At 65.1% G+C, this 110,935-nt stretch carries 114 protein-coding genes, 1 tRNA gene and 2 pseudogenes (2 of these 117 only partly in view); 43 read left to right on the top strand and 74 right to left on the bottom strand.

Annotation, left to right across the window (positions count from 1 at the left end; translation table 11 throughout):
- Nucleotides 1-344, bottom strand: partial view of a metallophosphoesterase gene (locus I1E95_RS02305; RefSeq protein ID WP_197165094.1) — the 5' portion only. The gene continues 337 nt to the left of window position 1, outside the view; 344 of the gene's 681 nt are visible here — the first part of the coding sequence; the start codon lies at nt 342-344; its stop codon lies beyond the left edge, outside the window.
- 160 nt (nt 345-504) lie between these two features.
- Here I1E95_RS02305 and I1E95_RS02300 point away from each other — a divergent pair, with 160 nt between their 5' ends.
- Together I1E95_RS02300 and I1E95_RS02295 are read left to right on the top strand one after the other, a co-directional pair.
- The gene (locus tag I1E95_RS02300) at nt 505-846 is read left to right on the top strand and encodes a hypothetical protein (RefSeq protein ID WP_197165092.1); all 342 of its coding nucleotides are present in this window, start codon (nt 505-507) and stop codon (nt 844-846) included.
- Between the two features lie 112 nt (nt 847-958).
- Entirely contained in the window at nt 959-1,150 is a 192-nt protein-coding gene (locus I1E95_RS02295; RefSeq protein ID WP_197165090.1) for a hypothetical protein, read from the top strand.
- Between the two features lie 5 nt (nt 1,151-1,155).
- Here I1E95_RS02295 and I1E95_RS02290 read toward each other — a convergent pair whose 3' ends face one another.
- Both I1E95_RS02290 and I1E95_RS02285 read right to left on the bottom strand, forming a co-directional pair.
- On the bottom strand, nt 1,156-1,494 hold the full coding sequence (locus tag I1E95_RS02290; protein WP_197165088.1) for an MgPME-cyclase complex family protein: 339 nt from the start codon (nt 1,492-1,494) through the stop codon (nt 1,156-1,158).
- Nucleotides 1,491-2,240: a pyridoxine 5'-phosphate synthase gene (locus I1E95_RS02285; protein WP_197165073.1), complete on the bottom strand. Its 750-nt coding sequence runs from the start codon at nt 2,238-2,240 to the stop codon at nt 1,491-1,493. Before I1E95_RS02285 ends, I1E95_RS02290 begins: the two co-directional genes overlap by 4 nt.
- 161 nt (nt 2,241-2,401) lie before the next feature.
- Between I1E95_RS02285 and I1E95_RS02280 the strand changes: the two genes are divergently transcribed.
- Genes I1E95_RS02280 through grxD form a run of 4 tightly spaced genes read left to right on the top strand, consistent with a single transcriptional unit; the run spans nt 2,402 to nt 4,392 of the window.
- Nucleotides 2,402-3,157, top strand: a complete 756-nt coding sequence (locus tag I1E95_RS02280) for a 1-acyl-sn-glycerol-3-phosphate acyltransferase (RefSeq protein WP_197166997.1) — start codon at nt 2,402-2,404, stop codon at nt 3,155-3,157.
- Nucleotides 3,158-3,186: 29 nt separating this feature from the next.
- Nucleotides 3,187-3,723, top strand: a complete 537-nt coding sequence (locus I1E95_RS02275; protein ID WP_370594604.1) for a hypothetical protein — start codon at nt 3,187-3,189, stop codon at nt 3,721-3,723.
- Nucleotides 3,724-3,778: 55 nt separating this feature from the next.
- Nucleotides 3,779-4,021 (top strand): BolA family protein, encoded by a 243-nt coding sequence (locus tag I1E95_RS02270; protein ID WP_006170541.1) that lies wholly within the window; start codon nt 3,779-3,781, stop codon nt 4,019-4,021.
- A 47-nt stretch (nt 4,022-4,068) separates the two neighbouring features.
- On the top strand, nt 4,069-4,392 hold the full coding sequence (gene grxD / locus I1E95_RS02265) for a Grx4 family monothiol glutaredoxin (protein WP_197165069.1): 324 nt from the start codon (nt 4,069-4,071) through the stop codon (nt 4,390-4,392).
- Nucleotides 4,393-4,455: 63 nt separating this feature from the next.
- Here the strand turns inward: grxD and I1E95_RS02260 are convergent, their stop codons facing one another.
- Nucleotides 4,456-4,722: a DUF6761 family protein gene (locus I1E95_RS02260; protein ID WP_197165067.1), complete on the bottom strand. Its 267-nt coding sequence runs from the start codon at nt 4,720-4,722 to the stop codon at nt 4,456-4,458.
- 175 nt (nt 4,723-4,897) lie between these two features.
- Between I1E95_RS02260 and I1E95_RS02255 the strand changes: the two genes are divergently transcribed.
- Nucleotides 4,898-5,635: a response regulator transcription factor gene (locus I1E95_RS02255; RefSeq protein ID WP_197166996.1), complete on the top strand. Its 738-nt coding sequence runs from the start codon at nt 4,898-4,900 to the stop codon at nt 5,633-5,635.
- Between the two features lie 13 nt (nt 5,636-5,648).
- Here the strand turns inward: I1E95_RS02255 and I1E95_RS02250 are convergent, their stop codons facing one another.
- The 6 genes from I1E95_RS02250 to I1E95_RS02225 all read right to left on the bottom strand — a co-directional run bounded on the left by I1E95_RS02250 (nt 5,649) and on the right by I1E95_RS02225 (nt 10,237).
- Nucleotides 5,649-6,218, bottom strand: a complete 570-nt coding sequence (locus I1E95_RS02250) for a hypothetical protein (protein ID WP_197165065.1) — start codon at nt 6,216-6,218, stop codon at nt 5,649-5,651.
- A gap of 7 nt (nt 6,219-6,225) precedes the next feature.
- Nucleotides 6,226-6,486 (bottom strand): hypothetical protein, encoded by a 261-nt coding sequence (locus I1E95_RS02245; RefSeq protein WP_322781408.1) that lies wholly within the window; start codon nt 6,484-6,486, stop codon nt 6,226-6,228.
- Between the two features lie 83 nt (nt 6,487-6,569).
- Nucleotides 6,570-8,135, bottom strand: a complete 1,566-nt coding sequence (crtH, locus tag I1E95_RS02240; RefSeq protein ID WP_197165063.1) for a carotenoid isomerase — start codon at nt 8,133-8,135, stop codon at nt 6,570-6,572.
- A gap of 28 nt (nt 8,136-8,163) precedes the next feature.
- Nucleotides 8,164-9,525, bottom strand: coding sequence for an FADH(2)-oxidizing methylenetetrahydrofolate--tRNA-(uracil(54)-C(5))-methyltransferase TrmFO (trmFO, locus tag I1E95_RS02235; protein ID WP_197165061.1), 1,362 nt, complete (start codon nt 9,523-9,525; stop codon nt 8,164-8,166).
- Nucleotides 9,525-9,647, bottom strand: coding sequence for a photosystem II protein Y (locus tag I1E95_RS02230; RefSeq protein ID WP_094555684.1), 123 nt, complete (start codon nt 9,645-9,647; stop codon nt 9,525-9,527). Before I1E95_RS02230 ends, trmFO begins: the two co-directional genes overlap by 1 nt.
- An 86-nt stretch (nt 9,648-9,733) precedes the next feature.
- Nucleotides 9,734-10,237 (bottom strand): gamma carbonic anhydrase family protein, encoded by a 504-nt coding sequence (locus I1E95_RS02225; protein ID WP_197165059.1) that lies wholly within the window; start codon nt 10,235-10,237, stop codon nt 9,734-9,736.
- A 119-nt stretch (nt 10,238-10,356) separates the two neighbouring features.
- Here I1E95_RS02225 and I1E95_RS02220 point away from each other — a divergent pair.
- The 4 genes from I1E95_RS02220 to I1E95_RS02205 all read left to right on the top strand — a co-directional run bounded on the left by I1E95_RS02220 (nt 10,357) and on the right by I1E95_RS02205 (nt 14,562).
- Nucleotides 10,357-10,428 (top strand) — tRNA-Lys (locus I1E95_RS02220).
- 195 nt (nt 10,429-10,623) lie between these two features.
- The gene (locus I1E95_RS02215; protein ID WP_197165057.1) at nt 10,624-12,033 is read left to right on the top strand and encodes a hypothetical protein; all 1,410 of its coding nucleotides are present in this window, start codon (nt 10,624-10,626) and stop codon (nt 12,031-12,033) included.
- A gap of 331 nt (nt 12,034-12,364) precedes the next feature.
- Entirely contained in the window at nt 12,365-12,634 is a 270-nt protein-coding gene (locus I1E95_RS02210) for a hypothetical protein (RefSeq protein WP_197165055.1), read from the top strand.
- Nucleotides 12,631-14,562: a hypothetical protein gene (locus I1E95_RS02205; RefSeq protein ID WP_197165053.1), complete on the top strand. Its 1,932-nt coding sequence runs from the start codon at nt 12,631-12,633 to the stop codon at nt 14,560-14,562. The genes I1E95_RS02210 and I1E95_RS02205 overlap by 4 nt, the downstream gene beginning before the upstream one ends.
- A 388-nt stretch (nt 14,563-14,950) precedes the next feature.
- On the opposite strand, the gene I1E95_RS02200 is transcribed toward I1E95_RS02205, so the two are convergent.
- From I1E95_RS02200 to I1E95_RS02185, 4 genes are all read right to left on the bottom strand, one after another.
- Nucleotides 14,951-15,517: a sigma-70 family RNA polymerase sigma factor gene (locus I1E95_RS02200; protein WP_197165051.1), complete on the bottom strand. Its 567-nt coding sequence runs from the start codon at nt 15,515-15,517 to the stop codon at nt 14,951-14,953.
- A 358-nt stretch (nt 15,518-15,875) separates the two neighbouring features.
- Nucleotides 15,876-16,040, bottom strand: a complete 165-nt coding sequence (locus I1E95_RS02195; protein WP_197165049.1) for a hypothetical protein — start codon at nt 16,038-16,040, stop codon at nt 15,876-15,878.
- 560 nt (nt 16,041-16,600) lie between these two features.
- On the bottom strand, nt 16,601-17,827 hold the full coding sequence (locus tag I1E95_RS02190; protein ID WP_197164154.1) for an IS256 family transposase: 1,227 nt from the start codon (nt 17,825-17,827) through the stop codon (nt 16,601-16,603).
- Between the two features lie 468 nt (nt 17,828-18,295).
- The gene (locus I1E95_RS02185; RefSeq protein ID WP_197165047.1) at nt 18,296-19,210 is read right to left on the bottom strand and encodes an ArdC family protein; all 915 of its coding nucleotides are present in this window, start codon (nt 19,208-19,210) and stop codon (nt 18,296-18,298) included.
- Between the two features lie 1,112 nt (nt 19,211-20,322).
- Here I1E95_RS02185 and I1E95_RS02180 point away from each other — a divergent pair.
- Both I1E95_RS02180 and I1E95_RS02175 read left to right on the top strand, forming a co-directional pair.
- The gene (locus tag I1E95_RS02180) at nt 20,323-21,000 is read left to right on the top strand and encodes a hypothetical protein (RefSeq protein ID WP_197165045.1); all 678 of its coding nucleotides are present in this window, start codon (nt 20,323-20,325) and stop codon (nt 20,998-21,000) included.
- A gap of 424 nt (nt 21,001-21,424) precedes the next feature.
- Entirely contained in the window at nt 21,425-22,204 is a 780-nt protein-coding gene (locus tag I1E95_RS02175; RefSeq protein ID WP_197165043.1) for a hypothetical protein, read from the top strand.
- Between the two features lie 384 nt (nt 22,205-22,588).
- On the opposite strand, the gene I1E95_RS02170 is transcribed toward I1E95_RS02175, so the two are convergent.
- The 5 genes and pseudogenes from I1E95_RS02170 to I1E95_RS17220 all read right to left on the bottom strand — a co-directional run bounded on the left by I1E95_RS02170 (nt 22,589) and on the right by I1E95_RS17220 (nt 29,036).
- Nucleotides 22,589-22,987: a hypothetical protein gene (locus I1E95_RS02170; protein ID WP_197165041.1), complete on the bottom strand. Its 399-nt coding sequence runs from the start codon at nt 22,985-22,987 to the stop codon at nt 22,589-22,591.
- Nucleotides 22,988-23,496: 509 nt separating this feature from the next.
- On the bottom strand, nt 23,497-24,420 hold the full coding sequence (locus I1E95_RS02165) for an IS5 family transposase (RefSeq protein WP_231594801.1): 924 nt from the start codon (nt 24,418-24,420) through the stop codon (nt 23,497-23,499).
- A 192-nt stretch (nt 24,421-24,612) separates the two neighbouring features.
- The gene (locus tag I1E95_RS02160) at nt 24,613-26,103 is read right to left on the bottom strand and encodes an IS66 family transposase (RefSeq protein WP_197161742.1); all 1,491 of its coding nucleotides are present in this window, start codon (nt 26,101-26,103) and stop codon (nt 24,613-24,615) included.
- A 251-nt stretch (nt 26,104-26,354) separates the two neighbouring features.
- Nucleotides 26,355-27,365, bottom strand: coding sequence for a putative oxygenase MesX (locus I1E95_RS02155; RefSeq protein WP_197165039.1), 1,011 nt, complete (start codon nt 27,363-27,365; stop codon nt 26,355-26,357).
- Nucleotides 27,366-27,443: 78 nt separating this feature from the next.
- Nucleotides 27,444-29,036 (bottom strand): annotated as a pseudogene (locus I1E95_RS17220) (IS3 family transposase).
- Nucleotides 29,037-29,321: 285 nt separating this feature from the next.
- Here I1E95_RS17220 and I1E95_RS02145 point away from each other — a divergent pair.
- Nucleotides 29,322-30,578, top strand: coding sequence for an IS256 family transposase (locus I1E95_RS02145; protein WP_197161565.1), 1,257 nt, complete (start codon nt 29,322-29,324; stop codon nt 30,576-30,578).
- 352 nt (nt 30,579-30,930) lie between these two features.
- On the opposite strand, the gene I1E95_RS02140 is transcribed toward I1E95_RS02145, so the two are convergent.
- Genes I1E95_RS02140 through I1E95_RS02130 form a run of 3 tightly spaced genes read right to left on the bottom strand, consistent with a single transcriptional unit; the run spans nt 30,931 to nt 34,825 of the window.
- A complete protein-coding gene (locus tag I1E95_RS02140; protein ID WP_231594798.1) occupies nt 30,931-33,123 on the bottom strand; it encodes a WD40 repeat domain-containing protein in 2,193 nt (730 codons plus the stop codon).
- Nucleotides 33,123-33,740, bottom strand: coding sequence for a nucleotide exchange factor GrpE (gene grpE / locus I1E95_RS02135; protein ID WP_197165035.1), 618 nt, complete (start codon nt 33,738-33,740; stop codon nt 33,123-33,125). The genes I1E95_RS02140 and grpE overlap by 1 nt, the downstream gene beginning before the upstream one ends.
- Before the next feature lie 41 nt (nt 33,741-33,781).
- Complete coding sequence (locus I1E95_RS02130; RefSeq protein ID WP_197165033.1) at nt 33,782-34,825, bottom strand: AAA family ATPase; 1,044 nt, start codon at nt 34,823-34,825, stop codon at nt 33,782-33,784.
- Nucleotides 34,826-34,974: 149 nt separating this feature from the next.
- Between I1E95_RS02130 and I1E95_RS16705 the strand changes: the two are divergent.
- The 4 genes and pseudogenes from I1E95_RS16705 to I1E95_RS02115 all read left to right on the top strand — a co-directional run.
- Nucleotides 34,975-35,448, top strand: a pseudogene (locus I1E95_RS16705) (transposase); the annotation flags it as partial.
- Between the two features lie 182 nt (nt 35,449-35,630).
- Nucleotides 35,631-36,926 (top strand): IS21 family transposase, encoded by a 1,296-nt coding sequence (gene istA / locus I1E95_RS02125; RefSeq protein WP_370594568.1) that lies wholly within the window; start codon nt 35,631-35,633, stop codon nt 36,924-36,926.
- The gene (istB, locus tag I1E95_RS02120; protein ID WP_197163513.1) at nt 36,923-37,789 is read left to right on the top strand and encodes an IS21-like element helper ATPase IstB; all 867 of its coding nucleotides are present in this window, start codon (nt 36,923-36,925) and stop codon (nt 37,787-37,789) included. Before istA ends, istB begins: the two co-directional genes overlap by 4 nt.
- Before the next feature lie 164 nt (nt 37,790-37,953).
- A complete protein-coding gene (locus I1E95_RS02115; protein WP_231595019.1) occupies nt 37,954-38,670 on the top strand; it encodes an IS256 family transposase in 717 nt (238 codons plus the stop codon).
- Between the two features lie 151 nt (nt 38,671-38,821).
- Here I1E95_RS02115 and I1E95_RS02110 read toward each other — a convergent pair whose 3' ends face one another.
- The 7 genes from I1E95_RS02110 to I1E95_RS02080 form a co-directional block, all read right to left on the bottom strand.
- Complete coding sequence (locus I1E95_RS02110; protein WP_197165017.1) at nt 38,822-39,352, bottom strand: hypothetical protein; 531 nt, start codon at nt 39,350-39,352, stop codon at nt 38,822-38,824.
- 2 nt (nt 39,353-39,354) lie between these two features.
- Nucleotides 39,355-39,576 carry a DUF2997 domain-containing protein gene (locus tag I1E95_RS02105; RefSeq protein ID WP_197165015.1) on the bottom strand — a complete coding sequence of 74 codons (222 nt, stop codon included), beginning with the start codon at nt 39,574-39,576 and terminating at the stop codon, nt 39,355-39,357.
- Nucleotides 39,577-39,624: 48 nt separating this feature from the next.
- Complete coding sequence (locus tag I1E95_RS02100; protein WP_197165013.1) at nt 39,625-40,014, bottom strand: DUF1257 domain-containing protein; 390 nt, start codon at nt 40,012-40,014, stop codon at nt 39,625-39,627.
- Nucleotides 40,015-40,042: 28 nt separating this feature from the next.
- The gene (locus tag I1E95_RS02095) at nt 40,043-41,641 is read right to left on the bottom strand and encodes an Hsp70 family protein (RefSeq protein ID WP_197165011.1); all 1,599 of its coding nucleotides are present in this window, start codon (nt 41,639-41,641) and stop codon (nt 40,043-40,045) included.
- A gap of 17 nt (nt 41,642-41,658) precedes the next feature.
- Complete coding sequence (locus I1E95_RS02090) at nt 41,659-43,242, bottom strand: WD40 repeat domain-containing protein (RefSeq protein ID WP_197165010.1); 1,584 nt, start codon at nt 43,240-43,242, stop codon at nt 41,659-41,661.
- A 485-nt stretch (nt 43,243-43,727) separates the two neighbouring features.
- Nucleotides 43,728-44,015: a hypothetical protein gene (locus I1E95_RS02085; RefSeq protein WP_197165008.1), complete on the bottom strand. Its 288-nt coding sequence runs from the start codon at nt 44,013-44,015 to the stop codon at nt 43,728-43,730.
- Between the two features lie 875 nt (nt 44,016-44,890).
- A complete protein-coding gene (locus tag I1E95_RS02080) occupies nt 44,891-46,954 on the bottom strand; it encodes a UvrD-helicase domain-containing protein (protein ID WP_197165006.1) in 2,064 nt (687 codons plus the stop codon).
- A 1,298-nt stretch (nt 46,955-48,252) separates the two neighbouring features.
- Here I1E95_RS02080 and I1E95_RS02075 point away from each other — a divergent pair.
- From I1E95_RS02075 to I1E95_RS02060, 4 genes are all read left to right on the top strand, one after another.
- Nucleotides 48,253-48,672, top strand: coding sequence for a hypothetical protein (locus tag I1E95_RS02075; RefSeq protein WP_197165004.1), 420 nt, complete (start codon nt 48,253-48,255; stop codon nt 48,670-48,672).
- 241 nt (nt 48,673-48,913) lie between these two features.
- Nucleotides 48,914-49,504 (top strand): hypothetical protein, encoded by a 591-nt coding sequence (locus I1E95_RS02070; protein WP_197165002.1) that lies wholly within the window; start codon nt 48,914-48,916, stop codon nt 49,502-49,504.
- Nucleotides 49,505-49,890: 386 nt separating this feature from the next.
- Complete coding sequence (locus tag I1E95_RS02065) at nt 49,891-50,163, top strand: DUF1778 domain-containing protein (RefSeq protein WP_197165000.1); 273 nt, start codon at nt 49,891-49,893, stop codon at nt 50,161-50,163.
- Entirely contained in the window at nt 50,156-50,656 is a 501-nt protein-coding gene (locus I1E95_RS02060) for a GNAT family N-acetyltransferase (protein WP_197164998.1), read from the top strand. Before I1E95_RS02065 ends, I1E95_RS02060 begins: the two co-directional genes overlap by 8 nt.
- Nucleotides 50,657-50,968: 312 nt before the next feature.
- On the opposite strand, the gene I1E95_RS02055 is transcribed toward I1E95_RS02060, so the two are convergent.
- Nucleotides 50,969-51,400 carry a hypothetical protein gene (locus I1E95_RS02055; RefSeq protein WP_197164996.1) on the bottom strand — a complete coding sequence of 144 codons (432 nt, stop codon included), beginning with the start codon at nt 51,398-51,400 and terminating at the stop codon, nt 50,969-50,971.
- 60 nt (nt 51,401-51,460) lie between these two features.
- Here I1E95_RS02055 and I1E95_RS02050 point away from each other — a divergent pair, with 60 nt between their 5' ends.
- Both I1E95_RS02050 and I1E95_RS02045 read left to right on the top strand, forming a co-directional pair.
- Nucleotides 51,461-51,697, top strand: coding sequence for a hypothetical protein (locus I1E95_RS02050; RefSeq protein ID WP_197164994.1), 237 nt, complete (start codon nt 51,461-51,463; stop codon nt 51,695-51,697).
- 282 nt (nt 51,698-51,979) lie between these two features.
- Nucleotides 51,980-52,138 carry a hypothetical protein gene (locus I1E95_RS02045; RefSeq protein WP_197164992.1) on the top strand — a complete coding sequence of 53 codons (159 nt, stop codon included), beginning with the start codon at nt 51,980-51,982 and terminating at the stop codon, nt 52,136-52,138.
- Nucleotides 52,139-52,197: 59 nt separating this feature from the next.
- On the opposite strand, the gene I1E95_RS02040 is transcribed toward I1E95_RS02045, so the two are convergent.
- Both I1E95_RS02040 and I1E95_RS02035 read right to left on the bottom strand, forming a co-directional pair.
- Nucleotides 52,198-52,482 (bottom strand): hypothetical protein, encoded by a 285-nt coding sequence (locus I1E95_RS02040; RefSeq protein ID WP_197164990.1) that lies wholly within the window; start codon nt 52,480-52,482, stop codon nt 52,198-52,200.
- Nucleotides 52,483-53,165: 683 nt separating this feature from the next.
- Complete coding sequence (locus I1E95_RS02035; protein WP_197164988.1) at nt 53,166-53,672, bottom strand: hypothetical protein; 507 nt, start codon at nt 53,670-53,672, stop codon at nt 53,166-53,168.
- Between the two features lie 285 nt (nt 53,673-53,957).
- Between I1E95_RS02035 and I1E95_RS02030 the strand changes: the two genes are divergently transcribed.
- Nucleotides 53,958-54,113 carry a hypothetical protein gene (locus I1E95_RS02030; protein WP_197164986.1) on the top strand — a complete coding sequence of 52 codons (156 nt, stop codon included), beginning with the start codon at nt 53,958-53,960 and terminating at the stop codon, nt 54,111-54,113.
- Between the two features lie 20 nt (nt 54,114-54,133).
- Here the strand turns inward: I1E95_RS02030 and I1E95_RS17105 are convergent, their stop codons facing one another.
- Nucleotides 54,134-54,265, bottom strand: coding sequence for a hypothetical protein (locus I1E95_RS17105; protein ID WP_255518524.1), 132 nt, complete (start codon nt 54,263-54,265; stop codon nt 54,134-54,136).
- A gap of 61 nt (nt 54,266-54,326) precedes the next feature.
- Here I1E95_RS17105 and I1E95_RS02025 point away from each other — a divergent pair, with 61 nt between their 5' ends.
- Nucleotides 54,327-55,253 carry a PfkB family carbohydrate kinase gene (locus I1E95_RS02025; RefSeq protein WP_197164984.1) on the top strand — a complete coding sequence of 309 codons (927 nt, stop codon included), beginning with the start codon at nt 54,327-54,329 and terminating at the stop codon, nt 55,251-55,253.
- Here the strand turns inward: I1E95_RS02025 and I1E95_RS02020 are convergent.
- A complete protein-coding gene (locus I1E95_RS02020) occupies nt 55,195-55,707 on the bottom strand; it encodes a L,D-transpeptidase (protein ID WP_231594797.1) in 513 nt (170 codons plus the stop codon). The two genes, I1E95_RS02025 and I1E95_RS02020, sit on opposite strands and share 59 nt — an antisense overlap.
- A gap of 192 nt (nt 55,708-55,899) precedes the next feature.
- Between I1E95_RS02020 and I1E95_RS02015 the strand changes: the two genes are divergently transcribed.
- The 4 genes from I1E95_RS02015 to I1E95_RS02000 all read left to right on the top strand — a co-directional run bounded on the left by I1E95_RS02015 (nt 55,900) and on the right by I1E95_RS02000 (nt 59,054).
- Nucleotides 55,900-56,439, top strand: coding sequence for a hypothetical protein (locus tag I1E95_RS02015; RefSeq protein WP_197164982.1), 540 nt, complete (start codon nt 55,900-55,902; stop codon nt 56,437-56,439).
- 285 nt (nt 56,440-56,724) lie between these two features.
- Nucleotides 56,725-56,916, top strand: a complete 192-nt coding sequence (locus tag I1E95_RS02010) for a hypothetical protein (protein ID WP_231594796.1) — start codon at nt 56,725-56,727, stop codon at nt 56,914-56,916.
- Nucleotides 56,917-56,923: 7 nt separating this feature from the next.
- Nucleotides 56,924-57,322, top strand: a complete 399-nt coding sequence (locus tag I1E95_RS02005) for an MAPEG family protein (protein WP_197164980.1) — start codon at nt 56,924-56,926, stop codon at nt 57,320-57,322.
- A gap of 34 nt (nt 57,323-57,356) precedes the next feature.
- Entirely contained in the window at nt 57,357-59,054 is a 1,698-nt protein-coding gene (locus tag I1E95_RS02000) for an NAD-dependent malic enzyme (protein WP_370594603.1), read from the top strand.
- 30 nt (nt 59,055-59,084) lie between these two features.
- Here the strand turns inward: I1E95_RS02000 and I1E95_RS01995 are convergent, their stop codons facing one another.
- Nucleotides 59,085-59,366: a 2Fe-2S iron-sulfur cluster-binding protein gene (locus I1E95_RS01995; RefSeq protein WP_185465493.1), complete on the bottom strand. Its 282-nt coding sequence runs from the start codon at nt 59,364-59,366 to the stop codon at nt 59,085-59,087.
- A gap of 221 nt (nt 59,367-59,587) precedes the next feature.
- Between I1E95_RS01995 and I1E95_RS01990 the strand changes: the two genes are divergently transcribed.
- From I1E95_RS01990 to I1E95_RS01980, 3 genes are read left to right on the top strand one after another with little or no spacing between them, the layout of a single operon-like run.
- Nucleotides 59,588-60,739, top strand: a complete 1,152-nt coding sequence (locus tag I1E95_RS01990; protein WP_231594795.1) for an NAD(P) transhydrogenase subunit alpha — start codon at nt 59,588-59,590, stop codon at nt 60,737-60,739.
- A complete protein-coding gene (locus I1E95_RS01985; protein WP_197164976.1) occupies nt 60,736-61,032 on the top strand; it encodes an NAD(P) transhydrogenase subunit alpha in 297 nt (98 codons plus the stop codon). The genes I1E95_RS01990 and I1E95_RS01985 overlap by 4 nt, the downstream gene beginning before the upstream one ends.
- Nucleotides 61,032-62,444 carry an NAD(P)(+) transhydrogenase (Re/Si-specific) subunit beta gene (locus I1E95_RS01980; protein ID WP_197164974.1) on the top strand — a complete coding sequence of 471 codons (1,413 nt, stop codon included), beginning with the start codon at nt 61,032-61,034 and terminating at the stop codon, nt 62,442-62,444. Before I1E95_RS01985 ends, I1E95_RS01980 begins: the two co-directional genes overlap by 1 nt.
- A 24-nt stretch (nt 62,445-62,468) precedes the next feature.
- Here I1E95_RS01980 and I1E95_RS01975 read toward each other — a convergent pair whose 3' ends face one another.
- Complete coding sequence (locus tag I1E95_RS01975; protein WP_197164972.1) at nt 62,469-62,954, bottom strand: hypothetical protein; 486 nt, start codon at nt 62,952-62,954, stop codon at nt 62,469-62,471.
- Nucleotides 62,955-63,159: 205 nt separating this feature from the next.
- On the opposite strand from I1E95_RS01975, the gene I1E95_RS01970 reads away from it, so the two are divergent.
- Nucleotides 63,160-64,446: a DEAD/DEAH box helicase gene (locus I1E95_RS01970; RefSeq protein WP_197164970.1), complete on the top strand. Its 1,287-nt coding sequence runs from the start codon at nt 63,160-63,162 to the stop codon at nt 64,444-64,446.
- A gap of 47 nt (nt 64,447-64,493) precedes the next feature.
- On the opposite strand, the gene I1E95_RS01965 is transcribed toward I1E95_RS01970, so the two are convergent.
- The 7 genes from I1E95_RS01965 to I1E95_RS01935 are packed head-to-tail and all read right to left on the bottom strand — an operon-like array spanning nt 64,494 to nt 72,074.
- A complete protein-coding gene (locus tag I1E95_RS01965; protein WP_197164959.1) occupies nt 64,494-66,326 on the bottom strand; it encodes a V-type ATP synthase subunit A in 1,833 nt (610 codons plus the stop codon).
- Nucleotides 66,323-67,105 (bottom strand): DUF2764 family protein, encoded by a 783-nt coding sequence (locus I1E95_RS01960; RefSeq protein ID WP_197164957.1) that lies wholly within the window; start codon nt 67,103-67,105, stop codon nt 66,323-66,325. The genes I1E95_RS01965 and I1E95_RS01960 overlap by 4 nt, the downstream gene beginning before the upstream one ends.
- Complete coding sequence (locus I1E95_RS01955) at nt 67,102-67,803, bottom strand: hypothetical protein (protein WP_231594794.1); 702 nt, start codon at nt 67,801-67,803, stop codon at nt 67,102-67,104. Before I1E95_RS01955 ends, I1E95_RS01960 begins: the two co-directional genes overlap by 4 nt.
- A 59-nt stretch (nt 67,804-67,862) precedes the next feature.
- Complete coding sequence (locus I1E95_RS01950; RefSeq protein ID WP_231594793.1) at nt 67,863-68,264, bottom strand: ATP synthase subunit C; 402 nt, start codon at nt 68,262-68,264, stop codon at nt 67,863-67,865.
- Nucleotides 68,265-68,314: 50 nt separating this feature from the next.
- Entirely contained in the window at nt 68,315-70,123 is a 1,809-nt protein-coding gene (locus I1E95_RS01945; RefSeq protein ID WP_197164953.1) for a V-type ATP synthase subunit I, read from the bottom strand.
- Nucleotides 70,120-70,731, bottom strand: coding sequence for a V-type ATP synthase subunit D (locus I1E95_RS01940; RefSeq protein WP_197164951.1), 612 nt, complete (start codon nt 70,729-70,731; stop codon nt 70,120-70,122). The genes I1E95_RS01945 and I1E95_RS01940 overlap by 4 nt, the downstream gene beginning before the upstream one ends.
- The gene (locus tag I1E95_RS01935; RefSeq protein WP_197164949.1) at nt 70,728-72,074 is read right to left on the bottom strand and encodes a V-type ATP synthase subunit B; all 1,347 of its coding nucleotides are present in this window, start codon (nt 72,072-72,074) and stop codon (nt 70,728-70,730) included. Before I1E95_RS01935 ends, I1E95_RS01940 begins: the two co-directional genes overlap by 4 nt.
- A 399-nt stretch (nt 72,075-72,473) precedes the next feature.
- On the opposite strand from I1E95_RS01935, the gene I1E95_RS01930 reads away from it, so the two are divergent.
- The 3 genes from I1E95_RS01930 (at nt 72,474) to I1E95_RS01920 (ending at nt 75,924) form a co-directional block, all read left to right on the top strand.
- Nucleotides 72,474-73,145 (top strand): potassium channel family protein, encoded by a 672-nt coding sequence (locus I1E95_RS01930; RefSeq protein WP_231594792.1) that lies wholly within the window; start codon nt 72,474-72,476, stop codon nt 73,143-73,145.
- Nucleotides 73,142-74,845 (top strand): SulP family inorganic anion transporter, encoded by a 1,704-nt coding sequence (locus I1E95_RS01925; protein WP_231594791.1) that lies wholly within the window; start codon nt 73,142-73,144, stop codon nt 74,843-74,845. Before I1E95_RS01930 ends, I1E95_RS01925 begins: the two co-directional genes overlap by 4 nt.
- A gap of 164 nt (nt 74,846-75,009) precedes the next feature.
- Complete coding sequence (locus I1E95_RS01920) at nt 75,010-75,924, top strand: polyphosphate kinase 2 family protein (protein WP_197164945.1); 915 nt, start codon at nt 75,010-75,012, stop codon at nt 75,922-75,924.
- 109 nt (nt 75,925-76,033) lie between these two features.
- Here I1E95_RS01920 and fmt read toward each other — a convergent pair whose 3' ends face one another.
- The 11 genes from fmt to I1E95_RS01865 form a co-directional block, all read right to left on the bottom strand.
- Nucleotides 76,034-77,062, bottom strand: a complete 1,029-nt coding sequence (gene fmt / locus I1E95_RS01915; RefSeq protein ID WP_197164943.1) for a methionyl-tRNA formyltransferase — start codon at nt 77,060-77,062, stop codon at nt 76,034-76,036.
- Nucleotides 77,063-77,086: 24 nt separating this feature from the next.
- Entirely contained in the window at nt 77,087-78,460 is a 1,374-nt protein-coding gene (locus tag I1E95_RS01910; RefSeq protein WP_197164941.1) for a TldD/PmbA family protein, read from the bottom strand.
- Between the two features lie 2 nt (nt 78,461-78,462).
- The gene (locus tag I1E95_RS01905; RefSeq protein ID WP_370594602.1) at nt 78,463-79,902 is read right to left on the bottom strand and encodes a TldD/PmbA family protein; all 1,440 of its coding nucleotides are present in this window, start codon (nt 79,900-79,902) and stop codon (nt 78,463-78,465) included.
- Nucleotides 79,903-79,936: 34 nt separating this feature from the next.
- Complete coding sequence (gene acsF / locus I1E95_RS01900; RefSeq protein WP_197164937.1) at nt 79,937-81,028, bottom strand: magnesium-protoporphyrin IX monomethyl ester (oxidative) cyclase; 1,092 nt, start codon at nt 81,026-81,028, stop codon at nt 79,937-79,939.
- Between the two features lie 123 nt (nt 81,029-81,151).
- Complete coding sequence (locus tag I1E95_RS01895) at nt 81,152-81,562, bottom strand: DUF2996 domain-containing protein (protein WP_197164929.1); 411 nt, start codon at nt 81,560-81,562, stop codon at nt 81,152-81,154.
- A gap of 75 nt (nt 81,563-81,637) precedes the next feature.
- Nucleotides 81,638-82,150 (bottom strand): hypothetical protein, encoded by a 513-nt coding sequence (locus I1E95_RS01890; RefSeq protein WP_197164927.1) that lies wholly within the window; start codon nt 82,148-82,150, stop codon nt 81,638-81,640.
- Between the two features lie 37 nt (nt 82,151-82,187).
- Nucleotides 82,188-82,811, bottom strand: a complete 624-nt coding sequence (locus I1E95_RS01885) for a flavin prenyltransferase UbiX (RefSeq protein WP_197164925.1) — start codon at nt 82,809-82,811, stop codon at nt 82,188-82,190.
- A gap of 3 nt (nt 82,812-82,814) precedes the next feature.
- Nucleotides 82,815-85,073 (bottom strand): ribonuclease R family protein, encoded by a 2,259-nt coding sequence (locus I1E95_RS01880; protein ID WP_197164923.1) that lies wholly within the window; start codon nt 85,071-85,073, stop codon nt 82,815-82,817.
- A gap of 97 nt (nt 85,074-85,170) precedes the next feature.
- Nucleotides 85,171-85,455 (bottom strand): TMEM165/GDT1 family protein, encoded by a 285-nt coding sequence (locus I1E95_RS01875; protein ID WP_006170625.1) that lies wholly within the window; start codon nt 85,453-85,455, stop codon nt 85,171-85,173.
- Between the two features lie 15 nt (nt 85,456-85,470).
- Nucleotides 85,471-85,905 carry a TMEM165/GDT1 family protein gene (locus I1E95_RS01870; protein ID WP_197164921.1) on the bottom strand — a complete coding sequence of 145 codons (435 nt, stop codon included), beginning with the start codon at nt 85,903-85,905 and terminating at the stop codon, nt 85,471-85,473.
- Complete coding sequence (locus I1E95_RS01865) at nt 85,902-86,306, bottom strand: YkgJ family cysteine cluster protein (protein ID WP_197164919.1); 405 nt, start codon at nt 86,304-86,306, stop codon at nt 85,902-85,904. The genes I1E95_RS01870 and I1E95_RS01865 overlap by 4 nt, the downstream gene beginning before the upstream one ends.
- Before the next feature lie 115 nt (nt 86,307-86,421).
- Here I1E95_RS01865 and psb30 point away from each other — a divergent pair, with 115 nt between their 5' ends.
- Nucleotides 86,422-86,529, top strand: coding sequence for a photosystem II reaction center protein Ycf12/Psb30 (gene psb30 / locus I1E95_RS01860; protein WP_197164917.1), 108 nt, complete (start codon nt 86,422-86,424; stop codon nt 86,527-86,529).
- A gap of 6 nt (nt 86,530-86,535) precedes the next feature.
- Here the strand turns inward: psb30 and recJ are convergent, their stop codons facing one another.
- A complete protein-coding gene (gene recJ / locus I1E95_RS01855; RefSeq protein WP_197164909.1) occupies nt 86,536-88,464 on the bottom strand; it encodes a single-stranded-DNA-specific exonuclease RecJ in 1,929 nt (642 codons plus the stop codon).
- Between the two features lie 22 nt (nt 88,465-88,486).
- Here recJ and I1E95_RS01850 point away from each other — a divergent pair, with 22 nt between their 5' ends.
- Genes I1E95_RS01850 through I1E95_RS01840 form a run of 3 tightly spaced genes read left to right on the top strand, consistent with a single transcriptional unit; the run spans nt 88,487 to nt 90,602 of the window.
- The gene (locus I1E95_RS01850; protein WP_197164907.1) at nt 88,487-89,263 is read left to right on the top strand and encodes an HAD-IA family hydrolase; all 777 of its coding nucleotides are present in this window, start codon (nt 88,487-88,489) and stop codon (nt 89,261-89,263) included.
- A gap of 11 nt (nt 89,264-89,274) precedes the next feature.
- Complete coding sequence (locus I1E95_RS01845) at nt 89,275-89,604, top strand: DUF565 domain-containing protein (protein WP_231594790.1); 330 nt, start codon at nt 89,275-89,277, stop codon at nt 89,602-89,604.
- Nucleotides 89,601-90,602, top strand: coding sequence for a phosphoribulokinase (locus I1E95_RS01840; RefSeq protein WP_197164903.1), 1,002 nt, complete (start codon nt 89,601-89,603; stop codon nt 90,600-90,602). Before I1E95_RS01845 ends, I1E95_RS01840 begins: the two co-directional genes overlap by 4 nt.
- A 51-nt stretch (nt 90,603-90,653) precedes the next feature.
- On the opposite strand, the gene rpmF is transcribed toward I1E95_RS01840, so the two are convergent.
- Nucleotides 90,654-90,833 (bottom strand): 50S ribosomal protein L32, encoded by a 180-nt coding sequence (gene rpmF / locus I1E95_RS01835; RefSeq protein ID WP_197164901.1) that lies wholly within the window; start codon nt 90,831-90,833, stop codon nt 90,654-90,656.
- Between the two features lie 204 nt (nt 90,834-91,037).
- On the opposite strand from rpmF, the gene ftsH reads away from it, so the two are divergent.
- Complete coding sequence (gene ftsH / locus I1E95_RS01830) at nt 91,038-92,846, top strand: ATP-dependent zinc metalloprotease FtsH (RefSeq protein WP_197166963.1); 1,809 nt, start codon at nt 91,038-91,040, stop codon at nt 92,844-92,846.
- A gap of 38 nt (nt 92,847-92,884) precedes the next feature.
- Here the strand turns inward: ftsH and I1E95_RS01825 are convergent, their stop codons facing one another.
- From I1E95_RS01825 to thrC, 3 genes are all read right to left on the bottom strand, one after another.
- Nucleotides 92,885-93,865 (bottom strand): cupin, encoded by a 981-nt coding sequence (locus I1E95_RS01825; RefSeq protein ID WP_197164899.1) that lies wholly within the window; start codon nt 93,863-93,865, stop codon nt 92,885-92,887.
- 108 nt (nt 93,866-93,973) lie between these two features.
- Nucleotides 93,974-94,249, bottom strand: coding sequence for a MoaD/ThiS family protein (locus tag I1E95_RS01820; RefSeq protein WP_197164898.1), 276 nt, complete (start codon nt 94,247-94,249; stop codon nt 93,974-93,976).
- A 67-nt stretch (nt 94,250-94,316) separates the two neighbouring features.
- Nucleotides 94,317-95,603, bottom strand: a complete 1,287-nt coding sequence (gene thrC, locus I1E95_RS01815; RefSeq protein ID WP_231594789.1) for a threonine synthase — start codon at nt 95,601-95,603, stop codon at nt 94,317-94,319.
- A 152-nt stretch (nt 95,604-95,755) separates the two neighbouring features.
- On the opposite strand from thrC, the gene I1E95_RS01810 reads away from it, so the two are divergent.
- A complete protein-coding gene (locus tag I1E95_RS01810; protein ID WP_197164894.1) occupies nt 95,756-98,605 on the top strand; it encodes a UPF0182 family protein in 2,850 nt (949 codons plus the stop codon).
- Nucleotides 98,606-98,726: 121 nt separating this feature from the next.
- Here the strand turns inward: I1E95_RS01810 and fba are convergent, their stop codons facing one another.
- The 15 genes from fba to I1E95_RS01735 all read right to left on the bottom strand — a co-directional run.
- Nucleotides 98,727-99,800 carry a class II fructose-bisphosphate aldolase gene (fba, locus tag I1E95_RS01805; protein WP_197164892.1) on the bottom strand — a complete coding sequence of 358 codons (1,074 nt, stop codon included), beginning with the start codon at nt 99,798-99,800 and terminating at the stop codon, nt 98,727-98,729.
- Nucleotides 99,801-99,924: 124 nt separating this feature from the next.
- Nucleotides 99,925-101,022, bottom strand: coding sequence for a Gfo/Idh/MocA family protein (locus I1E95_RS01800; protein ID WP_197164890.1), 1,098 nt, complete (start codon nt 101,020-101,022; stop codon nt 99,925-99,927).
- A gap of 26 nt (nt 101,023-101,048) precedes the next feature.
- Nucleotides 101,049-101,447, bottom strand: a complete 399-nt coding sequence (locus tag I1E95_RS01795) for a hypothetical protein (RefSeq protein ID WP_197164888.1) — start codon at nt 101,445-101,447, stop codon at nt 101,049-101,051.
- Nucleotides 101,444-102,331, bottom strand: coding sequence for an acetyl-CoA carboxylase, carboxyltransferase subunit beta (gene accD, locus I1E95_RS01790; RefSeq protein ID WP_197164886.1), 888 nt, complete (start codon nt 102,329-102,331; stop codon nt 101,444-101,446). The genes I1E95_RS01795 and accD overlap by 4 nt, the downstream gene beginning before the upstream one ends.
- 33 nt (nt 102,332-102,364) lie before the next feature.
- Nucleotides 102,365-103,213, bottom strand: a complete 849-nt coding sequence (locus I1E95_RS01785) for an A24 family peptidase (protein ID WP_197164884.1) — start codon at nt 103,211-103,213, stop codon at nt 102,365-102,367.
- Nucleotides 103,214-103,239: 26 nt separating this feature from the next.
- On the bottom strand, nt 103,240-103,536 hold the full coding sequence (locus I1E95_RS01780) for a hypothetical protein (protein ID WP_197164882.1): 297 nt from the start codon (nt 103,534-103,536) through the stop codon (nt 103,240-103,242).
- 112 nt (nt 103,537-103,648) lie between these two features.
- Nucleotides 103,649-104,551: a phosphoribulokinase gene (locus I1E95_RS01775; RefSeq protein ID WP_197164880.1), complete on the bottom strand. Its 903-nt coding sequence runs from the start codon at nt 104,549-104,551 to the stop codon at nt 103,649-103,651.
- Between the two features lie 82 nt (nt 104,552-104,633).
- Nucleotides 104,634-105,707: a 3-isopropylmalate dehydrogenase gene (leuB, locus tag I1E95_RS01770; protein WP_197164878.1), complete on the bottom strand. Its 1,074-nt coding sequence runs from the start codon at nt 105,705-105,707 to the stop codon at nt 104,634-104,636.
- A gap of 25 nt (nt 105,708-105,732) precedes the next feature.
- Nucleotides 105,733-106,761 (bottom strand): UDP-3-O-(3-hydroxymyristoyl)glucosamine N-acyltransferase, encoded by a 1,029-nt coding sequence (gene lpxD / locus I1E95_RS01765; protein WP_197164876.1) that lies wholly within the window; start codon nt 106,759-106,761, stop codon nt 105,733-105,735.
- A 40-nt stretch (nt 106,762-106,801) separates the two neighbouring features.
- The gene (gene proB, locus I1E95_RS01760; protein ID WP_197164874.1) at nt 106,802-107,941 is read right to left on the bottom strand and encodes a glutamate 5-kinase; all 1,140 of its coding nucleotides are present in this window, start codon (nt 107,939-107,941) and stop codon (nt 106,802-106,804) included.
- Entirely contained in the window at nt 107,938-108,453 is a 516-nt protein-coding gene (locus tag I1E95_RS01755; RefSeq protein ID WP_197164872.1) for a YqeG family HAD IIIA-type phosphatase, read from the bottom strand. The genes proB and I1E95_RS01755 overlap by 4 nt, the downstream gene beginning before the upstream one ends.
- On the bottom strand, nt 108,450-109,019 hold the full coding sequence (locus I1E95_RS01750) for a DUF3727 domain-containing protein (protein ID WP_197164870.1): 570 nt from the start codon (nt 109,017-109,019) through the stop codon (nt 108,450-108,452). The genes I1E95_RS01755 and I1E95_RS01750 overlap by 4 nt, the downstream gene beginning before the upstream one ends.
- A gap of 19 nt (nt 109,020-109,038) precedes the next feature.
- Complete coding sequence (gene ruvX / locus I1E95_RS01745; protein ID WP_197164868.1) at nt 109,039-109,524, bottom strand: Holliday junction resolvase RuvX; 486 nt, start codon at nt 109,522-109,524, stop codon at nt 109,039-109,041.
- Nucleotides 109,521-110,648 carry a hypothetical protein gene (locus I1E95_RS01740; protein WP_231594788.1) on the bottom strand — a complete coding sequence of 376 codons (1,128 nt, stop codon included), beginning with the start codon at nt 110,646-110,648 and terminating at the stop codon, nt 109,521-109,523. The genes ruvX and I1E95_RS01740 overlap by 4 nt, the downstream gene beginning before the upstream one ends.
- Before the next feature lie 32 nt (nt 110,649-110,680).
- Nucleotides 110,681-110,935, bottom strand: the final stretch of a protein-coding gene (locus I1E95_RS01735; RefSeq protein ID WP_197164865.1) for a F420-0:Gamma-glutamyl ligase. It continues 966 nt past the right edge of the window; 255 of the gene's 1,221 nt are visible here — the last part of the coding sequence; its start codon lies beyond the right edge, outside the window — the gene reads right to left on this strand; the stop codon is at nt 110,681-110,683.

Raw genomic sequence — 110,935 nt, 5'->3', positions numbered from 1 at the left:
AGGCTCTCCAGCCTTTCGCGCCAGAGGCGGCACTGACGGCTGCCCAGCTGCCGGTAGGTGTCGGAGCCCGCCAGGGCCGGATCGCTGATATCCCGTTGCCTGCGGAGGGCCATGAGCAGGTTCTGCTCGTGGTTGCCCCGCAACCAGACCGCCCGTCCCTGCTCCACCAGGTCCCAGGCCAGGAGCATGGTTCGCTCGATCTGGGGCCCTCGATTGATCAGATCACCGCAGAAGATCAGTCGGCCGCTGACGGGCAGTCGGCTGATCAGGTCCTGGAGAGCGGAGGCGCAGCCATGGACGTCACCGATCACCCAGTGATGAAGGGACTGCGGTGGGGACGCCATGCAACAGGTGCGCCGAAGAGGAACTGCGCTGGATCCAGTGTGACCTCTGATCTCCACTTCTGTCAGCCCGTTCTCTCAGCCGGAGGGCGATCGGCGCCGGCAACGAGCCTTCGTTGGCCATCTGCAGCTGGTACGGTCCGGATCATGCCGCTGGGGTCCGATGAATCCTGCTTCCTTGCCGGTGTCCCAGAGAGTGCAGGCGCTGGTGAAGGCCCTGAACGGGGCGAAACGCACCAATGAAGCGCTGGCCCGCTGCCGTGACGGTGAGGCGATGGTCGAGGTGCTGGTGGACGCCTCGCGCAAGCTCGGTCTGGGGCTCAGCCGCGAGGATCTGCTGGCGACGCCACCGATTCGCGACTGGATCTGGTGGAAGAACAAGGAAGCCCTGCTCACCATCGGCGACAACCTTCCCCGTTACCAGCAGGACGGGGGGCAGGGGCGCGCGCCCAGGGCAGGCGAGGGGGAACCGGAACCACGGCGCCGTTTCCTCGGTCTGTTCTGAGCCGCCGATGATCCGCGCGACAGGAGGGGGACGCGATCGGGGACACATCCAGCGGATCTCTCTAGAAAATCCTTGGATTTCATGTCGCTCAGGTCACCTTCAAGCTGAGAGCATGAACCGATCCCGACGTCAGCACGTCAACACCTTGATCACCACGGATCTCCACTGGCAGACGAATGGAGAGCTGCATCCCGATGATGTCGCACGTCTGAGGGAGCGGCTGCTCGCTGATGCCGCCCTCAATCCGGTCCAGCTGCAGTTGCTGGATGGCTGGATGGTCACCAAGCAGAAGCAGCCGGCCTGAGCGGCTCAGCCGGCCTGCTGGGCCAGGGGGTCCGCAATCGTGGAGCTGGGGGCTTCAAAGCTGCCTTTGGCCACGAATTCCAGACGCAGCTTGAGGAAATCGATGAATTTGGGGTCGGTGGAGACCACCGCGGCCGCGGGATCGGGAACCGTGGCGGCCACGGCCGACAATTCGGGGGCGCGCAGAAAGGCCGGGCGCCTGAGCAGCCAGAAATCGATCGGCTTGCCCACTTCGCCATAATTGCGCACCCGCTCTCGCAGCACCTCCTCCAGGGGTTCCTCGTCCGTCAGGAATCGCTCACTGGCGGCGATGAAGTGATAGGTGGTGGTCGGGGAGGCGCTCATGGGGTGCTGCCGCTGAACAGGGGATCGCGGCGTGGATTCTGAATCAGGGCGCGCATCTCCCTCACCGCGTTCTGCAATCCCACCGCCAGGGCCCTGGCCACGATCGTGTGGCCGATGTTCAGCTCCTCCATCCCCTCGATCGCGGCGATCGGCTCCACGTTCTGATAGGTGAGCCCGTGGCCGGCATTGACCCGCAACCCGAGGGAGCGGGCCACGAAGCAGCCTTCTTCGAGCCGCGCCAGTTCCCGCGGCTGCTCAGCCCAGTCGGCTTCGGCGTAGGCGCCGGTGTGCAGCTCCACCCAGCGGGCGCCGCTGGCACGGCTGGCCTCCAGCTGGGTGACCTCCGGATCCACGAACAGGCTCACGGGAATGCCGGAGCCCTGCAGCCGGCCCACCAGGGCCTGGAGCGTGCCGAGCTGGCTCTCCACGTCGAGTCCGCCTTCGGTGGTGACCTCCCGGCGATGTTCCGGCACCAGGGTCACCATGTCCGGGCGGATCCGCAGGGCGATCGCCTCCATCTCAGGTGTGGCCGCCATCTCCAGGTTGAGTCGGCTGCGCACCGTGGCCCGCAGCAACTCCACGTCGCGCTCCTGGATGTGGCGCCTGTCTTCGCGCAGATGCACCGTGATTCCATCGGCGCCTCCCAGCTCCGCCAGCAGCGCCAGGGTGACCGGATCCGGTTCCCGGGCCCGGCGCGCCTGGCGCACGTTGGCGATGTGATCGATGTTCACGCCAAGGCTGGCCATGGTCGGCGGATGCGCTCGATGGAGCCTGATCCTATGGATCGGCTCCGGCCCTCCAGGGGGCGTCATCGGGCCGCTCGCAACCGCAGAGGCAACTGCCCGCGCTCGGAAACGAAGCCCGGCGGCCCCCTCTAGTTTGCTGCGATTGGCGGATGCGGCTTCTGGTGACAGCCGAGACGACGGACGTGATCGAGGGACCACCGAGGACCGGGCCGAAGCTCCGCTCCAGCCTGGCGGCCCGGGAGAGCCGCGTCTGCAGCGGCATCAGTCCCGTGTTGTCCCCGCTGGCGATGCTGGTGACCCAGGACCTGGCCCTGCCGGGGTTCTTCAGCTCGATCGAGGTGCTGGGATCCGAGCACCTGCCCCTGGCGGGTCCGGTGCTGCTGGCCCCCACCCATCGGGCCCGCTGGGACGCCCTGCTCCTGCCTTACGCCGCCGGCCGCCGGATCAGTGGCCGCGATTGCCGCTTCATGGTCACCGTCACGGAGATGAGGGGGATCCAGGGCTGGTTTCTCGACCGTCTGGGGTGCTTCCCGATCGACCAGGGACGGCCGGGCACCAGCTCTCTTCGGTACGCCGTCGACCTGCTGGCCGCTTCGGAGCAGTTGGTGGTGTTCCCCGAGGGACGGATCCGCCGCCAGGATGAACCGATCCGCTTGCAGCAGGGTCTGGGACGACTGGCGGTCCTGGCCGCCAGTCAGGGGGTGGCTGTGCAGGTGGTCCCGGTGGGGATCGGCTACAGCCAGGCGTCCCCGGGCTGCAGGAGCCGGGCTGCCCTGGCCTTTGCCCCTGCCCTGGCGGTGGAGGGGGATGGCGGACGCGCCGCGGTCCATGCCCTGAACGATCGGCTGGCGGCGGCGATGCAATCAGCTGAAGAAGCGGCCCGCAGCGCTGTGGGGCGTCCCTTCGCTTCCCCGTAGAGTCCGACGAACTTTCGGTGTTGTCTTCCGTGCGCCGGCCCTCCGTTGCCCTCGGGCTTGCCCTGGCGGCAACCCTGTTCCCCCTAGCCCCGATCCTGCCCATTCAGGCCCAGGGTGAGCCCCCAAAGGTGCTCGAGGGTTCGGCGGGCACTTTCAACCTCCAGGCCGTCAGGGATCTCCTCAGCCGGGGTGATGCAGCCGTGGCCCGTGGCGATCTGGCCTCCGCCCGCAAGGACTACGACCAGGCCAGGGATGCCAGCCTGAAGCTGCTCGGCTTCTATCGCGATCTGAGCGGCTCCTTCCGTGGCCTCGATGCGCGCATTCCCCGCGAGATGGACCAGAAGGGCCGTGAGTCGCTTGAGCTGCTGGCCCAGTCCAACCTGCGTCTGGCGGCCCTGCTGCGCCGCCAGAACCAGCCGGAGGTGGCCGTGCCCCTTCTGGTGGAGGTGGTGAAGGTGATGACTCCGACCCGCGAGGAAGGGCGTCGCGCCTACCAGACCCTGGTGGAACTCGGCTTCGCCACGATCCCTTACACCGCCGTGAGCGACGCTCCGGCCACTCCGTAAGGCAGCTGGGCGCTCCGGCTTCTAGATTCCATTTCGTGTGGATGGATTCCCGGTCATGGTGCAATCGGAGCAGGTGAAGGAAGCGATCTGCGCCAGCCTCCCTGATGCCGAGGTGGAGGTCGAGGATCTCACCGGTGGTGGCGACCATCTCCAGGTGAAAGTGGTGTCCTCCGCCTTCGCCGGTCTTTCGAGGATCAAGCAGCACCAGCTCGTTTACGCCGCCCTGCGCCGGGAACTGGCCAGCGAGGCCATCCACGCTCTGGCGCTGCAGACCACAACACCCGTCGGGGTGGGTTGATCCTTCCGCTCCTCCTCACTCTTCCCATCTTTTCATCCCTGGCATCCATGGACAGCTCCGTCAAGCAACGCATCGACAGCCTCCTGAGCAGCAGCCCGATCGTGGTGTTCATGAAGGGCTCGAAGCTGATGCCCCAATGCGGGTTCTCCAACAACGTGGTTCAGATCCTCAACTCCCTGGGCCTGCCGTTCGAAACCTTCGATGTGCTCTCCGATCAGGAGATCCGCCAGGGCATCAAGGAGTATTCGGACTGGCCCACCATTCCTCAGGTGTATGTCAACGGTGAGTTCATCGGCGGGTCCGACATCCTGATCGAGATGTACAACTCCGGAGAGCTTCGCGAAACGCTCACCGTGGCCCTGGCCAGCTAGGAATTCTCCCCGGGCACCCGGCATCGATCCGCTGTCGCCGGCCCAGAGAGCAGCTGCGACCGTTCAGTTGCGGCTGTTCTCGAACAGGGTGCTGAGGTTGCCGTCGGGGCCGATGAAGCTGGAAGGGTCCATGATCCAGCGGTCGATCAGGTCTTCGAGGCGGCGCTGATCCAGAGGTTGCAGCACGGAACTGCGGCGCAGGGCGTGCAGATAGCCATCGGCGTAGAGCCTGAGTTCGGACGGGCTGTGGTAGCGGCTGGCCAGGTCCTGGCAGGCGTCACAGATCGACTGAAAGTGACGAATGGCGTCCGGATTCTGCAGCGCGGTCATGGGGGCACAGGCTGTCTGGGCGGGGGTGGCATCGATAGATACCGACTGCTCCCGGGGTGTATCGGGTAGCCTAGGGACTCAACCGTGGCCGCGTGTGGAGCTCACACCAAAGCCGGATTCCAGTGATCCCACTCCCGTCAAGCTGACGCTGGAGCCGCGTACCGGTGGGTCAGCGATGCTCAAGCGTGTCCTGGTTGTCGACCCCCATCCAACCCTGCGCACGGTTCTCGCCCAGAGGCTGCGTCAGGACGGTTACCTGGCTGCCGCTGTCGCCACCGCTTCCGAAGCCCTTCAGCTCTGCGACGACCAGACCCCCGATCTGCTGGTGAGCGCCGAACTGCTTGAAGAGAGCACCGCCCTGCGCCTGGCGGCCCATCTGCGCTGCCCGGTGATGGTGCTCACGGCCCGCAGCGGCGCTGATCCTGTGGTGTCTCTTCTCGATGCCGGTGCCGACGATGTGCTGCGCAAGCCCTTCGGTCTGGAGGAGCTGGCGGCCCGCTGCCGCAGCCTGCTGCGCCGCAGCGGCAGCGGCCTGCAGGAGCGCGTCTGCGTCGGTCCGCTGGAAGTGCACCTGCTGCTGCGCCAGGTGACCCTGCGCGATCAACCCGTGGAGCTCAGTCCAAGGGAATTCGCTTTGCTCTGTGCCCTGCTGATGCCTCCGGGCATGGTGCGCAGCCGCCAGGAGCTGCTGCGCATGGCCTGGCCCCCGTTCAGCGGCGGACCCCGCTCCGTCGACACCCAGGTGCTCACCCTGCGCCGCAAGCTCGAGCTGGCCGGTCTTGGCGAAGGAGGTGGCATCGAAACCGTGCGCCAGCAGGGCTACCGCTTCAGCCTCGAAACCCTCCCGGAAGCCTCTGAACCCTCGCTCAGCCCGGCCGGTGGGGTGCGAACCCAGGCTGCCGGAGCCAGCTGACGTCCTGCTCGCTTCAGACCGGACTGGGGACAGAGGTCATGGTCAGGGTGGTGATCACCACCAGCTCCCCCACCAGCATGGCCAGTGAGAGACCGGCCAGAGCCCAGTAGGTCCAGGCTGGGGAGATCCTGCCCACGGCCGAGAGATCCAGACCGCTGGTGCGTTGCACCTGCAGCAGGAAGGCGGGGAAGCGGTCCACCCGCTGGGGCAGCAGCAGGCGGCGGCCATCGCGGCAGCGCAGGTAATGGACCCGCCCTCCCTGGCTCGTGGCCAGGCTGGTCAAAGACTCCAGCTGACTCCAGGGCAGCTGCCACCCCCGGCGCAGCAGCCAGGCGCACCAGGGAGGATGGCCGACCGTGATGCCGTCGCGATCAAGCCTGACCCGCTCGCTGAGCAGAGCGACCATCAGCATGAAGCCCAGCGGCAGGGCGGCCGTGACCAACGGCCGCAACGGTGGTGTGGCCAGCAGCGGCAGGGGCAGCACCAGGGCGAGATACAGCCCCAGCAGGGTGAAGCGAATCAGCGGAGCCACCGGGTAGGTCTGGGGCTGATGCGGGGGCTCTCCTGGCGGGTTGGAGACCATGGAGGGATCAGCTGTGGCCGAACAGTTCGGCTTCGCGGCCCCGCCAGAAGGTTCCCAGACGCATCAGGTCGTTGTGGGCGTCCTGCACCCGGCGCAGGTATTCATCGGCACCGAGGGACTCCTTCTCTTCCCTGAGCCGGCTCATGCGCAGCTGCAGCATCAGCCAGGGCTTGCTGAGAGCGTCGTTCTGCTCCAGGTAGCGGGCCAGATCCTCGTGGTTGGGGGTGGGGACGGGGCCCATGACGACATCGACATCAATGGCGCTCACCCTATGGAGCGGGCCTGAGGGGGCGCGAGCGTGGCGGGGTCGGGTTTCCGGCTCAGCCGGCGTTACGGGCCCTTCAGGACGGCTCACGCCGGCAGGGCCCAGGGGTTGAGGCCCAGATCGGCACCCACCCGGTGGGCGCAGGCGAAGCCACTGAACGCCACTGCGTTCAGCCCCTGGCCGGGAAAGCAGGAATCACCCACCAGATAGAGCCCGGGGATCCCGCTGCGGTTGAAGGGCATCGGCAGCAGCCCCGGCAGGCGCAGGGCCGGCACCGGTCCATAGCTGCCCTGGTGACGCCCGAGGAAGCGCCGGTGGCTGCGGGGAGTGCCCACTTCCCGATGGCTGATCGCTGCCCCCAGGCCGGGCAGGATCTGCTCGAGCCGGAGGATCAGGCGATCGGCTGCCGCCTGTTTCTGCGTCCGGTAGTCGCTGGGGGAGAGCCCCTGCCAGGCCTCCAGGTTCGAGGGAGTGAAGGCATGGACGATGTGCTTCCCCTGCGGTGCCAGCGCCGGATCGAGCAGGGTTGGAATCGAGACGAAGATCGTGCCCTGCTCCGCCTCCATCGCGCTCCAGTCCTCCAGCAGCAGGTGGTGGCAGTGGCTGCCTGCGGGGATCACCTCAGCGTTCACTCCCAGATGCAGGGACAGGAACGAGGGCGAGGCCTTGTAACGCCGCCGCCAGGTGTGCTCGGCGGCCGGCACCTGGGCCTCCTCCACCAGCCCGCCGAAGGTGTCCCAGCGGGTGGCGTTGGAGATCACCCGTCGGGCCCGGATCGTTTCACCACCCGCCAGCTCCACCCCCACGGCTTTGCCGCCCTCGATCAGCACACGGGTGACCCGGGAGCGGTAGCGGATCGCGCCGCCGTGTCGCTCCAGACCCCTCACCAGATGGCGCGCAATCGAGCCCACCCCGCCGCGGGGGTAGTTGATCCCGCCGGCATGACGGTCGGAGAAGACCATGCCGGCATTGATCATCGGCGTTCGGTCCGCTGGCATCACCGACCAGCAGAAGCACTCCATGTCGATGAATTTCAGCAGCGCCGGATCCCTGATGTGCCGGCGGGCCACATCGCCCACATTCACCGGCAGCCAGCGGGCCAGGCCGAGGCAGGCCAGCGGTGCGCGCACAAACACCTTCGCCAGGTAGGCCGGATCCTCGAGTGAGAGCAGCGGCATCGCGTCGAGACAGCGGAAGACGCTCCAGCAGGTGTCGTAGAAGCGGCGGATGCCGGCCGCTTCATGGGGGAAGCAGGCCGAGAGCCGCTCGATGAAGGTGTCGTAGTCGCGATCCACCGCCACGGTCAGACCGCCGGGGAGGTGGTACTCGAGCTGGGCCGGGTCGGGGATGGTTTCCTGTCGTTCGCCCACGTCGGCCAGGGCGCGGGTGAGCAGGTTGGTGTGACCCTTCTCGCCGAAGCCGAAGATCATCGAGGCGCCCACGTCGAAGGTGTAGCCCTGGCGCTCGAAACTGCCGCCACTGCCGCCGGGGATCAGGTAGCGCTCCAGCACCAGCACCTTCGCCCCCTTGGCGGCCAGCTGGGTGGCCGTCACCAGGCCGCCGATTCCGGAGCCGATCACGAGCGCGTCCCAGCCATGGGGATCGGCTCCGCTGGTGGTGGCCGAGCTGTCGGGGCTGGAGAGGACGCTCACGGGGGTGGGCCGGCTGGCAGGCTCGACCCTAGGCAAAGGTCAGCTCAGCACTGCGAACTGAGGGCCTGAACGGGTCCAGATCGGCCAGGGAGCGATCGCGGTAGGCGCCGTAGCGGGCCCGCTTCTCCCGCACCCGCACGTTCAGCTCGGGCATTAGACCGAAGTTGGGGGGCATCGGCTGGAACCTTGCGCTGGGAGCTTCGGCGATGAAGTGGGTGAGGGCTCCGATCATGGTGGTGGGCGGCAGGTCAATCGGACTCTGGCCATGGGCGAGGCGGGCGGCGTTGGTGCCCGCCAGCCAGCCGCCGGCCACAGCGGCGGCATACCCCTCGGTGCCGGTGATCTGCCCTGCTGCCAGCAGACTGGGCCGCTGCCTGAACTGCAGGGTGGGATCCAGCAGCTGCGGGGCCTCGAGGAAGGTGTTGCGATGCATCACCCCGAAGCGCACGAACTCGGCGTTCTCCAGGCCTGGGATCAGCCGCAGCACACGTTGCTGCTCCCCCCATTTCAGGTTGGTCTGGAAGCCCACCAGGTTCCAAAGGCGTCCGTCGCGGTCTTCCTGGCGCAGCTGCACCACGGCATGGGCCCGTCTGGCGCGGCGCACGTCGCGGTCGTGGAGGTCGCCCCAGCGCGGATCCCAGAGGCCGATGGGTTTGAGCGGTCCGTAGCGCATGGTGTCGTCGCCGCGACGGGCCAGCTCCTCGATCGGCAGGCAGCCCTCGAAGAAGCTGGCGCGTTCCTGATCGAAATCCTTGAGTTCGGCCTGCTCGGCTGTCAGCAGGGCCTGCCGGAAGCGGTCGTACTGCTCCCGGTTCATGGGGCAGTTGATGTAGTCGGCGTCGCCCTTGTCGTAGCGGCTGGCGCGGAAGGCCACCTCCATGTCGATGCTCTCGCCCGCCACGATCGGGCTGGCCGCGTCGAAGAAATGGCAGTCGTCGCGGCCGGTGAAACGGCGCAGATCCTCGGCCAGGGAGTCACTGGTGAGGGGGCCGGTGGCCAGCACGGTGATCTCCCCTGGTTCGGGCAGCCGCAGCTGCTCGGTCCGTTCCACCTGGATCAGGGGATGGGTTTCAAGGGTGCGGGTGAGATCAGCGCTGAAGCGGCCGCGATCCACCGCCAGGGCGCCGCCGGCCGGAACCGCATGGCCGTCGGCTGTGCTGATCACGAGTGAACCCAGCCGACGGAGCTCCTCCTGCAGCAGCCCGGCGGCCCGATCACTGGAGAGGGCACCGAAACTGTTGCTGCAGACAAGTTCAGCAAATTCGGCGCTGTGGTGAGCGGGAGAGCGCCGCACGGGCCGCATCTCCACCAGCCTCACCGGCAGGCCTGCCTGGGCGATCTGCCAGGCCGCTTCGGTGCCGGCGAGCCCGGCACCGATCACCAGAACCATCAGGCGCGGGACCGCTTGAGCATCAGTTGAAGCTGACCGACAGCCGCACGGCCGATGTTGAACACGGCCCAGGCCACGGCGAGCAGGATCGGGGCGGTAACCAGCAGCAGCCGAGCGTCCATCGAGGGAGAATCATCGTGGAGCGATCTTACGGACATCCGCTGCCGCCCCAGAAGCGCTCCCAGGCGGTTGATCCAAATCGCAGCATTCAGGTCCCGCGGCCGGCATGGGCGGCGGCCAGCTGGCTGTAACGCATGGCGTGCTGGAGCTGTTCGGCGGCCTCGAGCTCGCTCAGGCTGCGCCTGGCCTGCGCCGGGATGCCCGCCACCAGGGTGCGGGCCGGAACGTCTCTGGTCACCACAGCCCCTGCGGCCACCAGGGCCCCTTCCCCGACCCGCACCCCATTGAGAACGATGGCGCCGATGCCGATCAGACAGCCGTCTCCCAGGGTGGCGCCATGGACAACAGCCCGGTGGCCGACGGTGACCCCTGCTCCGATCAGCACCGGTTGGCCTGGATCCCCGTGCAGCACGGCCCCGTCCTGGACGTTGCTGTTGGCTCCGATCTGAATGCTGCAGAGGTCACCCCGGGCCACAGCCATCGGCCAGAGGCTCGCCCCGGCGTCGAGGCTCACATCCCCGATCAGCACCGCTGAGGGGGCCACCCAGGCTTCCGGGTGAACGCTGGGTTCGGGCCAGCTGAAGGAGGACATGGCGGTCTGGGGGAAACCGGGGGATCAGCGCCCCCTGATGACCCGTCCATGCTCCCTTGGAGGAGGTGCCCCCTGGGTGATACGTTCCAGGGGTGCCCGCGAGGGCAGCCCTCCAGGGCGGGTCGCTAGCTCAGCGGTAGAGCACTCGGCTTTTAACCGATTGGTCCTGAGTTCGAATCTCAGGCGACCCATTCAGTTGTCACCTTGTTTTTTGGCTCAAATCCCCTGTGCGGCAAGGGATTTGAGCCGGACCAGTGCTCTCGGAAGTTGAGGTAAGTTGCCGGACGTTGGGGCTTGTTGACGGGATTTTCTGTCAGTACTGACAAACGCTGACAGCCCGACCCGGGCAGACTGAAGGGGTCCAGTTCGGTCCTCTGTCCACCACGATGCGAGCGCGCAGCGTCCTGGTTCAATCGCTCGAGCGGCTGCGTCTCGCGGGATGCCCCTACCGGTTCCGGGTGCGCAGCGAGAGCCCCCACCTCACTGTTTATGAGACCCAGCGCGGAGGGAGGACCCAGACCGCGAAGGGCTTCAGCGCTGACGATGACGAGTCGGTGTTCGCGCTGACCCAGCTCCTGCTGGATGCCCAGACAAACCTGAAGGCAGGAGGCGATGGCCTCGACTGGACGCGGCTCTCGGGCTCATCCGGCACGCCATCGGGGACCTCCGGGCAGACCTGGGGGGAAATTCGCCGGCTGATCCTGGCGGACATTGCCCCTGGCGGCCCAAAAGCCAGGGATCGCAACCCCTTCGTCTGCTTCTCGAACAAGGGATATTTCGGCCGGTCCTTCCCTGACGAACAGATCGCGCGGACCGAGCATCTCGAGCTGTTCTGCCTGAATACCCCCGCCTCGATCCAGGCCAACCGGGCGGACCCCAGGGCCCTGCTGATCCAAAGGAACTACAACACCAGCGGTTTTTACGGTGTCATCCAGATGGTCAGGTACCTGGCCAAGAAAGGAGTGGCCATCGCCACCCCAGCCCTGTGCAGCAAGCTCGAGGGCCTGAAGTCGGCAGCAGGCCGCACGAAAGCCCCTGCACCGCGCTTCATCCCTCGCACCAGCGATATCCAGTCCTGGTTGGATCAACTGCAGTCGGTGGACCCCCTCCGGGGATGGGTGATGGCGATGATCGCCACCTATGGGTTACGCCCCCATGAGGTCTGGCACATTGAGCGGTTGCCAGGTCAGGGCGTGGAAAACCCCACCTTTATAGAAATCAGTGTGTTCGAGGAATCGGGTGGCTCCTCCACCAAGACCGGGCACCGTTTCGCGTTGCCCTTGCCGGTGGAGTGGCTGGATCGTTACCGGTTGATGGACTTGCCCCGCTCGAAGGCCATGTTGGCTGCGCTCCGGCGGCGCCACCCGATCAAGACGGCCGATTCCGCTGACGGGGGCCTCCAGTTCTGGAACAACACCGAGCTCGGTCGTGTCGTCGTCCACTGGCTGCGCAACAGGGGCCGAGAGGACAGGGAGCTGCCCATCAAGCTGTTCGGGTATCACCAGCCCCGTCACGTCCCCGGTCAGCCCCAGCCCCGAGCGATCAGGGGCCGCTGCAAGTGCTACGACCTTCGCCATGCCTGGGCGATCAGGGCCCGGGAGACCACCACCTGGTCGACGACCCTGAAGGCGGCCAGCATGGGCCACAGCGAATCCATACATGCCAAGCGCTACCTCGCGGAACTGACCGCGGTCCAGCGAGAGCGGGGGATGGCACGCCAGAAGGCCCATGACGAAGCCACCCCCGTCATGGCGCCGCTGGCTGCCCAATCGTCAGTGAGGAAGCCAGTGGAGTGAGCCCGCGACGGGTTGCTCTGAGCGAGGTTCCTAGGTTGTAGGGGTAAGCCATGGAGGACAGACAGAGGGCGGAGAAAAATTTCACGCACTAGCGCTTCCCATCCCTCCTGAACGGCTTGCGAGCCGAATTTTGCAGGAGGCGGCGAAGACGGGATTTGGTTAAATCCCCATTAACAATGGCAGCCAAGGTCAGTAATACGCGTTTTTGCTCCTTACCCCTACCTGCTGAAGCTCAACTTCGAGGGTTGCGACGGGCACGGACTTCGGTCCGCCCAAGCCCCCCCCCGAGAACATCGGCCATGAAGTCTCATTCCTTTACAACAATTTTTTTATGACCACCAAGATCACCAAGAAATGGGTCTCCACCCAGGAGGCCTGCTGCCACACGGGCCTCTCCCGAGACACGCTGCAGTCTTACCGAGACAAAGAAATTCTCAAACCTGGCACGGACTGGGTGTCGCTCGGCATCTACCGCAATTCCCCAATCCGGTACAAGCCTGAGGCCCTGGAACGTGTCTTGAGAGAGAACGCCAAAACACGGCAAATGACCGTTCGGGTCCGCACCAGTGCCTCTGGAAAGGCAAAAGGAGGTGCGGCATGACCTTCGAAATCAACGGGTTCAACCCGGACAACCTCGAAGACTGGCGACTGACAGGCGTCTCGGCTTCCTGCTCCGCCGAGGTCCGCAACTCGGAATCCCTTGAGGGGGGCCTTCGGGCCCCAACCAAGGCCGGCAGGCCCTACCCGGACCACCGACTGCCAGCCGCCACGGAATCCAACGAGGAGGAGGAAGTCATCGAGGCCGACTACCGCGTCCTCGATCACCAGGGTGCGGAGAGCAGCAAGGACGAAGACCAGCCATTACCCCCGCGAATACCCGCCTACCAGGTGCTCGGCTGGGACAGCGACGGGAAGCAGGTCCATTTCCGTTCGGGTGCCACGGGACTGATCTGGAAAGCGAAACCCTCTGCCACGCCGACCTTTTTCCTCGGGCTGGACCCAGATCGAACGTACTGGTCAGAGGCCTACAAGCCTGTGGGGAAGTCGAGAGCGGCCTTCGACAGCACTGCTGCTTACGCAGATCTGATCGCTCAGGCCAACACTGCCGGAGTGTTTCAACCATCAACCCTTCGGGGTCGAGGCGTCTACTGGGACCAGGGCCGCACGATCTGGCATCTCGGCGATCGCCTCGAGGTTGACGGGATGCTCTGCCCGATCATCGACGTGGAATCGGCGTTCACCTATGAGCTACGCCCGGCACTAGGGATCGATCCCCTGGTCCAGCCCAGCACCGATGAGGACGGTCGCTTGCTGATCGACATCAGCAAGCGCACGGGCTGGGCCGGCCCGGCCGACCATCTCTATGTGGCTGGGTTCGCGGTGATCAGCAACGTGGCTGCTGCCATTCCCTGTCGACCGGGGCTTCAAGTCACCTCCCGGTTCTCCTCAGGCAAAAGCGATCAGAAGAACAACTTCATCAAGCCCCTCCAGGCCGGATCTGGGCTGGACCTCAGCGCCCCGACCATGGCTGGTGTTCGTCAACTCCTCGGGTGCGACACCGTGCCGATCTGCATCGATGAATCCGAGGCCGAGAATCCCCAGCTGCGGAAGAATCACCTGATGCTGGTCCGCCAGAGCTTTGATGGCACGCCCACGGCCCTGGGTTCTGGCAACGGCGCTGGGACCACTTACCCGTGCCGTTCATCGGTGGCGTTGTTCTGCATCAATGGCCCCCTCGTCAACGCGGCTGACGCGTCGCGGATGGTCACGGTTCGCCGGCGGCAAATCCCCCAGGAGGAGTGGGTTCAGCTGGAGCAGGAGCGCCAGAAGTTGGTGACACCAGAGCTGGGGAACCGGATCATGCGCCGCACGGTGTCGAATCTCCACGCCTTGCTCCACAACATCGAGGTGTTCACAGAGGCCGTCCGCGCCAAGGTGGGGGACACCCAGTCCTCCCGCTTCGCGCAGACCCACGGCACCTTGCTGGCCGGGGCATATTCGCTGATCGGCACTCAACCCATCGAGGTGGATCGGGCCACGGCCTGGCTGGAAGAGCAGCAGTGGAGCTGGGATCCCGACGACGACGAGGCACCATCGGCCCTGCAGGAGTCTTACGACTGCCTGGATCACCTCCTCGGGACTCGGCCCGCCCGCGGAGGTGGCTTCACGCTCGCCCAACTGGTTGGCCGCGTCCGCAACGCTCATGAACCCCGTCAGGCCGACGAGGACCTGCTCGGGGCCAATGGCCTCAAGGTGGATCGTGATCAAGGCCTACTGGTTGCCAACAGCAGCCCGGGCATCAAAGCCGTCTACAAGGGCACTAAATGGCGCGACGGTGGCCACAAAGAACGTCTTCGGGATCTCCCCGAGGTCACTAACCCCAAGGATCCCGTGCACTTCCCCGGGGCTGGCTCCAAGCGTTGCAGCATCATCCCCTGGAGCACCCCGGGTCTTGATCTGGATCCGCCCGAGACCGATGCGGAGTCGGCTTCCAGCGCGGATACCAGTCCGCCAGAAGCACCGGCCTGAGCACCCTGCCTTCGACAGAAGCAGACGGCTGCGCTTGTCGGGGGTATCCCGTCAAAGCCCGAGTCAGCAGCCTGGCCTTTCGGGGCCGGGCTTTTCTTACGTTCTTACGGTCTTACGCCCTTACCAAGGGATAGGGGTGGCGCAAGCAAGCCCTGCCGACACCGACAGGGACGAAGCAGCTCCGAAGCGCAAAACGCCCTAAAGAACAAAGTCGCCTTATATAAGGTGATTTTATCATTGTCCAGCGGCTGGTTCCACCCTTCTGCCCAGTGACATTGCGCTGACCACGCTTGCCCTCCCCCGCGACGACCCGACCACCCAGGCCCAGCAGCAGGCTGACGTGATCAGCGGGCCAGCTCCAGGGCGACGGAGCTGGCCCGCAAGGCCCTCAGGCCGACACTTGCTGTCTGAGCGCTTCCAGAGCCTTCTTCTGGGCCCGCTGAACGCTCATGGCACTGAGCCCCAACTGCTGGGCTGCCTGGCGGAGGCTGAGCCCCTGGAGGACGGTGAGCCTGAGGGTGGCCGCTTCCCTGGCGGTGAGCTGATCGAGCATGGCCTCCAGCCCCGGATCACCAGCATCGGTCTCTGGCCCTGAAGCCTGATCCGGTGCGGGGAGGGTATCGAGCCAGCTGCCACCACCACCGGGCAGCACCTGATCCAGGCTCTGGTGTTTCCAGGGGGCCTCACTTCTGGCTGACTTCGGCAGCCTGACCAGCAAGGCCCGATCGCGGATCCAGTGGGCCAGGGCACCCTGAATGCAGCGCTTGAGGTAGGCGGGGGCGGTGAGGGGATCCTTGATGCGGCTGCAGGCCCGAACCAGCTCAAGGCGGGCCACGCCCTGGGCATCAGCAAGCTCCAGCAGATCTGGATAACGGCGGCTGAACTGGCGGGCCAGGGCATCAGCCAGGGAGAGGAACTGATGAACAAGGCGATCACGGTCTGAGTGGGGTCGCATCGTGGTGATGACGCAGGACGCGCCCCCCACCCCGCAGCACCGCGTAGGGACAATCGGGGGAAGACCAAGCCATGGCCACGACGCCACCACCAGCCGATCGCCGTTCATCACCCACTCAGGGCTGTCCCTCCCGTCAGGACGCCAACCCAGGCCCAGGGAACAGACAGCGCCAGAGGCAACGACAACGCTCCGGTCACCACAACCACCAGCGCCACGAGCGGACGTAGCGAAACCTCGAGCAGGCGCGAGCGGGTGCAGCGATGACCGCAGGCGCTGACAACCAGCAGGCCCACGCGTTGGGGTGCGCAACGAGCAGAACGATTCGTCTGTAAGAAGGGGGCCTCAGCCCCCACAGGCATCACCGCTTCCCCCAGCTCCGCTCACAGCGACGCAGTTCGAGCTCGATGGCGAGCTTGCGAGGGAACTGCTGCAGGGGCCAGGCCAAACCAACGAACCAGCGCAGCGAGCGCGTGTGGCGCTGCAGCCAGAACCAGCAGGTGATCTTGAGGGTGCGGCATTTCATGGCAGGAGCGCCAAGGACAACGCCTGCCCAACCCGGTGCCAGGTCCGTCAAGGGGGCCATTGGCACTTGCGCAGCCCTTGATCGACCTGGCCGCAGTCACAACAGCGCAGCCAACGAACACAGCTGCAAGCCGGGTTACGGTCAGCGCTGGCCTGCGCAGAGGCCATGAAACCGCAGCCTTAATCAACGAGTTCGCTGGAGCCTCAGTTGAGGTCGTGGGCGTCAAAGCCCGGCAGTTCCTCCAGCTGCTGCTGCTCCAGGTAGGGGGGCCGCGTCCCTTTGCGTGGTGTAAAACCCGAGGCCCGAATGCCCTAGTCAGAGGGTGAACAGGGTGGAATGACGGGCTGTCATTCCGGAGGTGCAGATGCGCCTCATTCAATCACGATGAATCAGGACGAATGACTTGTCAAGTCTTTCGTCAGCTTGCGGATGTGTTGTGAGTTGGAGTGACTTCTGCGGCCTGGAGGTGGCAGCGGCCGGCCCCCGGGCTGCGATCAAGGCCGCTGCGCCCTCTGGGGGCGCTGCAGCCTCGATCACCTGGGGCCTGCGTCCTGCCTCTCTCAGGTGCTGAGGGCCTGGAGAGCAGGGATGGCATCCAGCTCCGGGATGGTCGCCATGCTCTCGGCTGAGAACATGCGCCGGCCCTCCAGCTGCCAGTGCTCGTGCTGCTCCAGCAGTACCGCGCCCACCAGGCGGGTGATCGACGCGTCGTTGGGGAAGATGCCGACGACCCTGGTGCGGCGTTTGATTTCCTCGTTGACCCGCTCCAGCAGGTTGGTGCTCCAGATCTTGCGCCAGTGGTCCCTGGGGAAGGGCCGGAAAGCCAGCACGTCCTCCTTGGCGCCGTGCATGAGCGCAGCGGCCTTGGGGAAGCGCTCCGCCAGCGAGGCGGCCAGATCGTCCCAGCGTGACGCGATCTCCTCAGCGCTCTCCTGGGCGAACACGCTGCGCAGGGCGGCGGTGACCATGCCCTGGTGAGCCTTGGGGACGCACTGCAGCAGGTTGCGGGCGAAATGGACGCGGCAGCGCTGCCAGACGCTTCCCTGCAGCTGGCGGCGGATCGCCTTGGTGAGGCCGGTGTGGGCGTCAGAGATCACCAGCCTGACGCCACCCAGGCCCCGTTCTTTGAGATGGGCGATGAACTCCGCCCAGAAGCTCTCGGTCTCGCTGTCGCCGACCTTGAGGCCCAGCAACTCCCGGCGACCATCCTCGTTCACCCCCATGGCGACGACGACAGCGCGGGAGCAGACCTGCTGAGCCTTGCCCAGCCGCCCCTTGAGGTAGGTGGCATCGAGATAGACGTAGGCGTAGCCGCTGCTCTCCAGGGGCCGGCTCAGAAACGCCTGCACCTGCTGGTCGATCTCCTGACAGATGCGACTCACCTGCGACTTGGAGATGCCGCTCTGGGAGCCGAGCGCCGCCACCAGGGCATCGACCTTGCGGGTCGAGACCCCACCGATGTAAGCCTCCATGATCACCGCGTACAGGGCCTGATCAACCCGGCGGCGGGGTTCGAGGATCGAGGGGAGGAAGCTGCCCGCGCGCAGTTTCGGGATCTGCAGTGCCAGATCCCCCACCTGGGTGGTCAGGGTGCGAGGCCGGTAGCCGTTGCGGTGGCCGAGCCGCTCCTCGGTGCGCTCGTGCCAGTCCGCACCGAGGAAGGCAGCGAGCTCCAGCTCGATCAGCTGCTGCAGGCCGTGGCGTGCCAGTTCAGGGATCAGCTCCCCGGCACTGCTGCCATCGAGTAGCGAGGCCAGCTCAGGTACGGCAGCATGGGTCTTGGGCATGGTCTGTCTGGTTGAGGTGGTTCTCAAACCAGGGAAACGGGCCTGCCCACCCCTTGCAACGTCAGCCGTGGAGCCGATCGCCTGAGGTGCGGACGCTCAGCCCGGCTACGCCGGGCTGAGGCCCTGGGGATTTACACCACTGCCGGGGACGCCAGCGGTAGGGGTGAGTGGACCAGCTGTCCCAAGCCGAGCCAATCAAGGCGGGATCGTTCACGGATGGCAGTGAAAGCTCACCCTGGAGAGCAACAGGCGCAGGCTCAAGCCAGCCGCAGGAGCATTCCACCTCCCAGGCCTCAATCGTGGCGGCCAACTGCAGTGAGTCAGTGGGATAGACGGTCATGGCCAAGAGGGCAAAGGGCCCTCGGTTGACGCGTGGCCCGGTCAAGGGCTGGCTGCAGGTCAGCTTGGGAACCCCTTGAGCGAGGCCATGCAGACTGAAGAGGGCCGTAGCCCCGTCACCAATCGCATTCAGTCAGGTTCTGTGCTTTCTGGCTTCGCTTCCGGCGAAATCAGATCAACCGCCCGCCTGGCCTCACCCAGCACATGGAACAGCACCTGCGGGTTTTCCTTGAGGAGATTGATCCAGTGCCCCAGGTAGGCAGCGTGGTTCTCCATCGCACTGCCGATCTCCAACCGGTCACCCAGGAGCACTGCCCCGAGCTCCGCCACTAGTTCCTCGCGGGCATAGGCCATCGAGCCCATACGACCCCTCAGATCTCGCTTGAGCCGGCTGGGGTGACCGGTGGAGTGGATTGCTTCATGCGCCAAAGTGGCATAGAAACCTGCAGCTGAGTGGAATGCCTGGCGCTCGGGAAGCTGGATCCGATCGATCTGGGGGAAGTAACAGGCACGCTCCCCTCCGTAGGAAACAGGAACCGCCCAGCCACTGAGCACGGCTTCCGCAGCAGCGAGGCGTTCCGGTTCAGGCTTGGCGATCAACCCCGCCTCCCGCTGCCGCTCTGAGATCAGATCCCCCAGGCCATCTCCATCGAGATCAGCCGCGTTGAAGACCACCACGGGGCGGAAACTGACCCAAGTCCGCTCTGCAGGAGTACCGCCTACACAGCTGGATCCAGTTGGCGCATCCGAGGGGGCCGACGTATCCGACCCCACGGGACCTGAGTGGTTGACCTGGGGCCTGAGGATCCGGATCCCCTGGCTACCCTTGCGAGGGAAGATCCCCAGCGCCTTCGCCTCAGCGAACCCGCACCAGTAGGGCAGTGCCGATCCCCGCAGGTGCATCCCCAGCGTGAGCAGGATCGGGTTGGCGCCCCGGTAACGATGGCCAGAGAGCAGGTTGACGTGGTGACCACCACCACTGGAATCCCACTCACGCCTCCAGGGTGCGGTGCCGGACTCGAGCAGTTGGATCAGGGACTCCACCAGCTTCTCAGCTGGGGTTGCCAGAACAGAATGCCCGGATTTCGACCTGGAGGTGGCACGAGAGCGGGTTGAGATTTTGGTGGTACCCATCGGGCAGCAGCGCAGGACCCGAAGCACCAGCGCGGCCAGCAGCAAGGGCTGGCCCAGAACTTCGGCCCTGCAGAAGTTCCCCGGGTGTCACATCTCCGTGGCGGGCCAGCTCGCGTGAGCCCTTGTGCGGCCGCGCATGCTGAGGAATCCTGCGCGCTCCCTTCTGCTGTGTCCGGGCGAAGGGGGGAAAAGGGAGAAACAAATTCCTCCCTTGTTACCCCCACCAAAGCCCAGTCCAGCACGGGGATATCAGCCAAAAGGGGAATGGAGGAAGGGGGGAAGCCTCACGGGGATCATTTGCACACCCGGACAATCGGATGAGGAGTTACGACAGCAAACCAGCCCTGGTGCGCAAGCCAACCCGATCAAGTCAGCAGCAAACAGGGCAGCATCTGCGAAACCCTGGATAACATTCTGGAAACAAGGCCTGATAACCAGTCATCTTGATTCTGGATCCTATCTGCTATATTCTGGAGATGTGCTGACACCGCCTCGCGCGACATCGCACATCAACATCTCCCCAACACCTAAACCAGCCAACACCCTGATTCAAGCCGTACTTCTCTTCAGCACCTGAACCTTCTCCGATACCCCGCATTCAGCAACTCAAGCCATACCACAGCACACATAACCGCAATCAAGTCCAGGATTTTTGACCAGTTAAGAGGGCTGGCCAGAAAGGACGCATCCCCCTGAAGAGCAACCAGCGGCCGTGAGGAATCATGCCTGCTAGTTAAACAGTATCTACACACACGGGAATTCCTCGACTCCCAAAGATCGAATGCTCCAGTCATGCATGGCCGATGAAGCAATGTGCAGTATCTCTGAGGGAATGCCCTCCCACGTTCGCTCGTCTCGCTGAACTTTTATAAATAGTTTAATAACCAGAGTGTCCTCAGCGCCGACTCGCCGTCTGTCTCAACCAGTTGAACATATACACATAGCGGAATAATTCAGAGCATCATCAAGGCCAACCCGCTTCACTCAACAACCGCATCACATTCCCTTCGCATTAAATCGCCATGATCACATCCCCCTGTCCAATTCCAACCAGTGCAGCTGCCCGCGAATACTCAGGCGTCAAGGCCGCACTCGAGCACCTCAGCCTTCCCCCTGGCCGTCTTCAAGAGCTGGAGTATCACTGGCAGAGCTACACCCCCGAGGCCTTCTCCCTGCTTAGTCACCTGCTGCTGGAGCTGCGCCATGGCGTCCAGCTCAAGTACATCATCACTTGGCACTGGTCCCCTCAACAGCGGGATTATGCCGACGTTACCCGGGAGGCCAGGCACTTCAAGAACGTCATGCTCAAGCGCGTGTGGGGCTACAACCGCATCCAGCAAACCAGGGTGGCTCAGGCACCACCGCTGTACTTCAGCCATGAGCGCAGCTCTGAAGCTGGCCGATTTCACACACACCTGCTGATCCCGCAACCACCTGCCCAACACGACAGCGTTGGTGAACTGAACCTTGAATTCAATGGCCACTTCCGCACGGCCATTCGTGCCCTGGATCGTGACCGCACGATTGACGTCAGGCTGATTACAGAGCCTGTGGGGGTGATGAGCTACATCATCAAGCAGGCATCCGGTACCTACACCCCGCTGGACTTTGAGCTGTCAGTGTTCATTCAACAGGGTTGCCAAGGGCCTCGGCTCAGAAGAGGTGGAGGATCGTTGGTCAGGCCGTTGGCGATGCAATGAAAAGATCAAGGTAGGGAGGCTGTGGCGGACCTTCAAGTATGAAGTGGAGCAGATTGGTGCCTACAGCGATGGCTAGGAAGCGGAGATCAGCTTGGTCCCCAGTCTGGGGAGGTACTGCCATCGAAGGCTCCACAGCGCACTGGGAGGCAGAACTCCCCATGAGGTCTACATTTGCCCAACCCTGTTCCTCCCGCCCAAAGTTAACGATGACGGGGGGCTAACACTGTCCAGTAAAAGGCACCCAGCTCAGGTGGCCCATGAATCAACAACTGCAGTAAGCTACTGTGAGATTCTCAGCGTAGTACTTAATGCATATGACATTGCCGATTAATCCCTTAGCCCCATCAACCATCCCCCAGTTCGGGTTCTCCACCTGCCGCCCGAAGCTGGCCAACAGTGGCCACACGCTTCGCAATTCATCACCGTGGTGAGCTACATAGAAATTGGCGCTCGCCTAGGCGCTTACATCCGCATAGGCAGTCCAACCAACCAGCATATCCAAGCTTTCTTGCGAGATCAGTTAGCAGAAGATGAACTACTGCTACCCATGCTTGACGTAGTTACGAGGTCATCGTTCAAGTCTTTGCAGAATATTGTGAAACGTGGAGGCGGGGCAGTACAGCGCGATGCGTTGCTGCAGGAATTAGCCCGCAGCTATCTTCCCGTTGTGGTCAAAAAGATAGGACAGCTATTGAGCGGAATGATTGAAGAGCCTCCTCAGCTATCTCTTGAGCAAACCACGACGAGCCAAGCGCAAATAACAGAGGAAGCGAAACAGATAAATAGATTAAGTGACCAGCCACTCAACAAGAAGGCATTTACCCAAGAAGAGAAAATAAGCGCTGATGTGAATTCACGCCTCAATAAAACTCAAGTGGCCATCGGGGTAGCAGCAGGCATGGCATCTTTACTCGCAATCGGCATTATTTACAGCGAGCAGGGCCCGCTAACGCCACCCTCCATAGTTATAAAGGACAACACTTTGAGTAAATGCAATTCATTGCGAAACGACCTAATCCAGAGGGCTCTAGAGATCCCACCCTATGAGTCTCTCAATGGCGAGCTCATAAAGCCAAGTGACCGCAACACATGGCAAGCCCTCAGCACTTTTCTCGTAAACCCATACTTTGGGCCGAAAGTATACACCAAGGAGCACATTGAGTTCATAAGACTCGCCGATGAATATAAGTTACGCTGTCCTTAATGGGAGGCGGGACACCCTTCCCTGAGCTGGTCTGTTTTTTCTGGAGAGCACTTCACCTTTAACCTATGAGGCTGGGCACTGACCTTGAAAGGGGCTCCAAGCGATGAGTCAACGCCGCGCTGGAACCGCCAAGTTCAAAGCCAAGGGGGGGGCGCGATGTAAGCGATCCGGAATCCTAACTAGGTATGAGCTAGGTATATTCAGTTCTTCAAATCCTACAAGTACATTTTGCTGAGTGGGCGGCTCATTACTCTTCTGCGCTTGCTAAGGCTGGGGCAGCCGAGAACGATTGCCGTAATCGGCTACCCATCCAAACCACTCGAGTTTGGTGAGTGGTGCACTAGCTTATATAGTTACCTTATAGACTTCAACTAGTTTCCGTTCTTATCCTGAGGCGGTCTTGTCCGCTTCTATTGCCGCGACAATATCAGCCAAGCTGACGGTCAATGTCGTCAGTCCCGGGTTCTCCTCCAAGATGCGCAACCACTGCCAGTGCCCACGCAGCCAGACATTTCTGTAGAAGTACCGATGAGGATCTGAACTCCACTGGGCCAGGGTTCTCAGGTCAGACGATAGGCCAAGCCGGTCAAGTAGCTGGCCAAAGAGTGCATGTCTGTCAAAGAATGCGATCCACTGTTTATGGGTCAGTTCACTGATGTCCTGGTCAAGAATCTGGCCGATATGATGGTCCATTCGTACGGCGATGATCCCTATGACGGGAAGTCGGCGGGGCATCCATCCATTGTGACCCTCCGGCAGTTCACCGACCTCTGGCTTGGCCAAGACCATATGCAGGAGATACTTGAAGCTGGTGTCCTGATTCCTGCGAATGGTAACGATTGTACGATCTTGCAAGACCTCCTCGATAGATGGCCTGCATGGCAATCATTTTTTTGCTAGGCGATGCTGAACTCTTGTCGACTTTCATTTGTTACTCCGTAAACTCTATTGGGATCTATTCACGTTTGCTATCCTTTGTTCATTGTTGCTTCTCACGCTCTACATTCAGAATCCCGTGCTTTATTTGGCAGCAGCTTGCCGTTGACAAGATCGAGCCATTATCTACAGAGGTTATAGCCAGCATCTTTACGGCCATCACTCCCGAATGAAATGGACGACCTCGGGTGCAGCTAGCGAGATTGATGACCTACATCGTTAAGGGCACCTCGAATAATCAGCACAAATAGGAAATCTTGCGGACATAAAAATGCCGCCATGGAGGCGGCTACGCAAGAAAGCATTATATCAACTATTGACGAGTTTCACTGAACCGTATCACTTCTATGAGTGACTCATGCAACCACTACTACGTGGGCAGAGCGCTGGAGATAGCGCAGTAAATTAAATGTTAGGTTCTTGAGACCCCACCAAGCCTCGTTCCTTTCTAGCCCAATCTTTCTTGTCAGCTTTCCACCCATGGACATGGTCATGCAGCCAAAGACATGCTCGACACAAGCTCTGATCGACGACTTAAGACGATTTAATTCCTTGGCTGCGTCGCTAAGCGGATGATTGCGAGCGCCTTTTTCGTGGATCAGGCTTTCGAAGCCACCGAGACTCAGAAGAGCATCAAAGCATTCGCCGGAATATGCTGAGTCTGCCCAGACATAGTCATGCTCGTTTTCTGGATCAAGCAGAAGTGGAAGCATCTGGCTGTCGTGGATATTGGCAGGAGTGACAGCATATCGGCGTATGAATCCATGGTCGACATCGATGCAAATACTGTTCTTGTAACCGTAGTAACTGAGGCCGTTCTTTTGTGTCCAGCGAGCGTCTAAATCCTTTTGCTGCAAGCGGTCTAGGTTTTCATCCCAGCCCTCTGGCAGCCTTCCGGCTTTGATTTCCTTGTTCTCCTCGCGGGTATTGCGTTGCTTGGGAACAGGGACGAGAGTCGCGTCAATGATCTGACCACCCCGGGCTTGGAGACCCTGAGAGCGCAGGTATTCCTCAAACATCTCAAAGAGTTCCTCGATAACTCCCGCCTTGCGCAGTCGCTCTCTGAAGAAGGCGACTGTGGTGGCATCTGGTATGTCATTCATCACCCCAAGACCAACAAACCCCTCGAAGGAGCGACGGTCATTTACTTGGAATTCGATCTCTTCATCACTTAAATTAAATAGCTGCTGGAGCACCAGCATCTTGAAAAGAATCAGTGGGTCGATTCTCTTGCGTCCAGCATTGCTTTTGCGCTCCTGGCTATAGCCCTTGTCAAGCAAAGGGCGGAAAGATTCCCAGGGAATCGATTCTGCGAGACGGATCAGAACCGGCTTCTTCTCTTGGAGCTTTGCAACTCTTTGTTGTTCGTCCCAGGTATGCGTTCAGGGGTCGGGACGCCCCACCGCACGAATGCAAGCCTGATCGCTCACCGCTGAGCGATCAGAGACTCTTCCTTGTCCTTTCTTCTGCCTTCAGGGATCGCTCAGCAGTGACGGCATCACCCCATCGCGGTGATGGGCGATCCAGGCCTGCTCCAGGAACTCCCAGACATCCCGCCCCTGTTGCCTGAGGGTAGTGGTGACCGTGAGCAGGCGGCTCCGGCAGATCGCACCTTGGCGGGATTGGACTCCTTGACTGATCTTGCGCTGAATCACCGATTGGCGCAGGGCACGTTCTGCGGCGTTGTTGGTGGGCTCTATTCCCTCGTTCTCCAGGAAGGTCCACAACCCACCTGTCACCTTCTGGAGCTGCTGGCACGTGCGCACTGTGCTGGCCCAAGGCGTTCGCTCGCCGCGCTGGTAGCCGAGCTCTACTACCCGCTGCAGCGTGGTCTCAAAGGTCTGGCGGATCGGCCGGCAGCTTTGCTGCAAGGCGGGCCAGTCAATCTTTCCCTCCTTGTAGCGGTGCCAGTGGCCAAACAGCTGCTGCTGCAGGCCCAGCAGCTGGGCTCCGAATTCAGCGCTGGCGCCCGGGCGTTCGGCGATGGCCGTCAGGTCGCGGATCAGGTGCGCCCAGCACAGCTGGCGCTGCTTGGTGGGCAGGTGGTTGTAGGCCGAGAAGCGATCGCTCACCACAATCCCGCCAAAGGCGTTCCCCAGCAGCTCGATGGCAGCGGTCGTCGATCGACTCAGCCCTTGCACAAATACCGTCACCACGGCGGTGACCATGACCCACTGCCAGCCCCGCTTTCCAGTGGGATTGTTGCCGTCGGCATTGCCGGTGGGGGCGCCAGTTTCATCTACGTAGGCCACCGGCTGCACGCGGGCAAAAGCAAGGGCCTCCTGCATGGGCTGCTCCAGTGCTGCACTCAAGCGCTGGCGGACCCGTCCAATCGCGCCGCGGCTCATCTCCACTCCTACCAGCTGCTGGAGCAGGGCCTGGGTCTTGCTGAAACTCAACGGAAAGGCACTGCCCAGCAGGCCCACCAGTGCACTGAGCCTTGGGCCGTAGTGACTGGCCTCCACATCCGCCGGCAACGAGGCGCAGGTGCTGGTGGAACAGCAGGGGCAGACCAGGCGATGCAGCCGGTGCTCGATCACCAGCGGGGTAATCGGCGGGATCTCGATCACCTGATGGCGCAGGGGATCGAGATCCTCTCCCTGGAGCAAGGTGCCACAGCGGCGGCAGGCATCAGGGTGGTGATCCACCACCTGATCCACCCGCTCGATCGACAGCAGCTCTGGTCCGGATCCGGGATGGCCCTGCTGGCCGCCCCGCTTGCGGCCACTGCCCTTGCGCCGTTCTGGCGGCTTAAAACCCAGACCATCACTGGAGGGAGGTTTGGATGAGTTGCGAGAGCTGCGTCCGATCCGCTCACGCAGGTTTGCCAACTCGGTGGCCAAGGAGGTGAGTTGGCCGCGCAACAGCTCGATCTCCTGCTGCTGGGCGTTGATCAGCGCTCTGACGCTGGCGGGAGTTTCCAGCCAGTCGGCTTCTGGAATTCCAGCCGGATGTGCGGTCATCACAGGCGGGTCTCTACCTGAGATGCAACCGGAAATCAAGCTGTCGTCAAGGGTTCAGCAGGGCCGATGTTCGCCGCGAGCTGTCACGCCCCCTGAACGGATACCGTCCCAGAAACCTCGCTGGCCCATAGAAAGTATGTAATCGGTATGGCCTAGTATAATCTAAATCTGGACGTTATCAAGCGGTCTTACGATTTTTCGAGGTGCCCTTAAGATCAGAGTCGCACAGTAGCTCCGTACTCCGGGGGCGTTCAGGGAAAGACGGGTGGACGCGATGCCAGTAGGGCATGGTGATCCTGCAGGAGTTCATTAAGCTCGGAGGCCCAGGGCATGAGAAATTGATCAAAGGCATACTGCGCCTGCCTGGGCGCATGCACCTGGTCACGCTCGGATCGGTCATATAAGATTGGAGCAGGCTCGTAGTCTTGGTTGTTGAGATCTGCGACGAACGTGTCATCTGGGATTGAGTGACTGGCATAAATCTCTGGCCGATAGATGCGTTGAAACGTGTCCATGACTGCAACAAGAGCACACAGCTGCAGCTTTGATCGGCTCTGGAGATCGTTTGGTTGATGATAAATGGCTAGTGGAGCTTTTGAGCCGGGTGCCAGGGCGTAATTCACGTCAAGTCCCATGCGGCCAAAATAGCGAGATGTGATTGACTCTTCTCCCTGAGGGGCATAGATCATTCCAAGACCATCAATCGTTGCTGTCGTGCTTTGATAGCGATGCTGATGGGCCACGCTGATGGCGATCAGGGCTGGTTCTTTCAGAACGCCTTGAGAGTAGAGGTGAGAAAATTGAAGCTGATACAGAACTCCGTGAAGATCTCCGAAGCTGCTGACTTCTTGTTGGCTGGCTTCTCCGTTGCGAATTCGCGGCAGCAGAACATTGAAGTCGTAGTCGCGTACGAAAGAGGAATAGCAAAAGCCGATGGGCCCCTGCAACCATCTCTGCCGTTGTTGATCATGAATGCGGCATCTAAGCATCTCCGAAATAGGAAACCCTCCAGATGCCGATGGGCCTGGCTTGGCGATAACTGTGATCACATCAAGGGTGATTCGATGGCGAGGTTCGTTGTGCTCGCCGAATGTTCCCAGGTTCTTGTTGAAGCGTTCGTTGATCAATCCCAGCGTCTTCTCAATCTGCTCGATGCGTGTAGCTGGATGCTGGGATAAGTTGGCAAAGTTGGTAGTCAGCCGCGTGTGTTCGCTTGGGATGTAGTCGCGATTAAATGGCGTGCTGAGTAGTTGGAGTTGCATGATAAATGCAAGAACTGGGTAAGCCCAGGCCAGGGTGGTCGGTGACTTTCAGGAAAGATGTCGCCGGTTGGCGCCTATTCAGGCCACCTGATGAAAGAGTAACTCCTCCTCGGCTGTTGTGTCATCAGGCGGTTCATTGATCCAGACAACGGCGGGTTGTTGCCAGCAGCGCACGGATCGTGACCAACGCCTGGGATGGTGCTCTCTGGCCTGCTCATAGACCAGCGTGCGCTGGTGGCAGATGGCCGGGGCCTGACCGTTGTGCCGCTGCTGCGGGGTCACGAACCGGATGGCGCTGTGGCGGTGTTCATGCACGTACCAGTGCACGAATGCCGCCGCCCACTGGCAGGCCTCTTCCTTGCTGGTAAAGGGCCGACTGGGGTAGTCGGGCCGGTATTTGGCCGTGCGGAACAGCGCCTCGGAGTAGGGGTTGTCGTTCGACACCCGTGGCCTGGAGAAGGAGCGCAGTACCCCCAGCTCCTCCAGCCGCACCTCCAGCGTGGCGGCGCGCATGGCGCTGCCGTTGTCGGCGTGCAGGATCAACCGGCGCTGGCGCTGCTTGCTGATGCGCTCCCTGATGCAGGCCCTGCTGATCAGATCCGCGGCCAGCTGGGCATCCTCGCGCTCGTGGACGTCCCAGGCGACGATCTTGCGGCTCCAGACGTCGACCACCAGGTAGAGGTAGAGCCATATGCCCCGCACGCTGGTGGGCAGGTAGGGTGATGTCCCAGCTCCAGAGCTGATTGGGCCCATCAGCACGCCGCCTGGGCACCGGACGCGCCTCCTGTGGCGGTCTGGCCCGTCCGCGGTGCTGTACCTGCTGGTGGGCGTGGAGCACGCGGTAGAAGCTGCTCTCGGAGGCCACGAACTCACCCTGGTCGGCCAGGGCGGGCACGATCTGCGCCGGCGGCAGCGAGGCGTACTGCGGCTTGTTGCAGACCGCAAGGATCTGCTGCCGCTCCTGCTGGCTCAGCCGATGGGCCACGTGGCGGGCGCTGCCTTTACGGCGGTCCCCACCGTCCCCATCACCCGCGAACTGACGCCGCCAGCGCTGCAGGGTGCGCAGGCTGATGGCCATGCGCTCCGCCACCCGCGCCGCTGTAGCCCCTGCGGCCACAGCGTCATCGAGGATCTCCAGTGCCCTCCGGCGATCAGCCGCGGAGGTCAGTCCTCCTCGGCCTCTCCCCAGAGGGCCTGCATCTTTTTTGTGACCAGCAGCAGCGCCGCCGCTTCTGCCAGGGCCTTCTCCTTCTTGCGCAGTTCCTTCTGGAGCCGTTTGATCTCGCGCTGGTCCTGGGCGCGGAGCTTCTCCAGCTCCCTCTGTTCTTTCAGCGTCAGTACCGGCTTCTCGTTGGCATCCTGCGATGCCTGCCGCCAGCGCTCCACCTGCTCCGGGTACAGACCCCGCTCCCGGCAATAGGCGCTGAGCTCGGTGGCGTTCAGCCCAGCGGTCTCCAGCACCACCGTGAACTTGTCAGCAGCGCTCCAGCCCTCAGGGTCCTTCTGCGATGCCGGCACCACCTCTCCCTCCAGCCGCCAGCCCTTGCGCCAAGCGTAGAGGGTGATCACGTGGATCCCCAGTTCCTGGGCAATCTCCGCCACGCTCTGGCGATGAGGTGGCCCCATCCGCCGGCGGACATCAGCCTTGACGGCCTCGCTGTAAGGACGCATCGATCGATTCCATCAGGCCCCCTGGTGGTTGAAATGGTCGGGATGAAGAGGCGTCATCTTTCCTGGCAGAGGGGGCTAACTGGGTGACGAGCGAGAGGCTGAGATGTGGCGGCGAGGGGTATGGCGCTCGGGTAGAGCGGCGTCCCAGCAAGTGGTGTAACTCAGGAGGATCAGCCCCGGCGTAGCCGGGGCTGACGGCTCACCTCCCTCAGATTTCAGCTGTGGCAATGGGTGGGCCGGTCTGTGACCCTGTTCGGAGAACTACCACCAAACCGAACACAGACCATGACCCTCACCCATAGTGGCGCCTCCGAGCTGAGCCAGCTCATGGAGGGCACCACCGCTGGCGCCCTGATCCCAGAGATCGTGCGCCGGGGTTTCCAGGACCTGCTGGAAGCCGAGGTTTCTGCCCTCACGGGCGCTCAACTCCATGAGCGCTGCCCCGATCAGCGCTCCACCCATCGCAACGGCTACCGGGAGCGGCTGCTCACCACCCAGGTGGGCGACCTCAGCCTGGCCATTCCCAGGTTGCGGCAGGGCAGCTTCTTTCCCAGCTGGCTGGAGCCACGCCGCCGGGTGGACAAGGCGCTCTACGCCGTGGTGATGGAGGCCTACACCGGCGGGATCTCCACCCGCAAGGTCGACGCCCTGGTGGAGGCGCTGGGCGGGGCCAGCGGCATCTCCAAATCGGAGGTGAGCCGCATCTGCCAGGGGCTCGATGAGCAGGTGAAAGCCTTTCTGGGCCGGCCGCTTGACCATGCCCGCTTTCCCTACGTCTACCTCGACGCCACCTACCTCCACGGCCGCCTGGGCCGAAATATGCAGGTGGTGTCGCGGGCGGTGGTGGTGGCGATCGGCATCAATGCCCTCGGCTACCGCGAAGTTCTCGGCATTGCCGTGGGCGACAGCGAGGCGGAGGGCTTCTGGCGTCAGTTCCTGGGCTCACTCAAGGAGCGTGGCCTCGACGGCACCCGCCTGGTGATCTCGGATGCCCACCTGGGCCTGACGGCAGCGATCAAGCGGATGTTCCAGGGCAGTAGCTGGCAGAGGTGCCGGGTGCACTTCCTGCGCAACCTGCTGAGCCATGTGCCCAAGGCCGGCCAGGACATGGTGGCCGCTGCCATGAAAGCGGTGTTCGTGATCCAGGCTCCAGATCAGGTGCGCGCCCACTGGCAGCGGGTCACCGAGATGCTGCGCAAGCAGTTCCCCGGCGCCGTGCCCGTGATGGAAGCCGCCCGGGACGACGTGCTGGCCTTCCTGCACTTCCCCCAGGAGCACTGGCGCAAGGTCTGGAGCACCAACCCGCTCGAGCGCCTCAACAAGGAGATCAAACGCCGCACCAACGTGGTCGGCATCTTCCCCAATGATCCAGCGATCGTGCGCCTGGTGGGCAGCCAGCTGCTGGAGCAGCAGGAGGAATGGCAGCTGGAGCGTCGCCGCTTCTTCTCTGAGGCCACCATGGCCAAGATCCCAGAGCCAGAAGAGCCCTTGGAGCTCACCGATGCAGATCCGAACGCCCAGCCGGCTGCAACCATCAGCTGAAGCGCACCAGCTTCTACCTCGATCTACACAGAACACATCGATCGCTGAGTTGCCAATTCAGCGATCAGGGTTCATAATGGATCAATGGAGCTGCGCAATCAGCTTCCAAGCAGTCATCCCCTGACTGCTCCTGTTCACCCTCCGGAGAGGGTCACAGGACCTCCTGAGTTACACCACTCGGAGGGGCGCTACCTCGGGTAGCAATGAACAGCGACCTTGGGACTTCAGGAAGAGCCGTTAAGGAGAGTGATCAGTCACCTGGCTGAGCGACCATGGCCCGGTGATCGGGAGGGCCTCGTCGCCTGGGCATAACGATATCAGGGCCCCAAGCTATCCAATAAAGGCACTATGCTCAGTCATCAACTTCTACTTCGAAACTTGAAGTCTCAAGAGAAATTGGCAAATCGTCAACAATGACATCAAAGCGATTAATTACATGGCATATTGCGACAATAAAGTCCAGCCAGGGTCTTGACCAACGCGGATTATGCTCCAAATCTTTCTGACTGTCAGCCAAGAACTCCCTATCCTTCGGCGTGAAGCTCATGAGTGGATAAAATATTAGGTTCTCTATTTTATTTTTCCACAGTTTAATAGTTTCTCCGCTTGCAGTGGCTAGGCAGCGGCCAGAAGGAGACCATGTAAATGATTCATCTGAATTAGAACCGAGATACATTTCGCTGACCGCTGTCCACCCTGCAGTCCTATATAGCTTGGCACAGTATTCCGAGTGCCCCCATGAATATCCCCAGTCGCCTACTTGTGACTTTCCATAATCATGTTCAATGGAAGTCAGATAGCGCCCATCAGGAGACCACGAAATTGACTTTACATTGTATTTATTATCACTTATCGTATTACAGCATTCACCTGTGCGTGGATCCCACAACCTGATCGTCTTATCAGTGCTACACGAGGCGAGCCAACGTCCATCAGGAGACCAAGCAATCGAATTTACCGAACCAGCATGACCCTGAAGGATATGGAAGCAGGTTCCTGTAAGTGGGTTCCATATGTGAATCCTTTTACCATCAAAGGCATTAGAGGCAAGGAAGCGTCCATCCGGAGACCAGGCGATCTTGTTCACCGATCCCTTATGTCCCTGGAGGATGTGCGTGCATTTGCCTGTATATGGATTCCACAAACGTATGGTTGACTCAATGCTGGTGGAAGCAATGCTGCGACCATCAGGCGACCAAGCAACTGAATTCACCGACTTAGTATGACCCTCGAGAGTATGGGCGCATGCGCCGAGGGCCGGATCCCATAATCGAATAGTCTTATCTATGCTTCCAGAAGCTAGAATGCGGCCATTAGGCGACCATGCATGTGTTAATATACCTGAGGAATGCCCCTTGAGAGTATTAGTGCAGACGCCACTGTATGGGTCCCACAATCTGATCCATTTCCCCCGATTAGCTATGGAAGCAAGACGGAGCCCATTTGGTGACCAGGCTATCGATGAAACAGGAATGGAATGCCCCTTGAAGGTTCTAGTACAGACTCCTTTGACTGGGTCCCACAAACGGATGGTCTTGTCGGAACTACAAGAAGCGAGGCAGAGCCCATCCGGCGACCAGGCTAACAACATCACATTCTGCTCATGTCCTTGTAAGTAATCTGTGCAAACAACTGGTTCTAATTCGATCCAGTCTGCTTGTTCTGGGAGATGCCGTGAAAGACTCAGCAGTTCTGCAATAGGAATTTCTCCATAACGAGCTGGTGGTGGTATTCCCGCCGGGATCGCTTGAACCAACAGCCGCCCATATATTGGTGGTGCCATAAATGCCCACTTCCAAATGGCTTCAAGATCCCCAGCTTGCTTAAGTACCTTCACCGATGTGGCCCAGTCGTCATCGCTGAAGGCATGAGGCTGCTTGGTTTTCAGCATCGCTCTTAGCCATTGAGTCCTTCCCGTCTTCGCCGACACGGTCGCTAGCCGTTTGCGCACTGCCGGGCTAGCAGTAGCCATGGCCTCGGCCAGGAGAGTGCTGTCGAGATCCAGCTGTTCATATCTCTGCAATTGGCCGCTTAACATCCAAAACAGTGCTCGACTGGCAGCATCAGATGGTGCATGGCCGGCATTCACAAGCAGTCTGGCCAATTCATCCTCAGCATCTCCGCATTCAATCCAATGACGGCAAAGCAGATCAATGCTTGCAGGGGAATCTAGCTGGTGAGCCAACTTATCCAGAGCAGCAATTGCACCCCTATGAAGTGTATTACTTGTGGAGTACTTCGCTACAATCTTATTTACGAGGGAAGCCACCAGCTCGCCAAAAGGCGAATGTAGCTCTGCTGCCATATGAGCCAGAGGAGCAACTACGGCCTCAAAAATCGTGGTGCTGGGGAGAAGGCTTGCTGCAATGCCTTCAGCCAAAGCAGCCACAGCATCTGGTGTGCCATCATTTGCCAGCTTTCGAATTGCCCGCTTCTGCTGCCAGCGCCGGGGGAGCAGCGGCCTGAACTGCTCCCCACGCAAGCGGGAACCATATCGCTTGATCTGGGTAGGATTTAGCGGAGAGCGAGCAGAAGGGTTCATCATCAAGCCGTTGTAGCTACAACACTGGCATCGTCAAGAGCGATATCCTCCACTGCGGCAGTCTTGAGAATTCGCCCCCTGAATGTGATTCCCGGAATCCTCACCCTCACTGATTCTCCATTGATGAGGCTCGTGGCCTGGCTGAGTGGCTGATGACGATCTGGATCGAAGGCCACCACTGATCCGATGCTCTCCACTGCTTCCAGTCCAGCTGGTGCGAGTCCCTCCCAGAGGCGGCGGCTGGTGGCAAGCAGATCCTTGGTGCTCAGTTCTTTACCCTGCTGCTCAATCAGATGCTGCTGGGTGAGAAGCTGAGCAAATGGCGTTGCCAGGGGCCTCAGTAACTCCTCGAGGTGGGCGTTGAGCGACTCGCTGAGTACATCGTGCTGCTGATGGTCTTGGCGTTGGAGATCAGCCTGGAGTTGAGCCAGCCGTTGCTCGGCTTGTTGGAGGTCGAGCCGCAGTTTCTGCAGCTCACTCTCCGCCGCCAGTCGCAGGGTACGCTCTTGGTTGAGCTCTTTGTGCTGCAGCGCTGCGGCATTGTTATGGCCTGGAGCTTCGTGCGGCTGGGGTGGCTGATCGGCAAAGCGCGAGAGCCAGTGGCGAAAGCGTCGCAGCATCGGAATGGCAGCTGGGGGGTAGTGTCGCTGGGCGGAAGTGCTCAGGGCTGGCGGATGTCGAGCGGCACGAACTGCTGCACCGCATCGAAGCTCTCGCGGAACGAGGCCGACTGGGCCCGGCCTTCCTGCAACCAGGCCCGCAGGGCTCCGATGCGCTCCCGCTGCGAGACCGAGAGCGGCACCTGGCGATCGAGGGAACGGGAGATGTCATCGGAGTTGAACTCGCGCTCCTGGTTGAAGCCGATGTACATCGCATCAACAATCGCCTGCTCGATCTCAGCACCCACGTAGCCCTCCGAGAGGCGGGAGAGGCCATCGAGATCAAAGTCGTGAATAATGCGCTGGCGTTTGCGCAGATGCACGGAGAGGATTTCGCGGCGTTCGGAGAGTGTGGGGAGATCAAGGAAGAAGATCTCATCGAAACGGCCGCGCCGCAGCAGCTCCGGCGGCAGGCTGCTGATGTCGTTGGCGGTCGCTACCACGAAGCAAGGGGCGGTCTTCTCCTGCATCCAGGTGAGGATGGTGCCGAACACCCTGGTGCTGGTGCCACCATCAAGGCCGCCTGTTGCGAAGGCCTTCTCCATCTCATCGATCCAGAGGATGCAGGGCGAAACGGTTTCAGCCATCTGCAACGCCTGACGGGTGCGTTGCTCTGATTCCCCAACCAATGACCCGAACAGGGAGCCCACATCAAGTCGCAGCAGCGGCAGGTGCCAGAGGCCGCCGATCATCTTGGCGGTGAGGCTTTTTCCGGTACCAGGGATACCGATCAGGGCCATGCCACGTGGTGATGGCAGGCCATAGTCGCGAGCTTCCTGGCTGAATGCTCGCTCCCTGAGCCGCAACCAATCCTTCAGCACTTCGCAGCCTCCTAGATCGGCGGGGCTTTCGCTGGCGGCATAGAACTCAAGGGCCTGGCTTTCGCGGATGATCTGCTTCTTCTCCTCCGTCACCAGATCGATGTCCTGGTCATTGAGCAGGCCATCGCGCACGATCGCCTTGGAGAACACTCGCTGTGCCTGGGCGCTGGTGAGGCCAAGGGCTGCTTGAACCAACTTCTCGCGACCCAGTGGAGTGAGTTGCAAGCGGCGTCCCAGCAAGTGGTGTAACTCAGGAGGATCAGCCCCGGCGTAGCCGGGGCTGACGGCTCACCTCCCTCAGATTTCAGCTGTGGCAATGGGTGGGCCGGTCTGTGACCCTGTTCGGAGAACTACCACCAAACCGAACACAGACCATGACCCTCACCCATAGTGGCGCCTCCGAGCTGAGCCAGCTCATGGAGGGCACCACCGCTGGCGCCCTGATCCCAGAGATCGTGCGCCGGGGTTTCCAGGACCTGCTGGAAGCCGAGGTTTCTGCCCTCACGGGCGCTCAACTCCATGAGCGCTGCCCCGATCAGCGCTCCACCCATCGCAACGGCTACCGGGAGCGGCTGCTCACCACCCAGGTGGGCGACCTCAGCCTGGCCATTCCCAGGTTGCGGCAGGGCAGCTTCTTTCCCAGCTGGCTGGAGCCACGCCGCCGGGTGGACAAGGCGCTCTACGCCGTGGTGATGGAGGCCTACACCGGCGGGATCTCCACCCGCAAGGTCGACGCCCTGGTGGAGGCGCTGGGCGGGGCCAGCGGCATCTCCAAATCGGAGGTGAGCCGCATCTGCCAGGGGCTCGATGAGCAGGTGAAAGCCTTTCTGGGCCGGCCGCTTGACCATGCCCGCTTTCCCTACGTCTACCTCGACGCCACCTACCTCCACGGCCGCCTGGGCCGAAATATGCAGGTGGTTGTCAGGCGACAGCGAAAACTGGTCCGGAGGCGACACGAAAACTGGTCCACCCCGTGGAGCGAGCCAGGCAGGACGACAAGGGCAGCGCAGGGGCGCCATCTCTGGAGCCGATGGTTCTGGAGACAGCTGTGCAGACCCCTCAGGACGTGGAGGCGATGCGACGGCTATCGGCAGCAGGTTGGGGCCGGAGGCGGATTGCTAAAGAACTGGGCTGTTCACCGGAGACGGTGCGCAAGTACCTGCGGCAGGGTGGCTGGCAGCCCTACGGGAAGCCCTGCCGCAACACGGTTCTCGATGGCCAACGGGAGTGGCTGCGGCAGCGGTTTATGGCCCACCGCGGCAATGCCGATGTGGTGCGGCAGGAGCTGGCCAGTGAGAAGGGAATCGAGGTGAGCCTGCGGACAGTGGAGCGTGCCGTGGAGCCGTGGCGGCGGGAGCTGCGCAACGCGGCCCTGGCGACGGTGCGGTTTGAGACCCCGCCGGGCCGGCAACTGCAGGCAGACTTTGGCCAGTGCCTGGTGAGCATTGGCGGCGAGCGGGTGCGGGTGCACCTGGCGGTGCTCACCCTGGGGTACTCGCGCCGGCTGCTGGTGCGGGCATTCCGCAGCGAGAAGCAGGACCACTGGCTCCAGGCCCTGGAGGAGGGTTTCCGCCACTGGGGCGGGGTACCGCAGGAGGTGCTGGTGGATAACGCCCGTGCGCTGGTGAGCCAGCACGATCCCGAGCGCAACATCCTGGTTTTTGCCGAGCGGCTGGAGGAGTTCGCCCGTTACTGGGGGTTCAAGCCCCGTGCCTGTCGGCCGTACCGGGCCAGAACCAAAGGCAAGGACGAGCGTGGGGTGGCGTACGTCAAGAGGAACGCCATCGCTGGGCGGGAGTTCAGCAGCTGGGCGGAGTTTGAGGCCCATCTGGTGCGCTGGACCCGCGAGGTGGCCGACCTGCGGGTGCACGGCACCACCGGCGAGGCGCCGCTGGACCGGTTTGTGCGGGCAGAAGCCCAGGCGTTGCAGCCGCTGGAGGCCAAGCCGTCGTTCCTGGCGGAGCGGGAGCTGGTGCGGATCGTGCACAGCGACTGCTGCGTGGAGGTGGAGGCGAACTGGTACTCGGCGCCGCAGGCGCTGATCCGTCAGCGGGTGAGCGTGCTGGTGCGCGATCAACAGGTACTGATCCGCCACGGCGGCCGGATCGTCGCTGAGCACAGGCGCCAGCGGCCCGGTAGCCGCAGCCGCCAGGTGATCGACGGCCATTGGGAGGGCCTGCTGCCGCAACGGCAGCAGCGCGAGGCGGAGCGATCGCTGCGGGATGGCAACGCAAGACGTGATCAGGAGCAGCGCCCGGTCCGCAGCTCTGAACTGGCCCGGCCTCTGGCGGTTTATGCCGAGCTGATCGGGGAGGTGGCGGCATGAGTCCCACCAACCCACGCAACCGATCCACAGCGGCGATACCACCGGTACCGACCGAGGAGCTGGAGGCAATGCTCACCCGCCTACGGCTCCCAGCAATCCGCGACCGCCTCGATGCGCTGCTGGAGGAAGCGGCAAGGCGGGAGATGAACCTGCGCGAGGCCCTGGCCTGGCTGTGCGCGGCCGAGGTGGCACGCAAAGACCAGCTGCGGATGGAGATGGCGCTGCGGCTGGCGCGCTTCCCCTATGTGCGCACGCTGGAAGCGTTCGATTTCGAGGCCCAGCCGTCGATCGACCCGGCCCAGATCCGTGAGTTGGCCACCTGCCGCTGGGTGGCCAACGGCGACACCCTGCTGCTGCTCGGGCCGCCGGGTGTGGGCAAGACCCACCTGGCGGTGGCGCTGGGCCGGGAGGCGGTGCGTCTCGGTCACAGCGTCCAGTACGTCGGTGCCATGGAGCTGATCAGCGCCCTGGCCAAGGCCCAGGCGCAGCACGCCCTGGAGGGCCGGCTGACGCAGTACGCCAAAACCCGGCTGCTGATCATCGATGAGCTGGGCTACCTGCCGCTGGAGCCGAACGCTGCGTACCTGTTCTTCCAGCTGATCTCCCGCTGCTACCAGCGCGGCAGCGTGCTGATCACCTCCAACCGCCCCGTCATGGAATGGGGCGAGGTGTTTGGCGATCAGGTGGTCGCCACAGCGATCCTCGACCGGCTGCTGCACCACAGCCACGTGCTGACGATCCGGGGCGACAGCTACCGGCTCAGGGAGAAGCGGCGCAGCGGCCTGATCCGCCCGCAGGCGGGCGGTTCCTCCTCACCGGACAGCGCTGGCCTACGGCCACCACCGCCCGGTGAGAAGGCCTAAGGGGAACCCGGATCAAGCGGCACAGATGCCGCAGCCAACAACAACGACACGACACCCACCGATGAAACACCGATCCAAGGGCAGCCGTAAGGCCCCCATCAGCAAGCCATCAGGTGGACCAGTTTTCGTGTCGCCGGAGGACCAAAAGCGGATGTCGCTTGACAGTGGTGTCGCGGGCGGTGGTGGTGGCGATCGGCATCAATGCCCTCGGCTACCGCGAAGTTCTCGGCATTGCCGTGGGCGACAGCGAGGCGGAGGGCTTCTGGCGTCAGTTCCTGGGCTCACTCAAGGAGCGTGGCCTCGACGGCACCCGCCTGGTGATCTCGGATGCCCACCTGGGCCTGACGGCAGCGATCAAGCGGATGTTCCAGGGCAGTAGCTGGCAGAGGTGCCGGGTGCACTTCCTGCGCAACCTGCTGAGCCATGTGCCCAAGGCCGGCCAGGACATGGTGGCCGCTGCCATGAAAGCGGTGTTCGTGATCCAGGCTCCAGATCAGGTGCGCGCCCACTGGCAGCGGGTCACCGAGATGCTGCGCAAGCAGTTCCCCGGCGCCGTGCCCGTGATGGAAGCCGCCCGGGACGACGTGCTGGCCTTCCTGCACTTCCCCCAGGAGCACTGGCGCAAGGTCTGGAGCACCAACCCGCTCGAGCGCCTCAACAAGGAGATCAAACGCCGCACCAACGTGGTCGGCATCTTCCCCAATGATCCAGCGATCGTGCGCCTGGTGGGCAGCCAGCTGCTGGAGCAGCAGGAGGAATGGCAGCTGGAGCGTCGCCGCTTCTTCTCTGAGGCCACCATGGCCAAGATCCCAGAGCCAGAAGAGCCCTTGGAGCTCACCGATGCAGATCCGAACGCCCAGCCGGCTGCAACCATCAGCTGAAGCGCACCAGCTTCTACCTCGATCTACACAGAACACATCGATCGCTGAGTTGCCAATTCAGCGATCAGGGTTCATAATGGATCAATGGAGCTGCGCAATCAGCTTCCAAGCAGTCATCCCCTGACTGCTCCTGTTCACCCTCCGGAGAGGGTCACAGGACCTCCTGAGTTACACCACTCGGAGGGGCGCTACCGAGTTGCACCTGCACTCCGGGAGTGGTCGTGAGGCCGTTGAGTACCGTCTCAAGCTCGGCGGTGTCGGGAGGGGGGAACTCCACCACCACCGCAACATCCTTGAGTTCCGCCGGCAGCTTGGGGCTGGGTGTGGTGATCAGGATAGATTTACGAGTGTAGCGGAAACGCTGGGCAAGGTTGCGCAGCTTGCGCTTGAGCTGGGCATTGCTCCAGATGTCGTGGAAATCGCGCAGGATGAAGAGGGCATCGCCATCGTGCTGGTCGATCTTCTCCAGAGCGGTTTTCGGGTCGGGCGCTGTTGGAACGCTGCCTGTCCAATTCGCGATTGCCTCGAAGCCATCACCCGCATCCCAGCTCAGGCAGGGGCGCTTGTTCGTCTCACAGGCCTTGCGCACCTCTGCAACGGCACGTTCCTCCTCCGGAGTGATCAGCACGATCAACGTGAAGCGAGCCCGCAGGCAGAGATCCAGTTCCTGTTGAAACGACATCGCTACCAGCCGCCGCCAATTGCCTGGGTGTCATCCACCTGCCAGCTCACGCCTTGATCATCCGCATCGGCATCGGGTGTCATCTCCCGACTGCTGATCTCTCCACCAAGGAGGGTTTCAAGCCCTTTGGTGAGGCTGAGGCATTGTCCGCCATTGACCCCACGAACCTGAAGCTTCACGGTGCCATCGGGGGCGACGAAGACATCGATTTCCTGGATCTCCATGGGCTTAAGGCAGATTGATCAAGGTTTGATGGGTCTGTTGGGCGACGCTCAGATGCTGCGTCGCAGCACGAGGTGAAGGGTGCCGTCCTGCTGTTGGCCTTCTTCCACCAAACTGAATCCTTCTGCGATCAGAGCCTCCTGGGCGGCATGGTAGGCGTAGCGCTGATGCAATTGCCGCACGAAGTCTTTCTGCTCAATGCCACGAATCCCCCACCAGTCGGCTACCAGCTCATAGCCATCATTGGAATTGGTGCGGCGGAAGCCGATGTCGTAGCCCTTGCTGGCAGTGGCAATCTTGAGATCGGCCTTGGTGGTGTTGCCCTGGTAGCCATTCACCGTGATGGGCCCGTGCTGCACGGTGTACCCGAGATCAACCAGGGCCTTCTGCAGATGGCTGGCTTCCACAACACGGGTGCGGATGGTGGTGAAGTGCGACATGGCAGGGAGGGCAGGAGAGGAGGTGGAATCAGCTCAGCTGGATCACGGGATAGTCGCTGTAGAGCAGGCGACCATTGGCCAGCTCGCGGGCGGTGAGCAACAAGCGCTTGTTGCCATCGATCCCGAAGCTGATTCGAAAACAAGCGTCCCCGGCATTCACAGGCTGGCTGGTGGTGAGGAAGGTGGGGGAGTTCTCATTCATCCAGAAATGGCTGCGTCGTTCCTGCTCAGCCGTTGCCACCGCCAGGATGCGGGCACCACCAGCTGGATCGAACACCAGCTCGGTGGAGGCTGCAGCTCCTGTGGATTGGAGTTGCTCGCCAAGTTCAAAGATCGCCAGGCCCAACTGGTCCTGCCCGTCGAAGGAGGCTTTGACAGTGAGATGGGCGATCGGTTCAGCACTGGGGTAGGGGCTACCGGCCTCGACGAGCGTACGGTAGGTCCAGTGGCCGGTTTTTGGATCGCGGTGACGAATGGCGTAGCTGTGCTGGATGTGGTCGTAGAAATCGACTCCACCGACAAAGGCCGCTGCCCCTCTGGCCACCGCATCGATCGGGCGATCCGCGAAGAGCCGGTCCTTCCCGAAGATCCGCGCCAGGGTGGTGCGCACCACCGGGATCTGGCTGCTGCCGCCCACCAGCAGCACCGATTTGATCTGCTCCTCGCTGTAGCCGCGATCCCGGGCGCGGTTGAGCGCCTGGCGGATGAGACGATCGATCCCTCCGATCAGACCAGCCTCATCCATCAGTTCCTCGAAGCGGCTGCGGCTCCAGGCCGCCTCCAGCACCTGGCCGGTATCAGGGTCCAGCAGGGTGATCGCTGCCTCACTTTGGCTGGTGAGTTGGATCTTGGCCTGCTCGCATTCGGCGAGGATGGCGCCGCTGAGGGTCTGGATCAGCGGATCAGTGTCGGCCCGTCCGGTTTGCAGCAGCACATCCTGGAAGAGCAGCTTATCGAGGCTGATCCCGCCGATCTGCGCACCAGCCTTGGCGAGGATCCGACAGCGGCGGCCATTTGCGGCAGTGTCCTCCGGCTCGATCAGCACCACGGCGACATCGAGTGTGCCACCGCCGAAATCAAACACTAGGTAGCAGTCACCAGCCTGGATGTGGGCGCCATAGCCAAGTGCAGCAGCTGAGGCCTCATCAATCAGCCGGTAGCGGGGCAGGCCTGCCGCAGAGGCGGCGTCCCCCAGCCAGGCGGCGTAGTGCTCGTAACTGTCGACTGGAACCGTGAGGGCGATCTCCTCATCCGCGAGGGCCAGATCCTCGCGGGTGAGCCTGAGCAGGGTGGTGAGAAAGTCGTGGCCGGCCTGGTGAAAGCTCACCTGCCGTTCCCCGATGCGGCGACCCCGGCTAGTGCCTCCCCGGCCGATGTAGCTCTTGGCCCAGCGCAGGGTATGCGGATGCTTGAGCAGGTTGCGCTGCAGCACTTGCTGCCCCAGCCATTGGTGCTGATCTTCTCCGTAGTGGATCAGGGAGGGGATTACAGACGTGGTGCCATCGCCCTGGGGATAAAGGCTGCGGTAGGCCGCCGGGGCATAGGTGCTGGCCTCCTGGCGATCGGCATCCCAGAGGGCGAGCACGGTGTTGGAGGTGCCGAAATCAACCGCAAGACGACCAGGCATGGCTTCAGAGGTGGGGATTAGCCATCGATTTCGATCTCGAAGGGTGAGGAATCCAGCTGAACGCTGGCCTCATCCACGCCCACATCAAAGCGACGGATCACCGCGCCGAGGGCGGTGATGAAATCGAGCCAGGCTCGCACCCATTCGGGCTGCTGGCTCTGGTCTTGTTGGTAAGCCGCCAGCAGCTGCCAATACGTGCCATCAACGCTGGCCAACGGGGTCAACAACAACTCTGCGACATCATTTCTCCAGAGCCGGATCGTGTTATCCCAGCTGCCAGAGGCGAGGCAGCGGCCATCCGCTGACCACGCCACTGAGCGCACGCTGGAATGGGCTTTGAGGGTGCAGGCACCGCTGGCCGGGTCCCACAAACGGATCGTCTTGTCAGAGCTGCCAGAGGCGAGGCAGCGGCCATCCGCTGACCACGCCACTGACCACACAGTTTCGGAATGGCCATTGAGGGTGCCGGTGCAGGCGCCGCTGGCCGGGTCCCACAAACGGATCGTCTTGTCAGAGCTGCCAGAGGCGAGGCAGCGGCCATCCGCTGACCACGCCACTGACCACACAGTTTCGGAATGGCCATTGAGGGTGCCGGTGCAGGCGCCGCTGGCCGGGTCCCACAAACGGATCGTCTTGTCAGAGCTGCCAGAGGCGAGGCAGCGGCCATCCGCTGACCACGCCACTGACCACACAGTTTCGGAATGGCCTTTGAGGGTGCCGGTGCAGGCGCCGCTGGCCGGGTCCCACAAACGGATCGTCTTGTCAGAGCTGCCAGAGGCGAGGCAGCGGCCATCCGCTGACCACGCCACTGAGTACACACTGTTCGAATGGCCTTTGAGGATGCTGGTGCAGGCGCCGCTGGCCGGGTCCCACAAACGAATCGTCTTGTCACCGCTGGCAGAGGCGAGGCAGCGGCCATCCGCTGACAACGCCACTGAGTACACCCTGTTCGAATGGCCTTCGAGGGTGCGGGTGCAGGCGCCGCTGGCCGGGTCCCACAAACGAATCGTCTTGTCACCGCTGGCAGAGGCGAGGCAGCGGCCATCCGCTGACAACGCCACTGAGTACACGTAGTTGGAATGGCCTTCAAGGGTGCGGGTGCACCGATCAGGCTGTAGTTCATCCACCTTTGCTGCTGGAAGGCTTTGGCTGAAAGCCAGCAGGGCCGCCACCACCGGCTCGTCTTGTTCCTCTGGTGGTGTTCCAGCTGCCATCGCCTGCAGCAGTGATCGGCTGTGGAGCGGTGGTGCTTTCATCGCCCACTGCAAGAGAGCTTGCCGATCGCCCGCTCGCCTCAGCACCTGCACTGTCGTGGTCCAGTCGTCGGTGTTAAAGGCTTCGAGAGGTTTCGCATACTCCATCGCCTGAAGCCATTCAGCACGGCCCGCCGCCGCCGCTGCTGCTGCCAGGCGTTTGCGCACTCCTGGACTGGCAGCGGTAAGGGCCTTGGCCAGTAGCGTGCCATCGAGATCCAGCTCCTCGTAGCGCTCCAGCTCACCGATCAACAGCAGGAACATGGCTCGCTCGGCGAGATCGGCGGGCGCATGTCCACTCTTGAGCAGCAGGCCGGCGAGCCCATCACCTGCCTCTCCAGTCTCCATCCACTGGGTGCAAAGTGCGTCGATGGTTAGTGAGAGGCGTAAGGATCCAAGCACCACCATCAAGTGGTCGCGGGTTTGCTCCTCAAGTGCTAATTCATGCTCCACCGCTTCAGCCAATGCCTTTACAGCTTTCCTTGAGCCATCAGTGGCCAACTTGCGAATCGCCCTCATCTGCTGCCATCGGATCGGCAGGCCTGGGCGCAAGCTCTCCCCCTTCAAGCGAGAGGAGTATTTCTCAAGTTGACTGGGTGTCAGTGTTGCGGGCATCAAGCCGACAGGAGATCAAGGATAGAGTGCTGGATTTGATGAATGATCCAGGGCCTTTTGCGGAAATGGCAAACAAGTTCTTGTCTAGCTCAGCATTGATGGAAGAAGCAGTCTGAGCCGAAGGTCAGGAAGATTGTTGGGGCAGTCACCAAGCACATTGTCCGGCGAAGTGGTTAGGTACAAAAAAGCGTAATCAGCACCGCGGGGAAGTGGCGCGTTCAGGCGCTCATTTTTTCAGCATCAACCAATCCTTCTGTCTGAAGCTGGTCAGGCACCATGATGGTACGGGGTCTGACTGACCGCCACACATCCGGCGATACCGTAACGCGACAGCCGGCTGCTGCGCTCGCTGAAGTCGTGGCCTTGGAGGCAGCCGAAGGCGAGAGAAACAGGGCTGTTTCCAGCGGCGCTGCACGCCACCACGGGGGATCCACCTGATGGCGCAGGCCATCCAGGCTGACCGCATAACCCTGGAGGCTGCTGACCAACACGGCAATGGCGACCACCACCAGCAGCCGATCGATCCGCTGCGGTTTGCGTAGACCGCTGCTCTCCCAGGGCTGATTTAAATTGTGCCGCGGTCACTCTGGGCTGGGTTGCCCAAATGGTGTTTGCTCGGTGGTATCTCCTCCTCCCTGTGCCCGAAGGGCCTCTGCCGCAACTGAGCTTGATCTGATCAGTTACCTGTTGGAGATACCAGATGACCGCATGCCGCCTGGGGGCAGCATTCCGGCCTGGTACCTGCTGCCGGTGGCGGGCAGGCTCAAGTACTGACGCAGGCGCTCAGGCGTCGTCCCCTCGTAAGAAGCGTAAGAAGCTAAGATCCCAGTTGCTGCAATGGATTTGGCGTCTCTTACGCTCTTACTCCCTGGGAGGCGCACCAGTGTGCTCGGTTCAGAGCAGCGCCCTCGAGCGCTCCGCCCCCGCAGTCGCGGGCATGAGCTCAGCCGCAGTGACCTGACCCACCCATCCCGGCCGCGGCGAGGGGAAATGAAGCACGCGAGCGCAAGGGTGCGGGAGCGGCTCCGATGGTCTTGGTGTTCAGCGGCAGCAGCAGGTTGCGATCGTTCTCCCGCACTCGCCTTGCCCTTGCGCCGCGTGACACCCTGAAACCCCGCTGCCGGGTGGGAAGCCGAGACTCCTGCCAGTGGCATCACTGTGGGGATGGGTCAGACCGTGCGGACTGCTTGCCAGCCTCAGGAGGGTCTGTGAATCCTGCTTCAGTCGTTAAATTCTTTTTCCCGTTTTGAGAGGAATGCATGGGACGTTCAAACAGCAGTCCTGATCTCGTCCTTGACCTGATGCCCTGCTCAACAGGATCAGCAGCCCTTGCCCCAACTTGCCGATATCTCCATCTACTCCCTTTCGTGGCCTGCCGAATTTACTGACCCACCCGCATCCAGAACTTGGCCAGCCGCTTCCTCATGGAACGCCGTGCAGGCTCCTCGACGGCTTCACTGCCCGTTGCCCCTTCCTTGGTGCACTCGTCAGCTTCAACCAACTCCTCCACGGGGCACTCACCATTCGTTCCCTCGGGAGCCTGGAGAGCAACCACGTCGTCGGGTTGCAGCACCAGACCCACGTCCATCAGGAATCGCTCAACGAGTTGCTGCGCTGAGGCCAACTGGTTCTTCCCCAGCATGACCGCAACAGCACCAGCAGGATCGCTGCTCACCACCCGCAGCTCCGAGAACTCCAGCAGCAGCCAGTCCCAGTTCAGGGCCGGATACCTGCGCTCGTAGTGACTGGTGACCACATGGACGTGGCTGGGATCGATGGCGCCCTGAAACCAGCTCAGCGTGATCGTCTGGCCAGCTTGAGTAGCGAACTCTGCAACGGGTTCAGTCCCTGCTGATTCACCGCTCAGGGCAGGCTCAGGGTCATGGCCCTGTTGCACAGAGCTCACTTCCTTCCCAGTCACCATCACAGCTTCATCACCCTGCTTCAGACCGGATGGGGTACCTGCGGTTAGCTTCGGCTTGAGAACCTCATGGGAATCCACCAGCAGGAATCTCGGGTAGTCCTTCACGTAGTTGGCCAGGTCAGCAAACATCGGTGCTGACCACTGCGGGGAGCGGCAGCTCTGCTGAGCCCGCGTCAAAGCGACATAGCGCAGGTTGAGCTCCTCCTCTGGCAGCACCACCCCGCCTCTATAGCCCTGCTCATCCCAGAGAGCAGGCGCCTGCTGGGGGCCGTACTCCCAGTTCTTGAGGTCAGTGGGGGCTCCATGCAGGAGGTCGTGGCCATGGAAGTCATCAGCCAGGGTCACGCTGCCGAATTCCAGGCCCTTGGACTTGTGGGCTGTGGTCAGGGCCATCACGTCGGGCGTGATGGAACTGACGGCCATCCGCTTGATCCCAGCGATCTCCTCGGGAATGCCCTGCCAGTGGTCATGACGATCGATCAGATGGCACCAGGCCTTGATGTCGCGCACGTCTTGCGCTTCGGCGTAGCTGCACAGTTCCCCGTAGCCCTTGAAGGCAGCGATGAACGGATCACGGATCTGTGACTGCTCCCCACGCTTGAGGTGGCAGAGATCCAACAGCTGCTGGAGGCGGTACCCGTCGATTCCGCCGCACCAGTAGGTCTGCTTGCCCTGGTGGGCCAGTGCCAGGGCCTGCTTGTAGATCGCGGCATTGCCACGGGCAATGAACGCGCTGGTCTCAGGTGGTGATGTGCTGCGCAGACCCCTCAGCTGGCGAGGCTCCCCTTTCAAGGCCAGCAGGTGGTTGGCGGCCTCAGCGATGGCAGCACCAAAGCGGAAGCTGCCGGTCAGGGCCAGCTCGTCCCAGTGACCAGCGCTGGCAATGGCGTTGGTGGCATGGCGGAACTGATAGATCTGCTGGTGAGGATCCCCTACGAACACCCTGCTGCAGCTCTGATCTGCGAGGATCTTCAGCGTGACGGGATTGGTGTCCTGGGCTTCATCCAGCAGGATCACATCGAATCTGAGCTGGGGCCTCGAGAGCTGATACAGCTTCAGGTAGCCGTCATGCAGCATCGGCACGCAGGACGACGTGGGATCCACCATCAGTTCCCACAGCCGTGATGCAGCCTGCAGAGCCTGCCTGGGGTAGCGCTGGTGGTAACTGACCGCCCCGGTGAACTCAGCCAGATCGTTGCAGCCGCTGCAGAGGAAATGCTGCAGCACCTTGAGAGCACGATCAGCCAGCACCAGCTCCTTGTGGTTGCGCTGGTCCAGCCCAAGGGCAATTGCCGCCTGGTTGGCGCGGATGCTGCCCCGCAGCTGGTGCCGATAGCGATACCCCACAGCCCGGTAAGCCAGGGCGTGAATCGTGGAGCAGGTGACGTTGGTCGGGAAGCTCTCCCGGGCTTCTGCCGCCACCGTGCGATTGAACGCCAGATACAGCATTCGTTGCTGGGGTCGTTCCCGGGCATAGGCCCGCAGCGTGGTCGTCTTGCCCGTACCGGCAAAAGCCAGCACGCGCAATGAGTCAGAGCGAGAGTGAACAATCGCCTGTTGCTCCTCGCTCAAAGTCCCTCCGCCATCAGGCGGGTGGTGTGAAGTGGTCATGATGATTCTCCTTGAAAGTCATGTGGTTGTTGTTCAGGGTTTGCTCCATGGACACTTGCGCTGCTGCAAGGGCACAAGCAGCGGCCAGTGGCTGAACGCGTAACATTCAGCGGAGGTTGAAGGCGACTGCTGGTTCACCAGCCACCTCGGACAACGCCTTGGTCTCAACCAATGATTAAGTCAGTTGGGGGAGGCCCTAAGGCACCCTGAAACGAGAATCGGTCAATTTTCCAGCGCACGGAATTTTCCACATTCCAAAAATCAGTCCGACGTCATCTCAGCACGCATCTGTACGGCAAGAACACAAACAACTTTAATAGATAGATTATGCTGTCCTTGAAATATTCTTGAAGAAGCGCCTGGCAAGCAATGCGCGATCAAGCCATGCTTATAATGTCCCTGCCCTTGTATTATCTCAGAATTGTGTATACTGTGTTTAGGCGACTACAGGTTCCGCCGACATTTTCTTTGCCTGTTTTGATATGCTCTATCTACACATGACTTGACTCTCAATCCCAGCGGGCAATCCCGCTGGTCAAGCCGCTCTCGGTCTTCTCGCATCAAGACAAGGCCAGCCAACGAGGCTCATCAGCAATACCCTCTGAACAGCGCGAATCCCTCTTGGATAGCAGGGTCGCCAAGTACGTGGGCTAGATACTCAGCCCTCCGTGATCCGTCTCGGTTGCTTTGCGCTGCATTGGCAGATCCAGTCTGCCGCTATATGCATCTATAGGTAGCGAGCCAACGGCGAGCGGGGGTGCGTAAAGGGCAAGAGTAGATAGCAGTAGCCACGAGGAGTCGTTGCTATTCACTAGCAAGGAAAGAAATGTAATGAGGGCACTAGATATTTATCAAAATAGATTTGTTTTCTCCATGCGCTAGCATGGAGAATGAGGATACGAGCATCCTTCTCTCTTCGCTTGCTCAGTATCTATACTCTTTTCTTTGTATATAGATAAATTTTCTGCATATTCACAATGATCCCCAATAGCACTAGCTTCCAGCGGCCGCCGCGCTGCACTCCCAACCAAGAGCAGGTCCAGCTGCGGCAGTTCCTTGAGGAGCAGCTCAGGGGTGGCTTCGAACCCAAGTACATGGTGAGCTATCACCCCCGCTCCCCTGAGGAGACTGGCTGGCACGGCAAGGGCCAGTCCGCTGCATATTCAGCGTCGAGTAGGCGTCGACCAACCACCAGCGCCTGGAATCAGGTGGGCTCCTACAACTACTACAAGCGCCGCCGGAGCGACATCGACAGCATGTCGACCGACAACCAGCACATGCGGAGCCTGATCATCCGTCGGCACTACGGCATCCAGCGCCTCAACCAGGCGTGGCGCTCCGCACCACCACCGATGCTGTTCTTCGTTGAGGAGGGCAAGGATGTTCAGCTGCATGGTCACCTGCTCCTTCCTAAGCCCCTGGGGAAGTACGACTCCGTGGAGTGCATGACCGCTGAGTGGAAGCTCTACATGACCAAGCACGCCAAGTGCCTCTCCAGGCAGCGCCCGCCCCATGTCTGCTCCGTAACGGATGCCGTAGGTCTGATCGGGTACCTCACGAAGGAAACCTCCTCTCAGCGCATGGCTTTGGACGTGATGGCCTCAAACTTCGTCAGTCCGTCGTTTTGACTGGATCCCTTTCGCTGGTGCCCTCTGTGCCGTAGCGCCTGGAAGGCAGTGGCCCCACTCAGCCCAGTGAAGTCACTCCAGGCAGACCTTCCCGCATTCGTAGCTGCTGAGCAACTAGGCGGCCTCCAGTAACCCCTATCGGCTTTTAATACACGCTTTATAAAAAAATCCTGGGCTGGGTATTGTTTCCTCCCGCCGCCCCAGGATCCACGAGATATGCCTTCGATAGTGTATAGTTGATATGTCAACTCTATTCCCGTTCTTTATAAATCCTATGAAAAATTCTGCAAAGACCTCCAGCCCCACGCTGCAGGACACGCCCTCCGATCTTTATAGACTGTACAAGCAAGCCGAAACGCCAGTAGATCAGGAGGCCTTCGTCCTTGTTGCCTTGACCGCGCTTCGTGCCGTCAAAAGCAAGAAGAACAGACCGCATGACCTGGAGCTGGCCTCCGCGCTGATTGTTGGCGATGCACTCCGCAAGCTCAGGGCCCTCTCAGGAACTGAGGCCTACAAGGGCTTCCTTGAAAAGCACAAGATCACGACAACCGATGCCTCGACTTTCATACGTCTGTCTGAAGATGCTGGAGTGATCGAGGGGCTGGACGTGAGCGGCTGCACTCTGCCGGGAGTGATCGCCAGGCTGGCCGAGCTCAAGCAAAAGGAATCCGAGGATGCCCTGCCCTTCGCGCAGCAGCTCATGGGTAATAGCGTCAGCCCTCCGCAGCAACCCACGGGGCGGATTCGTGAACGAGGTACATATGAACGCGATGACGATGATGAAGTTGTCGAAGCGTTCAGGGCAGCTCAAAGGTATGGGTATCCGATCTGAACGCTCAGATTCAGCGGCAGGCTGCAAAGTGGACTGTCCGCTGCAACCAGTTGTTCGCCAGGTGCTGGAGCTGCTGCTGGAGATTCTGGACCGCACCAGCCCCGATGGGGTGCTCTGAGTGAACCCTGCTGTACCGAATCCTCTGGCAAGCGGACTTCCTGTGAGAGGCGCTCCCTGGGTTCTGATGACTGCTCCCCCATCTAGACGGCAGGGAGATGGCAGGCCGAGTGCTCTGGATCCTTCCCCAGAAGTCTCAATGCACTCCGCCATCACCAGGGTTGACAGCTCCAGGGCGGAAAGAGTCCGACCTCCGCAGGGCCGAGAAGGCAACAGCAGTGATGGTACTGCTTTTTGCCGTACCATGGAAATCGTGGAGCGTGGGGCCCATGTCCGCTACCGAACGCCTCGATCTCAAGCTATCCAGCAGCGACAAGCAGCTGTTCGTAATGGCTGCCGCTCTAGAGGGCATCTCTGTGGCCGCTTTCGTCAGGTCCGCCGCCAAGCAGAGGGCAACAGAGGCCATCCAACGTGATAGAGCGGTGTCCCTCTCAACCCGCGACTACGAAGCCTTCCACACTGCTCTGGCCCAGCCGTTTCGCCCTAACGAGGCCTTGCAGGAGTCCATGAGAGAGGTTCAGGCCCGGGTCAAGCGTGTTTGAAGAGCACCTGCTTGACCCCAAGCGCCACAACCGCTCCGCCTTCGACAGTGGCGAGCCTGCCCTGAACCGCTTCCTCCAGCAGAACGCCCACCAGAACATGCGACGGGGCATCAGTCAGACCTTTGTTCTGGTGCCGGAGTCCGATCCCAGCTCCATTGCCGGCTACTACACCCTGGCTCCGGCCGAAGTCAGTCTGGCCAGCCTCCAGCCCCAGGACGCCCGCCCTCTGCCGCCCTATCCGATCCCCTGCTTCCGCATGGGTCGACTGGCCCGGGATCTGCGCTGGCGCGGTGAGGGGATTGGCGTACTGCTGGTCGGCCTTGCTGTTGAGCGCTGTCTGCTGGTTCGTCAGTCTGTGGGCGGCTACGCCCTGATCGTCGATGCCAAAGGCGAAGCCGCAAAGAGCTTCTACCTCCATTACGGCTTTCAGCCCTACCTCGACGCCCCCCTCAGCCTCTACCTCCCGCTTGGAGGCCAGCCAGGCCCGTCCTGATCCCTGATGTCGCCGACGCATGCGGAAGTTGAAGGGTTCCTTGAGTGCGAATAGGGAAGTTTGCCCGCCCTTCAGGAGCATCAGCGCCGACCCCCGCCATGACAAGATCTCAGGAAGAGACCTGAGCGGGACTAGTGAGGTCTGTCAGCGATCTGTCAGTCGGCCGGCATGCCCCCGTTGCGCCAATGGATTTGCCTGATTTGCAACCGGCTTTTAACCGATTGGTCCTGAGTTCGAATCTCAGGCGACCCATAGTTCACTGATCCGCTCGGCCGTTGTGGCGGGTCTGATCCAGGCGGAGCGATCAGCTGGTCATGGATTGAGGTTCTCCAGTGCGTCGAGCCCCTTGCGCAATAGCTTTTCAGACTGCTCACGCAGCCGTTGCTGATCTGTTTTGCGGACGCAATCCTTGGTCAGGTAGTTGATGTTTCGTGTGGCTGGGTGATAGCCCACTGAGCGCAGTCTGCAGAGTTCGCGCCCAGGCTGGCCGGCTTCTCTCCGGAGCACGTCTCCCTCCAGGCATCGATAGCCACTCGACCCATCACGCCGGCACAGAGCCAGGTTGCGGAAGACCACATCCTTGCCCAGGGCTTTCATGCGGCTGTTGGCAAAGCTGGTGAAGGACACGGGGTCGTAGCTGAAGGGCGCGGCCATGGCGCGGACTCCCAGCAGAAGCCCTGCCAGTCCCAGAGACGAAGCCGTGATCCAGCGGAACCCTTGCCGCGCGATTGCTGGGCTCCCCATGACTGCATGCTCGCTGGAATCTCAACGGTACAGTCGCTGGCTGGATCCATCCCATGGCGCATGGCTGAACCCCTGGCTCAATCGGCCTCCTTGGATGACACCGTGCCGCAACCGCCCGACTGCAGCCACGACGACTGGCGATGGATCCGTGATGCTCTGCGCTATCTGGGCAGGGATCTGCACCGGCGTTCCTATGCCGTCGATTCCCAGCGGCGGGAATTGCTCTGGGCCGAGATGGACGCCTGCCTGCTGCTGGCGGAGCGGATTGGGGCCTCCCTGCCAGATCCAGAACTCTGATCAGCATGATCTTCAGAATCTAGATCCTATGGCTTCATTCAATAATGATGATGAGCTTTTGCCACGGTTCTAGCTCATCTTGCAAGTAACCTACCTTAAGCCTTGATCATCTTCGCGGTTCCTGAGGCCCCTGGTAGGGGATTAAGCCATTGTTCGGCTCCGGATGGTCATGGCTTGTGGGCCCGCCTTTCCTGGTGGCATCTCTGGCGGGGCTCACGCTTTCGATCCCGTATCAGCGGTTGATCTTCTTTGTCAGATAATGCCAGATATCTCCCGCTTGAGTTGTGTCGTCCGACAGAAGGGGCACTTTTTTGTAATATCGGTCGCCATAGTATTCGTGGTGATGCCTTCGGAGGCCTCACCTCTGCCGTGATCGAGAACGCCGTGCAGGACGCGATCGAGGTGGGTCCCAGCGTCGATGCGGTGGTCACGCCGGGGTGAGCCTGCATCAGGCCCTGCCCCACGGCGTGGCCGTATCAGACGTAGCCGAGCCGAGGGGCTCAGACAGAGCCGAAGGCCACCTGACAGGCTGCATTGAGCAGCTCTGCTTCGGCGGAGCTGCTCGGTTCACGGCCATCCAGCAGGCCCCGGTTGCAATCGGCCGAGAGCTGGTAGGTGCTGCCATCGGCGGTGACGGCGAAGCTGACCCCCTGGGAGCCGGAGGGTTGTACCGAGCCGTAGAGCAGCTGGTAATCGGTGTTGGGAACCACGATGTAGGTGCTGTTACTGCTCAGGGCGTTGTCGACAGCGTTGTTGATGACGGCTGCCGTAGCCAGGGAGGCCACCCCCCATGTCGCGGCTCTTGCCCCCCACCATCCCCAGGTGGGAGAGGACCAGCCGCCGTACCAGCCCGCATTCCAAGGCCGTGCCACACCCCAGCCCGGACGAGCCCAGCCGGCGTTCACATTGACATTGTTGATGTTGACACGCCGATTCGTGTCCCAGTTCACGTTTCGGTTGACATTCCGGTTGATATCGCGGTTGATGTTCCGGTTGACATCGCGATTCACAGTCCGGTTGACATCGCGATTGATGTTCCGGTTGACATCGCGGTTGATGGATCTGTTGCTGTCCAGGTTGAGATTCCGGTTGCCGCCACGATTGATGTCACCACGGCCGAGGGAGTTCGAGCCGGATGGCCGCTGGATCGATGGCCGCGCCGAGGGTGACGACACCCTGTTGCTCCAGCCGCCGCTGGGGCGGCTGTTGCCGCGGTTCAGGCTGCCGCCGCCTCCGCTCAGGCCTGTGCGGGCTCGGCTCCCGCCTCCACGATTTCCGCCGCTGCCACGACTTCCCCCGCCTCCACCACGGCTTCCGCCACCTCCACGGCCACCTCCACCCCCCCGGGCGATCAATTCAGGATTGGACGCTCCCTGGCTGACCCCAAGGGGGTTGTCCAGCGCCAGCGCCGCACTGGTCGGGACGCTGAGCACCCCAGAGAGCAACAGGCTTAAACCAGCGATTCCTTTCATTTGCGCACCACATCGCAGCCGTCGTCGTAGCAGCTGGCATCAACACGTCCGTCTTTGCCGAAGTGGACCATCACCAGATCCCGGTCCTTCATCACATCGGCGCGTTCCTGCAGGACACTGTTGAGATAGTTGGGATTGACCACACACAGATCCTTGCCGTTGAAGCAGACCGTGTTGGTGGAGAAGCGGGCTTCGGCTCGCATCAGGCTGACCCATGACTTGGAGTCTTTCGACCAGAGATCCATGCGTACGGGTTGATCCCTCACCCGGACCGTCAGAACGTCACCACCGATCTTGTGGCGGTAGAGAGTGGACTCGCCTTCATTGATCGCTTGCACGATGCAGGCTCTGGAGGGCTCGCCCTTGAGGCTGCACTGGGTGGTCAGGGTGTAGAGAACTTCGCTTTTCCCCTCGCCGGCGCCCAGAATCAACGTGGTGGTGACCACTGCCGTGGCGAGGCCGCCGCGCAACAGGCCGCGCAGCAGATGTTGACGTAATGACATGGAGCGGAAGTGCCTTCTTTTTTCAAGCTACCAGCGGGTTATCCCGCAGGCCCCATGGAACTCCCACGCGCCTTCATAAATATTGTGATCGGTGACATGGACCTCGGAAGCTGAAGTCCATGGCTGATCTCCGGCATTCAGCCCAGGGGCGGTCTGTTTCCTCCGTGGCCCGCCACCAGGTAACCGCTGAGGGCCAGCAACAGCACGCTGAGGCAGAAGAAGGCCAGGGAGGTTCCATCGGTGATCGGCCGCGGTCTGTGCTGACAGTCCTCCTACGATTCGGCCATGCCCGAATCCCAGCCCCTCCCTGAGCTCACCCATCTCCCTCAGGACTGCAGTCAACCGGGCAGCAGCAGCTCCCGCCGCCTGGAGGAGCCAGGGGCCTCGGGTCAATGCAAGCGCTATCTCGCCTCCCTCGATGACGCCAAGGAAGCGGGCTGAGCGACGCCAGAGCGGGCGCCTCAGCCTCCCTGCAGCGGCGAGCTGAAGAATCCGAGCGACTTCAGCCATAGCCCCAGCAGCAGCAGCGGCAGAAACACCGCACCAGCGATCTGGAGTTTCACGGTGGTGGCGGACCGTTCCTTGGGGGCCATGGCTGCGGCGAAGCCGGGAGAGGAGCCGCCATCCTGGATCAGCTGCTGATGCTGAGCCTGGATGTCCCTGTCCGCCCCAGCCGAGTCTCCGGCCCTGCCGCCGTTGCCGCCGCAGCGGCTGGCGGTGGTGGGCCACGTCGAGTGGGTCAGCTTCGTCGTGGTGGAGAGCCTGCCGTCGGCCGGTCAGATTCAGCATGCTCTCGAGATGCTGGAGCAACCCGCCGGCGGCGGCGCCGTGGTGGCCGCCCAGTTCACCCGGCTCACGAATCAACCGGTGGCTTTCTTCACGGCCCTGGGCCGTGATGCTCTCGGCGAGCGGGCTGCCGCTGAGCTGCGGGCCATGGGGCTGGAGCTCCATGTGGCCTGGCGGGAGGCCCCAACCCGCCGCGCGATCACCTTCGTGGAGGCCAGCGGGGAGCGCACCATCACCGTGATCGGCGAGCGGCTCGCACCCGCCGCCAGCGATCCGCTGCCCTGGGCGGAGCTGGCGGCCTGCGATGGCGTGTTCGTGACCGCCGCCGATGCGGCCGCCCTGCGGCTGGCTCGGCGGGCGAGGCTGCTGGCGGCCACCCCCCGGGTGCGCCTGCCGGTGCTGCAGGCGGCTGGCGTGGAGCTCGACGCCCTGATCGGCAGTGCCCGGGATCCCGGCGAGCGCTATCGGGCCGGCGATCTCTGCCCGGCGCCTCACCTTTATGTGGCCACGGAAGCCGAGCAAGGGGGCTTCACGGTGCCCGGAGGTCGCTTCAGCGCGATCGAACGCAGCCATCCCCCGGTGGATGCCTACGGCGCCGGCGACAGTTTTGCCGCGGGGTTCACGGCGGCTCTGGCTGCCGGCTGGGACCGCTCCGGCGCCCTGGCGCTGGCCTGCCGCTGCGGGGCCGCTGCGCTCGATGCCCGCGGGGCCTATGCCTCCCAGTGGAGCGCGGCCTTCACTGGAGCACCTCCAGATCGCGGACGCCGCTCTGATCCAGCAGCGCCGCGAGGGTGAGCAGGTCGCTGCTGCGGATCAGGCCGATGCAGCCATCGGTGCCACTCTCGGCGCCCAGGCCGGCACTGGGATCGTGATGGATGCCCAGGGCGCGCCGAGCCGTCGGGAACTGGGGCTCCAGCCCGATCCAGAGCACCCGTCCCAGTTCCACGGGATCCTCCGGTCTGATGGCGCTGATGTCGGTGAGTCGATAGCGCCCCGCCGGCAGGGGGGCCTGGCTGCCCAGTCGGTGACGGTCGGCCTCCTGACGCGAGGCCCGTCCCACCAAGGCCTCGAAGCTGAGGGTCTTCTGGCCGGGAACCGTCAGCTGCAGCTGCCAGACCGGATCCCCGGTGGCGGGCAGGGTGCGTGGGCTGCGCCGGAGGCTCAAGGCGGGTCCGGTCTGGGCGCCGGCGTCCTCGACGGCCATCAGGGCGATCGCCGCGGCGAAGGTCCAGGCACAAGCCCGGGCCATGGGCCCCGGGGGCCAGCGGCCTGTTTCAGCTTGGAGTCCTCTCCCCATCGTTTCCACACAGGGGCCTGGTCATAGCGGGCTTGCCGGAGTCGGCAATGGGGCCTGGGCGGGAACTGACCCCAGCTGCTTGGAAGGTTGGTGGGGCTCTCCGCCAGGCTGGGCTCTGCCCCAGCCCCCCCAGGCCACCAACGCATGGACCCGACACTCGCTGGCCTCCCTGACGCGGCGGATCTGCTGAAGATGGAGGCGATCAGCCGCAGACAGGGCGGGGCCGTCGTGCCTTCCCAGCTGATCGGCAGCTGGCGCCTGCAGCGCACCTGGCCGCGGGGATCCCAGCGGCCGGCGGAGCTGGCCAGCGGGCTCCTGCGGGCCTTCGGGGCACAGCTGGTGATCGAAGACCCCGGCCCCGGTGACGGGCTGGTGATCCGTAACAGCGTTCAGCTGGGGGGCCTTCAGCTCACCTTTGTGGGCCAGGCTCGTCTGGAGGGCAGGCGGCCCCTGCTGCTGTTCCGCTTCGAGCGTCTGCGGCTGGAGCTGGGACCCTTTCGGCCCCTCGATCGCCCTCTCCCCCAGCCGCTTCCCTTTGATCAGCAACGGCCCGGGGAGCTGCCCTTCTTCGCCCTGATCGGCGGCGGGGCGACTCTGGGCTGGTTGGCGGCCCGGGGCCGTGGCGGCGGTCTGGCGCTCTGGACCCTCGATTCCGGAGATGACAGGGCCCTTGGGTCTGCCTAAATTCGAATCAGAGCCCGGCCCCTTCGACCCTGAAACCCTTCCTGCAGGTTCTGTTCCTCACCTGGGTGCTGTTCCGTTGCCTCGACTGGTACGGACGCTGGCGTGCCGTTCTGGCGAGGGACCGCCTGTCCAGTGAATTCGCCCGGGAACTGCGGCGTCGCGGACTGATCAGCACCCTGCGCTGAGTCCACGCCCGCCGAGGCGATCACGATCGGCAAAGCTCTGTCACAAGTGCCGGCGTTCAGAGGCAGGACCCGTCAGCAGCGGCCACCCTGGAGGCAGTTGATGGAGGCTTTCATGCATACCCACGATCTTGAAAATCATGACAATCTCTATGCCGAGGACATGCCGATCCGGGGCCGGGAATCTGCGATGGAAGCCCGCAGCCATGTCTCCTGGGCCGTCATCGCGATGGCGGTGATGGTGGCTGTCCTGGCTGGAGTGGCCGCCATGGGTCAGGGTGGGCCGCTGGGCTGAAGCCGCCATGACCATCGCCCCCCTTCCCCTGCCGGGCCTGATCACCCTGCTGGCCGTGATCACCTTTCAGGCCACGGCCCTGCAGGTGGGTCGGGCGCGGCAGCGTGACGGGGTGAAGCCACCGCTGATGACCGGACCGCCGGCCTTCGAGCGGGCCGTGCGGGTCCAGCAGAACACCCTGGAGCAGCTGGTGGTGTTCCTGCCGGCCTTCTGGCTCGCTGTCCTGCTCTCCAACGCCACCGCGGCTTCGGTGCTGGGGGCGTTCTGGGTGCTGGGTCGTGTGCTCTACGCCGTGGGCTATCTGCGGGCTCCAGAGCAGCGCGCACCGGGTTTTGCCATCAGCTTCCTCGCTTCGACCGTGCTGCTGGTGATGGCCCTGGTGGGCTGCCTGATGCGCCTGCTCTGAGCCCCTGACCTACGCTCCGCTGCCAGGTTGCTGAATCCTCCTGGCCCGCCCTACGCCCCCCCTGAGCACCCGTCTGCGGGGCCGCGATCTACTCGCCGATCCCTGCCTTAACAAAGGGACGGCCTTCAGCCGCCGGGAACGCCGGGCGTTCGGGCTCGATGGCCTGCTGCCCCACGCCGTGGAGAGCCTGGAGATCCAGGTGGAGCGGCACTGGCAGGCCTTCCTCACCCTGGGGAGCGACCTGGAGAAGTTCCGCTTCGCGGTGGCCCTGCGCCAGGCGAACCTCACCCTCTTCCATCGCTTCCTGGCGGATCACATCGAGGCGGTGATGCCGATCGTCTACACCCCGACCGTGGGGGCGGCGATCCAGCGCTTCAGCCTCGATTACCGCACACCCTCCGGCGGCGTGTTTCTGGCGGCACCGGATCTGGAGCGGATCGAAACGGTGCTGGAGCAGGCGGTGCCCGGGCCGGTGGATCTGATCCTGATCACTGATTCGCAGGGAATTCTCGGCATCGGCGATCAGGGCGTCGGCGGCATCGAGATCTGTCTGGGCAAGCTGGCGGTCTACACGCTCTGCGCCGGGCTGGATCCCGCCCGCGTGCTGCCCCTGGTGCTGGATGTGGGCACCGACCGTGAGGAGCTGCTGGAGAACCCCCTGTATCCCGGCTGGCGTCACCCGCGCCTGGATGGTGCCGACTACGACACCTTCCTGGACCGCAGCGTGGAGGCCCTGCAGCGTCGGTTCCCGGGAGCGCTGCTGCACTGGGAAGACTTCGGCACCGGCCATGCCCACCAGCTGCTGGCTCGGTACCGCGAGCGGCTGCCCAGCTTCAACGACGACATCCAGGGCACCCGCGGGGTGGCCTGCGCGGTCGTGAAGGCGGCCTCCCACGGCGCCGGACTGCCCCTGGAGGACCATCGCATCGTGGTGTTCGGGGCGGGGACGGCCGGGTGTGGCATCGCCGAGGGTCTGGTGCGCCTGCTCAGCAGGGCAGGCTTGAGTGAGCCTGAGGCGCGCCGCCGCATCTGGGCCATCGACCGGGAGGGTCTGGTGCTGGCCGATCAGTCAGGCCTCTCCCCCATGGCCCTGGCCCTGGCCAGGGATCCCTCCGAGCGGTCGGCCTTCGAGCCCGACGCGCAGGGCAGGATCGGTCTGCTCGAGGTGGTGCGGACGGTCCGTCCGAGCGTGCTGATTGGGACCTCCACCGTGGCCGGTGCGTTCAGCCGCGAGGTGGTCAAGACGATGGCCGCGGCGGTGCAGCGGCCGATCATCCTGCCCCTCTCCAATCCCACACGCCTGGCGGAGGCCACCCCCGCCGATCTCTACGCCTGGACGGGCGGACGGGCCCTGGTGGCCAGTGGCAGCCCGTTCGAGCCGGTGAGCTGGCAGGGCGGTCGTCGCCGGATCGGGCAGTGCAACAACTGTTTTCTCTTTCCCGGCCTGGGATTCGCCAGCGTGGCGGTCGGCGCCACCCAGGTCAGTGAGGGCATGATCGATGCCGGGCTCGATGCCCTGGCCGACCGCATTCCGGCCTTCCGGGATCCGGATGCCGCCCTGATGCCCGAACTCACGCAGGTGCAGGCGGTGTCGCGGGCGGTGGCGGAAGCCGTGGCGCTGGCGGCGGTGCGCGAAGGCCTCGCCAGCCGAGCCGCCAGCGCCGAGGAGGCGATCGAGCGGCTCGATCAGGCCACCTGGACGGCGGCCTACAGGGAGCTGGAGGCGATCTGAGGGCCTGGGGGCCTTGCCTCCGTCACGGCTTCAGAGATCGTCTTCGACATTGGGCTTGATCGTGCAGTCGGAGAGGGGATAGCTGACGCAAAGCAGAGCGAAGCCCTCGGCGATCTGCTCGTCATCGAGAAAACTCTGATCCGACTGGTCGACGCTGCCGGAGAGGATCTTGCCGGCGCAGGTGCTGCAGGCCCCGGCGCGGCAGGAGTAAGGCAGATCGATCGACTGCTCTTCGGCGGCATCGAGGATGTACTGGTCGTCCGGGCAACTGAACGACTTGCCGTCTTCAAGGGTGATCGTGAAGGAGGCCATGGCTGGAGATCAGCGCAGGATTGCCCACACTTGCTAGGCAACACAGCACCGCTTTGGGGTAGCCCTCGTGACAGTGGGCCGCCATCCCCATGGCCGACGGGATGGACGCCCAGGCTGTGTGGTGGCTTGAACACAACGTTCGATGCCGACTTGCGCCCCTCCGGCGCTCTGACCATCAATGGAGAGAGTGAGTTCCGCTGGAGTCGTCTGTGGTCAGGGTCTTGGTTCCCGCGGAAAGCCGGGAGGGGGAGCGGCGTGTCGCCGCCACACCAGAGACGGTGCGCCGGCTGGTGGCGAAGAACTCCGAGGTGTTCATCGAATCCGGCGCCGGCCTGGAGGCCGGATTCAGCGATGAGGCCTTCATCGAGGCCGGCGCCTCGATCGTGTCCCGGGGCTGCCCCGACACCTGGAGCGCGGCTGAGCTCGTGCTCTGCGTGCAACCTCCCGTCCAGGACAGCGATGGAGGCAGCGGCGGGCTCGAGAGGCTGCCCTCCGGCTCCCTGCTGGTGGGTCTGCTCGATCCGTATCTGAACCGGGCCCTGATCGAGCGCCTCAGCAGCCGCGGCCTCTCGACCCTGGCCCTGGAACTGCTGCCGCGCATCAGTCGGGCCCAGTCGATGGATGTGCTCTCCTCCCAGGCCAACATCGCCGGCTACAAGGCGGTGCTGCTGGCGGCGAGTGAACTCGACCGCTTCTTCCCGATGCTGATGACCGCAGCCGGCACGGTGCAGCCCGCCAAGGTGCTGGTGCTCGGAGCCGGTGTGGCCGGCCTGCAGGCGGTGGCCACGGCCCGCCGCCTCGGTGCGGTGGTGAAGGTGAGTGATGTCCGGCCGGCCGCCAAGGAACAGGTGGAATCCCTGGGCGCGCGCTTCATCGACCCCCCCAGCCGTGAGGCGCCCGGTGAGACCGGGGGCTATGCCCGTGAGGCCGGCGCCGCCTTCCTGGAGGCCCAGCGCCAGCAGCTCACCATCCACCTGGCCGAAGCCGACGCGGTGATCACCACCGCCCAGGTGCCTGGACGACCCGCGCCGCTGCTGATCACCGAGGAGATGCTCAAGGCGCTGCGGCCGGGCTCCGTGGTGGTGGACCTGGCGGTGTCGACCGGCGGCAACTGCGCCGGCAGCCAGCCCGATCGCACCGTGGAGATCGGCGGGGTGCGCATCATCGGCTCCTCCAACCTGCCGGCGTCCGTGCCCCACCACGCCAGCGCCCTCTACGCGCGCAACCTCGCGGCCTTTCTCGAGCCCCTGTTCTCCGAGGACGGTCTGCAACTCAACCCCGAGGATCCTTTGCTCGACCCCTGCCTGATTTCGCACCAGGGCGCCTGCCGCCGCCCCGAACTGTGGCCCAGCCTCGAGGAGGTGACGGCATGAGCGGTCATCTCAGTGGTACCGCCGCACTCTGGGTGCTGGTGCTCGGAAGCCTTCTGGGCCTGGAACTGATCGGCAAGGTGCCCCCCACCCTGCACACCCCGTTGATGTCGGGAGCGAATGCCATCAGCGGCATCACGCTGCTGGCGGCCCTGGCCCTGATCGGTGAGGCCCCCACCCCAGCCCTGAAGCTGATCGGTGCGGTGGCCCTCGGCTTTGCCCTCTTCAACGTGGTGGGTGGATTTCTCGTGACGGATCGGATGCTGGCGATGTTCCGCCGCCGGGAGGCGAACTGATGGTTGAACTCTCGATCGAACTGGCCTCGGTGCTGCTGCTGGCCTTCGGGCTCAAGGGTCTGGCCAAGATCCGCACGGCCCGCAGTGCCAATGGTCTCGCGGCGCTGGCTCTCGGCCTGGCGGTGGTAGGTCTGCTGCTGCAGCAGGGTCTCGGTGGCTGGCCCTGGATGCTGCTGGGCCTGGGCATCGGCGGTGGCCTCGGAGCTGTGCTCGCCCTGCGGGTGGCGATGACGTCGATGCCCGAGACAGTGGCGCTCTTCAACGGCTGCGGTGGCATGTCATCGCTGCTGGTGGCGATCGGTGCGGTGCAACTGCCCACGCCGATGAACCTGGTGGGTCAGGTGTCGGTGCTGGTGTCGGTGCTGGTGGGTGCGATCACCTTCAGCGGCTCGCTGGTGGCGATGGGCAAGCTGCAGGAATGGCTGGGCACTCCCGGCTGGACCCTGAGGCCCCAGCGCCATGCCGTGAACATCGTTCTGGCCCTGGCCTGCCTGGCCTGCTGCGTGCTGGTGCTGAAGGGCATGGCCATTGCGCTGGTCCCTCTCACCGTGCTGTCTCTGCTGCTGGGCGTGGGCCTGACCCTGCCCGTGGGTGGCGCCGACATGCCGGTGGTGATCTCGCTGCTGAACTCCTATTCGGGGGTGGCCGCCGCCGCCGCCGGCTTCGTGGTGGGCAGTGAGCTGCTGATCGTGGCGGGCGCCATGGTGGGCGCGGCCGGTCTGATCCTCACCCAGGTGATGTGCACGGCCATGAACCGCTCGCTCACTTCGGTGCTGTTCGGGGGTGCCCTGGGTGCCGGAGCGGCCGAGTCCGGGGATGCCGGCGGCCGTGAGGAGTACACCAATGTCACTTCCTGCAGCCCTGAGGAATGCGCCCTCACCCTCGAGGCGGCCGAGCGGGTGATCTTCGTTCCGGGCTACGGCCTGGCCGTGGCTCAGGCCCAGCACAGCCTCAAGGAGCTGGCGCGCCTGCTGGAGCAGCACGGCATCGAGGTGCGCTACGCCATCCACCCGGTGGCCGGGCGGATGCCCGGCCACATGAATGTGCTGCTGGCGGAGGCCGATGTGCCCTACGACCAGCTGGTGGAAATGGATGACATCAACCCCGACTTCCCGCGCACCGATGTGGTGATCGTGCTGGGGGCCAATGACGTGGTCAATCCCCGCGCCAAGAACGATCCCGCCAGCCCCCTCTACGGCATGCCCGTGCTGGAGGTGGATCAGGCCCGCACCGTGTTCGTGGTCAAGCGCAGCCTGGGATCGGGCTACGCCGGCATCCGCAACGACCTGTTCGAGCTCCCCCAGACCTCGATGGTGTTCGGCGATGCCAAGCAGGTGCTGCAGAGCCTCCTGCAGGAGCTGCGGTCCCTCGGTGTGGGCAAGGTGCCGGCTGGAGCAGGCAGCGCTCGCTGAGCCAGGGGCAAGCAGTCTTGCCGCTCAGTGCAGGCCCGCCACGGGTGCCGCCGGCCACCCCCCTCTGATGGCCCCCTGGGCCCGTCCCTCTCGGCGATTCCAGGGGGCTTTCTCAGGCCAGATCACTAGCCATGGTCCGGCCAGCTCCTTGAGGGCCATGGCCCCATCGATCACCAACACCAGTGCCCACACCAGCAGGGGGAGCCAACCGCCTTGGGAGGAGGGCGCTGAGCCGGTCAGGGGCTGCTGTGCCGGCGCCGGTGGGGTCTCAGCAGATCCTCCTTGATCCGGTGCAACTTGCTCCGCTGCAACTTTCGCCGTGGCGGTCTCAAGCAGAGAGGGCACCACTTGGAACTCGGTCAACGGATGGCTGAGCCCCGACTGCGGTTGAGCGACACTCTCTTCCAGCAGCAGGGCCTGGCTGGCCATCCAGGAGGTGGGTGGATGCCGCCGCCAGTAGGCCGCCTCCGAAGCGCCCGGACGACGACGGCTGGAGAGGGTGGGAATCATCGCCGCATCAAGACATGGATTCCAGGGTCTGGCCGCTGTTCCCATCGTCACAGCCCCGTTCTCTTAGGGTAGGCGTCTTGCGAGGCCTGCTCCGATTTCCCGTCTGACCCACCCAGCTCCGGGAGAGGAGCAGATCAGCCCGCAGGTTTCAGGGGCTGTTCCCACCACTTCCGGAAGCCCGGTCCAGGATTTCGCCTCCTTCGGGTTGTCCGAGCCGCTCCTCAAGGCGATCGCGCTGAAGGGCTACACCAGCCCGTCGCCGATCCAGGTGCAGGCGATACCGGCCGTGCTCAGTGGCCGCGATGTGATGGCCGCCGCCCAGACGGGAACCGGCAAGACCGCCGGCTTCACCCTGCCGATGCTGGAGAGGTTGCGGCATGGCCCCCACGCCCGCAACAACCAGGTGCGCGCCCTGGTGCTCACCCCCACCCGCGAGCTGGCGGCCCAGGTGGCGGAGAGCGTCCAGGCCTACGGCCGGTTCCTCGACCTGCGTGGTGATGTGGTCTTCGGCGGTGTCAAGGTCAACCCCCAGATGCAGCGTCTGCGCCGCGGTGCCGACGTGCTGGTGGCCACCCCCGGCCGCCTGATGGATCTCTACCAGCAGAACGCGATCCGCTTTGACCGGCTCGAGATCCTGGTGCTGGATGAGGCCGACCGCATGCTCGACATGGGGTTCATCCGCGACATCCAGAAGATCCTGGCCCTGCTGCCGCCGAAGCGTCAGAACCTGCTGTTCTCCGCCACCTTCAACCCCTCGATCCGCAAACTGGCCCACGGGCTCCTGCATCAGCCCCTGCAGCTGCAGGCCACGCCCGAGAACCGGGCGGCCCCGCTGGTGGAGCAGGTGATGCATCCCTGCGACATGGCGCGCAAGGGGGATCTGCTCAGCCATCTGATCCGCAGCAACGACTGGCAGCAGGTGCTCGTGTTCTCCCGCACCAAGCACGGAGCCAACCGTCTGGCCGAGCGGCTCTGCCAGGAGGGCGTGGCGGCCATGGCCATCCACGGCAACAAGAGCCAGGGGGCCCGCACCCGGGCGCTGGCGAGCTTCAAGAGCGGCGAGCTGCGGGTGCTGGTGGCCACCGACCTGGCCGCCCGTGGCCTCGACATCGAGCAGCTGCCCCATGTGGTGAATCTGGATCTGCCCAACGTGGCCGAGGACTATGTGCACCGCATCGGCCGTACCGGCCGGGCCGGCCAGAGTGGTCATGCCCTCTCGCTGGTGGCCGCCGAGGAACACGAACTGCTGCGGGCGATCGAAAAGGTGATCGGCAACCCCCTTCCGCGGGCGGAGATCCCCGGCTTCGAGCCCACGATCCACTCGGCGCCGCCCCTCGACCTCAGCGGCGGCCGCGGCAAGGGTGGCCGCCGTGGTGGTGGCGGTCAGCGTGGGGGGCCGGGCGGAGCGGTGCCGCGGCGCAGCGGGCCCCGCAGCGGCTCACCCCGCAGCCAGCCGCTCTCGCGCGAAAGCCGGCCCCGGGGCCGGAGCTGATGAAGGCGGCCTGCTGCTGGCCGCCTTCAGTTGCAAGACCCGTGGGATCAGGCTGCCGCAGCAGCCATGCTCTCCTGTGCGTCGGCGAGATCATGAATCTGCTGCAGATAGCTGGCATAGGTGGGAGATCCTTCCGGGGCATAGTTCAGATTCTTGAACAACCCGGTGAGACGGATGAAGAAATCACGCACTGACGCCTTGTCGTTGAAGTGGTAGTTGCGATCTAGAAGATCGCAGACGAGGTCGAACGAGGCTTTCTGGCGCTCCATCGGACAACTGGAATCCACCTCATCGAAGGAATCCTGCTGCAGGTAGACCATATCGAGAAACAGTGATTTCTGATAGAGAATAAAGTCGTCGTTGGTGACACCTTCCTCGCCGGTGACCTGAATCATCTGGTTCACCGCATCACCGCGGCGCAACAGGCCGTTCATCGCCTTCACCCGCTTCACCCAATCGGGGGAGACATGCTTGGAATACCAGCTCTCGAGCTGGCCGAAGTAGCGCGACCAGGAGATCTGGATGTCGACGGCGGGATAGAAACGCTTGTAGGCCCGCTCCGCACTCAGCCCCAGGAAGGCCTTCACGGTGCTGAGGGTCGACTGGGTGACCGGTTCCTCGAAGTTGCCACCCGCCGGAGACACCGTGCCGATCATGGTGAGGCTGCCGATGCTGCCGTCGTTGGTGCGGATGATGCCAGCCCGTTCGTAGACACTCTTGATCGAGGAGTCGAGATAGGCCGGGAAGGCATCCTCCCCGGGGATTTCTTCGAGGCGGCCGGAGGTTTCACGCATTGCCTGGGCCCAGCGGGAGGTGGAATCGGCAATCAGGAGCACGTTGAAGCCCATCTGGCGGTAGTACTCGCCGAGGGTGAGACCGGTGTAGATCGAGGCCTCCCGGGCCGCCACGGGCATCGAGGAGGTGTTGCAGATGATGATCGTGCGGTCCATCAGCGATCCACCCGTCTTCGGATCAGCGAGCTTGGGGAATTCGGTGATGGTTTCCACCACTTCGCCAGCCCGCTCCCCGCAGGCCACCACGATCACCACATCCACGTCGGAGTGGCGCGAGATCATGTTCTGCAGCACCGTCTTGCCCGCACCGAAGGGGCCTGGAATGCAGCCGGTGCCTCCTCGTGCAATGGGCAGAAAGGTGTCGACGATGCGCTGGGTGGTGATCATCGGCTCCTCCGGGTAGAGCCGCTCACATACGCGGCGCTCCAGCAGGCCCTGGGGAAGAGGACGGCGCACCGGCCACTCCTGCGTGAGGGTGAGGGAGCGGGTGTTGCCCTGGGCATCCTTGATGCGGGCGACCGCCGTGTCGACGGTGAAGCTGCCCTGCTGGATCCACTCGAGCGTGACCTCCCCCGGCTCGGCGAAGGGCACCATGATCTTGTGCGTGAACCGCCCCTCCTGCACCGTGCCGATCACGTCGCCGGCCTTGAGGCGATCGCCCATGCGGGCCGCGGACTGGAACGACCACTTCCGCTCGGGGTCCAGCGGCGCCACCGTCGCACCGCGGGGCAGGAAGGTGCCGAAGCCCGCCGCCAGGCCGGCCAGCGGATTCTGCAGTCCGTCGTACACCTGGCCGAGCAGGCCGGGGCCGAGGGTGACCGAGAGCAGTTCCCCCGTCTGCTCCACCGGATCACCCACGCCCACGCCCTTGGTGCTCTCATACACCTGGGCGTCGGCGGTGGTGCCGTGCACCCGCAGCACCTCGGCCTTCAGTCGCTCCTGCCGGTCGCCATCCATGCGGGTGGGAAGGATGTAGATCACCTCGTTCTTGAGAACCGGACGGGGATCGCTGTCGGCCATCGCGATGGTCACCAGGTCGTCCTGAACGGCGACCACACGGGCGGGGTTGAAGGTGGCGTCGGTCATCGGCTGGCGGGGGCAGGTTGCAGGGTGGGATCAGGAGCTCGAGGTGAAGCTGTTGGCACTGCCGTTGGGGAGGGTTCTTCGCTCCCGATGGCGATCCCCTCCAGCGAGGCGTTGACGAGGTCGGCGAAGCGCACCTGGGCGGCCTGGGCGTCGAAGTGGGACCAGCGATCCACCAGAGCCCAGCGGGCCACATAGATCACCACGGCCTCGAAGTCGAAGAGGTGGCCGAAGCCAAGGCGGTCGAGATCCTTCCAGATCGTCCCGAAGAGCGTGCGTTCAAGCGTCACCAGATCGCCGGCCTCGAGTTGGCGGCTCACCTCGGGAATCCAGGGAAAGACCGCCTCGAGTCCGAAGGCGGGCTCCTTCCAGCGGCGTTCGATGGTGGTCACCCAGGGCCCGAAGCCCCAGGGCTGGCCCCGGGGGGGCTCGCTCTCGCCGCGATGGCGCCGGCGCAGGGCCGCCAGGATCGTGCGCTGATCGAGCCGCTGGGCCACCAGCTGGCGCAGGGTGGGGTTCGTCACCTCCGCGAAAAAGCCGCGTGCCGACGTCAGCAGACGGGCATCGATCGGACCCGCCAGGCTGTCGTCATCCCGCACCGCCTGAGAGAGGAAACCCTCCATCAACTCCAGGGTGTGCTGGTCGTCCGGGTGCAGGAGGGTGAGCCGGCTCTGGAGTTTCAGCAGCGAGATGGCCGGTGAGCGGGCCTCGAACAGGCCGCCCAGCGGCGGCAGGCTGGCCATCAGCAGCGTGTAGCGCGGGCCCGTGACGCGAAGGCTCATTTCACGACACCCTCCAGCAGGGCCCGGAAACGGGGTTGGAGATGCTGGAGGATCGCCTCGGACACGGCCGTGTCACTGAGATCGAGCACCACGTCGCGATCCACCAACCGCAGGCGCAAGCCCGTCTGCCGGTCGGAGGCGACGCCGAAGCTCACCCCCTCGCGCAGCATGCCGCGGGAGACGAGCTGAACGAAACGGGTGAGCACTCCGTTTTCGAGCTCCTGGGGGTTCTGGCTCAGCTCCTCCAGGCCGACGATGTGGCGCGGCAGGATCACCTCGGTGTGCTCGGAGCGATCGGCCTCCGCACGCACGCGACCCACCACCTCCAGGATCATCTTCTCGAGGATCTCCTGCTTCTGCTGCTCTTCACCCACCAGCTGGCGAACCTCACCCCGGAAACGCTCCATCAGCTGGGATTTCAGCGTCAGAACCGCATCCCGCAGGGCCAGCTCCAACGCCTGCTTGCCGGAGGTTTCCAGGGTTTCCGCCTCCTGGCGCGCTTCCTGCAGGATCTGCTCGGCCTGCTGCCGGGCCTGATCAAGGGTGCGCTGGGCCTCGGCCCGGGCCTCGGACACCAGCTGGTCGGCCTGGGTCCGGCCGGCGGCCACCCCCTGATTGCGCAGCCGGGCGATCAGTTCGTCGACTCCGGCTGCCACCTGAGCCGGGGTGTCGTCACGGTCGGTTCGGGACTTGGGCATCGAACGGCAGAGCGGAGGGAAGGGGACAGCGGATCGCGACGTGACTCACGGACCCGGGATCACTTGCTGGGAATGCCGCCGGCAGCCACCAGGGCGAAGACAAAGGCGAACACGGCGAAACCTTCCACGATCGCGGCGGGCGCCAGGGCCAGACCGAAGATCTCCGGCTTCGACTTCGATCCGGAGATGGCCGAGGCACAGCAGAGGCCCTGATAGATGGCCGCCAGCAGGAAGGCGAGCCCGGAGAGCACCCCCAGCCCGAACAGGGCCCCGGCATTGATCGGGAGCACGGGCCTGTTGAGGATGAACATCACCACGATGCCGTAGATCGACATCGAGGAGGGAAGGGCGGAGAGGCCGACGAAACGCCCGTAACCGCTGTTGACTTCCATCATCGCGCCGATCGCGGCCTGACCGGCAATGGTGCAGCCGATCGCCGCACCGATGGCTCCGAGTGCCACCGGTGCGTAGATCCCGATCCAGCCGAGCGCAAGCAGAGAGTAATGGTCGTTCAAGAGGCAAGCTCCTTTTTGATGAAAGGCCTGAAGGGAACACCGTCCCCGGACAGCCCCCAGTTGAAGAACTCGATGTAGTTCAACCGGAGGCCGTGCACGAATCCGCTGATGATGGCCAGCAGGAGATTGATGCCATGGCCCAGCACCAGGATCAGCAGGGCGATCGGCACGCCCAGCGCCAGGCCGGATCGTGACACCTGCCCAGCGAGCTGATTGAAGGTGATGGCCAGGGATGCACTCGCCAGACCGAGAGCGAAGAGCCGCAGGTAGCTCATCACATCCCCGAACAGGCTCGAGATGCGCGTGAGAGCTCCCAGGCCGTCGAGCAGGCGCAGCACCAGATCAGCCGGATGGCTGATACGACGTTCACTGCTGAGCAGAAGAACGGTGAGCAGCCCACCGGCGATCAGGCCCAGGCCCAGATGGAGGAAGGGCGGTACGGCGTTGCCGAGATACAGCGTCAGCCCCCCGAGAATCACCGCCATCCAGCCGATCGGTGGTGCCTTCTGGGCCAGAGATTGTCCCCGCAGGGCCACCACGCCATTGGCGAGCAGCAGGTGAGCACAGCCCACCACCAGGGAAAGTTTCATCATCGCCGCAAAATCATTGAGATCCAGCAGCTTGAGCTGCGCCAGGAAGGAGCCGGCCGGGGGTTCCACACCGAAATAGCTTCCGGCCAGGATTCCGTACACCAGCCCCATCACCAGTCCGAAAGCCGCGAGGATGCGGAAGTGGCGTCCGCCGGGCGAGCGTCCCATCGCCTTCCACTTCAGGCCCACCACAAGCCCGAGCACCAGGGCATAGCCGGCGTCGGCCATGATCATCGCAAAGAAGAACGCGAACGAGAAGAAGACGACGATCGAGGGATCCCAGTCGCGGTAGGCGGGAGTCTCATAGAACGTCACCAGATCCTGCCCGCCGCTGAGGGAGGAGGGATTGCGCATCAGGGTCGGTGGATTGTCCTTCGGCTCAGGCACATCCGCCAGGTAGGCCAGACCCAGCTGAGAAGCCAGGGCATCCAGGCGGGGGAGAAGAGGCCGTGGAACCCAGCCCTGGAGTTGCACGAGCGTGCTGTCGTCGAGCGCCATGCCGCTGGCCTGCTCCCGGGCCTGGGCATCCTCGGCCTGGCTGAGGTGCTTGGAGAGCAGAAAGGCCCAGCGGCTCAGCGATTCATGGTCCGCCTCCACATCCTCCAGGGCCGTTCGCGCGACATCGAGCTCGCGCTGCACATCCCGGTGGGACTGGGCCCCTAGATGGGACCGTGGCACCGGCAGACGAGCAGGGTCGGGCTCCTCCTCGGCGATCAGGACGTAATAGGCGTTACGGGCACTTTCGTACAGCCGCTGCCAGGGAACACCCAGAGTGCCGAGCGACTGACGGAAGGCAGCGGCCTTGGGATGGGGCACGCGGTAGAACCAGAGGCGCATGCCCCCCAGAGCGTCGAGGGCGGGCAGGTCGAAGTCTCCCCAGGGCCTGAGCTCCTCCAGGCGCTTTTTGAGCGCCAGCACCCGATCCTCGGCCAGCTGCTTCTGCCGGCGGTTGGCCAGGGCCTCGGCCACGATGCGCTCGAAATCGAAGTCGGCATCCACCCGCGTCTGATGGCGGCGGCGGCGGACATCATTGAGGTAGCGGAGGGCCTGACGGGCATCCTCGCTGGGCCGCGACAGCACGAAACTCTCCTCATCGCTGACCGAGGCGAGCGGGATCAGATGCAGGCAGCCCAGGCTCTGCAGACCATCGAGCAGTTGCTCGCGGTCGGCGGAAAGTCCCAGCAGGGTCACCTTGGCGAGGGGAATGATCGTCATGACGCCTCGGCGGATGAATGCTGCTTCTTGCGCTTGGCGATCTTCGAATTCACCACACCGGCGCGCTCCGCGTCCGCCAGATAGATCGAGATCGTCTTGATCTTGCGACGGGTTCCTGGAATCAGCACCTTGTCGAAGAGGTTGAACCGCTGGGTCACCTTGCGCTCGGCCTGCCGCAGCAACTCCAGCCGGTGCTCGGCCACCTGCAGCTGCAGCTGGTTGCGCATCGCCTCCTGCAGCCACTCCACCACCGCATCCACCCAGAAGGGGCGGGTGAGCAGGCCGTAGTCGGCCACGCGGAAGTCGATCCGCTCCAGCTTCGGCAGCCGGGTGCCCATCAGATTTTCCTGCACCTGGTGGACGGCCGCAATGGTCACCAGACCCGAGAGGTCGATGCGCTCATGGGCCAGCATCGGGCAGGACTTGCCCACCTCCGCAGTGATCTCGGCGGCCCGGGCCCGCGCCTGCTCCAGTTGCCGCCGTGCAGCCTCGCGCTCCGCCCCCAGCTGGCGGCGCTTGAGATCCAGCGACGGCAGCACGTCGTGATAGGTCTTCAGCAGACCTTTCTGCCGGCTCAGCGACGCCTTGGTGAGGGGGAGTCGGCTCATGTGACGGCTGGCTCGGGAAAGTACTTGTCGATCAGCTCCTGCTTCATCAGCAGTTCCTGGGGTTCAAAGCACTCGGCGAGGGTCTGCCAGGCGAGATCCAGCGCGGCCTCCAGGGGCAGGTCCACGTTGATGTCCATGAAGCGCTGACGGAAGAGATCCCCGAAGCGGATCAGCTTGCGGTCGTAGTCGGAGAGCTCGAAGGCCATGGCCTGCTTCTGCTGGGCATCCCTGGCCCCCGCATACAAGCGGATCGTGGTGTTCATGATCTGGCTGTGATCCTCGCGGGTCACCTTGCCGATCACATTCTGCTTGAGCCGGGAAAGCGACCCGAAAGGGTCGATCATGCCATCATGAAGGTAGAATTGTCCCTCGGTGATGTAGCCCGTGTTGTCGGGAACCGGGTGGGTCACATCATCCCCGGGCATCGTGGTCACGGTGAGGATCGTGACGGAACCTCCCTTGGCATAGTCGGCGGCCTTCTCATAACGGCGGGCCAGCTGGGAGTAGAGATCACCCGGATAGCCTCGGTTGGCAGGCACCTGATCCATGGCGATGCTGATCTCCTTGAGACCGTCGGCAAAGGAGGTCATGTCGCTGAGGAGCACGAGCACTCGCTTGCCCTCTTCCACGGCAAACTTCTCGGCCACCGCCAGGGCCATGTCGGGAATGAGGATCCGCTCCACGATCGGATCGGAGGCGAGATTCACGAACATCACCGTTCGCGGGAACACGCCGGCTTCCTCGAAGGTCTTGCGGAAGGCGTAGTAATCGTCGAAGATCAGACCCAATCCACCGAATACCACCACATCCGCATCCGCCTGAATGCCGATGCGGGCAAGAAAAGGGTTGAACGGCTCACCGGAAACCGAGAAGATCGGAATTTTCTGGCTCTCCACCAGACAGTTGTAGATGTCGATCATCGGCACATTCGTGCGGATCATCTTGGAGGCGAGGATGCGGCACATGGGATTCACCGACGGCCCACCGATCGCCACCCGCGGGTCCTGGGACAGATCGGGGCCCCCGTCGATGGGCTCGCCCGTGCCGCGGAACACCCGGCCGAGGATATTGCCTGAGTAGGTGGCCGTCATCGGGTGCCCGAGAAAGCGCACCTGAGAATTGGTGGAGACACCCTTGGTGCCCCGGAACACCTGCAGAGCCACTGAATTCTGCTTGAGATCGATCACCTGGGCGAGCGACGAGCTTCCGTCGGCGTTCTGCAGCACAGCCAGATCATTGAAGCGCGGCGTGGTCGCCCCACCATCGCCGCCCGAGGACACCTCAACCCGGATAATATCACCGACAATCTCAAGAATCTTGGAATAGCTGATCAGTGCGCTCATCGTGGTGACAAGAAGGGTGATGGTTCGCTGGTGGAGCGCACAGATGACAGGGTCGAGCGCGAGAAGATAAGTCCAAACAGGCAGACACACATGTCAAGCATAGAAATCCAAGTCGATGTGACAAGGGCGCTTTGCAATAGTTAACAATTCTGTGTCAAATTTCCTGAGCGGCAATTGACCTCGAGAGAAGGCCGCCATGCGTCCTGTCGGCGATCGATGAAGACCAGACAGTTGAGCCTGTGAAAACTCCGGATGACAGGCTCTCGGCAGTTACGCAGGGAGTAAAGATCAACCCATGCGAGTCATCTCCAGAGCCGATAGGAGCGGATCGGGGCTTGGGATTCATTGCCCCTATCGCCCTGCAGCACTCGCTGGCTATGCCCCGCTGACCTCAGCCTCTTGAAGCCCCGCCTACCCCAGTTGGACCGTCCTGTTCGGATGCCTTCCCGTAGTCGTATCCTTGCTGCCGTGATCATGCTTGCCGTGATCCTGGGGCCCTTTGTCGGTCACTTACTCGGCGCGGGCCATGGGCAAGCCGCCACCCCTGTCGAGCCACTCCCGCTGGACTCACTGCTGCGGCAAGCTGAGGACCAGTCTCCCCAGGTTCTCAGGCAACTCCTGCTGGCCCTGGTCATGAGCCTGTGCTGCACGGCCATTCACCTGGCGGTGACCGTGCTGGTCGTTGTGAGCTACGAAAGTCACAGTCTGATGGCCTGGGCTTCACGCACTCCGCTGGGACGCATCACGCTGATTGCGGGCACTGCGATGGTGACATTCCTGGCCATGTTCGTGGAGATTCTCTCCTGGGCGGCACTTTACCTGCAGCAGGGTGCCATCTTGCCTGTGGAAGAGGCTCTCTATTTCTCCAGCGTCACTTTTGCCTCGCTCGGCTACGGAGACATCACCCTCGACCTTCCCTTCCGTCTGCTCGCTTCGCTGGAGGCCTTGGTCGGCATCCTGATGGCGGGCTGGAGCACCGCCCTGCTGGTGGCCGTTATCCAGAAGTGCCTTGCCCTTCGGTTCCACCGAACCGATCACGGCTCTGATCCCACCACAGCCACCAACCCGTGAGGGCCCTGCTGCGCCGACTGCCCCGCCCGGCAGGACTGTGGCCCCTGCCCGGACGGGGGATCTTCACCGACGTGCTGGCCGGGATCACCCTGGCCGCCCTGGCGATTCCGGAGGTGATGGGCTACACCCGCATCTCCCACACCCCGGTGGTGACAGGGCTCTACACCATGCTCCTGCCCATGCTGGTCTTCGCGCTGCTCGGGGCCTCGCGGCATCTGGTGGTGGCGGCGGACTCCGCCACCGCGGCGATCCTGGTGGCCACCCTGGGTGGTGTGGCAGCTCCGGGCTCTGAGCCCTATGTGGAACTCACCATGGCGGCGGCCGTTCTTGTGGCTGGGTTTCTGCTGCTGGCAGTTATCCTCCGGCTTGGTTTCCTGGCGGATTTCCTCTCCCGCAGCGCCTTGATCGGGCTGCTTTCGGGCATCGGCGTGCAGGTGGCGGCAGGGGAACTTCCGGGGTTGCTGGGTCTGCCGAAGGAGGGGGTGGGCGTGGCGCAGCAGATCCACTCCGCCGTCATGCGACTGGGCCAGAGTCGGATCGACCATCTCCTGGTGGCCCTTGGGGTCCTGGGGGTGATCGTGGGCTGCCGTCGCCTCAACCGCAGGCTCCCCGGTGCCCTGATCGCTGTGGCGGGCTCCATTCTGCTCAGCAGGATGCTGGATTTCCCCGGCCGGGGGCTGGATGTGGTGGGACCCGTTCCAGGAGGCTTGCCCCATCTGGTGTTTCCCGTCGTGGAGGCCCCCCAGTGGAACGCCGTGATGGTCAGCGCCGCCTCCTGTTTCGTCGTGATCCTGGCCCAGAGCTCCGCCACGGCCCGTGCCTACGCCCAGCGCTATCAGGAACGCAGCCAGGAAAACGTGGATCTCATCGGCCTGGCCGGCGCCAATCTGGCGGCGGGCCTGAGCGGCACGTTTGTGGTGAACGGCAGTCCCACGAAAACGGAAATGGTGGATGCGGCGGGCGGCCGCAGCCAGTTCGCCCATCTCAGTGCCGCCCTGGTCGTGCTGCTGGTGCTGCTGTTCTTCACCGGACCGCTCGCTCTGCTGCCGGCCGCCGTTCTCTCCACGATCGTCTTCCTGATCGGAGTGAAGCTGATCGACTGGGAGGGCCTCGGAGAGTTGTGGCGCCTGCAGCGCAACGAGTTCGTGATCGCTCTGGCCACCGTGATCACCGTCGCCCAGGTGGGGGTCATGCCCGGCATCAGCCTGGCGGTCGTGCTGTCGCTGATTGAGCAGGTGCGTCACACCTACCGGCCGCGCACCTGTCTCTGGACACCACGCTCCGACGGAACCGGGCTGCACACCGTTCCTGTGGCTAAGGGCGTGCTCGCCGCTCCAGGGATCCTGGCCTATCGCTTCGAGGCCAGCCTCTTCTATGCCAATGCCAATCGCTTCAGCCAGGAGGTGCTGGCCCTGGCCAGTCAGCCGGATGCAGGGATCCAGGGCCTGGTGGTGGATGCCTCCGGGATTGATGATGTGGACTATTCGGCGGCCAAGGCCCTGCTCGAGCTGCGTGATCTGCTCAGTCAGCGCGGCATCTGTCTCGCTCTGGTGACGAACTCCCGGGCGATGGTCGATGAACTGCACCGCTTCGGTCTGGGTACCGACAGGCTGAGGATGGGCACCTTCGGGAGCGTGCCTCAGGCCCTCGAGGCGCTCACGCAGCAGTTGGCCCAGAAATCCGGAACGACAGGCCAGTAGCCATCAGGACGGAGATGGAACGGCGCCGGTGACAGTGGAAGAGCCAGAGACATCTGGCGATGGAGATCGAGCCAGAAAGTGAGCAGAACTTTTGTGACCGCTTCATCGATGTCGTGCCATATCACCAATAGATTGAAAAATGAGAAAGCTGGCATTCATGGCTCATGGATAAAAGCCAAAAGGAGCTGATCAAGCGCGCCAAGGAGTTTGCCAAGCCCTTCCGCATTGAAGACGGAGAATCCTTCCGGCTCAAGGATGTTGATCCTGGCAATACGCTCGATTTCGGCCAGGAAGACAAACCACGAGCCAAGGAGGCCCTGGCCCTTGGCGTGGAACTGCTGGCCGGATTTCAGGATCTTCTCTATGCCCAGGACCGCTGGGCCCTGTTGCTGATCTTCCAGGCCATGGATGCCGCCGGCAAGGACGGCACCATCAAACATGTGATGAGCGGGGTCAACCCCCAGGGTTGCCAGGTGACCAGCTTCAAGGGACCTTCAGCCGTGGCCCTTGATCATGACTTCCTCTGGCGTTGCAACATCGCCCTGCCTGAGCGCGGCCGGATCGGTATCTTCAACCGCAGCTACTACGAGGAGACCCTTGTTGTGCGGGTGCATCCTGAGTTTCTGCACAAGCAGACCCTGCCCGAGCAACTGATGGGCAAGGGAATCTGGAAAGATCGCTTCCGTGACATTCGTCACTACGAGCAATACCTCACCAACAATGGCGTGGTGATCAGAAAGTTCTTTCTGCACGTCTCCAGGAAGGAGCAGAAGAAACGATTCCTGGAACGCCTTGAAAATCCTGAGAAGAACTGGAAGTTTTCGGCTAATGACATCAAGGAGCGTGCCTTCTGGGGCGACTACATGAAAGCCTACGAAGACACCATTCAAAATACTGCAACCAAAGCATGCCCCTGGTATGTGGTGCCAGCCGATAACAAGTGGTTCACTCGTATCGTGGTGGCGGCCGCCATCATCGAGACCCTGGACTCCCTTGACCTCAGCTATCCAGTAGTGAGCGATGAGACGCGGGTCAGGCTGGAGCAGGCCAAGCAGGACTTGCTGAACGAGCCGGATTGAGCAACCGGGACTTGTCCTCCCGATGGCCATTGAGCGCTGCCGAAACCGACAGCCGGAGTGGTCGACGACGACTCACGCCCTCGCTGAGCCTCGGGCCGTGGTGGCCCCCTCAGCAGCCCAGGCGATCCCCAGCCCGGGCACCCAGTTGCTGCATCAGAGCGTCTCCGGACATGGCGCGCTTGCCCTCCAGTTGCGCCTCGCGGAGCAGCAGCGGGCAACCCCCTGTGGCCACCACAAGACCGACGCCTTCCGCGGCCTCCAGCACCGTGCCACCCACCGGCCCTGCCGGGTCGGCAGGCTGCCCCCAGCGCTGTGCCAGGGCGGCCCCCTCGGGACTGAGCTGATCGGCCAGCCGCCGCACCAGGGGTTCGGTGGCCAGCAGCTTGAGCCGCTTGCCTCGCCAGGTGGTGTGCGCGCCGGGATGCAGTCCCATCACCCGCCGGTGGATGGCCAGGGCCGGGGTGTTCCAGCGGATCGCGTAGTCGTCCTTCTGCAGCAGGCGGGCATGGGTGAGGCCCTCCTGTGGCTGGGGATGCAGGCCAAGCCGCCGCCAGCGGTCGGCTTCAGGGCCGGGGCCCGCCGCGGCGATCAGGGGCATCGCCTCCACCAGCAGCTCGGCGGTGAGCCGGCTCAGGCGTTCGCCCAGCTGGGCCGCGGTCTCCAGCAAGCCAATCGCGAGGCGCCGCTCCAGCAGCACCGGGCCCGTGTCGAGGCCCTCCTCCATTGCCATGATCCCCACGCCGGTCTCGGCGTCGCCTTCGATCAGGCACCACTGGATCGGGGCAGCCCCGCGCCAGCGGGGCAGCAGTGAGCCATGGCCGTTCCAGCAGCCCAGGGGCGGCTGGGCCAGCACCTCCTTCGGCAGCAGCTGCCCGAAGGCCACCACCACCGAGACGTCCGCGCCCAGTGCCGCCAGCTCCGCCTGCAGCTCCGGTTCCCGCCGGATCCGTTCCGGCGTGAACACCGGCACCCCCAGCTCCAGGGCCCGGGCCTTCACCGCCGAGGGCATCAGGGCCGCGCCGCGCCCCCGGCGGCGGTCAGGCTGGCTCACCACCCCCACCAGTTCATGGCCCGCCGCCACCAGCGCCTCGAGACTGGGCACCGCGTAGGCCGGGGTGCCCCAGAACAGGATCTTCATCGCCGGCTCCGCTGGGTGTCCGCCTCAGGCGTCGCCGGTGATCGAGAGCCCCTCGACCCACACCAGCGGGCAGACGCCATCGGGGGTGACCTTGGCCTCACCCTCGAAGCCCACCAGGCTCTTCAGCACCTGGCGGATGTCGCCGGCGACGGTGGCGGCTTCGATCGAGCGGGCTTCACCGCCCTGGATCAACCAGCCGTCGAAGGGCAGGGAGAACGAGCCCTGGCTTGCCTTCACGCCCGCATGGAGCGCGGAGAGCGAATCGATCCAGACGATCCCATCCTGACTGAAACGATCGAGGCCCCGGGCGCCGGTCTGCTCATCGGAGCTGCCGGCCGGACCGATCTCGAACCAGTGGGGCCCCACCGATACCTTGGCGCCCAGGCCGGCGTGGCCGGTGGGGGCCACGCCGAAGGCGCGGGCCGTGGCTTCCGAGTGCAGGAAGTGGCGCAGCACTCCGCCCTCCACGAGCGGCAGGCGCGCCACGGGTGTGCCCTCGCCGTCGAAGCTGGCGGCACCGATGTTGCCCGGGTGCAGCCCGTTGTCGTGGATCGAGAGGAACGGCACCGCCAGCTGGCTGCCAAGCGACTCGCGCTGGCTGAGGCTCACGCCATCGAGCACGGCCCGGGCATTGAACAGGCTGCTGAAGGCGCCGATCAGATCAAGGAAGGCCTCCGGGCTGAACACGCAGGTGTAGCGGCCGGTGGCGATCGGGGCGTAGTCGAGATGCTGGATCGTGCGCTCGGCCGCCTCCTCGATGCAGCCGGCCACATCCAGCTCCCCGGCGCCATAGGCCAGGCGCACGGCCCCGCTGCTGCGGGGCTTGCGGCCGGTTTCCTCGGCGCGGGCGTAGAGGTAGAGGCTGGCGGTGCTCAGCTGCTGCTCGCGGCAGGCCCCCTCACTGTTGAGGTAGATCCGCTGGCTGCTGCGCTGGGCCAATCCGTTGTAGGGAACGGTGCTGATCGCCGGATGGCGGCTCAGCAGCTCCGCTTCGGCCTGCTTGAGGGTCTCCAGCAGCTCGAGGATGGCCCGGGGTTCACTCAGGGGCTGCTCCAGCTGGGCCAGGGGCGCGGTGGCCAGGGGGGAGAAGCCGGGGGTGTCATCGGGGTTGCCGTAGGCACTGGCATCCCGGGCACCGGCCAGGGCGCGGGCCAGGCCCGCAGGCGAGAGGTCGGAGGTGCTGGTGATGCCCACCAGCCCATCGGCGTTCCAGGCCCGCACCGTGATCGAGCTGCGCTGGGCGCCCTTGAGCTGCTTGGCGTCCCCGCGGTCCACCTGCACCGAGGTGTCGGTGCTGCAGGCGGCGCCCAGGTCCCAGCGGGCCACCCCCAGCTCCGTGGCCAGGGTCTGCAGCTGCTCGGCCAGATCGCTGGCGTGGAGGCTTGTGGAGCTGGCCATGATCAGCGGCCCCCCACGGTGATGGTGTCGACCTTGATGTGGGGCTGGCCCACGGTCACGAAGATGCTGCCGCTCACCGAGCCGCAGAAGCCGGCGGCCAGCTCCAGATCATTCGCGCACATCGAGATGCGCGGCATCACCTCCCTGGCCTCGCCGATCAGCGTGGCCCCTTTCACGGGTTTGGTGAGCTGGCCGTCCTCGATCAGGTAACCCTCTTCCACGGCGAAGTTGAACTGGCCGGTGGGTCCCACACTGCCGCCCCCCATCGACTTGCAGTACAGGCCCCGGTCCACCGAGCCGATCAGCTGCTCGGGGGTGTGGGGACCTGCGGCGATGAAGGTGTTGCGCATGCGGCTGGCCGCGGCGAAGGCATGGCTCTGGCGGCGGCCGCTTCCCGTGCGGGCGTGGCCGGTGCGCAGTTCCCCGGCGCGGTCGGAGATGAAGCGCTGCAGCACACCGTTCTCGATCAGCACCGTGCGCTGGGGTTCCATCCCCTCGTCGTCCATCGACAGACTGCCGAAGGCGCCATCGCTGAGGCCTTCATCCACGGCCGTGACGGCCTCATGGGCGATCCTTTCACCCACCTTCTCGGCGAAGGGAGTGGTGCCGCGCTCCACCTGGGTGGTTTCCAGCAGGTGCCCGCAGGCTTCATGGAAAATCACCCCGCCGAAGCGATTGGCCAGCACCACGGGATAGTTGCCTGCCTCCACGTAGTCGGCGTAGAGCATCGCGCGGGCGCTGCCGCAGAGATCGATCGCCGAGGCCTCCGCATCCCACTGGCGCAGATCATCCGGTCGGCCGGAGCTGCCGTAGCGGCGTCCCAGGCTGGCGCGGTGGTCGCCGTCGGAGGCCAGGGCGTTGATGCCCACCGACTGGTGCAGCCGGATGTCGCGGGCGAAGGTGCCGTCACTGGCGGCCACCAGCACCTCCTGCCAGTCGCGGGCATAGCTGCCGCGACGTGCCTGGAGGTGATCCCCGTGGCGATTGAGCAGGGCCGTGGCCTCCAGCAGCCGGGCGGTGGACTCATCCAGGCCGGGGCAGCGCTGCAACCAGCTCTCCTTGCTGGCCCCGTGGTCATGCAGGAAAGCCAGGCCGGCGAAGCCGTGGGCGCCGAGGGTGCTGCGCGTGAGGCCCAGCATTCCCAGAGCCTGATCCAGGGCCTGCAGCAGGCCGGCCTCGCTCAGATCGTTGGTGGACACGAAGCCATCCCGCTCGCCCAGGAAGACCCGCAGGCCAGCCCCACGGCCGAAGGCCGGACTGACGTTGGTGATCCGCTCCTGCTCTGCCAGCAGACCGATGTGGTCGGTGCTCTCCAGGAACACCTCCACCAGGCTGGCGCCGGCTGCGGTGCCTGCAGCCAGCACGGCTTCGAGCCGCTCACGCCAGCGTTGGTCGAGGCTGTCGCCCGTGAGTGAAGGGGTGGGAGTGGCGAGCAAGACGATTCAGAGAGGACCGTCAGGCTAGCCAGACCGATCCTCAACGCACGGCCGGCTGGAACTCCTCGCTGCGGATCGGTGCCATCAGGAACAGCTTGGCCATCTCCAGACCATTGGCCATCCAGTAGGGAAGCTTGCGCAGAGCCTTGATCGGGGCAGGGCCGCCGCTGGCCTCGGCGTCACTGAGGGCGGCATTGTTGGTGACGATGCGCTCCAGACGCGTGTAGAACTTGGGATGATCCACATTGAGCACCACCGGGAACACGCGGGCCGAGGTTTCGTTGGTCTTGGCGATCACCATCTTGTCGTACTCACGGGCATCCAGGCCGAGTGCCTCGTAGAACTCCTTGCGGGCCACGTCGCGCACGTACATGGTGGCGAACACCGCCAGCAGGAAGAAGCGGCACCACAGCCGGGCCTGCAGACCCCGGACGGTGTCGGGCTGGGCCTTCATGAGGGCATCGAAGAAGTCCCCGTGGCGGTTCTCGTCCTGGCACCAGTTCTCGAAGAAGTTGAAGATCGGGAAGATCTTGCTCTCTGGATGCTTCTCCAGGTGACGGTAGATGGCGATGTAACGCCAGTAGCCGATCTTCTCGGAAAGATAGGTGGCGTAAAAGATGAACTTCGGCTTGAAGAAGGTGTAGGCCTTGTTGGCGGTGAGGAAGCCCAGATCCAGTTGCAGGCCGAAATCACCCATGGCCTTGTTCAGGAAGCCGGCATGGCGGGCCTCATCCCGGGCCATGTGGGCAAAGCACTCGGCCAGCAGCGGATTCTTCTCCTTGATGCGGCGGCTCAGTTCCTTGTACAGAAGGAAGCCCGAAAACTCCGAGGTGCAGCTCTGCTCCAGAAACTCCACGAACACCTTGCGGGTTTCGGGATCAAGCTTGTCCGCAGCACCCTCGAATTCCTCGTTGCGCACGAAGTGGTGGCGGTTGTAGTCCTTGCGGAACTCCTCGCAGATCGCTTCGAGCTCCTGCTCGTTGGGCCGCAGATCCATGGCGGCCATCGCCTCGAAATCCGTGGTGTAGAAACGCGGTGTGAGGATCGTGTCCTTCACCGGCTCCTTGAAGGCCTTGGCTTCAGCGGCGTTGGTGCCACGGGTAGCGGTGGGCGCAGCGACGGGGGGCACCATGCGGGCAGAACAGTGGAGTGTTCCGACCATCGTAGGTGGGCTTTCCGCCTACCCGGCCTGGATGTGAAGCGTCCGCGGACAGGTCGTTGCGGTTGGAACCGCCGCTCAGCCGGGGCTGGCCGCTCAGTTGGGGCCCAGCCACTTCTGGCTGTTGAGCCTGGAGACCACCCTCGAGATCAGCAGGGCCAGGGTCGTTTTTTTCTCGTCGATCAGAAACGACTCCAGCAGGCTGGGTTCACTGCCCCCCTCCGCCAGGGTGATGGTCTTGGCGGAGCTGATGGTCGGCTCGGTGAAACAGAGCCAGAAGCGTCGGCCCCCGGGGAAGGTTCCGATCACCTGCCAGCAGGGGCTGGCCACCACCGGCATCGGCCCCTGCTCGAAGCTCAGCTGCGGGGCGGCCCCCCCGAAGGCCTCGATGGCTTTGAGCAGAGCCGGCAGAAACAGCTGAGGGATGAATTCGGCGAAGGGCTTGTCCTCCGGAGCCGGTGGCTTGACCTTGGCGGGATTCGGCGCGGGGCTGGCGGAGTCGCTCACAGGCTGGAGCCTCAGCTCGAAACACTGCTCCCGACTTTAGGCATCCCCGGCCGCTGGGCTGCCAGGGACTCCGCATCACCAGTCGTCGCTGGGGGGTGTCTCCCAGCCCTTGGCGTCGCCCTGGGCTGGGGTGGCCGTTGCGGTGGCCCCTGCGGGGGCTGAGGCCGGTGCTCCACCACGGCCCGTGCGCAGGATCCGGAAGGGCACCGAGAGGGTGGGAGGTGGGTCCTGGGGGGAGCGCTCGGGTCCGGCGTACCACGAGGTCGGTTGCTGCTGAGCAGGCCCGTCACCCCGCTCGGGCCTGTCATCCCAGGGTTCAGGCTCGCGCCGGTCGCCGCCTCCGGTCGCCTGGACCGATCGCCGCCGCAGGGGCAGATCCCCCGGTTGCTGCAGGGCCAGGGCCGTGAGGCCGGCGCTGAGAGCGGCCCCGCCGCTGGCCGCCAGCGCCATCCAGACCCCGATCGGCAGGGCCGGGGAGGTCCAGATCAGCAGCCGCAGACGACTGGCGGGGGTGGGGTTCAGGGCCGCCACCAGCAGCACGGCCAGCAGCGGGGCCAGCAGAGGCAGGAGCAGGAGGCGTTGCAGCACGGAGGGGATCAGTCCGGGAGAGACCGGCGGGCGGGGCTCAGAGGCTGGCCGCGGTGGCCACCGGGCCCTCCCAGCGGCGCAGGCTGCCGAGGTCATAGCCGAGGCCATCGAACACCCGGATCACCAGAAAGTCGACCATCTCCTCCAGGCTGGTGGGGCGGTGATACCAGGCCGGAATCGGTGGGGCGATGCGCGCACCCGCCTCCGCCAGGGTTGTCAGGTTACGCAGATGAACCAGGCTCCAGGGCATTTCCCGGGGGGCGATCACCAGGGGCCGTCCTTCCTTGAGGTGCACATCGGCCACCCGCTCCACCAGATCGAGGGCCACCCCACTGGCGATCCGCCCCACCGTTCCCATGCTGGCCGGCAGGATCACCATGCCGCGGGTTCGAAAGCTGCCACTGGCGATCGCCGCCGCCTGATCGTTCCAGCGGTGACAGCGCAAGTGGCCCGTGGTCACGCCCGTGCGCTCCCGCCAGAAGCGGGTCTGGAGGTCGGGTTCGGCGGGAATGCGCACCCCCTGCTCCGCCAGCCAGACCCCGAGGGCACCGCGGCTGGCCACCAGCTCGACCGTTTCACCGGCCTCCAGCAGCAACTGCAGGCCCCGCTCCGCCAGCGGCATGGCGGAGGCACCCGTCACCGCCAGAACCACCGGATCCACCGCTCAGTCCTCCCCGTCTTCGCCGCTCTCCTCGTCGCCCTCGGGCAGCAGCACGGCCAGATCGATCTGATGGCGCAGGGCATCGACGTTCTGGATCTGCACCTCCACCTGATCCCCGAGCATGTAGGTGCGGCGGTTCTTCCGGCCCACCAGGCGGTTCTGGCGTGAGCGGTATTCGTACCAGTCGTCCTTGAGGGAACTGACGTGCACCAGTCCCTCCACCTGGGAGGGGGGGATCTCCACGAAGAACCCGTAGCTCTGCACGCCGCTGATCACACCGGTGAGGGTCTGACCCACCAGGGGTTCGGCGGCCCGGGCCTGGGCCATGGCCAGCAGGTCGGCCTCCACCTCGGCGGCGAAGCGGGCACGGCCGCTCAGCCGCTGCAGCATCGAATCGCTGCGTGCCTGATGCAGTTCGGCGAGCTGGGTGGGGGTGAGCAGAGGCCAGTCGATCGTGCCGTGGCAGCTGGCGCTCGCCAGGTCGACACGGGTCTTGTGGCGAACGCTGGGGCGGTCCTTGCCCTCGGTGAGCAGCAGAACCAGCAGCTGCTGATTCCAGAGATCGGCGTAGTGAAGCGAGGGCAGGCACCAGGGGGCGTAAGCCGCCGGTTCGGCGGCCAGCACGTGGGCCTCGGCGCTGGTGCTCAGCTGGACCGGAGGGATCACCTCGCTGAGCTGGCGCTGGAGCACGCGGCTGCGGTCGGTGGCCGCAAAGGTGGCCGCCAGGTCGCCCGGGGCGGGGGCGTTGCCGTCGTCGCTGAGCTCCACCGGGATATCGAGCCCCAGGGCCGCCTTGGCCACTTCATTGATCTCGCTGCCATCGGCCGGAGGGTTCACCGCAAACAGGGCTGGCAGCCCCAGGGCGGAGAGATGGGCGCCGAGGGCACGGTTCGCGAGGATCAGCAGCTCCCGCAGCAGGGCGGTGGGATGGTGCTCGGGAAGCTGCACCATCCAGCCCTGGCGGCGCTCCTCAGGAGCCGGGACGCAGAGGTCTGCGAGGGAGTCGAGGCTGGGGCGGGGAAGATCCAGTTCCAGGGAGCCGCGCTCCAGCCGGCGCTGCCTCAGCAGGGCCGTGATCTCCAGCAGCCGCTCCAGCAGAGGCAGCTGATCCTTGATCGGTTTGAGGGCCGCCGGGATGGTGCGTGCCTTGGGCTTGCGCTCCGCCAGGGCCTGCAGAGCGCCGCCATCGACAACAGCGTCCAGCTGGATGCTGCTGAGGGCAAAGCGGTAGTCGATCAGCTCACCCTCCGGGTTGCAGCGCAGCCCCACCGAGACGGCGGCCTGGGTTTCCCCGGGCTTGAAGGCCGCGGCCCTGCTCAGGGCCTGGCTGAGCAGGGGCAGCCAGCGACGACCCAGACAGATCGACTCCCCCTGCTCCCGCAACCAGAGATCGAGGCTGCCACCGGGGGTGAAGCGTTCCGCCACGGCCGGCACATGGATCCACAGGCGCGGGCCCTCATCGCCGTCCTCCAGGGAGATGGCGGGCAGGATCGGGGCGTCGGCGCCACTCCAGCCACTCAGCACCAGGGTCGGCAGGGCTGTCAGGTCGGTGCGGTCCTTCTCTACGGGGGCCTTCAGGCTGGAGCGCGGAGCCGCCGCCCTCTGGCGCAGACCGTGCTTGGTGAGCAGCAGATCCAGATCGGCCTCCTCACCGCCGTTGATCGGCAGGCGCCGCTCCACGTGGCCCAGGGGCGGGAACTGAGCCACCGGATAGCGGTCGAGCAGCACCTCCACCACCGACTGCTTCTCGGGGTCCAGATAACCGGCATCGGAGGCCGGCAGCTCCACCGAGGTCAGCAGCCGGTCGTCGAGGGGCACGGCCAGGATCCGGTCGTCCTGCTGCTCCACCTGGGCGAGCAGGTGGGTGGTGGCGCGCTCGAGGATGCACTGGACGCCACCCTCCGGCGAGCGGCGGCGGCCCCCCTCCCGGGTGATGCGCACCAGCACCCGGTCACCGTTCCAGGCATGGTTGAGCTGGTGATCGCGGATGTAGATGTCCTCACCGCCGTCCTCGCGCAGGGCGAAGCAGAAGCCCTTGCTGGAGCAGCGCAGGCGCGCCTCGATCAGGGTGTCGTCCTGGCGCCGCTGGATGCCGTCCTCGGTTTCCACCAGCACCCCCAGCCGGCTCAGACCCTCCAGGGCGATGCGCAGCTGGGACTTGTCCGGCTTGAGGCTCAGGCCCAGTGCCTTCTCGAGCTTGGCCACCGGCAGGGCGTCGGCGGCTGGGAGCTGGTCGAGCAGGTGGGCGACCGTGAACTTCATCGAAACGTCAGGGCGGAGTTGGAGGTGAGGCGCGCGGCATGATGCCGGCAGGGGCGTGCAGCGAAGCCCCGGGGCATCGATGTCTCCGGGGTCAACTTTACGGAGCGTCGGTTCCGGAGCGCAGGATCAGCCTCAGGCCGATCACCAGGAAGCCCAGGGAGGCGGCCAGCTGCAGGGCATCGGTGGGGATCAGGCTGGAGAGAGAGCCGCCCGCCAGGGCCCCGAGCAGGCTGGCGAGCACCAGCGCGCCGGCACTGCCCAGGAACACCGCCAGGGTGTTGCTGGAGGTGCCGCTGATGGTCACGATCGTGAGCTGGGTCTTGTCACCCAGCTCGGCCACGAACACGGTCAGGAAGGTGGAGGCCAGGAGCGGGAGCTGCATGACGGCGCCGGGGGCTCAGGGATTGGGGAAGTCGAGGACGGGCTGGAGCAGGCCGAGGCCGGCCTGGCCTCCCAGCCAGAGGCCGAGGGACACCATCAGGACGCCGGCGATCCGCTCCAGACGCTGGGCCGGCAGCACCGCAGCCAGCCAGCGCCCCAGCAGGACCCCCACCAGGCTGGAGCAGATCAGGGCCAGGGCGGCCCCGACGAACACCACGCCGGGCTGTCCGGATTCAGCGGAGAGCAGCAGAGCCGCCAGCTGGGTCTTGTCGCCCAGCTCGGCGAGAAAGACCGTGGTGAACGTGGTGACGGCCACGGCCACAAAATCCGACGACTCGGGGGTTTCCGGCTCGGAGCCTGCCCCGGTCTCGGGGCCCGTGCTCGAACTGGACTCGCTGCTGGTGCCGGCCTCGTGATTCAGGCCGGGATCCGGATCGACGGGGTCGCTCATGGCTGGTTGCGGTGCTCGCTGGGGGCTGGGCGCGCAGGTTGGCCACCAGCCTGACGGGTGGAGCGCTCGAAGCGACGCATCACGAGCGAGCGCCCTCCATACTCCTCCCGGATCTGCTGCCGGCAGCAGGCGATCGCGAAAGCCTCGCCCTGGTCGGGCGGTACGGCGAACAGCTGGGCGAGGGCGCCCACCCGGCAGAACTCGGGCCGATCGGCGTAGATGCGGCAGGTTCTCGAGCCCGTGTTGAAGTGGCGGCACCAGCCGTCCGCCCCCACCATCGAGAGGTAGAACCGGCGCTGCTCCTCACTGAGGGCCTCGAGAGCTTCGCCCCGTTGCTCCGGGTCCAGGCGGCAGCAGGCGCCGCAGCCGCTGATGCAGCTCCAGTGGGGTCCGGCGCCCATCGATCGGCTCCTGCAGCTGTGACAAGGCGTCACAGTGGCATGGGAACGGTCTTGGCTGGGGCCTCCGCGACCCGTACGCTGCCTACCGGACTGTCTTTATCCGAGCGCCGCATCCATGGGAATCGATTTCCATCTGATCGCCAATTTCATGGCGCTGGCCCTGATCACCCTGGCCGGCCCAGCCGTGATCTTCATCCTCTTCTACAAGCGCGGCGCCCTCTGATCGGGTTCAGGCCTGAAGCCCCAGCGCCAGGGCGGCCTCGTCGATGAGGGCGCGCAGGTAGGCCGGCTGATCCAGTGCCGGGAGCTCCACCTGGAGTTCCCGGCCTTCTTCGTTGCGGATCAGCACGCCATCCCCTTGACGCCGGCACCAGTACGAGCGCTGGCGCCGTCTGAGCAGCACATCTCCGCCGCCACTGCCGCGCAACCCCACCAGTTCCAGCTGCAGGCGCTCCTCCCCCTGCCAGCTGTCGCTGCGCAGGCGGAAGGCCACATCCACCAGCTCCGGCACGGTGCCTTCCCCCTGCCAGCGCCAGGCGATCGCGCGCACGCGACGGCCCTGCTGCTCGAGCTCCAGCTGAAGGTGGCCGCCCCGCAGCAGCCGCTGGCTGATCACCCGGCAGGCGCTGCTCCAGAACACCGGCGCCGGCAGCCCCGCCCCGAGGGGCTCCAGCCGCTGCAGGTCGCGCCAGAAGCCACGGCCGATGCGATCCAGGGCCAGGCAGGCCTCCGGCTCCACCGGCGAGCCACTGCCCCGGTCGCCCAGCCAGCTGGCCGCCAGTCCGTTGAGCCGCTCATGCAGATCGGCCAGCCGTTCCGCCTTCACGGTGAAGCCGCCGGCGGCGGGATGGCCGCCATGGCGCTCCAGCAGGGCGCTGCAATGGTTCAGGGCCTGATCGACCGCAAATCCCCTGGGCGCCCGCACCGACGCCCGCAGTTTTCCTCCCCCCTCGCCGGCCAGCAGGGCCACGGGCAGGCCATAGCGCTCCACCAGCCTGGCGGCCACGATGCCGATCACTCCGTGATGCCAGTGGGTCTGAGCGAGCAGCACAAAGGGGCTGGGCTCGGGCCCATCGGCTTCCACCAGGGCCACCGCCTCCGCCTCGATCGCCTCACAGAGCTCTCGACGCTGACGGTTGAGGGCCTCGCAGTCCTGGGCCAGGGCCATGGCGCGGTCGCGGTCACCGGTGGTGAGCAGATCCACCACCAGAGCGGGATCCCCCAGCCGCCCCACGGCGTTGATGCGCGGGGCCAGTTTGAAGGCCACCGCCGTGGCATCGAGGGGGCCATCCCCCAGGCCCGCCAGTCTCTGCAGCGCCTGCAGGCCGGGCAGGGGCGACGCGTGCAGCTGCCGGAGGCCATCGCGCAGCCAGCGCCGGTTCACCCCCAGCAGGGGGGCCATGTCGGCCACTGTGCCGATGCAGAACAGATCCAGAGCCATGGCGGTGGCATCGGCGCGGCCCAGCTCGGTGGCCAGCGTCATCGCCAGCAGGTAGGCCAGCCCGACCCCCGCCAGGCCCCGGTAGGGGGAGCCCTGGGGAGTGCAGGCCGGATGGAGCAGGGCCAGGTAGGGCGGTGACTCCGCGGGCAGGCTGTGGTGATCGGTGAGGATCACCTCCATCCCCAGATCGCGGGCCCGATCCAGGGCTTCCCGGGCGGCAATGCCGTTGTCGACCGTGACCAGGAGGCCCACCCCCTCGTCCTGGAGGCGTTCGACCATGCCGGTGTTGAGGCCGTAGCCCTCCTCCTGGCGACTGGGGATGGCGGCCTGCGGCCGGGCTCCCAGCCGCTCCAGCACCCCCACCAGCAGGGCCGTGCTGGTCATGCCGTCGGCGTCGTAGTCGCCGCAGATCGCGACCGTCTCAGCTTCGGCACAGGCCCGCACGAGCCGCCGCACCGCCACGTCCAGATCGGCGAAGTGCAGCCGGGGATCGGGGGCGGCGGGGGGCTCCAGCAGGTCCCTGATCGCCTCGGGGCTGTCGTAGCCCCGACGGCGCAGCACCGCCAGCAATTCCGGCGGCAGCTCGAGGGCCGCCATCCCCCTGGCCTGGACGTCGTCCTGGCTGGGCGGCAGGGGGGTGGGCAGTTGCCAGCGCTGCTCGGGCGGTGTGAAGGACAGGGGAACCTCGGGGATTGGGATCCATTCTGATCGGCTCACCTCCAGCTCCTAGCCTCGGCGGATGCAAGTCCGTGCCGCCCAGGGTTCCCTGCGCGCCCTGCTCTGGGACGTGGACGGCACGCTGGCCGAAACCGAACTTGACGGTCACCGGATCGCCTTCAACCGGGCCTTCGCGGAGCATGGCCTGCCCTGGCGGTGGGACCGCTCCACCTACATCGGGCTGCTGGCGATCAGCGGCGGGCGTGAACGTCTGCGCCGGTTCCTTCGGCGTCAGCAGGGCGAGGAGCCTGAGGGGTCGCTGCTGGACGCCCTGCACCAGGCCAAGCAGGTCCACTACCGCGAGCTGGTGGTGGCTGGTGAGGTTCAGCTGCGTCCGGGTGTGCGACGCCTGATCGAGGCGGCGGCGGCGGCCGGCCTTCAGCAGGCGATCGTGACCACCAGCGGTCGCGAAGCAGTGGCCGCCCTGCTGGAGAACCAGCTCAGCGACCAGAGCCGGTGGCTGCCGCTGCGCGTCTGCGCGGACGACGTGGCCGCCAAGAAGCCCGATCCCGAGGCCTACGTCCTGGCCCTCCAGCGCCTGGGAGTGGAGCCCGGCCAGGCCGTGGCCCTGGAGGATTCCCCGGCGGGCCTGGCCGCGGCCACCGCAGCCGGTCTGCGCTGCCTGGTGACCCTCAGTGCCGCCTTCAGCCAGGCCTCGGTCTCGCTGTTCAGGTCCGCCTCGAGCCTCACCGACGGCCTGGGCGAGCCCATGGCGCCCACCAGGGTGCTGCAGGGACCAGCTTGTGCCGGCGGCCTGATCACGCTCTCCTACCTGGAGCAGTTGCCACCCGTGCCATGAGCCCCTTGCCCGTGCAATCCACCCGCCTGCAGCAGGCTCTGGAGAGCAGCGGCCGCACGGCTCTCTCCGGATGGCGCGGCAGTTGGCGCCACCGCAGCCTGGCCTTGCTCGCCCTGCTGCTCGGACTGTTCGCCGGCAACAACGTCACCTCCTTTGTGCTCTATCAGGTGGGTCCACGCCCGTTGATGGTGCTGCTGGTGGTGGTGCTGGTGGAGCTGGTGGCTCGCCTGCGCAGCCACTGGGTCCGGGGCGAACCCTCCCTGGGCTGGGTGCTCTGCGACAACCTGCGCATCGGGGTGGTCTACGCCGTGGTGCTGGAAGGGTTCAAGCTCGGCTCTTGAGCGCCCCTCACCGGCCCTGGTGCTTCCCGCCGGAACCCCACCGCCGGCTGCTGGCCCGCTGTGGCGTCAGTGATCCCTTCGCCTGGGAGGAGGAGTGGCGTCAGCGGCTCGGGGCCTGGCAGGGCCCGCCCCACCCCAGCCTGCTCTGGGGCCTGATCCTGCCTCTGCTCAGCAGCTGCCTCCCCTGGCCTGACGGTGGCGGCGCCGGCCGGCGGCCTCCGCGGCTGATCGGACTGAACGGGCCGGTTGGCGCAGGCAAGACCACCCTGGGCCGGGAGCTGGAACGGCTGGCCCCCAGCCTCGGTCTGCGCCTGGTGGTGGTCTCGATCGATGACGCCTACCTGCCGTTCGAGCAGAGGCTGCAACGGCTGGCGGGAAATCCCTTCGGGGTGAGCCGCGTTCCACCCGGCAGCCACGACGTGCCGCTGCTGCTGGAGTGCCTGCGCCGCTGGCGCTCGGGCGAACCGCTGCGGCTGCCCCGCTTCGACAAACGCCTGCTCGCAGGTCAGGGGGATCGGGCCGGCTGGCGCCGCTTCGAAGCCGTCGATGTGCTGGTGCTGGAGGGCTGGCTGGTGGGCTGCCGGGCCCTGGGAGAGGCTGCCCTGCGCACGGCGATGGCAAGGCCCCAGATGAAGTGGAGCCACCCGCTCAGCGCGGAGGAGCTGGCCTGGCTGCCCCGCTGGGATCGGAACCTGCAGCACTACCAGCCGCTCTGGACTCAGCTCGATGGGCTCTGGTTGCTCAGACCGGTGCGCTGGAGCCTGCCGCTGCGCTGGCGGCTCCAGGCTGAGGCGCGCCAGCGCCGGTCGTCTGGGCAGGCCCTCCGGGCTTCGGAGGTGGCGGCGATGGTACGGGCCACTCTGACTTCACTGCCCCCTGAGCTCTATCAGGATGGGCTGGCAGGTCAAGCGGAGGAATCGCCGGCCGCCACGGCCTTGATCAGACTCGATGGCCAGCGGCGCTGCATCTGGAGCGGTCCGGCGCACGACTCAACCTGATCAAGCCGGGAGGATCCCGTTGAGCACTGCCCTGAGCGATCTGAGCGGTGCTCAGCTCTCGCTGTCGTCCTCGGATTCGTCGATCGGATACACGAAGCCCTGGGCACGGCCACTCAGCACGGCCTTACCGAGCGACATCGCCTTGCGGGCGGCCACTCCTGCCTTCGCCTTCCAGTGGGCATGGCGCTGATTGCGCTTGCCCTTGGAGGTTTTCTTCTTGGGAACAGCCATCCCGCACGATCAGCCAAACAACGATCTTCCGCTGTCGTGAGGCCTTTCGTCAAATCGCTAAGCTCGCTCCAGAAGCAGAACCCTGTGAGCAGCCCGCGTCCGGTGCTCCCTCTCTGGCCGGAGGGTGCCCGTGCCCTTCTGGCCGCGACGCCGGCCCAGCCGGAGGCCACTCCACCGTCCAGCACGGCGCGGGAGGGAGGGTTGATGGGCCGACTTGTGGGCCGGTCGGAACCGCCCCCCTCCTACAGCGAGCTGCTGAAGCTGATCGAGGGGGGCACGATCAAGGAACTGGAGCTCTCGCCCCGGCAGCGGGAGGTGCAGGTGCAGTTCAAGGACGGCCGCACCACACGGGTGCCCGTCTTCGCCAACGATTCGCTGCTGCTGCGCACCGCCGAGCAGAGCCGCGTCCCGCTCACCGTCCGGGATGACCGCCAGGACGACGCCACCGCCGGACTGCTGGTGAACGTGCTGCTGGTGGTGCTGCTGCTGGGTGGGCTCACCCTGCTGCTGCGCCGCTCCTCCCAGGTGGCCAGCAAGGCGATGGGGTTCGGCCGCAGCCAGCCCCGCCTGCAGCCGGAGGGCTCGGTCAGCGTCCGCTTCGAGGACGTGGCCGGCATCAATGAGGCCAAGGAAGAACTGCAGGAAGTGGTCAGCTTCCTGCGCCAGCCGGAGCGCTTCACGGCCCTTGGCGCCAAGATCCCCCGTGGGGTGCTGCTGGTGGGACCGCCCGGCACCGGCAAGACCCTGCTGGCCAAGGCGATCGCCGGTGAGGCCGGGGTTCCCTTCTTCTCGATGGCGGCCTCGGAGTTCGTGGAGCTGTTCGTGGGGGTGGGTGCCAGCCGGGTGCGCGATCTGTTCAAGCGGGCCAAGGAAAAGGCTCCCTGCATCATTTTCATCGATGAGGTGGATGCGGTGGGGCGCCAGCGCGGCGCCGGCATCGGTGGCGGCAACGACGAGCGGGAGCAGACCCTCAACCAGCTGCTCACGGAGATGGATGGCTTCGAGCAGAACTCCGGTGTGATCCTGATCGCGGCCACCAATCGCCCGGATGTGCTCGATGTGGCCCTCACCCGGCCGGGCCGTTTTGACCGCCAGATCCAGGTGGACCTGCCTGACCGCCGTGGCCGCGAAGCGATCCTGGCGGTGCATGCCCGCAGCCGCCCCCTCGATCCCTCGGTGTCGCTGAGCACCTGGGCGGCGCGTACCCCGGGGTTCTCCGGCGCCGATCTGGCCAACCTGCTCAATGAGGGGGCCATCCTCACCGCCCGCCGCCATCGCAGCAGCATCGACGACCAGGCCCTCAGCGACGCCCTGGAACGCATCACCATGGGCCTGGCGGTGGCTCCGCTGCAGGACAGCGCCAAGAAGCGCCTGATCGCCTACCACGAAATCGGCCACGCCCTGCTCAGCTGCCTGGTGCCCCATGCCGACAAGCTCGACAAGGTGACCCTGCTGCCCCGCTCCGGCGGTGTCGGAGGCTTCGCCCGCACCATGCCCGATGAGGAGATCCTCGATTCAGGACTGATCAGCAAGGCCTACCTGCAGGCCCGTCTGGTGGTGGTCATGGGCGGCCGCGCCGCCGAGCTGGTGGTCTTCGGACCCAGCGAGATCACCCAGGGTGCCTCGGGCGATCTGCAGATGGCCACCCGCATCAGTCGCGAGATGGTCACCCGCTACGGCTTCTCACCCCTCGGTCAGGTGGCCCTGGAGGGCGATGGCCATGAGGTGTTCCTCGGCCGTGATCTGCTCCACACCCGCCCCAGCTACGCCGAATCCACCGGCCGTCAGATCGATCTTCAGGTGCGTCAGCTCTCGCAGCATGCCCTGGAGCAGGCGCTGGACCTGCTGCGCCCCCGGCGTGCGCTGATGGATGAGCTGGTCGACCGGCTGATCGAGCAGGAAACCCTCGGGGGCGAGGAATTCCGGGAGATCGTCGATCGCTTCGAAGCCACGGGTGCTCTCCCTGCCGGATCCGGCGCTCAGCCGGCTGTGCCTGTGGCCGGACATGCCTGAGCCCCAGCGCCCTGTCAGACCTCCGGCCACCGAACCGATCAGGTGAAGCGGATGTCGAGGCTGCGCAGGTAGGTGTGCAGTGCGGCGTCCTGAATCGGCAGCAGCAGGGCATCCTCACCACTGTCATTCACATGGCCGTGCCAGTGGCCCGGCGGGGTCACGAAGGCGGCACCCGGTTCCCACTCCATCCTCACGGGGTTGCGGATGGTGCCGTCGGGATTGAGCTCTGGCCCCGAGAGGGTGGCGCAGCCCGGGGCGCAGGCGATCACCAGATCCAGGGCCACCGACTGGTGGCGATGGGGGGGCTGAACGGCCCCCGCCGGCACCAGTCCGTACATGGCCCAGAGGGTGTGGGTCACGGTGCGGCTGGAGGGCAGGTCCGTGTTGGCCAGCAGCAGGCTGAGCCGGTTGCTGCGGGCGCTGCTGGGATCCGCCGCCAGGGCAGCCAGCTCCCGCCGCAGCCATTCGCCTGGGTAATGGGTGGCCTCGAAGCGGGGCTGATCGGCGCTCACTCCCAGGTGGGCGAGCAGGGGTGCATCGTGGACCCAGTAGAGAACGCTCTCCTCACGGGCGTCCAGCTGGGCCGCCTCACCGCAGGGCAGCACGAACAGATCTCCCTGGCTCCACTCCTGATCCACCGCACCGCCGAGGGCACCGGCCGGCCTGCGGCAGTGGCCGGCACCACGCCAGACATAAAACAGGAAGCTGGTGGCGTTGGCTCCGGCGCTGATCGACTCACCGGCCAGGATGCGGATGAAGTTGGCGCTCAGCGCCGGGCTGGTGGCCGGTCCCCGGCAGCCCAGCTCGCTGCTGAGATCGAGGGGAAGGATGGCGCTGGGGCCGCTGGCGTGCAGTTCAGGGCCCCAGCGTCCCTCCGGAATCGGCTCGGTCAGTCCGCGCCGCACCGGATTGGCCGCCTGGCGGTAGTCGAAGAGCAGGGCCTTGCCGGCCGGGGCCATCGAGAGGGCGGCGCTCTCCTCAGGCCGCGGGGCCACAGGGGCTTCGGGAGCTTGGGTCATGGATCCAGCCGCACGGAACGTGCGCAGAGCCTATGGACGACCACCACCCTGTTGGGTGCTTGCGCGCACACCTCTGCAGGGCGGAGCACGGTGGTCAGGGGAGCCTGATCAGCCTCCGGCCACAGCGGGCACGATGCTTACCTCATCGCCGTCGGCGAGGGCCGTGGCCTGGTTGTCGAGGAAGCGGATGTCCTCGCTGTTCACGTAGACGTTCAGGAAGCGCCGCAGCTTCCCGCTCTCGTCGGTGAGCCTGGCGAGGATGCCGGGGAAGCGGCCTTCGAGGGCCTCAAGCAGACCGTCGACGCTGGTGGCCTCGAGCTCGACGCTTGCTTGATCCGCGGTGAATTTCTGCAGGGGGGTGGGGATCAGAACCTGAATCGCCATGACGGAAGTGGAAGGCGGCGGCAGCCGCCAGGAAAGGATGGTGTTGGAACGAGCGGGAGCTGTCGGCTCAGACGCCGATCGGCTCCCAGCTGGCGCGATGCAGCGACTGGGCCCGCTCCCAGGCGGCATTGAAGCTGGCCAGCTGGGGCTCGATCGTGTGCGGTTCGCCCACGGAGGAGGCCACCGCTTCTGTGGTTTTCAGGCCGTTGCCGGTGATGTAGGCCACGGTGGTTTCGTCGGGGTCGATCTTGCCCTGCTCCACCAGCTTCTTGAGCACCGCGATCGTGGTGCCACCGGCGGTTTCGGTGAACACACCCTCGGTTTCCGCCAGCAGCTTGATGCCGTCGATGATCTCCTGGTCGCTGACCGCCGCGATCGTGCCGTTGGTGCGGTTGGCGAGGTCGATGGCGTAAGGGCCGTCGGCAGGGTTGCCGATGGCGATCGACTTGGCGATCGTGTTGGGCTTCACCGGGGTGATGAAGTCGCGGCCTTCGGCGAAGGCCTGGGCGATGGGGGAGCAGCCCTCGGCCTGGGCGCCGCTGAAGCGCACCGGTTTCTCGTCGACGAGGCCCACCTTGATGAATTCGTCGAAGCCCTTGCGGATCTTGGTGAACAGGGAGCCGGAGGCCAGGGGCGCCACGATGTGATCCGGAAGTTGCCAGCCCAGCTGCTCGATCACCTCATAGCCGAGGGTCTTGGAGCCCTCGGAGTAGTAGGGGCGCAGGTTGATGTTCACGAAGCCCCAGCCGTAGGTGTTGGCCACCTCGGAGCAGAGGCGGTTCACCTGGTCGTAGTTGCCCTTCACCGCCATCAGGGTGGGGTTGTAGATGAGGGTGCCCAGCACCTTGCCCATCTCCAGATCGCTGGGGATGAACACGCAGCACTCCATGCCGGCGTGGGCCGCGATGGCGGCGGTGGAGTTGGCCAGGTTGCCGGTGGAGGCGCAGCTCACCGTGGTGAAGCCCAGCTCCCTGGCGCGCGTGAGCGCCACCGACACCACCCGGTCCTTGAAGGACAGGGTGGGCATGTTGACGCCGTCGTTCTTGATGTAGAGGTTCTTCAGGCCGAGGCGGCGGGCCAGCCGGTTGGCCTTGAGCAGAGGGGTGAAGCCGGTGCCCACATCGATGGGATCCCCCTCGATCGGCAGGAACTCGCGGTAGCGCCAGATGGAGGTGGGGCCGGCCTCGATCGAGGCGCGGCTGACGCGACGTCGGATCTCGTCGTAGTCGTAGACGACCTCGAGGGGGCCGAAGCAGACGTCCTCACAGACGTGGCGGGCACCGGCTTCGTAGGGGTGGCCGCATTCCTTGCAGCGCAGTCCCGTGAAGGTGGTGCGGGAGAGGGTGGCGGTCACGGCCCGACAACAGCTGTGCAGGCAAGTTAGCAGCGGCGGCCGAACCATTACGTAAAAGCCGATCTGCAGGGTCGGGTATATGGTCCGCCCAGGTGGCGCCGTGCTCATGGGCGGGACGGGCGTTGTGGCCCGCCGCTGTCTAGCCTCAGCCCGTGGCCTCCCGTTTTCCGCGCCTGCTGTCGCTGCCTGCGGCCCTGGCTGTGCTGGTGTTCCTCCCGCTGGCGCTGGTGCTGATCTCCCGGCTGGGCCTCGAGCTCGACTGGTTCGCCCAGTTCGGCTTCGAGTCGGTGCTGTGGCGCCGCTGGTGGCTGCAGATCGTGGCGTTCCTGCTGGTGATGGGGCTTGGGGTTTCCCTGCAGATGCAGCAGCTGCAGCGGTGTTGGCGCCTGCGCAGCGCCAGTGCCACCAAGGTGATCCCGCGCCACGCGATTCTGCGGCTGGAGCCCCTGCCCCTGGTGCTGGTGCTGACGGGTCTGGAGCTGCTCCTGGCCGCCGGACTCACCTACCTGATCGTCCAGGCGCGGGGGCTGATCGGCTCCCCCTTCAGTGGAGAGATCTTCAGCGGCTTTGCGGTGCTCGCTGAGCTGCCGCTGCCTCTGCTGGTCGCCCTGGCTGCCGGCCTGCTGCTGCCGCTGCTGGTGAAACCGCTGCCGACTCTGAGGCTGGTGCTGGTGGCGGCCCTGGCCGGATCCGCCACCGCCCTGGCGAGGGGCTGGAGCCTGTGGTTGCCGGCTCTGCTGGCGGTGCCGTTCGGTGAGGGGGATCCCCTCACGCATCTCGATCTCAGCTTCACGGTTCTGCGCCTGCCCGCGCTTCATCTGCTTCTGAGTGTGCTGATCGCCCAGACCACCGTGGGCCTGGCCTCCTGCCTCTGGCTCACCTTCACCGAAGGCAGCAGTTTCAGTGATCTGCGCTTCGTGGGGCTCAGCCGCGATCAACAGGCCGCACTGAAGTCGCAGTTTGCCCTGCTGGCCCTGCTGATGGCCTTCAGCAGCGCACTCGCACCATTCGATCTGATGGTGGAGGGCAGCGGCGTCGCCTCGGGCGCCGGCTTCGTCGATCTGTATGTGCGGCTGCCCCTGCGTCTGCTGCTGGCGGCACTGATGCTGCTCATGGCGGCCGGCCTGCTGCTCTCGGTGCGACGCCACTGGTTGCGCCGGGCGGTGCTGCTGCCCCTGCTGGGAACCCTGTTGCTCGTGCCGGTGGCCGAATTCCTGGTGGCTCCCCAGGTGCAGCGCTTCTGGGTCCAACCGCGGGAGCTGGAGGTGGAGGCCCCCTATCTGAAGCGGAGCATCCAGGCCACCCGCCGCGCCTTCGGCCTGGAGGGTCTCAAAGAACAGATTCTCGAGCCCCAGCAGAAGGTGACACAGGACGACCTGGAGGCGTCGCAGGGAACCCTGGCCAACATCCGCCTCTGGGACAGCAAGCCGCTGCTGGCCGCGAACCGCCAGCTTCAGCAGCTCCGGCTCTACTACACCTTCCCTTCGGCGGCGGTCGACCGCTATCCCCTTCTGGGGGATCCTCTGCGCAACGGTTCCCAGCAGGTGCTGATCGCGGCCCGGGAACTCGACAGCGCCGCCCTGCCGCCCGGGTCTCGCACCTGGCTGAACCGACACCTGGTCTTCACCCATGGCTACGGCTTCACCGTTTCGCCGGTGAACAGCTTCGGCAGCGACGGCCTGCCCCAGTTCTTCGTCAAGGACCTGGGCAGCAGCGGCCGCGTTCAGGGCATCCCGAAGCTCGGCATCAGCGACGAGGCGGCTCGAGAGGCCCTGCCGGTGGGCCGCCCCCGTCTCTACTACGCCTCGGCGCCTGCGCCCTATGTGATCGCGCCCACCCAGGTGCAGGAGTTCGACTTCCCGGACGGCGAGCTCAACGTCTACACCCACTACGACGGGGAGAGGGGAATCCTGCTGAACAACTCCTGGCAGCGATTCAAGGCGGCGGTCTATCTGCGGGAGCCCAGGGTGCTGCTGACCGGATCCTTCACGCCCGAGTCACGTCTGCTCATCCGCCGTCAGGTGAATCAGCGCCTGGAGGCCCTGGCCCCCTTCCTGCATTTCGAAACCGAGCCCTATCTGGTCACCGCCCGGGTCGAGAACGAGCCGGGCTTCCGCGATGAGCAGCACCAGTACTGGATGCTCGATGGCTTCACCACCAGCAGAAGTTATCCCTACAGCGATGCCAATTCCAGCGGTATTCGCTACTTCCGCAATCCTGTCAAGGCGGTGGTGGACGCCCACGACGGCCGGCTCTGGCTGTATGTGAACGACCCCTCAGACCCGATCCTGCGCACCTGGCAGAGGGCCTTCCCCGAGCTGTTCAAACCGCTGGAGGCCATGCCTCAGGCTCTGTTGAGCCATATCCGGGTGCCGCTCACCCAGTTCACGATTCAGTCGGAGCGCCTGTTGCGCTATCACGTCACCGATGTGCGCACCTTCTACAACGGCGACGACGTCTGGGCGGTGCCGCTGGAGATCTACGGATCCAGCAACATTCCGGTTGAGCCTTATCACGCCACGCTGCAGCTGCCCCGCCAGCAGCGGCCTGAATTCGTGCTGCTGCTGCCCTTCTCGCCGGTGCGGCGCACGAACCTCGTGGGCTGGCTGGCCGTTCGCAACGATCCACCCCACTACGGTGAACTGGTGCTGGTACGTTTCCCCCAGCAGCGGTTGTTGCTGGGCCCGCAGCAGATCTCGGCACTGATCGAGCAGGACCCCACCATCAGTTTCCAGTTCGGACTGTGGAACCGCACGGGGTCGCAGCTGGTGCGGGGCAATCTGCTGGTGTTGCCGGTGGGCAAGGGGCTGCTGTACGTGGAGCCGATCTACCTGCAATCGAAGAACAATGATCTGCCCACGCTGGTGCGGGTGGTGGTCACCGATGGCCGACGCTTCGCGATGGAGCCTGATCTCGACAAGGCGCTGCAGTCCTTGATGGCCCAGGGCCCAACCGCCCCTTCGGTCGCCCTGCCGCTCTCCGCGCTCGAGCCCCTGCCCTGAATGCCAGCCGCTGCTGGAGTGCTGGAGTGCAAGCTATGAAAAGGGCCCCAACCGGGCCCATGAAAAAGGGCCCCGCAGGGCCCGTGATCAGAGAGAGACGTGATTCGCGTCGGCGGGAGGCTCAGACGGCCACGGCGGTCTTGGGATCGAGGGCGCCCTTGGCGTAGAGGGCGGCGTAGTAGTTGATGTTCTGCTGCTTGATCTTGCTGGCCTGGCCGGCACACCAGAACTGCTGGTAGCGATCGAGGCACACCTTCTTCATGTAGGCGCGGGCCGGCTTGTTGAAGTGGCGGGGGTCGAAGTTGGCGGGATCCTTGAAGGCCGCTTCGCGGACGGCGGCGGTGAAGGCCAGACGGTTGTCGGTGTCGATGTTCACCTTGCGCACACCGTTCTTGATGCCGTTCTGGATCTCCTCCACGGGCACGCCATAGGTTTCGGGGATGGCGCCGCCGTACTGGTTGATCATGTCGAGCCACTCCTGGGGCACGGAGCTGGAGCCGTGCATCACCAGGTGGGTGTTGGGAATGGCTTTGTGGATCTCGGCGATCCGGGAGATGGCCAGCACTTCACCGGTGGGCTTGCGGGTGAACTTGTAGGCGCCGTGGCTGGTGCCGATGGCGATCGCCAGGGCATCGACCTTGGTCTTGGCCACGAAGTCGGCGGCCTCGGCAGGATCGGTGAGCAGCTGATCGCGGGAGAGGGCGCCCTCGAAGCCGTGGCCGTCCTCGGCCTCACCCTTGCCGGTTTCCAGGGAGCCCAGGCAGCCCAGTTCGCCCTCGACGCTCACACCCACCGCGTGAGCCACATCCACCACTTCCTTGGTGACGGCCACGTTGTAGTCGTAGCTGGCGGGGGTCTTGGCGTCGGCCTCCAGGGAGCCATCCATCATCACGGAAGTGAAACCGTTGGTGATGGCGCCGAAGCAGGTGGCGGGGCTGTTGCCGTGATCCTGGTGCATCACCACCGGGATGTCGGGATAGGTTTCGGTGGCGGCGAGGATCAGGTGACGCAGGAAGTTCTCACCGGCGTACTGACGGGCGCCGCGGGAGGCCTGCAGGATCACGGGGCTGTCGGTTTCGTGAGCCGCCTCCATGATCGACTGGACCTGCTCCAGGTTGTTGACGTTGAACGCCGGAATGCCATAGCCGTTCTCAGCGGCGTGGTCGAGGAGCAGCCGAAGCGGAACGAGGGCCATGGGAAAAACCTCTGGAGGTTGAGTGGGTGGTGCGTCAGGGTCGGCCCCGGAGGGCCGGATCACCGGCGTCGGGACCTTGACGCGGGCTGGGCGCGAGTCTAGTTGATCCCCTGAGATTCAGGCCTCAGGGGCCGAGGCTCTGGCGCAGGCCACTGGCGGCGGCCTCGAGGGCCAGGTCGCAGCAGAGCTGGCTTCGCTCTCCTTCAGCCAGGCCCGGCAGCATCGGCCGGCCCTCACGCACGCTGTCGCTCCACCAGCCCTGGAGCCTCGCCACCGGGGCGATGCGGCCGTCGGCCCAGGTGCGGCCAAAGGCCAGGGCCGGATCGGCCGGCACCAGCTGGGGCGGCTCCCCCGGCCGGGCCAGCCAGAGGTGGAAGCCGTGCACATAGTCGGCCTGGTTGTCGCTGCCCAGGATCAGGCTGGCCTCGCTGCCGTGGAACTCGAGCCAGCAGCCCCGGCCGGCGCGGGTCACCGACGAGAGGCTGAGCTGGGCCGGCACCGAGACTCCTGAGGGCGCCTCCAGCTCCAGCTGAAGCAGGGCCACATCGTCGGCGTCCACGACTCCGAAGCGATCAGGACGTCCAGGCAGGGGCCGCCGGGTGATGGCGGTGGAGAGGCTGGCGCTCAGCTGGCGCACCGGCCCCACCAGCCACTCCAGGCTGTCGAAGGCATGGGTGCCGAGGGACCCGAGCACTCCGCCCCCCTGGGAGCGCTGCGACGCCCAGCTGAACGGCCTGCCGGGATCGGCCCGGCTGCTCATCAGCCAGTCGAAGCGCACCAGCCAGGGATCCCCCAGCACTCCCTGGCTCAGCAGCTCCCGCAGCTGCTGGAACACCGGGACCGCCCGGTACTCGAAATCCACAGCCACGCTCAGGCCCCGCTCGATCGCCAGCCGCCTCAGCTCCCGCACCTGCGCCACCTCCAGGGCGACGGGCTTCTCCAGCAGCAGGTGCTTGCCGGCCTCCAGGGCAGCGCGGGCCAGCTCGAAACGGGGGGCTGGCGGGGTGGCGATCACCACCGCCTCCACGGCCGGGTCCGCCAGCAGCGCCCCGAAGTCGGTGTGGCCAGGGAGTTCAGCCGACCGGCAGGCGGTCTCCAGGCGTTCGGCCCTGGGGTGCCAGAGGGCCACCGGTTCGGTGCCAGGGCAGGCGCGCAGGGCGCTCAGGTGCACCTTCTCCCCGAAGCCGAGGCCGGCCACGGCGACCTGAAGGGGATGACTCATGGCACTCGGGCTCAGGGTTCAGAGGATCAACGGGATGCCAGCAGGTCGGAGCCGGCTGAACAGGCCTGATCCAGCACCGCGCTGATCAGGTCATCTCCGCCTGTGGGCTGCCACTCGGCCTTGAAGCGGGGCAGGCCGTTCACTGACGTGTCGCGGTAGAGCTTCTGACCGCAGTCGAGTTCCATGACGTAGAGCTGGCCTCGATCCTCCGAGGCCGGCTGGAAGCGGGTGAGCACCGAGAGCTCGCCGTCCCGGCTGAGGCGCAGGCTGCCCTTGTCCCACCACTGACGGCCGGCGGGGCTCTCGGGCACCTCCTGCCAGTTCACCGGTCCGGCGTGGGCGGGGCCGGAACCCGCCGTCAGGGCGAACAGCAGCAGCGCTGCCGCCAGCATGGCGGCACGCAGCCACCGGCGCAGAGCGTTCATGCCGCCACCGGGGCCGTTGTGGGGGCCGTGACGCCGTGCAGCCGCAGCAGACTGGCGAGGGTGCTGCGCAGGCGGGTGCGCGGCACGATCAGATCGACGAACCCATGCTCCTGGAGGTACTCGGCGGTCTGGAAGCCTTCGGGGAGTTTTTCGCGCAGGGTCTGCTCGATCACCCGCCTGCCGGCAAAGCCGATCAGGGCCTTGGGTTCGGCAAGGATCAGGTCGCCCAGCATCGCGAAGCTGGCGGTCACTCCGCCGGTGGTGGGATGGGTGAGCAGGGGCATGTAGAGGAGCTCCTGCTGGCGGTGGCGCTGCAGGGCACCGGAGATCTTGGCCATCTGCATCAGGCTGAGCATCCCTTCCTGCATGCGGGCACCGCCGGAGGCGCAGACGATCAGGAGAGGCTGGCGCCGTTCGGTCGCCTGCTCGATCAGACGGGTGAGTTTCTCGCCCACCACCGAACCCATCGAACCGCCCATGAAGCGGAAATCCATCACCCCCAGGGAGAGGGGCAGGCCCTCGAGGAGGCAGTGGCCGGTGACCACCGCATCGCGCAGGCCGGTGGACTGCTGGGTGTCGCGCAGGCGGTCGGCGTAGCTGCGACGGTCCTTGAAGGCGAGTGGATCGGTGGGGGACAGCTCGGTGTCGATCGCGCAGAAGCTGCCTTCATCGGCGATCACCCGGATGCGGGCGTCACTGTCGATGCGGTGGTGGTAGGAGCAGCCGCTGCAGACGCTGGCGTTGCCGATCAGATCCTTGCGGTACACCACGAGTCCGCATTCCGGGCATTTGCTCCAGAGCCCATCCCCTTCTTCGATCTCCTGGGTGGCGCGCACCACCGGATTGGCTTTGCGGCGATCGGCGAACCAGTCGAACAGGGACACGGGATGGGACCTGGCAACGGAGCGGTGAGTCCATTAAAGGGTGGCGCCCCACCGACTCCACTGCTGCAGCCACCAGCCCTCTCCAGCCAGCCAGACCGCCACGCCCCCGAAGGCGAGAAAGGGACCGAACGGAAACGGCTGAGCCGGCCCGAGCCGTCCGCTCAGCCGGCCGAGAACCCCCACGGCCGCACCGCTGCACACCGCCAGGGCCACGGCCAGTCCCAGGCCCGTGAGCCCGAGCCAGGCCCCCAGCAGGGCGGTGAGCTTGGCGTCGCCCAGCCCCAGGGCCGGTTTGCCCATCAGCCGCTCGGCCAGGGCACTGAGCCCCTCGAAGGCGAGCAGCCCCAGGCAGGCGGCGAGCAGGTGATTGAAGAGCAGGGCCCGGGCGATCTCCCCCGACTGGCTGAGCCCGGCGCTGAGGGTGACCGCCAGGCCCAGCAGCAGACCCCAGCGGCAGAGGGGCTCCGGCAGCCAGAGGTGGTCGCAGTCGATCAGCACCAGAGGCAGCAGCCAGCTGATCAGCAGCCAGCCGGCGCCGATCAGCAGCCAGGCGGGGGCGTCCCCAAGAGCGGTGGGGCTGGCCTGAAGGGCGGCCACCCACAGGCCGGCGCAGAGCAGTTCCACCAGGGGGTAGCGGGGGGAGATCCGGCCGCGGCAGTTCCCGCACCGGCCCTGCAGCAGCAGCCAGCCCAGCACCGGCAGATTCTGATGCCAGGCCAGGGACATGCCGCAGCGCGGGCAGTGACTGGCGGGCAGCACGACCGACTCCCGCCGCGGCAGCCTCCAGGCCACCACGTTGGCAAAGCTGCCGACACAGGCCCCGACCAGGGCCACCAGCAGTGGAATCAGGAGGTCGACGGCCGTGTCGGGCTCCACAGGCATGGCACTAGGGCGCGGTTGGCGTTGGCTCAGCCACGCTGGGGGCTGCGCATCGTGCGGGGTCGGCCAGCACTGCGGCCGCGGATCAGCTCCAGGGGCACGAACTGCTCATCCGGCAGGAGCACGGGCGCCTCGAACACCACCCGGCCCTGACCACCGCCGCTTTCGAGCACGATCCCGATCGGCTCGCCTCCCCCCGGGCACTGCTCCACGTAGTGGAAGTAGACGCGCCGCGCCTGCTTGATGACCACGCCGCTGTTGATCTGATCCCAGCGCACCGGAGGGTTGCCGGGATTGGAGGCCCCTCGGATCTCGAAGGACGGCATGGCCGCCTTTCTGGGACCGGTGGAAGCCGCCGGGGATGTGGGGTCGAATGATGGAGGTGTGGCGAAGGTAATCGGCCTCACCCAGTCCGATCGGCCCTGACAGCTTAATCGCTCAAGCGAGTTTGTTCTTATCCTCGATCAGGCGGTGGATGATCGGAGTGAGGATCAGCTCCATGGCGAAGCCCATCTTGCCGCCGTTGACCACGATGCTTGTGGGACTCGACATGAAGGAGCCGTTGATCATCCGCAGCAGATAGGAGAAATCGATGCCCCATTTCTCGCGGGCTCCCTTGCGGAAGTGGATGATCACGAAGCTTTCGTCAGGGGTGGGGATGTTGCGACAGATGAACGGGTTGGAGGTGTCCACCGTGGGCACCCGCTGGAAGTTGATGTCCGTACGGCTGAACTGCGGGCAGATGTGGTTGATGTAGTCGGGCATGCGGCGCAGGATCGTGTCCACGATCGTCTCGGCCGAATACCCCCTCTCGGCGTTGTCGCGGCTGATCTTCTGGATCCACTCCAGGTTGGCGATCGGCACCACACCGATCAGCAGATCCACGAGGGAAGCCACGTCGTAGCCGTCACCGACCACTCCGCCGTGCAGACCTTCGTAGAAGAGCAGGTCGGTTTCTGAGGGAATCGGTTCCCACGGGGTGAACTGGCCGGGGTCCAGGTGCGTGCCGAGACGGGCGTTGTGCTCGGCGGCTTCCTCCACGGAGTGGAGGTAGTAGCGCTTCTGGCCGCCGCCGGTTTCGCCGTACGACTGGAACAGCTCCTCGAGCTTGTCGAACAGGTTGGCCTCGGGGCCGAAGTGGGAGAAGTTGATCCCGGCAGCCTGGGCCTGGGCCATCTGCTCCTTCATCGGGCCGCGCTCGAAGCGGTGGAAGCTGTCCCCCTCGACAACCGCCGGCACGATCCCCTCCCTCTGGAAGATGTGCTCGAAGGCACGCTTGACAGTGCTGGTCCCCGCGCCCGAGGAACCGGTGACAGCTACAACCGGGTGACGCTTGGACATCGGCGCAGGGGGGAGAGGACGAAGGGATCGAGTTTGGCAGGTCACCGGTCCAGCGGCACGTGCCCGCCAGCGCTGCAGCCGTTCAGAGTTCCGCCAACAGCTGCTCGCCCATGGCCGAGCAGCCCAGCCGGGTGCAGCCCTCCGCCATCAGGTCGCCCGTGCGGTAACCGGCGCTGAGCACCCGGTCGACGGCCGCTTCCAGCTCGCTGGCGGCCGCTTCCTGCTTCAGGCCCACTCGCAGCATCATCGCGGCCGAGAGCACCATCGCCATCGGGTTGGCCAGGTCGGCCCCGGCGATGTCGGGGGCGGAGCCGTGCACCGGCTCGAACAGCCCGGGACCTTCAGCGCCGAGGGACGCCGAGGGGAGCATGCCGATCGAGCCGGTGAGCATCGCCGCCTCGTCGCTGAGGATGTCACCGAAGAGGTTGCCGGTGAGCAGCACATCGAACTGGCGGGGGGAGCGCACCAGCTGCATCGCCGCGTTGTCGACGTAGAGGTGGCTGAGCTCCACCCGGGGGAACTCGGCCGCGATCACCTCCACCCGGTCGCGCCAGAGCTGGCTGACATCGAGCACGTTGGCCTTGTCGACGCTGCAGAGCCTGCCGCTCCGCGCGCTGGCCAACTGGAAAGCCACCCGGGCGATGCGGTCGATCTCGTCGTCGGCGTAGACCATGGTGTTGAAGGCCCGCACCCGGCCTTCGGTCTCCACCCGTCCCTTGGGGGTGCCGAAGTAGATGCCGCCGGTGAGTTCGCGCACCACCAGCAGATCCACGCCGGTGATCACTTCCGGCCGCAGGCTGCTGGCCCCGATCAGGGCCGGAATGATCTTCACCGGGCGCAGGTTGGCGAACAGGCCCAGGCCTGACCGCAGGCCCAGCAGGCCGGTTTCGGGCCGCTGCTCCCGGGGCAGGGCATCGAAGCGGGGGCTGCCGATCGCCGCCAGCAGCACGGAGTCGGCGCTGCGGCAGGCCGCCAGGGTGCTCTCCGGCAGGGGCACGCCGCTGCGGTCGATGGCGTCGCCACCGATGGGTTGCTCGTCGTAGATGAGGCTGAAGCCATGGCGCGTGCTCACCGCATCGAGCAGGCGCCTCGCCACCGCCGTGATCTCCGGTCCGATGCCGTCGCCGGCGAGCAGGGTGATCCGGTAGCTGGTCATCGGCAAGGAAGCACTGGGCGCGAGGCTACTTCTGCAGCTGGCGCAGGGCCTTCGCCATCTCCGGCAACCTGTTGAAAGCGGCGGAGCAGCGCAGCCACAGACGGTTGGGAATGGCCGGGTAGCCGCTCACCACCTCGCCGGCGGCCACCTCCCCGTGGATCCCCGACTTGGAGGAGGCGATGGCCCGATCCCCGATCCTGGCCCGGTTGGCCACACCCACCTGCCCGGCCAGGATCACCCCATCGCCGAGGGTGGCGCCGCCGGCGATGCCCACCTGCGAGGCCAGGGCACAGCCACGGCCGGTGACCACCCCGTGGCCGATCTGGACCAGGTTGTCGATCTTGGTGCCGGCGCCGATGCGGGTTTCCCCCACCGAAGGGCGATCGATGGTGGTGCCGCAGCCCACTTCCACCCCCTCCTCCAGCACCACCAGGCCGGTCTGCGGCATCTTGCGCCAGCCGCTGGCGGTGGGCACGAACCCGAACCCCTCCGAACCCACCACCGCCGTGGAGTGCACCACGCAGCCGCGGGCCAGACGGCTGCCGGGGTGCAGGACCGCATTGGCGTGGATCTCACAGCCCTCCGCCAGCTGCACGTCCTCGTAGAGGACGGCACCGGCGTGGAGGGTGCAGTCATCGCCGATCACGCTGCCCTCTCCCACCACCACATGGGCGCCGATGTGAACACCTCGCCCCAGGCCCACCCCCGGGGCGATCACGGCGCTGGGGTGGATGCCCGGCGGCAGGCGGCGGGGGGGGTGCAGGGCCTCGAGGGCTTCGGCGAAGGCCAGCCGTGGGTTCTTCAGGGCCACCCAGGCGATGCCCCGGGCGCTGGCGAGCTCCTGCAGGGCGGCATCGGTCGGCAGGAGCAGTGCGCCGGCCGAGCAGGTTTCGAGGGCTGCGGCCAGGCTGTGACCCGGCTCGAGAAAGGCCAGCTCCGCCGCGCCGGCCCGGTCGACGGCGGCCGCCGTGATCAGCTCGGGATCCGTGGCCAGATCTCTGGGGCTGGCCTCGCTCAGCTCGCTCAGGTGCGTGAGCAAGGTGCTGAAGCGCATTCCAGGGATCGCGGCCGGTGGCCGGATCGTAGGCGGCCCCTCAGCCCCGGGCCGCCGCCGGCGCGGTGAGCACCAGGTGGTCGCGGTGGACAACGGCATCGCCGGCGCCGTGCTCCAGAGCACTCTTGGCCGCCTGGCTGCTCAGTCCGAGCACCTGGGCCACCTCAGCGCTGCTGAGGGCCGAGAGGCCGCGGCCGATCTCCCGGCCCTCCAGCGACAGCAGCCGTACGGCATCCCGGCGTCCGAACTCGCCGTTGACGGCGCGGATGCCCACCGCCAGCAGGGAGGCTCCCCGTTCGATCAGGGCCCGCTCGGCGCCGGGATCGATCAGCAGATCCCCCTTGGGCAGCAGGGCGTGGGCCAGCCAGCCCTTGCGGTCGGGCAGAGGGCTGGGGCTGGGGCGGAAGAGGGTGCCGAGGCGTTCTCCGGCCAGCAGGGCTTCGAGCACCGCTGGATCGCGGCCATCGGCCAGGCGCACGGCGATCCCGCTGGAGGTGGCGATGCGGGCTGCGGCCAGCTTGGTGGTCATGCCGCCGGTGCCCCAGCGTCCGCCGCCCTTGGCCACGCCGCTCAGGCGCTCCAGCTCCAGCAGATCGCGCACTTCCTCGATCGGCCGGGCACTGGCATCGCTGCGGGGATCACCCGAATAGAGGCGATCCACATCGGTGAGCAGCACCAGCTCATCGGCGCCGACCGCCACCGCCACCAAAGCCGAGAGGGTGTCGTTGTCGCCGAAGCGCAGCTCGTCGGTGGCGAGGGTGTCGTTCTCGTTGACCACGGGCACCACGCCCCAGCTGAGCAGCTGCTCGAGGGTGCGGCAGGCGTTCTGGTAGCGGCGGCGGGAGGCCAGGTCGCCGCGGGTGAGCAGCACCTGGGCCACGGAGGTGCCGTGCTCGGCGAAGGCCGTTTCATAGAGCCGCATCAACCGGCCCTGGCCCACGGCGGCGGCGGCCTGAAGGGCCACCACCTCCTCGGGACGCTCCCCGAACCCGAGGGCATGGCAGCCCAGACCCACGGCACCGCTGGTGACCAGGGCGATGGCCTCCCCCAGCTGGCGCCGCCGGCTGAGGCTGGCGGCCAGACCGGCGATCACCGCCTCGGTGTCCCGCTGGGCCGTGCCGCGCAGCAGGCTCGTGCCCACCTTGATCACCCGGCGTGTCGGGGGAGCCTGCGTCGTCATCGGCTCCACCCGGCGCCCACCAGCCGTGCCAGACCCACCTCCAGCCGCTGCAGGCGATCCTGCTGACAGGGCCGACCTTCAGGACCGACGGGCTTCACCAGCACGGTGAACAGACCGAGACGGTTGCCCACCAGCACATCGGTGAAGAGACGGTCACCGGCCAGGGCCACCTGCTCGGGGGGAAGCTCGAGGTCGGCCAGCACGCGACGCAGGGCACTGCGGCGGGGCTTGCCCGCCGAGGTGGTGAAGGGCAGATCGAGCTGTCGGGCCACTGAGCCGATCCGTCGCCGCGAGGGGTTGTTGCTGAACAGGTGCAGCCGCAGGCGATCCTTGGCCTGCCGCAGCCACGCCTCCATCAGCGGGGGCATCTCGGCCTGGCGACGGGGAAGCAGAGTGCGGTCCACGTCCAGCACCAGGGCGCGGATCCCACGATCCAGCAGGTTCTCCAGGGGCATCTGGGCCAGGGTGGTGCTCAGGACCCAGTCAGGGCGCAACAGCTGCTGGAGGTTCACCCAATGTTCTCCCGGTCCTCGAGTTCGGCCTCGATGCGCGGCTGCACCCGCTCGAATTCCTCCCCTTCCACCAGCACCGCCTCGTTGTTCTGCATGCGGGCCACGACGAAGAAGGGATCGAGGGGGATGTAGAGGCCGTATTCCTGGCCTTCGGCGCGGAACTGGATCAACATCTCGTAGAGGTCGGTCTCCTCGTCGCCGTCGCCATCGCCCTGGAGATCATCCTCCAGGTCATCGGGGTCCGGTTCCTCCAGTTCACCGCTGACGGTGAGGGTCACCGCCGAGCGCACCAGGGTCAGGTCATGCTCCTGCAGCACCACGTCGGCCACGGTGAGGATCGATTCGGCGGCATCGACCTCCTCGACCACCTCGTCCTCCTCATCGTCTCCCTCGGCGATGCGCACCAGGCACACCGGGGTGTCCACCGGCGTGAGCAGGGCGTAGTCGTGGCCGTCGAGGGGGATCAGTTGCTCAAGAAAGCAGAGCAGCTGGCGGTTCTGTCCATCACGAACGAGCACCGTGGGCACGTCACCGGATCCAGTGATCGACGGTCCTTCGGCACTCATGGGGAATCACCAGGTCCCATCAGAATGTCTCAGCGCCGGCCGGCCGGTCGAGCGTCGGTGTCGCTGGGCTGACCGGAAGGGCCTCGGGACCTTCCCGCAGCCATTGCTCCAGCAGCAGTGCCGCGGCGGCACTGTCGAGCCGGCCGCTGCGATCTCCGTGGAGACCTCGGCGTTCGCCTGCCTCCCAGGTGCTGCCGTGTTCATCCACCCAGGCCAGGGGCAGTGCCAGGGCCTGAGCCAGACGCTGGCCGTAGCGGCGGCAGTGCCTGGCCTGGGGGGTGGGCTGCTGGCTGGCGTCGAGGGGCAGCCCCACCACCAGGGCCTGCACACGCCGCCGGGCCACGAGGGGCCGCAGCTGCTCGAGGTCGGCGGGGAAATCTCCTCTGGCCAGGGGGGGCAGGGGAGTGACGGTCAGGCCGAGCGGGTCGCAACCGGCCAGGCCGATCCGCCGGCGGCCCACATCGAGGGCCAGCACGGAGCGGGGAGGCGGCGGCTGTCGGCTCAACGGCCGCTGCCCACCCCCCGCTGCAGCGGGGTGGGAACGGGGCGGCGGCGGGGCTTGAAGGAGTCGAGCACGGTGTCGAGACGCCAGGACTGGCGGCTGAGCACGCGCGACTCCTGCCGCCGCCAGACACTGCGGGCCATCAACAGGTCCTCCCCCTCCGCCACCGCGCCGAGGTTGCTGAGCCAGCCTTCGCGTTCGTGGTCGCCCGAGTCGCTGCGCAGGCGCAGGGGTGAGATTCCGTCAGCCTGATGCCGCACCAGCCTCGCCAGAGCGGGGCCATGCAGATGGGACCAGCCCGGATGCAGGGTCACTTCCAGCTCCACCGGACCCAGGCGGTGCTGGCGCAGCCGGCGCACCGCCGCCACCGCCTGCTGGCGGCTGGTGTCCACCCAGAGCAGCCCCCGCCCTTCGCTCTGATCGAGTACGTCCTCGATGCGGCGATCCAGCAGCTGGCGCAACTGGGCCGGGCAGGTGGCCTGCTCCAGGTGCCAGAGCAGAGGCGCACTGCGGCGGTTGAGATGGCGCAACTGCAGGTCGTCACCGGGCGGCACGGCCGCCGGCAGACTGCTGCCGGCCTCGACCGGACCCGGCTCCCAATACCAGAGGGTTTCCTGGAGCAGCGGCTGGAACCCCTGCTCCCGCAGCAGGGCCAGGCGGTCCTGGTGGCCGGTGGGGACCCTGGTGATCCAGCTGGAGGCCCCAGGGCAGCGGTGGAGGGCCTCGCGCAGCAGGGCTCCCTCCACCTGCCTGGCGGTGGGGGATCCCGGCTCGCTCAGGGCGCCGCGGCAGAGCCGCAACTCCTCCACCCCCCAGCAGCTGCCGCTGCGGTTGAGCCGCCGCACCACGCTCAGGCCCAGCAGACGATCACCGCCGCGGTGAGCCACCAGCACTTCGGGGGCCAGGGGCGGACGGCGCACCAGGCTGCTCAGCAGCCGCTCCGGGGTCTGCAGCAACAGGGCTTTCTGCAGCAGTGGCTGCAGGTCGATGACGGCAGGATCCTGCAGGTGCGGCAGCATCCAGCCCTGCAGGGCGTCGACCTGGACGTCCCCAGGTCCGGCGAGTGAATCACCTCCCGGGGAACGGGTTGGAGTGGGGTGATGCACGGAAGAACCGCTGATGATCAACTGTATCGGGGCGAGACAGGGACCTTGAGGCTTCAGGCGGGTCGGACCAGCACAAGGGGTGTGCGTTCGTTGGCGTTGCCGGCCGGGTTGGGACGCAGGGCGCGCCTGAGCAGGTCTTCGTCGCAGCCGGCGCTGGAGGCGAGCACCTTGACCCGTCCGAGATCGTTGACATCAACCACCGCCACCGGCACCCCAAGAGCCTGGGCAAGCTCCTGACAGCAGCGTTCGGGCTGATCGGGACCGAGGACGATGGTCTGGTCGTAGGGAGGGGTGGTGCCGGTGATGTC

It is taken from the genome of Synechococcus sp. CBW1107 (genome assembly GCF_015841355.1).
Lineage (GTDB): Bacteria > Cyanobacteriota > Cyanobacteriia > PCC-6307 > Cyanobiaceae > Regnicoccus_A.
Note: the sequence above shows the minus strand (reverse complement) of the source record. Positions and strands in the feature narration are given on the sequence as shown.

Excerpts from the sequence above, each read along its gene's own strand:
- I1E95_RS01975 (WP_197164972.1), bottom strand. The coding sequence starts at position 62,954 with ATGATTCCCACCCTCTCCAGCCGTCGTCGTCCGGGCGCTTCGGAGGCG.
- I1E95_RS01825 (WP_197164899.1), bottom strand. The coding sequence starts at position 93,865 with ATGACCCAAGCTCCCGAAGCCCCTGTGGCCCCGCGGCCTGAGGAGAGC.
- I1E95_RS02070 (WP_197165002.1), top strand. The coding sequence starts at position 48,914 with ATGTCAACTCTATTCCCGTTCTTTATAAATCCTATGAAAAATTCTGCA.
- I1E95_RS17105 (WP_255518524.1), bottom strand. The coding sequence starts at position 54,265 with ATGGCCCCCAAGGAACGGTCCGCCACCACCGTGAAACTCCAGATCGCT.
- proB (WP_197164874.1), bottom strand. The coding sequence starts at position 107,941 with ATGACGACGCAGGCTCCCCCGACACGCCGGGTGATCAAGGTGGGCACG.
- I1E95_RS02010 (WP_231594796.1), top strand. The coding sequence starts at position 56,725 with ATGGAGGCTTTCATGCATACCCACGATCTTGAAAATCATGACAATCTC.
- acsF (WP_197164937.1), bottom strand. The coding sequence starts at position 81,028 with ATGGTGCCCCCCGTCGCTGCGCCCACCGCTACCCGTGGCACCAACGCC.
- I1E95_RS02050 (WP_197164994.1), top strand. The coding sequence starts at position 51,461 with ATGGCTGAACCCCTGGCTCAATCGGCCTCCTTGGATGACACCGTGCCG.
- I1E95_RS02005 (WP_197164980.1), top strand. The coding sequence starts at position 56,924 with ATGACCATCGCCCCCCTTCCCCTGCCGGGCCTGATCACCCTGCTGGCC.
- I1E95_RS02230 (WP_094555684.1), bottom strand. The coding sequence starts at position 9,647 with ATGGACGCTCGGCTGCTGCTGGTTACCGCCCCGATCCTGCTCGCCGTG.
- I1E95_RS02110 (WP_197165017.1), bottom strand. The coding sequence starts at position 39,352 with ATGTCGTTTCAACAGGAACTGGATCTCTGCCTGCGGGCTCGCTTCACG.
- I1E95_RS02095 (WP_197165011.1), bottom strand. The coding sequence starts at position 41,641 with ATGCCTGGTCGTCTTGCGGTTGATTTCGGCACCTCCAACACCGTGCTC.
- I1E95_RS01980 (WP_197164974.1), top strand. The coding sequence starts at position 61,032 with ATGGTTGAACTCTCGATCGAACTGGCCTCGGTGCTGCTGCTGGCCTTC.
- I1E95_RS01775 (WP_197164880.1), bottom strand. The coding sequence starts at position 104,551 with ATGTCCAAGCGTCACCCGGTTGTAGCTGTCACCGGTTCCTCGGGCGCG.
- I1E95_RS01995 (WP_185465493.1), bottom strand. The coding sequence starts at position 59,366 with ATGGCCTCCTTCACGATCACCCTTGAAGACGGCAAGTCGTTCAGTTGC.
- I1E95_RS02255 (WP_197166996.1), top strand. The coding sequence starts at position 4,898 with ATGCTCAAGCGTGTCCTGGTTGTCGACCCCCATCCAACCCTGCGCACG.
- I1E95_RS02290 (WP_197165088.1), bottom strand. The coding sequence starts at position 1,494 with ATGAGCGCCTCCCCGACCACCACCTATCACTTCATCGCCGCCAGTGAG.
- I1E95_RS02180 (WP_197165045.1), top strand. The coding sequence starts at position 20,323 with ATGATCACATCCCCCTGTCCAATTCCAACCAGTGCAGCTGCCCGCGAA.
- I1E95_RS02015 (WP_197164982.1), top strand. The coding sequence starts at position 55,900 with ATGGACCCGACACTCGCTGGCCTCCCTGACGCGGCGGATCTGCTGAAG.
- I1E95_RS01850 (WP_197164907.1), top strand. The coding sequence starts at position 88,487 with ATGCAAGTCCGTGCCGCCCAGGGTTCCCTGCGCGCCCTGCTCTGGGAC.
- I1E95_RS02200 (WP_197165051.1), bottom strand. The coding sequence starts at position 15,517 with ATGCGACCCCACTCAGACCGTGATCGCCTTGTTCATCAGTTCCTCTCC.
- I1E95_RS02105 (WP_197165015.1), bottom strand. The coding sequence starts at position 39,576 with ATGGAGATCCAGGAAATCGATGTCTTCGTCGCCCCCGATGGCACCGTG.
- trmFO (WP_197165061.1), bottom strand. The coding sequence starts at position 9,525 with ATGGTTCTGGTGATCGGTGCCGGGCTCGCCGGCACCGAAGCGGCCTGG.
- I1E95_RS01785 (WP_197164884.1), bottom strand. The coding sequence starts at position 103,213 with ATGCCTGTGGAGCCCGACACGGCCGTCGACCTCCTGATTCCACTGCTG.
- I1E95_RS01910 (WP_197164941.1), bottom strand. The coding sequence starts at position 78,460 with ATGGCCAGCTCCACAAGCCTCCACGCCAGCGATCTGGCCGAGCAGCTG.
- istA (WP_370594568.1), top strand. The coding sequence starts at position 35,631 with ATGGTTCTGGAGACAGCTGTGCAGACCCCTCAGGACGTGGAGGCGATG.
- leuB (WP_197164878.1), bottom strand. The coding sequence starts at position 105,707 with ATGACCAGCTACCGGATCACCCTGCTCGCCGGCGACGGCATCGGACCG.
- I1E95_RS02225 (WP_197165059.1), bottom strand. The coding sequence starts at position 10,237 with ATGTCCTCCTTCAGCTGGCCCGAACCCAGCGTTCACCCGGAAGCCTGG.
- I1E95_RS02030 (WP_197164986.1), top strand. The coding sequence starts at position 53,958 with ATGCCCGAATCCCAGCCCCTCCCTGAGCTCACCCATCTCCCTCAGGAC.
- I1E95_RS01945 (WP_197164953.1), bottom strand. The coding sequence starts at position 70,123 with ATGACGATCATTCCCCTCGCCAAGGTGACCCTGCTGGGACTTTCCGCC.
- I1E95_RS02205 (WP_197165053.1), top strand. The coding sequence starts at position 12,631 with ATGACCTTCGAAATCAACGGGTTCAACCCGGACAACCTCGAAGACTGG.
- I1E95_RS02260 (WP_197165067.1), bottom strand. The coding sequence starts at position 4,722 with ATGACCGCGCTGCAGAATCCGGACGCCATTCGTCACTTTCAGTCGATC.
- psb30 (WP_197164917.1), top strand. The coding sequence starts at position 86,422 with ATGGGAATCGATTTCCATCTGATCGCCAATTTCATGGCGCTGGCCCTG.
- I1E95_RS01920 (WP_197164945.1), top strand. The coding sequence starts at position 75,010 with ATGGATAAAAGCCAAAAGGAGCTGATCAAGCGCGCCAAGGAGTTTGCC.
- istB (WP_197163513.1), top strand. The coding sequence starts at position 36,923 with ATGAGTCCCACCAACCCACGCAACCGATCCACAGCGGCGATACCACCG.
- I1E95_RS02140 (WP_231594798.1), bottom strand. The coding sequence starts at position 33,123 with ATGATGAACCCTTCTGCTCGCTCTCCGCTAAATCCTACCCAGATCAAG.
- I1E95_RS02210 (WP_197165055.1), top strand. The coding sequence starts at position 12,365 with ATGACCACCAAGATCACCAAGAAATGGGTCTCCACCCAGGAGGCCTGC.
- I1E95_RS02100 (WP_197165013.1), bottom strand. The coding sequence starts at position 40,014 with ATGTCGCACTTCACCACCATCCGCACCCGTGTTGTGGAAGCCAGCCAT.
- I1E95_RS01955 (WP_231594794.1), bottom strand. The coding sequence starts at position 67,803 with ATGCCCAAGTCCCGAACCGACCGTGACGACACCCCGGCTCAGGTGGCA.
- I1E95_RS01795 (WP_197164888.1), bottom strand. The coding sequence starts at position 101,447 with ATGAACGCTCTGCGCCGGTGGCTGCGTGCCGCCATGCTGGCGGCAGCG.
- I1E95_RS01750 (WP_197164870.1), bottom strand. The coding sequence starts at position 109,019 with ATGAGTGCCGAAGGACCGTCGATCACTGGATCCGGTGACGTGCCCACG.
- I1E95_RS02055 (WP_197164996.1), bottom strand. The coding sequence starts at position 51,400 with ATGGGGAGCCCAGCAATCGCGCGGCAAGGGTTCCGCTGGATCACGGCT.
- I1E95_RS01935 (WP_197164949.1), bottom strand. The coding sequence starts at position 72,074 with ATGAGCGCACTGATCAGCTATTCCAAGATTCTTGAGATTGTCGGTGAT.
- I1E95_RS01820 (WP_197164898.1), bottom strand. The coding sequence starts at position 94,249 with ATGGCGATTCAGGTTCTGATCCCCACCCCCCTGCAGAAATTCACCGCG.
- I1E95_RS02025 (WP_197164984.1), top strand. The coding sequence starts at position 54,327 with ATGTCCCTGTCCGCCCCAGCCGAGTCTCCGGCCCTGCCGCCGTTGCCG.
- I1E95_RS02065 (WP_197165000.1), top strand. The coding sequence starts at position 49,891 with ATGTCCGCTACCGAACGCCTCGATCTCAAGCTATCCAGCAGCGACAAG.
- I1E95_RS02190 (WP_197164154.1), bottom strand. The coding sequence starts at position 17,827 with ATGCCCAAGACCCATGCTGCCGTACCTGAGCTGGCCTCGCTACTCGAT.
- fmt (WP_197164943.1), bottom strand. The coding sequence starts at position 77,062 with ATGAAGATCCTGTTCTGGGGCACCCCGGCCTACGCGGTGCCCAGTCTC.
- I1E95_RS01800 (WP_197164890.1), bottom strand. The coding sequence starts at position 101,022 with ATGAGTCATCCCCTTCAGGTCGCCGTGGCCGGCCTCGGCTTCGGGGAG.
- I1E95_RS02250 (WP_197165065.1), bottom strand. The coding sequence starts at position 6,218 with ATGGTCTCCAACCCGCCAGGAGAGCCCCCGCATCAGCCCCAGACCTAC.
- I1E95_RS01940 (WP_197164951.1), bottom strand. The coding sequence starts at position 70,731 with ATGAGCCGACTCCCCCTCACCAAGGCGTCGCTGAGCCGGCAGAAAGGT.
- I1E95_RS02035 (WP_197164988.1), bottom strand. The coding sequence starts at position 53,672 with ATGTCATTACGTCAACATCTGCTGCGCGGCCTGTTGCGCGGCGGCCTC.
- fba (WP_197164892.1), bottom strand. The coding sequence starts at position 99,800 with ATGGCCCTCGTTCCGCTTCGGCTGCTCCTCGACCACGCCGCTGAGAAC.
- grpE (WP_197165035.1), bottom strand. The coding sequence starts at position 33,740 with ATGCTGCGACGCTTTCGCCACTGGCTCTCGCGCTTTGCCGATCAGCCA.
- I1E95_RS02020 (WP_231594797.1), bottom strand. The coding sequence starts at position 55,707 with ATGGCCCGGGCTTGTGCCTGGACCTTCGCCGCGGCGATCGCCCTGATG.
- I1E95_RS01865 (WP_197164919.1), bottom strand. The coding sequence starts at position 86,306 with ATGGGCGCCGGACCCCACTGGAGCTGCATCAGCGGCTGCGGCGCCTGC.
- I1E95_RS02155 (WP_197165039.1), bottom strand. The coding sequence starts at position 27,365 with ATGCAACTCCAACTACTCAGCACGCCATTTAATCGCGACTACATCCCA.
- I1E95_RS02145 (WP_197161565.1), top strand. The coding sequence starts at position 29,322 with ATGACCCTCACCCATAGTGGCGCCTCCGAGCTGAGCCAGCTCATGGAG.
- I1E95_RS02090 (WP_197165010.1), bottom strand. The coding sequence starts at position 43,242 with ATGGAGACTGGAGAGGCAGGTGATGGGCTCGCCGGCCTGCTGCTCAAG.
- I1E95_RS01780 (WP_197164882.1), bottom strand. The coding sequence starts at position 103,536 with ATGCCGTCCTTCGAGATCCGAGGGGCCTCCAATCCCGGCAACCCTCCG.
- I1E95_RS02195 (WP_197165049.1), bottom strand. The coding sequence starts at position 16,040 with ATGAAATGCCGCACCCTCAAGATCACCTGCTGGTTCTGGCTGCAGCGC.
- I1E95_RS02295 (WP_197165090.1), top strand. The coding sequence starts at position 959 with ATGAACCGATCCCGACGTCAGCACGTCAACACCTTGATCACCACGGAT.
- grxD (WP_197165069.1), top strand. The coding sequence starts at position 4,069 with ATGGACAGCTCCGTCAAGCAACGCATCGACAGCCTCCTGAGCAGCAGC.
- I1E95_RS02270 (WP_006170541.1), top strand. The coding sequence starts at position 3,779 with ATGGTGCAATCGGAGCAGGTGAAGGAAGCGATCTGCGCCAGCCTCCCT.
- I1E95_RS01965 (WP_197164959.1), bottom strand. The coding sequence starts at position 66,326 with ATGACCGACGCCACCTTCAACCCCGCCCGTGTGGTCGCCGTTCAGGAC.
- I1E95_RS02300 (WP_197165092.1), top strand. The coding sequence starts at position 505 with ATGAATCCTGCTTCCTTGCCGGTGTCCCAGAGAGTGCAGGCGCTGGTG.
- ftsH (WP_197166963.1), top strand. The coding sequence starts at position 91,038 with ATGGGCCGACTTGTGGGCCGGTCGGAACCGCCCCCCTCCTACAGCGAG.
- I1E95_RS02215 (WP_197165057.1), top strand. The coding sequence starts at position 10,624 with ATGCGAGCGCGCAGCGTCCTGGTTCAATCGCTCGAGCGGCTGCGTCTC.
- I1E95_RS01960 (WP_197164957.1), bottom strand. The coding sequence starts at position 67,105 with ATGAGCCTTCGCGTCACGGGCCCGCGCTACACGCTGCTGATGGCCAGC.
- I1E95_RS02160 (WP_197161742.1), bottom strand. The coding sequence starts at position 26,103 with ATGACCGCACATCCGGCTGGAATTCCAGAAGCCGACTGGCTGGAAACT.
- I1E95_RS02285 (WP_197165073.1), bottom strand. The coding sequence starts at position 2,240 with ATGGCCAGCCTTGGCGTGAACATCGATCACATCGCCAACGTGCGCCAG.
- I1E95_RS01870 (WP_197164921.1), bottom strand. The coding sequence starts at position 85,905 with ATGAGCGACCCCGTCGATCCGGATCCCGGCCTGAATCACGAGGCCGGC.
- lpxD (WP_197164876.1), bottom strand. The coding sequence starts at position 106,761 with ATGCGCTTCAGCACCTTGCTCACGCACCTGAGCGAGCTGAGCGAGGCC.
- I1E95_RS01875 (WP_006170625.1), bottom strand. The coding sequence starts at position 85,455 with ATGCAGCTCCCGCTCCTGGCCTCCACCTTCCTGACCGTGTTCGTGGCC.
- rpmF (WP_197164901.1), bottom strand. The coding sequence starts at position 90,833 with ATGGCTGTTCCCAAGAAGAAAACCTCCAAGGGCAAGCGCAATCAGCGC.
- I1E95_RS01880 (WP_197164923.1), bottom strand. The coding sequence starts at position 85,073 with ATGAAGTTCACGGTCGCCCACCTGCTCGACCAGCTCCCAGCCGCCGAC.
- I1E95_RS01985 (WP_197164976.1), top strand. The coding sequence starts at position 60,736 with ATGAGCGGTCATCTCAGTGGTACCGCCGCACTCTGGGTGCTGGTGCTC.